The organism is Lentilactobacillus fungorum, from assembly GCF_016860605.1.
GTDB classification, from domain to species: Bacteria; Bacillota; Bacilli; order Lactobacillales; family Lactobacillaceae; genus Lentilactobacillus; species Lentilactobacillus fungorum.
On sequence record NZ_BNJR01000019.1, the window covers coordinates 1 to 108973 of the forward strand.

Annotated in this window: 101 protein-coding genes, 19 tRNA genes and 1 other annotated feature; of the genes, 105 read left to right on the plus strand and 15 right to left on the minus strand. The window is 42.9% G+C overall.

Translation table 11 applies throughout. The annotated features are described in order from the left end of the window. Nucleotides 1–7: 7 nt before the first annotated feature. The 19 genes from YK48G_RS11940 to YK48G_RS12030 all read left to right on the plus strand — a co-directional run bounded on the left by YK48G_RS11940 (nucleotide 8) and on the right by YK48G_RS12030 (nucleotide 1684). Nucleotides 8–80, plus strand: a tRNA-Val gene (locus YK48G_RS11940). Nucleotides 81–84: 4 nt separating this feature from the next. Next, nucleotides 85–157: transfer RNA gene (locus YK48G_RS11945), tRNA-Lys, on the plus strand. Nucleotides 158–192: 35 nt separating this feature from the next. Further along, nucleotides 193–265, plus strand: a tRNA-Thr gene (locus YK48G_RS11950). Between the two features lie 4 nt (nucleotides 266–269). After that, nucleotides 270–341: transfer RNA gene (locus tag YK48G_RS11955), tRNA-Gly, on the plus strand. 6 nt (nucleotides 342–347) lie between these two features. Next, nucleotides 348–433: transfer RNA gene (locus YK48G_RS11960), tRNA-Leu, on the plus strand. 8 nt (nucleotides 434–441) lie between these two features. Beyond that, nucleotides 442–515 (plus strand) — tRNA-Arg (locus YK48G_RS11965). Nucleotides 516–521: 6 nt separating this feature from the next. Continuing rightward, nucleotides 522–595: transfer RNA gene (locus tag YK48G_RS11970), tRNA-Pro, on the plus strand. Between the two features lie 40 nt (nucleotides 596–635). Further along, a tRNA-Met gene (locus tag YK48G_RS11975) sits at nucleotides 636–709 on the plus strand. A gap of 10 nt (nucleotides 710–719) precedes the next feature. After that, nucleotides 720–793: transfer RNA gene (locus tag YK48G_RS11980), tRNA-Ile, on the plus strand. A 40-nt stretch (nucleotides 794–833) separates the two neighbouring features. Continuing rightward, nucleotides 834–921: transfer RNA gene (locus YK48G_RS11985), tRNA-Ser, on the plus strand. A 6-nt stretch (nucleotides 922–927) separates the two neighbouring features. Then, a tRNA-Met gene (locus tag YK48G_RS11990) sits at nucleotides 928–1001 on the plus strand. A gap of 4 nt (nucleotides 1002–1005) precedes the next feature. Then, nucleotides 1006–1080: transfer RNA gene (locus tag YK48G_RS11995), tRNA-Asp, on the plus strand. A gap of 5 nt (nucleotides 1081–1085) precedes the next feature. After that, nucleotides 1086–1158, plus strand: a tRNA-Phe gene (locus YK48G_RS12000). A gap of 18 nt (nucleotides 1159–1176) precedes the next feature. Further along, nucleotides 1177–1247, plus strand: a tRNA-Gly gene (locus tag YK48G_RS12005). Between the two features lie 11 nt (nucleotides 1248–1258). Beyond that, nucleotides 1259–1332 (plus strand) — tRNA-Ile (locus YK48G_RS12010). A 3-nt stretch (nucleotides 1333–1335) separates the two neighbouring features. Beyond that, a tRNA-Ser gene (locus YK48G_RS12015) sits at nucleotides 1336–1423 on the plus strand. Nucleotides 1424–1431: 8 nt separating this feature from the next. Beyond that, nucleotides 1432–1503 (plus strand) — tRNA-Glu (locus YK48G_RS12020). 28 nt (nucleotides 1504–1531) lie between these two features. Next, nucleotides 1532–1605: transfer RNA gene (locus YK48G_RS12025), tRNA-Met, on the plus strand. 4 nt (nucleotides 1606–1609) lie between these two features. Then, nucleotides 1610–1684, plus strand: a tRNA-Asp gene (locus tag YK48G_RS12030). Between the two features lie 120 nt (nucleotides 1685–1804). On the opposite strand, the gene YK48G_RS12035 is transcribed toward YK48G_RS12030, so the two are convergent. Next, nucleotides 1805–2308: a monooxygenase gene (locus YK48G_RS12035; protein WP_203630954.1), complete on the minus strand. Its 504-nt coding sequence runs from the start codon at nucleotides 2306–2308 to the stop codon at nucleotides 1805–1807. 108 nt (nucleotides 2309–2416) lie between these two features. Here YK48G_RS12035 and YK48G_RS12040 point away from each other — a divergent pair, with 108 nt between their 5' ends. From YK48G_RS12040 to YK48G_RS12050, 3 genes are all read left to right on the plus strand, one after another. After that, nucleotides 2417–3154: an MBL fold metallo-hydrolase gene (locus YK48G_RS12040; protein ID WP_203630955.1), complete on the plus strand. Its 738-nt coding sequence runs from the start codon at nucleotides 2417–2419 to the stop codon at nucleotides 3152–3154. A 109-nt stretch (nucleotides 3155–3263) separates the two neighbouring features. Beyond that, a complete protein-coding gene (gene spx, locus YK48G_RS12045; RefSeq protein WP_203630956.1) occupies nucleotides 3264–3662 on the plus strand; it encodes a transcriptional regulator Spx in 399 nt (132 codons plus the stop codon). A gap of 116 nt (nucleotides 3663–3778) precedes the next feature. Beyond that, nucleotides 3779–4453: an adaptor protein MecA gene (locus tag YK48G_RS12050; RefSeq protein WP_203630957.1), complete on the plus strand. Its 675-nt coding sequence runs from the start codon at nucleotides 3779–3781 to the stop codon at nucleotides 4451–4453. Nucleotides 4454–4623: 170 nt separating this feature from the next. Here YK48G_RS12050 and YK48G_RS12055 read toward each other — a convergent pair whose 3' ends face one another. Genes YK48G_RS12055 through YK48G_RS12065 form a run of 3 tightly spaced genes read right to left on the minus strand, consistent with a single transcriptional unit; the run spans nucleotide 4624 to nucleotide 8315 of the window. Then, nucleotides 4624–5616: a glycosyltransferase family 2 protein gene (locus YK48G_RS12055; RefSeq protein ID WP_203630958.1), complete on the minus strand. Its 993-nt coding sequence runs from the start codon at nucleotides 5614–5616 to the stop codon at nucleotides 4624–4626. A 25-nt stretch (nucleotides 5617–5641) separates the two neighbouring features. Beyond that, complete coding sequence (locus tag YK48G_RS12060) at nucleotides 5642–7918, minus strand: glycosyltransferase family 39 protein (RefSeq protein ID WP_203630959.1); 2277 nt, start codon at nucleotides 7916–7918, stop codon at nucleotides 5642–5644. Further along, a complete protein-coding gene (locus tag YK48G_RS12065; RefSeq protein ID WP_373300228.1) occupies nucleotides 7905–8315 on the minus strand; it encodes a GtrA family protein in 411 nt (136 codons plus the stop codon). Before YK48G_RS12065 ends, YK48G_RS12060 begins: the two co-directional genes overlap by 14 nt. A 566-nt stretch (nucleotides 8316–8881) precedes the next feature. Here YK48G_RS12065 and YK48G_RS12070 point away from each other — a divergent pair. Continuing rightward, a complete protein-coding gene (locus YK48G_RS12070; RefSeq protein WP_203630961.1) occupies nucleotides 8882–9574 on the plus strand; it encodes a response regulator transcription factor in 693 nt (230 codons plus the stop codon). Then, complete coding sequence (locus YK48G_RS12075; protein ID WP_203630962.1) at nucleotides 9571–10911, plus strand: sensor histidine kinase; 1341 nt, start codon at nucleotides 9571–9573, stop codon at nucleotides 10909–10911. The genes YK48G_RS12070 and YK48G_RS12075 overlap by 4 nt, the downstream gene beginning before the upstream one ends. Nucleotides 10912–11033: 122 nt before the next feature. Here YK48G_RS12075 and YK48G_RS12080 read toward each other — a convergent pair whose 3' ends face one another. After that, entirely contained in the window at nucleotides 11034–12560 is a 1527-nt protein-coding gene (locus YK48G_RS12080; protein WP_203631049.1) for a gamma-glutamylcysteine synthetase, read from the minus strand. A gap of 161 nt (nucleotides 12561–12721) precedes the next feature. Here YK48G_RS12080 and YK48G_RS12085 point away from each other — a divergent pair, with 161 nt between their 5' ends. Both YK48G_RS12085 and pepF read left to right on the plus strand, forming a co-directional pair. Next, the gene (locus YK48G_RS12085; protein WP_203630963.1) at nucleotides 12722–13861 is read left to right on the plus strand and encodes a competence protein CoiA; all 1140 of its coding nucleotides are present in this window, start codon (nucleotides 12722–12724) and stop codon (nucleotides 13859–13861) included. A 37-nt stretch (nucleotides 13862–13898) separates the two neighbouring features. Further along, nucleotides 13899–15713, plus strand: a complete 1815-nt coding sequence (gene pepF, locus YK48G_RS12090) for an oligoendopeptidase F (RefSeq protein ID WP_203630964.1) — start codon at nucleotides 13899–13901, stop codon at nucleotides 15711–15713. A gap of 220 nt (nucleotides 15714–15933) precedes the next feature. Here the strand turns inward: pepF and YK48G_RS12095 are convergent, their stop codons facing one another. Next, nucleotides 15934–16557 (minus strand): DsbA family protein, encoded by a 624-nt coding sequence (locus YK48G_RS12095; RefSeq protein WP_232365373.1) that lies wholly within the window; start codon nucleotides 16555–16557, stop codon nucleotides 15934–15936. A gap of 209 nt (nucleotides 16558–16766) precedes the next feature. Here YK48G_RS12095 and yjbM point away from each other — a divergent pair, with 209 nt between their 5' ends. The 6 genes from yjbM to YK48G_RS12125 all read left to right on the plus strand — a co-directional run bounded on the left by yjbM (nucleotide 16767) and on the right by YK48G_RS12125 (nucleotide 23145). Further along, nucleotides 16767–17420 (plus strand): GTP diphosphokinase, encoded by a 654-nt coding sequence (gene yjbM, locus YK48G_RS12100; protein WP_203630966.1) that lies wholly within the window; start codon nucleotides 16767–16769, stop codon nucleotides 17418–17420. Continuing rightward, a complete protein-coding gene (locus YK48G_RS12105) occupies nucleotides 17398–18210 on the plus strand; it encodes an NAD kinase (RefSeq protein WP_203630967.1) in 813 nt (270 codons plus the stop codon). The genes yjbM and YK48G_RS12105 overlap by 23 nt, the downstream gene beginning before the upstream one ends. Then, on the plus strand, nucleotides 18203–19096 hold the full coding sequence (locus YK48G_RS12110) for an RluA family pseudouridine synthase (RefSeq protein WP_203630968.1): 894 nt from the start codon (nucleotides 18203–18205) through the stop codon (nucleotides 19094–19096). The genes YK48G_RS12105 and YK48G_RS12110 overlap by 8 nt, the downstream gene beginning before the upstream one ends. Before the next feature lie 85 nt (nucleotides 19097–19181). Further along, nucleotides 19182–20033 (plus strand): methyltransferase domain-containing protein, encoded by an 852-nt coding sequence (locus tag YK48G_RS12115; RefSeq protein ID WP_203630969.1) that lies wholly within the window; start codon nucleotides 19182–19184, stop codon nucleotides 20031–20033. 14 nt (nucleotides 20034–20047) lie between these two features. After that, a complete protein-coding gene (locus YK48G_RS12120; protein WP_203630970.1) occupies nucleotides 20048–20560 on the plus strand; it encodes a tRNA (cytidine(34)-2'-O)-methyltransferase in 513 nt (170 codons plus the stop codon). Nucleotides 20561–20832: 272 nt separating this feature from the next. Beyond that, nucleotides 20833–23145 (plus strand): DNA translocase FtsK, encoded by a 2313-nt coding sequence (locus YK48G_RS12125; protein ID WP_203630971.1) that lies wholly within the window; start codon nucleotides 20833–20835, stop codon nucleotides 23143–23145. Nucleotides 23146–23279: 134 nt separating this feature from the next. Here YK48G_RS12125 and YK48G_RS12130 read toward each other — a convergent pair whose 3' ends face one another. Then, complete coding sequence (locus tag YK48G_RS12130) at nucleotides 23280–23423, minus strand: DUF4044 domain-containing protein (RefSeq protein WP_232365376.1); 144 nt, start codon at nucleotides 23421–23423, stop codon at nucleotides 23280–23282. A gap of 63 nt (nucleotides 23424–23486) precedes the next feature. On the opposite strand from YK48G_RS12130, the gene YK48G_RS12135 reads away from it, so the two are divergent. The 36 genes from YK48G_RS12135 to mnmA all read left to right on the plus strand — a co-directional run bounded on the left by YK48G_RS12135 (nucleotide 23487) and on the right by mnmA (nucleotide 57092). Further along, nucleotides 23487–23870 (plus strand): DUF3397 domain-containing protein, encoded by a 384-nt coding sequence (locus YK48G_RS12135; RefSeq protein ID WP_203630973.1) that lies wholly within the window; start codon nucleotides 23487–23489, stop codon nucleotides 23868–23870. 244 nt (nucleotides 23871–24114) lie between these two features. Next, nucleotides 24115–24540, plus strand: coding sequence for a division/cell wall cluster transcriptional repressor MraZ (gene mraZ / locus YK48G_RS12140; RefSeq protein ID WP_203630974.1), 426 nt, complete (start codon nucleotides 24115–24117; stop codon nucleotides 24538–24540). A 29-nt stretch (nucleotides 24541–24569) separates the two neighbouring features. Continuing rightward, the gene (gene rsmH, locus YK48G_RS12145) at nucleotides 24570–25517 is read left to right on the plus strand and encodes a 16S rRNA (cytosine(1402)-N(4))-methyltransferase RsmH (protein WP_203630975.1); all 948 of its coding nucleotides are present in this window, start codon (nucleotides 24570–24572) and stop codon (nucleotides 25515–25517) included. A 23-nt stretch (nucleotides 25518–25540) separates the two neighbouring features. Next, nucleotides 25541–25927, plus strand: coding sequence for a cell division protein FtsL (gene ftsL / locus YK48G_RS12150; RefSeq protein ID WP_203630976.1), 387 nt, complete (start codon nucleotides 25541–25543; stop codon nucleotides 25925–25927). Next, the gene (locus tag YK48G_RS12155) at nucleotides 25924–28083 is read left to right on the plus strand and encodes a penicillin-binding transpeptidase domain-containing protein (RefSeq protein WP_203630977.1); all 2160 of its coding nucleotides are present in this window, start codon (nucleotides 25924–25926) and stop codon (nucleotides 28081–28083) included. Before ftsL ends, YK48G_RS12155 begins: the two co-directional genes overlap by 4 nt. Before the next feature lie 23 nt (nucleotides 28084–28106). Beyond that, nucleotides 28107–29066: a phospho-N-acetylmuramoyl-pentapeptide-transferase gene (gene mraY / locus YK48G_RS12160; RefSeq protein WP_203630978.1), complete on the plus strand. Its 960-nt coding sequence runs from the start codon at nucleotides 28107–28109 to the stop codon at nucleotides 29064–29066. A 168-nt stretch (nucleotides 29067–29234) separates the two neighbouring features. Continuing rightward, nucleotides 29235–30617 carry a UDP-N-acetylmuramoyl-L-alanine--D-glutamate ligase gene (gene murD / locus YK48G_RS12165; RefSeq protein ID WP_203630979.1) on the plus strand — a complete coding sequence of 461 codons (1383 nt, stop codon included), beginning with the start codon at nucleotides 29235–29237 and terminating at the stop codon, nucleotides 30615–30617. Then, nucleotides 30614–31705, plus strand: coding sequence for an undecaprenyldiphospho-muramoylpentapeptide beta-N-acetylglucosaminyltransferase (gene murG / locus YK48G_RS12170; protein ID WP_203630980.1), 1092 nt, complete (start codon nucleotides 30614–30616; stop codon nucleotides 31703–31705). The genes murD and murG overlap by 4 nt, the downstream gene beginning before the upstream one ends. Before the next feature lie 17 nt (nucleotides 31706–31722). Continuing rightward, on the plus strand, nucleotides 31723–32511 hold the full coding sequence (locus YK48G_RS12175; RefSeq protein WP_203630981.1) for a cell division protein FtsQ/DivIB: 789 nt from the start codon (nucleotides 31723–31725) through the stop codon (nucleotides 32509–32511). Between the two features lie 88 nt (nucleotides 32512–32599). Further along, a complete protein-coding gene (gene ftsA, locus YK48G_RS12180; RefSeq protein WP_203630982.1) occupies nucleotides 32600–33901 on the plus strand; it encodes a cell division protein FtsA in 1302 nt (433 codons plus the stop codon). Between the two features lie 29 nt (nucleotides 33902–33930). Then, complete coding sequence (ftsZ, locus tag YK48G_RS12185) at nucleotides 33931–35217, plus strand: cell division protein FtsZ (protein WP_203630983.1); 1287 nt, start codon at nucleotides 33931–33933, stop codon at nucleotides 35215–35217. A gap of 52 nt (nucleotides 35218–35269) precedes the next feature. After that, complete coding sequence (locus YK48G_RS12190) at nucleotides 35270–35626, plus strand: cell division protein SepF (protein WP_203630984.1); 357 nt, start codon at nucleotides 35270–35272, stop codon at nucleotides 35624–35626. A 39-nt stretch (nucleotides 35627–35665) separates the two neighbouring features. Then, entirely contained in the window at nucleotides 35666–35941 is a 276-nt protein-coding gene (locus YK48G_RS12195) for a YggT family protein (protein ID WP_203631050.1), read from the plus strand. Nucleotides 35942–35974: 33 nt separating this feature from the next. After that, a complete protein-coding gene (locus YK48G_RS12200) occupies nucleotides 35975–36751 on the plus strand; it encodes a YlmH family RNA-binding protein (protein WP_232365375.1) in 777 nt (258 codons plus the stop codon). Nucleotides 36752–36767: 16 nt separating this feature from the next. Continuing rightward, nucleotides 36768–37442 (plus strand): DivIVA domain-containing protein, encoded by a 675-nt coding sequence (locus YK48G_RS12205; RefSeq protein WP_203630986.1) that lies wholly within the window; start codon nucleotides 36768–36770, stop codon nucleotides 37440–37442. 573 nt (nucleotides 37443–38015) lie between these two features. Further along, nucleotides 38016–40823 (plus strand): isoleucine--tRNA ligase, encoded by a 2808-nt coding sequence (gene ileS / locus YK48G_RS12210; RefSeq protein ID WP_203630987.1) that lies wholly within the window; start codon nucleotides 38016–38018, stop codon nucleotides 40821–40823. A 175-nt stretch (nucleotides 40824–40998) separates the two neighbouring features. Further along, nucleotides 40999–41205 (plus strand): cold-shock protein, encoded by a 207-nt coding sequence (locus tag YK48G_RS12215; protein WP_203630988.1) that lies wholly within the window; start codon nucleotides 40999–41001, stop codon nucleotides 41203–41205. 66 nt (nucleotides 41206–41271) lie between these two features. Continuing rightward, nucleotides 41272–41814 (plus strand): NUDIX domain-containing protein, encoded by a 543-nt coding sequence (locus YK48G_RS12220; RefSeq protein ID WP_203630989.1) that lies wholly within the window; start codon nucleotides 41272–41274, stop codon nucleotides 41812–41814. A gap of 12 nt (nucleotides 41815–41826) precedes the next feature. Continuing rightward, on the plus strand, nucleotides 41827–42132 hold the full coding sequence (locus YK48G_RS12225) for a hypothetical protein (RefSeq protein WP_203630990.1): 306 nt from the start codon (nucleotides 41827–41829) through the stop codon (nucleotides 42130–42132). 12 nt (nucleotides 42133–42144) lie between these two features. Beyond that, nucleotides 42145–42846, plus strand: coding sequence for a 5'-methylthioadenosine/adenosylhomocysteine nucleosidase (locus YK48G_RS12230; protein WP_203630991.1), 702 nt, complete (start codon nucleotides 42145–42147; stop codon nucleotides 42844–42846). A 5-nt stretch (nucleotides 42847–42851) separates the two neighbouring features. Beyond that, complete coding sequence (locus tag YK48G_RS12235) at nucleotides 42852–44018, plus strand: cysteine desulfurase family protein (protein ID WP_203630992.1); 1167 nt, start codon at nucleotides 42852–42854, stop codon at nucleotides 44016–44018. Continuing rightward, complete coding sequence (locus YK48G_RS12240) at nucleotides 44018–44362, plus strand: DUF1831 domain-containing protein (RefSeq protein WP_203630993.1); 345 nt, start codon at nucleotides 44018–44020, stop codon at nucleotides 44360–44362. The genes YK48G_RS12235 and YK48G_RS12240 overlap by 1 nt, the downstream gene beginning before the upstream one ends. Before the next feature lie 267 nt (nucleotides 44363–44629). Further along, a complete protein-coding gene (locus tag YK48G_RS12245) occupies nucleotides 44630–45202 on the plus strand; it encodes a CvpA family protein (RefSeq protein ID WP_203630994.1) in 573 nt (190 codons plus the stop codon). Further along, nucleotides 45189–45872: a matrixin family metalloprotease gene (locus YK48G_RS12250; RefSeq protein WP_203630995.1), complete on the plus strand. Its 684-nt coding sequence runs from the start codon at nucleotides 45189–45191 to the stop codon at nucleotides 45870–45872. The genes YK48G_RS12245 and YK48G_RS12250 overlap by 14 nt, the downstream gene beginning before the upstream one ends. Before the next feature lie 282 nt (nucleotides 45873–46154). Beyond that, on the plus strand, nucleotides 46155–47183 hold the full coding sequence (locus tag YK48G_RS12255; protein WP_203630996.1) for a branched-chain amino acid aminotransferase: 1029 nt from the start codon (nucleotides 46155–46157) through the stop codon (nucleotides 47181–47183). Between the two features lie 267 nt (nucleotides 47184–47450). Further along, a complete protein-coding gene (gene hisJ, locus YK48G_RS12260; protein ID WP_203631051.1) occupies nucleotides 47451–48287 on the plus strand; it encodes a histidinol-phosphatase HisJ in 837 nt (278 codons plus the stop codon). Nucleotides 48288–48345: 58 nt separating this feature from the next. Continuing rightward, nucleotides 48346–48596, plus strand: a binding site (T-box leader). A 297-nt stretch (nucleotides 48597–48893) separates the two neighbouring features. Then, nucleotides 48894–50033: an ATP phosphoribosyltransferase regulatory subunit gene (locus tag YK48G_RS12265; protein ID WP_203630997.1), complete on the plus strand. Its 1140-nt coding sequence runs from the start codon at nucleotides 48894–48896 to the stop codon at nucleotides 50031–50033. Between the two features lie 5 nt (nucleotides 50034–50038). Further along, nucleotides 50039–50701 carry an ATP phosphoribosyltransferase gene (gene hisG / locus YK48G_RS12270; RefSeq protein ID WP_203630998.1) on the plus strand — a complete coding sequence of 221 codons (663 nt, stop codon included), beginning with the start codon at nucleotides 50039–50041 and terminating at the stop codon, nucleotides 50699–50701. Nucleotides 50702–50956: 255 nt separating this feature from the next. Next, complete coding sequence (gene hisB / locus YK48G_RS12275) at nucleotides 50957–51541, plus strand: imidazoleglycerol-phosphate dehydratase HisB (protein ID WP_203630999.1); 585 nt, start codon at nucleotides 50957–50959, stop codon at nucleotides 51539–51541. Next, the gene (gene hisH / locus YK48G_RS12280) at nucleotides 51542–52168 is read left to right on the plus strand and encodes an imidazole glycerol phosphate synthase subunit HisH (protein WP_203631000.1); all 627 of its coding nucleotides are present in this window, start codon (nucleotides 51542–51544) and stop codon (nucleotides 52166–52168) included. Beyond that, nucleotides 52146–52874, plus strand: a complete 729-nt coding sequence (gene hisA, locus YK48G_RS12285) for a 1-(5-phosphoribosyl)-5-[(5-phosphoribosylamino)methylideneamino]imidazole-4-carboxamide isomerase (RefSeq protein WP_203631001.1) — start codon at nucleotides 52146–52148, stop codon at nucleotides 52872–52874. The genes hisH and hisA overlap by 23 nt, the downstream gene beginning before the upstream one ends. Further along, a complete protein-coding gene (hisF, locus tag YK48G_RS12290; RefSeq protein ID WP_203631002.1) occupies nucleotides 52864–53622 on the plus strand; it encodes an imidazole glycerol phosphate synthase subunit HisF in 759 nt (252 codons plus the stop codon). The genes hisA and hisF overlap by 11 nt, the downstream gene beginning before the upstream one ends. Beyond that, entirely contained in the window at nucleotides 53595–53942 is a 348-nt protein-coding gene (gene hisI / locus YK48G_RS12295) for a phosphoribosyl-AMP cyclohydrolase (protein ID WP_284692042.1), read from the plus strand. Before hisF ends, hisI begins: the two co-directional genes overlap by 28 nt. Nucleotides 53943–54365: 423 nt before the next feature. Next, the gene (hisE, locus tag YK48G_RS12300; protein WP_203631003.1) at nucleotides 54366–54686 is read left to right on the plus strand and encodes a phosphoribosyl-ATP diphosphatase; all 321 of its coding nucleotides are present in this window, start codon (nucleotides 54366–54368) and stop codon (nucleotides 54684–54686) included. 84 nt (nucleotides 54687–54770) lie between these two features. Beyond that, nucleotides 54771–55850, plus strand: coding sequence for a histidinol-phosphate transaminase (gene hisC, locus YK48G_RS12305; RefSeq protein WP_203631004.1), 1080 nt, complete (start codon nucleotides 54771–54773; stop codon nucleotides 55848–55850). 117 nt (nucleotides 55851–55967) lie between these two features. Beyond that, nucleotides 55968–57092, plus strand: a complete 1125-nt coding sequence (gene mnmA, locus YK48G_RS12310; protein WP_203631005.1) for a tRNA 2-thiouridine(34) synthase MnmA — start codon at nucleotides 55968–55970, stop codon at nucleotides 57090–57092. Nucleotides 57093–57266: 174 nt separating this feature from the next. Here mnmA and YK48G_RS12315 read toward each other — a convergent pair whose 3' ends face one another. Next, a complete protein-coding gene (locus YK48G_RS12315; RefSeq protein WP_203631006.1) occupies nucleotides 57267–57662 on the minus strand; it encodes an iron-sulfur cluster biosynthesis family protein in 396 nt (131 codons plus the stop codon). Nucleotides 57663–57860: 198 nt separating this feature from the next. Between YK48G_RS12315 and YK48G_RS12320 the strand changes: the two genes are divergently transcribed. From YK48G_RS12320 to YK48G_RS12355, 8 genes are all read left to right on the plus strand, one after another. Next, a complete protein-coding gene (locus tag YK48G_RS12320) occupies nucleotides 57861–58517 on the plus strand; it encodes a histidine phosphatase family protein (protein WP_203631007.1) in 657 nt (218 codons plus the stop codon). 9 nt (nucleotides 58518–58526) lie between these two features. Then, on the plus strand, nucleotides 58527–59300 hold the full coding sequence (locus YK48G_RS12325; RefSeq protein ID WP_203631008.1) for a tetratricopeptide repeat protein: 774 nt from the start codon (nucleotides 58527–58529) through the stop codon (nucleotides 59298–59300). A gap of 18 nt (nucleotides 59301–59318) precedes the next feature. After that, nucleotides 59319–61760 carry an SF1B family DNA helicase RecD2 gene (gene recD2, locus YK48G_RS12330; protein WP_203631009.1) on the plus strand — a complete coding sequence of 814 codons (2442 nt, stop codon included), beginning with the start codon at nucleotides 59319–59321 and terminating at the stop codon, nucleotides 61758–61760. A gap of 75 nt (nucleotides 61761–61835) precedes the next feature. Beyond that, nucleotides 61836–62795, plus strand: a complete 960-nt coding sequence (locus YK48G_RS12335; RefSeq protein WP_203631010.1) for a ribose-phosphate diphosphokinase — start codon at nucleotides 61836–61838, stop codon at nucleotides 62793–62795. A gap of 27 nt (nucleotides 62796–62822) precedes the next feature. Further along, nucleotides 62823–63812, plus strand: coding sequence for an aldo/keto reductase (locus YK48G_RS12340; protein WP_203631011.1), 990 nt, complete (start codon nucleotides 62823–62825; stop codon nucleotides 63810–63812). A 150-nt stretch (nucleotides 63813–63962) separates the two neighbouring features. Next, nucleotides 63963–64967: a ribose utilization transcriptional repressor RbsR gene (gene rbsR / locus YK48G_RS12345; protein WP_203631012.1), complete on the plus strand. Its 1005-nt coding sequence runs from the start codon at nucleotides 63963–63965 to the stop codon at nucleotides 64965–64967. 105 nt (nucleotides 64968–65072) lie between these two features. Continuing rightward, on the plus strand, nucleotides 65073–65990 hold the full coding sequence (gene rbsK, locus YK48G_RS12350; protein WP_203631013.1) for a ribokinase: 918 nt from the start codon (nucleotides 65073–65075) through the stop codon (nucleotides 65988–65990). 193 nt (nucleotides 65991–66183) lie between these two features. Further along, a complete protein-coding gene (locus tag YK48G_RS12355) occupies nucleotides 66184–66402 on the plus strand; it encodes a hypothetical protein (protein ID WP_203631014.1) in 219 nt (72 codons plus the stop codon). Between the two features lie 95 nt (nucleotides 66403–66497). Here the strand turns inward: YK48G_RS12355 and YK48G_RS12360 are convergent, their stop codons facing one another. The 4 genes from YK48G_RS12360 to YK48G_RS12375 form a co-directional block, all read right to left on the minus strand. After that, nucleotides 66498–67457, minus strand: coding sequence for an ADP-ribosylglycohydrolase family protein (locus YK48G_RS12360; protein WP_203631015.1), 960 nt, complete (start codon nucleotides 67455–67457; stop codon nucleotides 66498–66500). A gap of 55 nt (nucleotides 67458–67512) precedes the next feature. Next, nucleotides 67513–68457, minus strand: coding sequence for a diacylglycerol/lipid kinase family protein (locus tag YK48G_RS12365; protein ID WP_203631016.1), 945 nt, complete (start codon nucleotides 68455–68457; stop codon nucleotides 67513–67515). Nucleotides 68458–68579: 122 nt separating this feature from the next. Further along, the gene (gene rnjA, locus YK48G_RS12370) at nucleotides 68580–70268 is read right to left on the minus strand and encodes a ribonuclease J1 (protein WP_203631017.1); all 1689 of its coding nucleotides are present in this window, start codon (nucleotides 70266–70268) and stop codon (nucleotides 68580–68582) included. Further along, nucleotides 70265–70486 (minus strand): DNA-directed RNA polymerase subunit epsilon, encoded by a 222-nt coding sequence (locus YK48G_RS12375; protein ID WP_203631018.1) that lies wholly within the window; start codon nucleotides 70484–70486, stop codon nucleotides 70265–70267. The genes rnjA and YK48G_RS12375 overlap by 4 nt, the downstream gene beginning before the upstream one ends. Nucleotides 70487–70674: 188 nt before the next feature. Between YK48G_RS12375 and YK48G_RS12380 the strand changes: the two genes are divergently transcribed. Continuing rightward, nucleotides 70675–71166 carry a hypothetical protein gene (locus YK48G_RS12380; RefSeq protein WP_203631019.1) on the plus strand — a complete coding sequence of 164 codons (492 nt, stop codon included), beginning with the start codon at nucleotides 70675–70677 and terminating at the stop codon, nucleotides 71164–71166. A 2-nt stretch (nucleotides 71167–71168) separates the two neighbouring features. On the opposite strand, the gene YK48G_RS12385 is transcribed toward YK48G_RS12380, so the two are convergent. Next, nucleotides 71169–72068: a helix-turn-helix domain-containing protein gene (locus YK48G_RS12385; RefSeq protein ID WP_203631020.1), complete on the minus strand. Its 900-nt coding sequence runs from the start codon at nucleotides 72066–72068 to the stop codon at nucleotides 71169–71171. 266 nt (nucleotides 72069–72334) lie between these two features. Here YK48G_RS12385 and YK48G_RS12390 point away from each other — a divergent pair, with 266 nt between their 5' ends. Beyond that, entirely contained in the window at nucleotides 72335–73612 is a 1278-nt protein-coding gene (locus YK48G_RS12390; RefSeq protein WP_203631021.1) for an MFS transporter, read from the plus strand. Nucleotides 73613–73832: 220 nt separating this feature from the next. On the opposite strand, the gene def is transcribed toward YK48G_RS12390, so the two are convergent. Next, nucleotides 73833–74399 (minus strand): peptide deformylase, encoded by a 567-nt coding sequence (gene def, locus YK48G_RS12395; protein WP_203631022.1) that lies wholly within the window; start codon nucleotides 74397–74399, stop codon nucleotides 73833–73835. A 290-nt stretch (nucleotides 74400–74689) separates the two neighbouring features. Here def and pdhA point away from each other — a divergent pair, with 290 nt between their 5' ends. The 16 genes from pdhA to holA all read left to right on the plus strand — a co-directional run bounded on the left by pdhA (nucleotide 74690) and on the right by holA (nucleotide 91491). Further along, entirely contained in the window at nucleotides 74690–75811 is a 1122-nt protein-coding gene (gene pdhA, locus YK48G_RS12400; RefSeq protein WP_203631023.1) for a pyruvate dehydrogenase (acetyl-transferring) E1 component subunit alpha, read from the plus strand. A gap of 2 nt (nucleotides 75812–75813) precedes the next feature. Next, on the plus strand, nucleotides 75814–76791 hold the full coding sequence (locus YK48G_RS12405) for an alpha-ketoacid dehydrogenase subunit beta (RefSeq protein ID WP_203631024.1): 978 nt from the start codon (nucleotides 75814–75816) through the stop codon (nucleotides 76789–76791). A 36-nt stretch (nucleotides 76792–76827) separates the two neighbouring features. Then, the gene (locus tag YK48G_RS12410) at nucleotides 76828–78159 is read left to right on the plus strand and encodes a 2-oxo acid dehydrogenase subunit E2 (RefSeq protein ID WP_203631025.1); all 1332 of its coding nucleotides are present in this window, start codon (nucleotides 76828–76830) and stop codon (nucleotides 78157–78159) included. 7 nt (nucleotides 78160–78166) lie between these two features. Then, nucleotides 78167–79591: a dihydrolipoyl dehydrogenase gene (gene lpdA / locus YK48G_RS12415; RefSeq protein ID WP_203631026.1), complete on the plus strand. Its 1425-nt coding sequence runs from the start codon at nucleotides 78167–78169 to the stop codon at nucleotides 79589–79591. 263 nt (nucleotides 79592–79854) lie between these two features. Next, nucleotides 79855–80154 (plus strand): UPF0223 family protein, encoded by a 300-nt coding sequence (locus YK48G_RS12420; RefSeq protein WP_203631027.1) that lies wholly within the window; start codon nucleotides 79855–79857, stop codon nucleotides 80152–80154. Continuing rightward, the gene (locus YK48G_RS12425) at nucleotides 80144–80923 is read left to right on the plus strand and encodes an inositol monophosphatase family protein (protein WP_203631028.1); all 780 of its coding nucleotides are present in this window, start codon (nucleotides 80144–80146) and stop codon (nucleotides 80921–80923) included. Before YK48G_RS12420 ends, YK48G_RS12425 begins: the two co-directional genes overlap by 11 nt. Before the next feature lie 91 nt (nucleotides 80924–81014). Beyond that, nucleotides 81015–82862: a translational GTPase TypA gene (typA, locus tag YK48G_RS12430; protein WP_203631029.1), complete on the plus strand. Its 1848-nt coding sequence runs from the start codon at nucleotides 81015–81017 to the stop codon at nucleotides 82860–82862. Nucleotides 82863–83326: 464 nt separating this feature from the next. Beyond that, entirely contained in the window at nucleotides 83327–84484 is a 1158-nt protein-coding gene (locus YK48G_RS12435; protein ID WP_203631053.1) for an FtsW/RodA/SpoVE family cell cycle protein, read from the plus strand. 18 nt (nucleotides 84485–84502) lie between these two features. Beyond that, nucleotides 84503–84784: a YlbG family protein gene (locus YK48G_RS12440; protein WP_203631030.1), complete on the plus strand. Its 282-nt coding sequence runs from the start codon at nucleotides 84503–84505 to the stop codon at nucleotides 84782–84784. An 18-nt stretch (nucleotides 84785–84802) separates the two neighbouring features. Then, entirely contained in the window at nucleotides 84803–85360 is a 558-nt protein-coding gene (gene rsmD / locus YK48G_RS12445) for a 16S rRNA (guanine(966)-N(2))-methyltransferase RsmD (RefSeq protein ID WP_203631031.1), read from the plus strand. A gap of 4 nt (nucleotides 85361–85364) precedes the next feature. Then, the gene (coaD, locus tag YK48G_RS12450) at nucleotides 85365–85841 is read left to right on the plus strand and encodes a pantetheine-phosphate adenylyltransferase (RefSeq protein ID WP_203631032.1); all 477 of its coding nucleotides are present in this window, start codon (nucleotides 85365–85367) and stop codon (nucleotides 85839–85841) included. 18 nt (nucleotides 85842–85859) lie between these two features. Next, a complete protein-coding gene (locus YK48G_RS12455) occupies nucleotides 85860–86894 on the plus strand; it encodes a SepM family pheromone-processing serine protease (protein WP_232365378.1) in 1035 nt (344 codons plus the stop codon). Between the two features lie 57 nt (nucleotides 86895–86951). Further along, nucleotides 86952–87677: a helix-hairpin-helix domain-containing protein gene (locus YK48G_RS12460; protein WP_203631033.1), complete on the plus strand. Its 726-nt coding sequence runs from the start codon at nucleotides 86952–86954 to the stop codon at nucleotides 87675–87677. Nucleotides 87678–87725: 48 nt separating this feature from the next. Beyond that, on the plus strand, nucleotides 87726–88202 hold the full coding sequence (locus YK48G_RS12465; RefSeq protein WP_203631034.1) for a ComE operon protein 2: 477 nt from the start codon (nucleotides 87726–87728) through the stop codon (nucleotides 88200–88202). A gap of 134 nt (nucleotides 88203–88336) precedes the next feature. After that, the gene (locus tag YK48G_RS12470) at nucleotides 88337–90454 is read left to right on the plus strand and encodes a DNA internalization-related competence protein ComEC/Rec2 (RefSeq protein WP_308440185.1); all 2118 of its coding nucleotides are present in this window, start codon (nucleotides 88337–88339) and stop codon (nucleotides 90452–90454) included. Then, complete coding sequence (gene holA, locus YK48G_RS12475; protein WP_203631036.1) at nucleotides 90454–91491, plus strand: DNA polymerase III subunit delta; 1038 nt, start codon at nucleotides 90454–90456, stop codon at nucleotides 91489–91491. Before YK48G_RS12470 ends, holA begins: the two co-directional genes overlap by 1 nt. 172 nt (nucleotides 91492–91663) lie before the next feature. Here the strand turns inward: holA and rpsT are convergent, their stop codons facing one another. After that, nucleotides 91664–91918, minus strand: a complete 255-nt coding sequence (gene rpsT / locus YK48G_RS12480) for a 30S ribosomal protein S20 (protein WP_203631037.1) — start codon at nucleotides 91916–91918, stop codon at nucleotides 91664–91666. Nucleotides 91919–92160: 242 nt separating this feature from the next. Between rpsT and rpsO the strand changes: the two genes are divergently transcribed. The 11 genes from rpsO to YK48G_RS12535 form a co-directional block, all read left to right on the plus strand. Beyond that, a complete protein-coding gene (rpsO, locus tag YK48G_RS12485) occupies nucleotides 92161–92430 on the plus strand; it encodes a 30S ribosomal protein S15 (RefSeq protein ID WP_203631038.1) in 270 nt (89 codons plus the stop codon). A 210-nt stretch (nucleotides 92431–92640) separates the two neighbouring features. Beyond that, nucleotides 92641–94371 (plus strand): ribonuclease J, encoded by a 1731-nt coding sequence (locus YK48G_RS12490; protein WP_203631039.1) that lies wholly within the window; start codon nucleotides 92641–92643, stop codon nucleotides 94369–94371. Nucleotides 94372–94608: 237 nt separating this feature from the next. Then, a complete protein-coding gene (locus YK48G_RS12495) occupies nucleotides 94609–95520 on the plus strand; it encodes a hypothetical protein (protein ID WP_203631040.1) in 912 nt (303 codons plus the stop codon). A gap of 182 nt (nucleotides 95521–95702) precedes the next feature. Further along, complete coding sequence (gene tuf, locus YK48G_RS12500; protein WP_203631041.1) at nucleotides 95703–96890, plus strand: elongation factor Tu; 1188 nt, start codon at nucleotides 95703–95705, stop codon at nucleotides 96888–96890. A 166-nt stretch (nucleotides 96891–97056) separates the two neighbouring features. Then, a complete protein-coding gene (tig, locus tag YK48G_RS12505) occupies nucleotides 97057–98394 on the plus strand; it encodes a trigger factor (RefSeq protein WP_203631042.1) in 1338 nt (445 codons plus the stop codon). A 149-nt stretch (nucleotides 98395–98543) separates the two neighbouring features. Beyond that, nucleotides 98544–99791: an ATP-dependent Clp protease ATP-binding subunit ClpX gene (gene clpX / locus YK48G_RS12510; RefSeq protein WP_203631043.1), complete on the plus strand. Its 1248-nt coding sequence runs from the start codon at nucleotides 98544–98546 to the stop codon at nucleotides 99789–99791. 90 nt (nucleotides 99792–99881) lie between these two features. After that, nucleotides 99882–100472 carry a ribosome biogenesis GTP-binding protein YihA/YsxC gene (yihA, locus tag YK48G_RS12515; RefSeq protein ID WP_203631044.1) on the plus strand — a complete coding sequence of 197 codons (591 nt, stop codon included), beginning with the start codon at nucleotides 99882–99884 and terminating at the stop codon, nucleotides 100470–100472. Beyond that, entirely contained in the window at nucleotides 100462–100773 is a 312-nt protein-coding gene (locus YK48G_RS12520; RefSeq protein ID WP_203631045.1) for a nucleoside triphosphate pyrophosphohydrolase family protein, read from the plus strand. The genes yihA and YK48G_RS12520 overlap by 11 nt, the downstream gene beginning before the upstream one ends. Before the next feature lie 440 nt (nucleotides 100774–101213). Further along, a complete protein-coding gene (locus tag YK48G_RS12525) occupies nucleotides 101214–102509 on the plus strand; it encodes an argininosuccinate synthase (protein ID WP_203631046.1) in 1296 nt (431 codons plus the stop codon). Beyond that, nucleotides 102510–103892, plus strand: coding sequence for an argininosuccinate lyase (gene argH, locus YK48G_RS12530; protein ID WP_203631047.1), 1383 nt, complete (start codon nucleotides 102510–102512; stop codon nucleotides 103890–103892). A 309-nt stretch (nucleotides 103893–104201) separates the two neighbouring features. Then, a partial coding sequence (locus YK48G_RS12535; protein ID WP_203631048.1) for a KxYKxGKxW signal peptide domain-containing protein occupies nucleotides 104202–108973 on the plus strand: 4772 nt, incomplete at its 3' end.

Below are 108973 nucleotides of genomic sequence, written 5' to 3' on the forward strand. Positions count from 1 at the left end.
TTATATTGGAGGATTAGCTCAGCTGGGAGAGCATCTGCCTTACAAGCAGGAGGTCACAGGTTCGATCCCTGTATCCTCCATATTGAGCCGTTAGCTCAGTTGGTAGAGCATCTGACTTTTAATCAGAGGGTCGGCAGTTCGAGACTGCCACGGCTCATTACAATTGAATATTATTGCGCATAATATTTATATGCCGACTTAGCTCAGCTGGCAGAGCACCTGTCTTGTAAACAGGGGGTCGGAAGTTCGAATCTTCTAGTCGGCATTTTGCGGAAGTAGTTCAGTGGTAGAACATCACCTTGCCATGGTGGGGGTCGCGGGTTCGAATCCCGTCTTCCGCTTGTTATGCCGGGGTGGCGGAATTGGCAGACGCACAGGACTTAAAATCCTGCGGTCAGTGATGACCGTACCGGTTCGATCCCGGTCCTCGGCATAGTTTATGCACCCATAGCGCAACTGGATAGAGTGTCTGACTACGAATCAGAAGGTTGTAGGTTCGACTCCTACTGGGTGCAGTATTTCGGGAAGTAGCTCAGCTTGGTAGAGCACCTGGTTTGGGACCAGGGGGTCGCAGGTTCGAATCCTGTCTTCCCGATTGATAGAAAGTCACTATCATTAGATATTAATTTAATCATCGCGGTGTAGCTCAGCTGGCTAGAGCGTCCGGTTCATACCCGGGAGGTCGAGGGTTCGATCCCCCCTGCCGCGATATAGGTCTTGGACCTTTAGCTCAGTTGGTTAGAGCAAACGGCTCATAACCGTTCGGTCGTAGGTTCGAGTCCTACAAGGTCCATCGACTCAACAATATTAGAGTTAGTTTGTCAGCTTATTATGGAGGATTACCCAAGTGGCTGAAGGGGGCGGTCTTGAAAACCGCTAGGTGGGTCAAACCACGCGAGAGTTCGAATCTCTCATCCTCCTTATTATCGCGGGATGGAGCAGTCTGGTAGCTCGTCGGGCTCATAACCCGAAGGTCGTTGGTTCAAACCCAGCTCCCGCAATTTTGGTTCGTTGGTCTAGTTGGTTTAGGACGCCTGCCTGTCACGCAGGAGGTCACGAGTTCGAGTCTCGTACGAACCGCTTTTGGCTCGGTAGCTCAGTCGGTAGAGCAATGCATTGAAGCTGCATGTGTCGGCAGTTCGATTCTGTCCCGCGCCACTTTTTTAATATTACGATGCGGGTGTAGTTTAGTGGTAAAACCACAGCCTTCCAAGCTGTTGTCGCGAGTCCGATTCTCGTCACCCGCTTTGCATCAAATGGGCCTATAGCTCAGCTGGTTAGAGCGCACGCCTGATAAGCGTGAGGTCGATGGTTCGAGTCCATTTAGGCCCATATGGAGAAGTACTCAAGTGGCTGAAGAGGCGCCCCTGCTAAGGGTGTAGGTCGCGTAAGCGGCGCGAGAGTTCGAATCTCTCCTTCTCCGTTATAAATGACCCGTTGGTCAAGTGGTTAAGACACCGCCCTTTCACGGCGGTAACATGGGTTCAAATCCCGTACGGGTCATTCATGAAAATGAATAATTTATTATTATCGCGGGATGGAGCAGTCTGGTAGCTCGTCGGGCTCATAACCCGAAGGTCGTTGGTTCAAATCCAGCTCCCGCAATTTTGGTTCGTTGGTCTAGTTGGTTTAGGACGCCTGCCTGTCACGCAGGAGATCACGAGTTCGAGTCTCGTACGAACCGGTGTACAAGTTACCTTATTGTAACTTGTTTTTTGCGATTGCTAACTAAAAAGTTACACATAACAATAAAGCTCTTAGTTAAGTCTGATGTAATGCGTTGACTTAGCTAGGGGCTTTATTATTAATTAGCTTCAGTTTTTTTTGCTGGGGTGTAATAAGCTTCATGTGAATAGAAGCTTGGCGAATCACGATATTCTTTTGGAATAAATTCATGGGAGCCATTCTTCCAAATTTCAAAGTCTGAATAAGAATCCCATGTTCCTAAAATAACACGCTGATTAATATCCTTGTGGTAGTTTAATGAATAAATTGAATGCATGCCATCGGGAAGGCCATTGCTGCGCAGCTTATTAATTCTGGCGTCAAAGACTTTTTGTTGGTCAAAATTTAGATCCATTGCTGAAAAGCTGATGAAGCCCTCCCACTTGTCGTCCCCAGCATGACTTAACACATCATACAGGACTGGCGAATGAAAAACAGGTTCTTTACCAGAATAGTCAAGCATCATTAACTTGTCGTTTTGATTCAGCGCTTGATAAACCAGTAAATCCCGATCAGGATGGTTTGCTCTGATTGCCGATAAAATTTTATCATTACCAAACGTAATTGCAATTTGTTCGTTCATAGACCCACCTCCTATATCTAAGAATATTATACTTTCTTTCACTAACTTAGCCAAACATTTACAATTTAGCCATGCTCATTTATACTGAGAAAAAAGGAGGCAATCTTTGTGAATTTAACTGTACTAGGCTTTTTAGGCGGTTATCCGGCAGATGGAAAGGCAACGAGCAGTTATTTACTGCAATCTGATGGATTTAACCTATTAATCGATTGTGGAAGCGGTGCTTTATTGAGTCTAGAAGAAGTATTAGATCCATTAAAATTGGATGCGGCTATTCTAACGCATTATCATCATGACCACACAGCTGATGTGGGGGTGCTTCAGTATTACTGGCAATTACATACCAAACGTTATGATCAAGCAGTTTTACCAATTTATGGGCATCAGCTTGATGAGGCCCACTTTTCGGAACTAGATTGGCCGCAATCAACCAGAGGAATCGCTTATGATCCAAATGAAACGTTGGCCTTGGGGCCGTTTGAGATTCACTTTTTTAAGACGCATCATCCAGTGCCGGCATTTGCACTCAGAATTACTGAAGTAAAATCTGGCAAAGTACTTGTCTTTACGGCGGACACGGCGTACTTCAAAGCATTCACAAAGTTTGCTGAAAACGCTGATTTACTTTTGGCAGATACAAATTTCTTCGCCGATAAGACTGGGCAAAAATGGCATTTAACTTCTACTGAAGCTGGACAATTAGCCAAGGATGCCCAAGTTAAAAAATTATTACTAACTCACTTGCCAGCAACCGGCGATCTAACGCAATTAGAAGCTGAAGCACGTACCGCTGCTGGCATGATTCCAACGAGTGTTGCCAGTAAGCATTTAACAGTGACAATCTAAATTTGACCAAAAATAGGTCTTTGTATGGTTATTCTGTGAATCTTATGACTTTTATAACATCTTTCTTTATAATCAAGATACAGAAATGATTATTAGGAGGACGAAAATTATGACAGTTAATTTATTAACAACGCCAAGTTGCACATCTTGCCGGAAAGCGAAACAGTGGTTAGTTGATCACAAGGTACCATTTATCGAACGCAATATTTTTGCCAACCCCCTTTCGACTGATGAAATTAAGCAGATTTTAATGTTATCTGAGCGCGGAACAGACGGGCTGATTTCTACAAGATCTTACGTTTATGAACAATATAAAGAAAAAATCAATTCCTTGACCATTGGCGAACTGATTAAATTACTGGCTGCCCATCCAGAAATGATTCGCCGGCCAATTTTAATGGACGAAAAGCGTTTGGAAATTGGATTTAATGACGACGAAATTCGCTGTTTCTTACCGCGAGAACTCCGGAAAAACGATTTAGAACGGCTAGTTCGTGATGCGCTATAATGAAAATGTTTGAATTACTTGTTAATAACCATTTTTAGCCGTATCATTTACTTGGACAATATTCATGGTACAATGTTAATATTAATAGCCCTAGGATATTGAAAGGGGTGGCTAAAATGGAAATGGAACGGATCAACGAGAATACAATTCGCGTCTTAATTGGTAATGATGATCTTGACAAGCGTGGGATTACTGTTCTTGATTTGCTGGGAAATCATAAGCAAATTGAGAGCTTCTTCTACAGTATTCTTGAGGAAGTTGATAAGGATCATCAATTTCAGAATAATGATGCCGTCACTTTCCAAGTTCTTCCGAATCAAAATGGACTTGAGCTGTTTATCAGTAAAGATGTCGACATTTCCAGCAATGAAATGATGCTGGATTCCAAACATGGTGAGCCCGATAAACGTGATCGGGTCTCTAAGTATATTGATGAACATCCTGACAGCAACAAACCGCAACCCGCTGGTGATAGCAAGACTAATGATGAATTTGGTCATCAAAAGCGAACGGTGATTCTTGAATTTGACCAATTAAATGATTTTATTGAGTTAGCAAAGGCTTTACGACTTGAAAATGGGACGTCGGATTTATACCTGTATCAAGATAAGTATTACTTGATTCTACAACTCTTTAGCAATGACCCAGTTGATATGATTGTCAGTGATGAGGTTGCCATTGCCAATGAGTATGGTAAGAAGACGACGGTAACTGAAGATGTTCTTAATGAGTATGGTCAACAAGTCATGGAGAATAGCGCGCTGGAACTCAGCCGTTACTATTTTAAATAAGCAGTGTTGATTAAAGTGGTTAAGGTAAATGGCAGTTTCCTTGACCACTTTTTTAGTTACCTAAACCTAAATTGGTTGAAAACTCAAAAATCCCACCAGACCAGTAACATGAGATTGGCTTGGTGGGATTTTAATGCATGTCAGTTGCTTGTTATTTAAATAGATTAAAGTTAAAAGCTGTTGAGTTGATGATTTAACGTGGTCCGATAGTACGTTTTAGGTAAAACTTTGCTCGATGCGGCTTGAAATCCACTGGTTTTCGCCACAATGTATAAAGGCCGCTTTCGGGATGCCTCGAAAATTCTAAATAAGTAAGCACCAATCATTCCAAGGAATAATAAAATGATGCCTGTCATTAAGAAAAGCGCGAAGATCATGAGTTGATTTGAACCAAGATGCGTAAACAATGAAAAGATGAGGTACCCAAAGCTAAAGACGATAGCAAGACCACCAGTCCAGTTTGCCAGTTGCAAAGGAAAGGCTGAAAATGACGTGATCCCATCCATTGCAAGCCGCATCATCTTTTTAAGTGGGTATTTTGAATACCCGGCAATCCGTTCTTGGCGTTCATAGTCAACGGCCGTTTGCTTAAAGCCAACCCAACTGACCATGCCACGAACAAATGGATCTGGTTCATCCATTTTATTCAATTCGCGGACCACCTGCCGATCCATCAGGCGAAAGTCACCGGTATCTACGGGGATTTGGATACTCGTTATTTTTTTAAGACTCCGGTAAAAGATAGCGGCGGTTACTTTTTTAAACCAGCTTTCGCCATCACGTGACACCCGCTTGCCGTAAACCACATCAAAACCTTCATGCCATTTAGCAATCATGTCAACGATAACAGCTGGTGGATCCTGCAAATCGGCATCCATGACTACGACTGCTTCGCCGCTTGCGTACCGGATGCCGGCAGTAATTGCTAACTGGTGACCAAAATTTCTTGAAAATTGGACTAATTTGATATTTTGATGATATTCCTGTGACTGGGTGATGAGTTCAGCACTGTTATCACTGGAACCGTCATCAACGAAAATGAGTTCGAAACGTTGCGGTTGATTATTCGTGAAATTTTCTAAAGTATCAATCGTATTTTCAATGCCAGCTGCTTCATTAAAAACAGGCAAGACAATTGAAATGAGTTCGGGTTGTTTAGCCATTTAATGACCTCCTTGAAATACGAATTTATTGGTAGATGGTTGAAAGATCGTATAAGACACCAGTGGCACCCATACCACCCATACCACCTGGAAGCTGAGAATTATTTTTGCGTGAAGCTGATGGTTTGGCTACTTGCTTGGTCCCCTTAGCAGTTGGTTTTTTAGCCCCTTTGGCATTTTTGCCCTTTGCCGGCATCTTTTGATTTGGCGCTTTATTGCCAAAAGCGGGCATCTTTTGGCCAGTTGGTTGGCGACTGCCAGCAGCTTTTTTAGCGCTAGCAGTTGATCCGGTTGCTGATTGAGAGCTTGAATTTTGGTATAGGCTCGTTTTGACTTTAGTTGCGTGTTTTTTAATCCAATTAACAATCGCAGAATTACCGGATCGTCCAGAGGAATAATAATATTTCACTTGACCAGATTTAACGAGTTGCTTAAATTCTTTGAGCGTGATTGCTGGGTCTGTACCGTTAAATCCACCCATTGCCATGACAGCCTTACCAGTTTTAATGATATAAGGGGCTGCAGTAGTCGAATCACTGGTTGCAAACAGGTACTTAGCATTGCCTTGGTGTTTTTCCAAATAGTTGAGCAATTTGGTGTTTACTTGACTGTTGCCACCCATACCACCACCCATTGCCGAGCCGCCCTTAGAATTAAGTAAGGAGGGCCCAGCGGTTGGAATCATTGCTGATTTAGCGGCAATCGTTGGCGTTAATGACCACCAAGTTGGCGCTACTAAAATTGTGATGAGGCCACCAACTAAAAGGCCTTTAGCTGCAGGATTACGTGGTAGAAACAGCATAACACCAGCGATTAAGGTTGCCACGGCCAAAATGAGCCACATTAACCATGGATAGTAGCTGGAAACGTACCAAGCTTGCAAGCCAGCCGTGGTTAAAATGGCAAGCGGCAGTAGATAAAAACGCCAGTTGCGACGCGTATTTTGGGTAAACAACTTGAACAATGCGGTTACACCAATACCGAACAATGCCGCAATCGGTGGCGCCAACATAATCATGTAGTAGGGATGAAAGAAGCTAGCAACGCTGAAGAAGCCGTAGACTGGAACGAGCCAGCCAGTCCACAAAACAAGCTGCTTTTGTTGATGGCTAAGTTGATACCAACGTTTCTTTCGATCACGATAAAAGACTAAGCCACCAATCAAGCCAATAATTGCGAAGGGTAGTAGCCAGCTAATCTGGGGACCAAGGGAGGATTGAAAAATCCTAAGTGGGCCAGCGGTACCGATGTCAAAAGCACCACCACCACCGTTACCCATTTTAGTTGGGCCGCCCTTTTGGCCGTTGCCACCAGGGAACCCATTAGTGCGTTTGCCGCCAGGAGTGCCTGTAGGTGGAGTTGCACCTTTTTTACCAGTTGTTGGCAGCTTGTTTTGGCCAGGCCTTTGTTGGCCTTTTTTAGTTTGGCTTTTGCTATTCATACCACCGCCAAAGGTACCGCCAACGCCCGTTGTTTGGCCTAAAAGTCGTTCAGTTCCGTTATAGCCAAAGGCCAATTCGATTAAGGAATTGTGTTCAGAACCGCCAATGTAAGGGCGTTTACTAGCTGAAGTCATATCTGTCGACAGCGGCAGCGCCAATGTGAAAATCAATAGGGAAACCGTTGCAAACGTTAATTTTTTTACCTTTTGTTGCCATTTTTCATTTGCTGCCAGCCAATAAAAAAGGTACATTGCGGGTAGAATCATAAAGGCTTGTAGCATTTTGACGTTGAAGGCCACGCCGATGAGGGCAAAGCTGCCAAGTAGGGTAATTAATTTTTGGCTGGCAATGGCTTTTTCCAGTAGCAATAATGCGAGCAGTAAGAAAAAGACTAGCGTGGCATCCATGTTGTTTGTTCGCGAATTTGCTACGACAATTGGGGTTAGCGTCATCGCTAGTGCAGATAAGCGGCCGGCTGTTTTGCCAAAATAGGGTTTAACCAGTCGGTACATGAGATAAACTGAGCCAACGCCGAATAATACAGAAGGCAATACGACGCTCCAACCGTGGACGCCAAATATTTTAGCGCTAATTGCCATAAACCAGAGGGCAACTGGCGGTTTATCAACTGTAATGTAGCCGGCCGGGTCGAAGCTGCCGTACCAAAAGTTTTTAAAACTTTCGGTCATACTTTTGATAGCCGCGGTATAAAAGGCGTTGGCTGAGCCTGCTTTCCAAATTTGCCAGCCATAAAGAAACAGGGCAGCGATTAGAATCAGTGTTAGCAGCCAATCGATTTGAAATCGACGGGGGACAGCGCGTTTTTGGGTATTGATGGTGAAATGATTATTGGTTGCCATAATGGCGAACCTCCTTTAATGGTTTTTGATGGGGGAATACCCAAAATTTTGACAAGAAAAAATTGGTGGGTACTGTAATCAGCAAACTTCCTAATGGAATCAGCTGGGCATTCATTGAGAACCAGTTATCAGCAACGTGGGCAAATCCTACGCTGAGTAACCAGGTAAAAAGATACGTACTATAATACTTAACAACCACAGATTTTAAGTTTGCGTGGGTTGCAAATACCCATCGATTATTTAACGCTAACCCAAGTAACGATGTAATCCCGTAACCGACCCCCATCGCAATGGTTGGGTTAGTCGGGGTTAATAGAATTAGGTAAATGAGATACGTTAGAATTGTGTTGAGAAGACCAATTGTACTAAATTTGATAAATTGCTGAACGCTTTTGATACGCAAACCTCCTTTACTAGTTAATGTTGTGATTTTAGCGAAATAATCATAAACTAAGCTTAAAAATTGAAATTACTTAAAATTTGACTCCTCAAGTTGACGTAGTTTCAAAAAACCGGTACTTTTATCAGTGAGCGGAGCAAAGCGGTTAGGGATCGGAGTGTAAGGCTCCTCTGGAGGAAATTCCCGGTTCTGGAATTTTTTCCAGAGGTGCTTACACGCAGATCCCGGCTTTGCACAGCTGTCCTAAAATAGTGAGCGAAGCAAAGCGGTTAGAAACTGGAGCATAAGGCATCTTGGCCGGAAATCCCGGGCTTGGATTTTCGGCCGAGATGTTTTATGCGGAAGTTTCTGCTTTGCGCAGCTGTCCTAAGAATAGTGAGCGAAGCAAAGCGGTTAGAAACTGGAGCGTAAGTCTCCTCTAACGGAAATCCCCGGTTCTGGAATTTTTGTTAGAGGTGCTTATGCGTAAGTTTCTGCTTTGCAATAGCTGTCCTAAAATAGAAAACTGCTCAAACAGGCGAAGGCTTGGTACAGCTGTCTTAAGAATACAAGGAGGTGCAGTAATGAAAGAACTTCATATTTTAATCGTGGAAGATGACGAAGAACTTGCCAAAAGCCTCCAATTATTTCTTGGTGAAATTGCTCAAACAACAGTTTCCCATGACGGCTTTGAAGGCCAGATGTTGGGCGAAGAAGGCATTTATGACTTAGTGGTCTTGGACTTAATGCTGCCACAAATTAATGGGTACGATATCTTAAAGTATTGGCGAAATGAGGACCACTTAAGTATGCCAGTGCTGATTTTAACTGCTAAAGATACCCTTGATGATAAAGTACATGGGTTTCAATTAGGCGCGGATGATTATCTAACAAAGCCATTTCATCGAGAAGAGTTGTTGATGCGAGTTAAGGCGCTACTCAAGCGCAGTGGTCATCTCGGCAATGACAACCAACTTTCTGTCGGCCCCTTCCAAGTTAACTTGAGTAACAGAATTGTCAGTGTTGATGGTAAGCAGCTTGAATTAAATGGTAAAGAATTTGACCTGTTAGTCTATTTCATTCAGAATCCAGATACAATTATTACCAAAGATCAGATTTTTGACCGTTTATGGGGATTTGAATCTGAAACAGCCATTTCAGTGGTGGAAGTTTATATGAGCAATTTGCGAAAAAAACTAAAAAAAACCTCATCGCTTCAGCCGATTAAAACATTACGAAATGTCGGCTATATGTTTGAAACGGAGGCATTAGAGTGAAAAAAGGCGATCCCCAACAAAAGCAGCAGTTATCGCTTTTTGTGAAAGAGTTAATTGGCTTTGCCTTGCTGTTCATGGTGTTAGGGCTAGTTGTCAATTTTTTCTTTCACCAATCTATTTACAAGAATATTGACCGCGGGTTAATCACTCAAAAGCAAGTGGTCTTGAATAATAAAAAGCAACCGAGTTTTCGAACGGATAATGGTGGTACGACCCCACCAAGTACAACCACGCCTAATAATGGTGACACGCCATTTCGAACAAACATCCTTGTTTTTAACAAACGGGGGCAGATTATCAACGCCCAGATGCTTGGAAATCGGATTTATAATTTATTTATTAATACAAGGCTAGATAAGTCCCAGGTTAATAAAGTTCGTGAAGTTACTTTGATGTCAACAGACAATACGCTCCATTATTTTCGATCGTTGTTGATCAAGGTACCTAAGTCCAATACCAATCCGATGTATGCCGGTAATTACGTCTTAATCCTAGAAAATATTGATACGGATTTGCTGGCGATCAACAGTTTCCGACGTTCACTATTGATCACGCTGACGCTCTTTTGGATATTAGCAATCGGAATTGCTTATTACTTATCCCGATCCAGCATGAAACCAATTTTGGAATCATGGAAGCGTCAACGTCAATTTAGCGCGAATGCTGCTCACGAGCTGCGAACCCCGCTAACGGTCATTCAAAACCAAATGGAATATATGCTCACTAAACCAAAAGCTCAAGTGGTCGATCAAGTAGATGCTATTTCAACTTCTTTAGACGAGGTTAGGCATTTACAGACGCTAACAAATCGGTTATTAATGTTAGCCCGATCAGACGCGGGGCGAATTGAAATTAATGTTCAAAGTGTCGATTTAAAGTCTTGGTTTGACCAAGTGCTTCGGCCATATGTCGATATCGCAGCCAGCCAGCACAAATCATTGGACAAGTACTTGAGAGCCACGGGGCAGGGATGGTTTGACGCTGATTTAATTCGCCAATTATTAATCATCCTATTGGATAACGCGATCAAATATACTCCTGAAGGCGGCACGGTTACGGTTACCACCAGTCGAGTAAGAGATAAATTAACCATCGAAGTTCGCGATACTGGTCAAGGAATTGCCGATGAAGATAAAGCGCGGGTATTTGAACGCTTCTATCGTTCCGACAAATCCAGAAATTCTAAAACGGGTGGTAATGGACTAGGCTTAGCAATTGCCAAGTGGATTGTTACCCAACATCATGGCACAATTACCGTTAAAGATAACCATCCAAAGGGCGCGGTGTTTGTGGCAACAATTAGCATGCGCAGCCAAGTGGGACCTGCCGTGAATTAGGTAATGACCCAATTAAAAGATTTAAATACTAAAAAAACTGGTTAGGATTAACATCTCAGTAATGGATGCTATTATCTAGCCAGTTTTTTGATCTGTTCAAAAAAATTAATTAAACGACATTATCAAGGTTCAACCGCCACGTCCTTAATTTCTGGAAATAGGTCGTATAGGTATTCAACCGGATCTTTTTTCTCAATTTTTTTGGGGTAAACAACCTGCGTTAAGTTATGATACGTCAGCATCAATAAAACTTCACCATCTTCATCGTGAACGACGAAGTAACGGATACCTAAGCGAATGGCTTGAAAGATCAATTGTTGGGCAGCGGCTGACAGGTGGGGCATTGCCGGCAATAACAATGGTTGATTAAGTCGATTCTTCTTCCATTGTTTAGCGACTGAGAGGCCAAATGCCATCAAGCTATTATCTTGAATGTGTGGTAACAGCATTGCTGAAGCGGTTAACTCTGGGTGAGTCATCACTTCACTGAAGTCATCGAGTGCTTGGAGCTGTTCTGAATGAGCGTGAAGGGATTTCGCCATTTTAAGTAACTGATCAAACAATTCAACACCTGCCTGCTGCTTAAAGGTCGGCTGGTCTGGCGATTCGAGGGCGACTCGGTTATTATCGTCAAATGATTGGGCTAGTCGTTGCTTGATGGTTGTTTGGTCGACGGGTGTCACTAACAGGTATATCAAGAAAAATTTAAGAAAATATAACGCGTGGCGGCTAATGCCATTTGGCGTGAAGGGGGTATTATCGAAAACGCGAAACTCAAGGTAGCCGATTCCCTTTTTACGGTAATCTTCAAGCTGTGCTTGACCACGCAAACGAACTGGGCCGTAAAACTCTGCGGTCGAATACAAATGACCCTCATCAATGGCCTTAGTAATCGTATCAATGTAATTGTTAAGACTCGAGTACAATGTCACATTAACTTGGTCTTCTGGATTGTTGACATAGCCATAAATACTGTTCCGAAGGCTTCGAACTGGATGATCAACTAATTCATTAACGACGTCATTTAAGTAGCCAGCTTCAGCGATGGGACTGGCGCCAAATAGATAAGTTAACAACCAACGGTGCAAGACGACATTTTGCGTTAGTTGAAAATACAGGGCGTTTTTAAAGGCCACTAGCGAGTTAAACTGATCTCGATAGTGAAGGTATAATCGATTAATTACCGGATCAGGAATACTGAAGTTAACGTGGATGCCCGTCACGATTTTTCTGGAAACCCCATATTTTTCTGTTAGGTAATCCCGATACTTTTGATAAGCAGGACGGCCAAAATGATCCTTGATAAATTGCAGATCATCGTGATTGAGGGCAGGCGGCATGCTCAATGGCCAAATAGACTCTTGGTCGTTAATTGAGCGATACAAAACGGTTTGCAGGGTGTCAACTTGATTAAGGAGGCCACCAATGTTGGGGTTTGGATCAGAAATGAGTTCTGACATTGATTCGGAAAAATCGGATTGCAAATAAGGATGATATTTTCTGGAACCTAAATTTTTGGGGTAGGGGGCTTGGCTAAGTCTGCCGGTGTTGTCAATGCGGTGTTCTTCGATTTCGACGCCAACTAAACTGTGGTAAAGTTGTTCGAAAACGCCCTCTTCTTGAATATGTGCTAACAAATTTTTAAGCATCATCATGAGTCTCCCAATCAGATTAATTTAGTCATAATTATAAACATATTTCATCTAAATGATAGTATTCCGTTTGAATTCAGCAAAAACTTCGATATTTCGTAACCTTTTTCAATGATGACCAGTTGGTTTTCGTAATTAATAGTCAAGAAGGTGATGAAATGTTGATAGCGATGATAAATGAAAATTTGATTTCTGCAAATTCCGTTGTTCATGAAAACACAACGAAAATGGTTTTTGTCTGCCCATGCTGCCGATCAACGGTGATTCTAAAGCGCGGCAAGTATCGCATTGCTCATTTTAGCCATCAAGCCAACGCGACCTGTGTGGGGTTTAGTGAAAATGAAAGCGAAGCCCACTTGAAGGGTAAATTAACATTTAAGCGGCAGGTCAGAGAAATGGGCTATCGAGTTGAGATTGAAGTTGTGATGCCGTCAATTGAACAACGCGCCGACGTTTTCCTGCCAGATGAGCAATTTGTAATCGAGTATCAGTGCAGCCCAATTAGTTTCGATGAAATTAATCGACGAACCAGAAATTATCGCCACCTTGGTAATCAAGTGATTTGGATTTTAGGCGGCCGCCACCGCAGCCGCGCCCTCACTAGTGAAGCTGTTGCCAAGTTCGCCAGGTTTCAGGCCCATCTAGGATTTTATATTGTTTTTTATGAAGCAAGCGCCAAACAGTTTTGGCTGTACGATCACATCCAAGAAATCGCCGGTAAACTGAATTGGCAAAGCCAAACATTTAATTCACTGGCTGAAATTTTAGCCTTTATCAAAACTTCTGGTCAGCTCAGTGACGGGCAATCACTTAACTCAGTTGGCCGGTCAGCATTGCTCCAACAGTTAAGGCGGATTCAGCAAAGTAATATTTTAAAAAGCCCGACTTATCGGGAAATGGTAACGGCTTGCTATCGCTTTGGTCGACTATTTGTTGGCTGTCCGATGATATGCCATGGTAAACAAGCCGGCGGATTGCCAATTTTTAAGCAAACAATTTTATGCTGGAAAGTTTGGCTGGTCCTAGAGATCTTTGAAACTGGATTGATGCAACTCAGTAACCGTCACTTGAATGATTTGTTTGTCCAATCCGTAAATCGATTTGGTCGGCAAATGGTGCAGGTTAATAATTACGTGCGATTTTATCAAATTGAATTTCTCAATTTCATTAACGGACTGCGATCGCAAGGCTATCTTCGTCACACTGTTAATGGCGTTCAAATTATTCGGCGGCCAGAGTGGTTTGGCAGTTATGATCAAAAACGGCAGTTTATTATGACCGCTGCCCGCTTAATGTGATAACCTTGGATTAATTAAAGACTTGAAGGAGGACATTATGGCAAAAGCACAGGAATTACCCCTTAGAAAAGACGTCCCGGTTAAGTTAACTTGGGATCTAACCACAATTTATCGTACTGACGCTGATTTTGAAAAGGACTTTTCAGCGGTTAAGGATCAGTTACCAAAGATTGCCAAACTTGCAGGAAGCCTTTCAGATGGTGCTGAAGCATTACTTTCGGCAACTGATGCCTATTTACAATTAAGCCGGCGGTTAGAAAAAGTCTATGTATACGCTCAATTGAAGAATGACCAAGACACTAGTGAAACGAATTATCAGGCAATGTTTTTCCGTGTTGAATCATTGGCAGCCCAATTTGGTGCAGCTGTTTCATGGTTTGATCCAGAGTTACTGAAGCTTTCTGAATCTCAAATGACACGATATTATCAAGCTGAGCCTAAACTGAAAGCTTACAAACGGCTATTTGATCAAACATTTGCAAAACGAAACCACATTTTGAGTAATGATGTTGAGAAAGTCTTAGCTGGTGCCAGCGATATTTTTTCTGCTGGTGAAAAAACGTTTGGTATCCTCGATAACACTGATTTACCGTTTCCAACGGTTGTCGATGATAATGGTAATCAAGTTCAGTTGTCCCAAGGCGTGTACGGTGTCTTGCTGGAGTCGACCAACCAAGCTGTCCGCAAGCAAGCCTTTGAACAACTGTATAAAGTTTACGGCCAGTTTCAGCACACTTTGGCGACGACTTTAACGACAAATGTAAAGAACCATAATTTTAAAGCCAAGTTGCGTAACTACCATAGTGCGCTAGAAGCGGCTTTGGCAGAAAACGAAGTACCAACCAACGTTTATCAAAACTTAATTCAAGTTGTGAACCGCCACTTGGATCTTCTTCACCGCTATGTAGCATTACGCAAACGAGTTTTGGGCCTTGATCAGCTGCATATGTATGATTTATACACCTCATTGGTGGGCAAAAAGTCACCTAAATATTCCTTTGAAACAGCGAAGCAAATTGCGTTGGCGGCCCTGCAAGTGATGGGACCGGATTATGTGAGTCATGTTGAGGAAGAATTTGATAATCGCTGGATCGATGTGGTGGAAAATCGCTATAAGAGAAGTGGCGGGTATTCGTCTGGAACTTATGATACCAACCCTTTCATCCTATTGAACTGGAAAGACAATTTGGATAACCTGTATACATTGATTCATGAAACTGGTCATAGCATGCATAGTTACTATGCTGCTCATCATCAGCCTTATCAATATGGCGATTATTCGATTTTTGTTGCTGAAATTGCGTCAACAACTAACGAAAATATTTTAACGGATTACTTATTAAATAAATATCACGATAATCCGGAAATGAAAAAAATCATCTTAAATTATTATCTCGATGGTTTTAAGGGAACGGTTTTTCGTCAAACCCAGTTTGCGGAATTTGAGCAGTATATCCATGAACAAGATGCCAAGGGTCAACCGCTCACGGCTGCTTCAATGGATAAGTATTATCAGGAGTTAAATGCTAAGTATTATGGAACGGCGGTTATTTCGGACGATAAAATTGGGCTAGAATGGTCAAGAATTCCCCATTTTTACTATAACTTTTACGTTTATCAGTATGCGACAGGATTTGCTGCGGCAACGACATTAGCTGATGGCATCGTCAGCAAGCCCAATGATCACGTCGACAAGTATTTAGCTTTCTTAAAAGCTGGCAGTTCAGATACGCCAACTAATGTGATGAAGAAGGCCGGTGTTGATATGACCCAGCCGGCTTATCTTGAACATGCTTTTGAAATTTTTGAGCAACGACTAAATGAATTTGATCAGTTGATAACTAGCAACTAATGGCCAACGGTGAATGCTAGCCACTGTGCTCATATTTTAATCAATCAAAAATCCCCTAAGCCAAGATGTATGCTGACTTAGGGGATTATTGATATGTAATTGCGACAAAAGCGTTTTGCCGCATCTAATAACGGTTAAAACCAGTAATTAAAAATAGCTAAAAAGTAACGACGACTTTTAAAAAATTCTATAATTAAGTATAACCGTGGCTACAGGGACATTACATTCTACCGAGATTAACAAATTGAACAATTGTTGAGTTGGTTTCTGTTGGTTTGGCTAATTCTTCAAAATGTTTTGCCGAATCGAGACTACGTGAACAAAAACGATATAAAGAATTAAAATCATAATCTTTGATCAATAAGCCATTGCTATCAACGGCAGAATTGAATAACACCGTGCTGGCAGGAACTTTAACTGACATCTCATTAGCAACCCGTTGATCTGACCTGAAACATTTTTTGGCCAGTTCAGAGCGGCGATCTTCGCGAAACATATCACAATCAAGGCCATTTTTTTCCGCTAATTCAAACACCAATTCATCTCGGTAATCTTCGTTGTGATCGAGAATCTCGTGTTGTAAGTCCATTAAGAACTCTCGGCCATAACGTTTTCCCTGAAATGAAGCGGCTTTGGTATCCAAAATCATCTTGAAAGGAAGATCGTGGTCAAAGGCAGAAGTGGAATTAGTTGAATTAAGGTCATTTAAGATCTTAATATTTAGCATGGTCAAGAAACGAACGGAAACCTTTGATTTTAGCTTTTGCGAAATCTTATTAATCATTTTCTCGGCGTTATAGCAATGTCGATTTAGCGGATCAATAAATAAATATATCTCTAACACAGTATTGCCCTCCATATTTAATCGACAATCTTAAGTAATATACTAATTATTTACTTAATTAAGAATACCAAATTTTTCAGTAAAAACAACATATTTGCTCATAAAGAATGTTACGATCTTTGGAAAGATCCGTTGATATGGTAAAATGAAGTTCGGTTGAATTTATGGAAAACTGTTCATTTGAGCAGAATAGATTGGAAGTGTTGGGCTTGGTTGAAAATTGGGATAACTTTTTAATACCTTACAAACAAGCTGTAGACGAACTTAAAGTTAAATTGCGGGGAATTCGCGCGCAATTTTTAAAAATTGACGGCAGAAGTCCGATCGAATTTGTAACTGGCCGGGTAAAACCGGTTGATAGCATCAAAGAAAAAATGGTTAGACGGCATATTTCTGAAAACCGGCTCGAAGAAGATATGGAAGATATTGCTGGCTTGCGGATTATGTGCCAATTTGTTGAGGATATTTATCAGGTTGTTGATTTGTTGCGAAAACGAACTGATATTAATATTCTAGAAGAAAGGGATTATGTTCACAATAAAAAGCCCAGTGGTTACCGTTCGTATCACATCATTTTCGAGTATCCAGTTCAGATGCTGTCTGGAGAAAAAGTAATTTTAGCAGAAATCCAGGTGCGGACATTAGCCATGAACTTTTGGGCAACTGTTGAACACTCACTTAACTATAAATATCAAGGAGAATTTCCTGACGATCTTAAGGTTCGCCTAAAGCGTTCTGCTGAAGCGGCCTTTAAATTAGACGAAGAAATGTCTGAAATTAGAGACGAGCTGCAAGAAACCAACAATCAGTCGTCAGGTGATCATTTGGGGAAGCCATCAGATGAAAATAGCGATTTACAGTAATCTCGGGGAGTCATCAAATAATGTTGCCACTGCCCTCAAAAAAGAAATTGATAAGTCATCAATGCTGAGTATCGACGGGCTGAACCCGGAAATGGTCATTTCGGTTGGCGGCGATGGAACACTATTATCGGCGTTTCACCACTACCAAGATATTAGCGACCGAATTCGATTGGTTGGCATTCACACGGGCCATTTGGGCTTTTATACAGATTGGCGGGATTATGAAGTCAGCGAGTTAGTGGACAGCTTGGAACATGACAATGGTCAAAGCGTTACGTATCCGCTCTTGGATATTCGAGTCAATTATGCCAGTGGGGGCTTTGCCGATAAGGGCTTGGCGTTAAATGAGTCGACCTTAAAGCAAATCAACGGCACGATGGTGGCGGATTTATATATCAAAAACCAATTGTTTGAAAGCTTTCGTGGCGATGGCCTTTGTGTTTCGACACCAAGTGGTTCAACGGCTTACAATAAGTCAGTTGGTGGGGCGATTATCAATCCGTTACTAAATGCCATTCAAGTGGCCGAAATTTCGTCGATTAATAACCGCGTCTTTAGAACGTTAGGCTCGCCGCTCATTATTGCTCCTGATGAATGGGTTAAGGTAGTTTTGAAGTCGGCTGGCCGCACGATTTTAACCTGTGATCAGCAGGTCGTTTCAACAGACCCAATCGCTTCAATTGAGTACCGAATTTCCAAGCATCGAGTTGCGTTCGCTCAATATCGGCATACCCAGTTTTGGCGACGAGTTAGCAATTCATTTATTGGCAGGCCCAAAATCGATGACTAAATTTACGTGGGAGTACCGAGGAAACCAACCGATTAAAGTTCGAACGTTCATTATGAGTTACGGGGTTACCAGAACGCTCCTCAAAAAAATTAAATACCATGGCGGCCAGACCCTGGTTAATGGTGAACCGGTCTTGGTTAACCAGTTGATTCACCAAAATGATTTTGTGACGGTTGTTTTGCCGCCGGAACCGGAAAATGATCACGTGAATGCTTCTAAACACCCTCTTAAAATTGTGCATGAAGATTCAAACTTTTTAGTGGTTAATAAGCCTGCCGGGGTTGCGTCAGTCCCCGCGCATGGTTACTTCCAAGATACGCTGGTGAACCGGGTGAAGGGTTATTATCAACGCCGCGGCTATACCAATCAAAGGATTCATATTGTGACCCGATTGGATAAGGATACCAGTGGTCTGGTGATCTTTGCCAAGCACCACTTTGCTCATTCGGTTTTGGATAAGCAACTAAAGGATCGAACCATTCAAAAGTCGTATTTAGCAATTGCTGATGGGAATTTGGCGGTGCGCCACTTTGAGATTTATTTACCAATTGGCCGCGACGAAACTTCATTTGTCAAACGCCAAGTGATTGATTCTGGAAAAATGTCAGTGACGGAAGGTTGGGTTGTCAAGCAAATGCCGCGGCAGACGGTTGTTAAATTGGCGCTTCATACGGGCAGGACGCATCAAATTCGAGTGCATTTAAAGACAATCGGCCATCCCCTAATTGGTGATTGGCTTTATAACCCTGATAATCATTTGATGACCAGGCAGGCACTCCATTGTTATCGATTGCAGTTTTTTGACCCGTTTCACAACCGCCCGATTATCTGTCAGGCGCCAATGCCTGGCGATATGAGAACTTTTATTGATTTAAATCAATTTTAAGCGGATTTCATTGAGCTTCCACCTTGTGGCTGGGGGCTCTTCGTTTGCGTTATGATATAGTTGACTGATTTAGAAAGGATTTGCTTTGAAAAAAATTGCACTAGGCAAACAATTTATTTCCCAAAACCGTTATCTCTTTTCCTGCCCAATTTGTGGAGAGCCGTTTGATCAGGTTATTGATTTTAGCTTGCGTTGTCCCAATGGCCACAATTTTGATCTTTCCAAAAAAGGCACGCTTTATTTTTTGAACCATCAAGCTAATAATGAATACGGCGAACAAATGCTACAAGCAAGGCAACAAATTTTACAAGCAGGCCTATTTGATCCGATCATTGACGCAATTAATGCGCACTTAACTGAGGAACCTGAAACGATTTTAGACGTTGGTTGCGGAGAAGGGACGCCATTAGCCAAACTGCTAACGGCTAGAAAGCAAACTGACGTTGCCGTTGGGTTTGATATTTCAAAAGCTGGTATTAATCTCGCAACTCGCTATGGAGCAGCAGCTTTCTTTTGTGTTGCGGACCTCGCTAACTTACCGTTTAATAATCATGTATTTAGTGCAGTTATTGATTTATTTTCGCCATCTGCTTATGCTGAATTTAACCGAGTTATCAAACCCGGCGGCAAGCTGATCAAGATAATTCCCAACAGCGATTATCTTGATGAACTAAGAACGCTTTTGTTCGGTTCGGACCAGGCGAATAGTGTCTATTCCAACCAAAAGGTGTTCGATCTGTTTAAGCATCATTACCCTGGGGCAACGGCTGAAAGACTGCGATATTCCTTTACAATTCCAGATGGTTTACAGCAGGCATTAATGATAATGACGCCACTTCACTGGGGACGAAATCAGAATCAAGCTGCTGAGAAGTTGATTAAGGACTTAACGGCCGTTACGGTTGATGTCACAATCCTAGTTAACCAGTTTAATTAATCTTGGAGGAAAAAATGACTAATCATATTGTTTTATTTGAACCACTGATGCCTGCCAATACGGGCAACATTGCCCGGACGTGTGCTGGAACCGATACCGTTTTAGATTTAATTGAGCCGCTTGGCTTCAGTATTGATGATAAACACTTAAAGCGGGCAGGGTTAGACTATTGGAACAAAGTTCAGATCAATTATCACGAGAACCTGCCGGCATTTTTAAAGACTGTCAAAAATCCGCAAAACTTGTTTTTAGTCTCGAAGTTCGCCAATCAGGATTATACTGATCCGGACTATTCAGATGCGAGTCAGGACTATTACTTATTATTTGGCAAAGAAACAACCGGGCTGCCAGAGCCGTTTATGCGCCAAAATCCCGAAAAGGCTATTCGCATTCCCCAAGACGATGCCAACATTCGGGCGTTGAATCTGTCCAATACCTGTGCGATCGTGATTTATGAAGTCCTTCGTCAGCAAGGCTTTAATCATTTGGAACGAACCCATAAGTATGAACATGATAAGTTAAAATAGGTGGGGAGGACAGCTGCGCAAAGCAGAAAGCTGCGTGTAAGCACCTCTGGAAAAAATTCCAAGCCCGGGAATTTCCTCCAGAGGAGCCTTACACTCCGCTTTCTAACCGCTTTGCTCCGCTCACTGTTTTTTAGGACAGCTGCGCAAAGCAGAAACTTCCGCATAAAACATCTTGGCCAAAAATCCAAAGCCCGGGATTTCCGGCCAAGATGCCTTATGCTCCAGTTTCTAAGCGCTTTGCTTCGCTCACTTGATGAAAGGAGGGGGCCTTTATGGCAACCAAACGAGTTCGAAAAAAGACGTCACGCAAGCCGCGAAAGATTCAGGTTAAACGCCAAGGCTTTTTAGCCAAGTACGCGCTAAATTTGACCGGCGCGATTATCGCTGGATTAGCACTGTTGGGGCTTTTTCGGGCTGGGATTATTGGCGTGTTAATCATTAACTTGGTTCGAATCTTGGTTGGCAGCCTTTATCCTTTGGCACTTGTTGGGATGATCAGTGTCGGAATCATTTTGGCCGGTTTTTCAAAATTACCTAAAATTAAGATGAAATATTGGCTTGGTGGGTTACTCTTGCTTGTTGGTTTGTTGGTATGGCTAACGTTAATTGAGTATATTCAAACTGCTCAACCAGTTGCCTTTAGTTCCGTTAACTGGGGCAAATTAGTTGATGATATGGCATCTGCTAACACCACGGCTAACATCGGCGGCGGCATGCTGGCCACCTGGATTTTTGCTGGCCTTAACTTCTTGCTCGGCAAAATTGGGGTTGGGATGCTGGCGACGTTGGCAATCATTGCTGGCATTTTTGTCCTGTTTGGCGTTTCGTTCGGCAAACTTTTTGTCGGGTTACATAAGGGGTTAATCATTTGTAAAAAATCGCTGGTAACGTTGGCTACTAAATTCAAACAAGCACGAAATAAAAGGCAATCGACACCGCGTCCAACAAGCCATGAGTCTGAATCCACCAGTTTGACAACCGACACCCCTGAAATGCAGTCGGCTCAGACACCTAAGTTCTCAACTTCTACCATTACAATTTCAGGCATGCCAATTGCCAAAGACGCCGCTGATCAAGCTGAGGCCAACGCCGCGCAGTCTAAAGAACCGACTAAAGCAGAAGCTGATGATAAAAGCGATGTTGATTTGGTAGACGTTCAAGAAGACGATTCGTATCAGTTACCAACTAAGGATTTGTTAACCAAGATTCCTCAAGGCGATCAATCCAGCGAACTGAAGTCCATTGATCATAACGCCCAGGTCTTACAAAAAACCTTGGATAGTTTTGGTGTTAAGGCAGAGATTAAACACGTCAGTTTAGGGCCGTCAGTTACCAAATACGAATTGCATCCAGACATTGGGGTTAAAGTCAGCCGAATTGTTAACTTAGCTGATGACATTGCGTTAGCCCTTGCTGCAAAAGATATTCGAATTGAGGCGCCCATTCCGGGAAAGTCATTGATCGGCATTGAAGTGCCCAATAAAAAAATTGCGACGGTTTCGTTTCGAGACGTGGTTGAACATCAGCCTGACAACCATGGTCATTTACTGCAAGTGCCATTGGGAAAAGATGTCAACGGCAATGTCATTACGGCTGATTTAACCAAAATGCCTCACTTGCTCATTGCTGGGTCAACCGGTAGTGGTAAATCGGTCGCAATTAATGGCATCATTACCAGTATTTTACTAAATGCCAAGCCAAGTCAGGTCAAATTGATGCTGATTGACCCCAAAAAAGTTGAATTAGGCGTTTACAACGGGATTCCTCATTTGTTGAGCCCTGTTGTCTCGGAACCTAAAAAAGCTGCCCGGGCGCTTCAAAAAGTGGTCTCAGAAATGGAAAATCGCTATGAATTGTTTGCTAAGTTTGGCCAGCGAAAGATTAGTACCTATAACGAGTTTGTTGCCAAAAATAATCGGGAAAACGAGACCAAGATTCAACCGATGCCATACATTGTTGTCATTGTTGACGAATTAGCTGACTTGATGATGACGGTTTCTAACGACGTGGAAGCGGCAATTATCCGGCTGGCTCAGATGGGGCGGGCTGCCGGGATTCACATGATTTTAGCCACTCAACGGCCATCTGTTGATGTTATTACCGGCTTAATAAAGGCTAACGTTCCTTCGCGGATTGCTTTTGCGGTGTCTAGTGGGATTGATTCACGAACGATTATTGATACAAACGGTGCGGAAAAGTTACTTGGCAGAGGGGATATGCTCTTCTTGCCGATTGATGCCAATACGCCAATCCGCGTGCAGGGGGCGTTTATTCCAGACCAGGATGTGGCTAAGGTCGTCTCCTTTATTACCGATCAGCAGTCAGCCGATTATGATGAGTCAATGATGGTTAGCGATGAAGAAATTAAACAAGAGGATCAAGCTGAATCAGAAGATGACTTGTTTGACGATGCGCTCGCATTTGTCGTTGACCAGCAAAAGGCCAGCACATCGTTACTGCAGCGTCACTTTAGAATTGGCTATAACCGAGCCGCCCGTTTAATTGATGATCTTGAGCAGCGCGGCTACATCGGCCCCCAAGATGGCTCACGGCCGCGACAGGTTTATAAAGAAAAAAGTTCTTGATAAGGATGTTTTCAAAGAGTAGAGTGATGAGTTTTTCACTAAAATTTGTGAGTAAAAAAAGATTGGGTCAAAAATTACTTTTGCCCAATCTCTTAATTTGAATATATTGTTATCCTGATTATTAAGTCAGTTGATTAGATAAATGTCATGACGGCTGAAATAACTAACGAGCCAATCGTGGCAATAATCATAATCCAAACAAAAACTAATGTGATTTTTTGAAAACGAGTTCTCTTTTTCCGCGCCAATATTTGCACCACTTTCTCAATGTATTCCATAAACAGTTTAACTATCATTATGAGTCAATGCAACACGTTTTGTCAAAATAGGAGGGCAGATTCATGCATCTTTATCCGTGGTTGACCGCTACCGGGACATTTATTTTTCAATTTTTTATTTTATTAATGGTGGCATTGCTCACCCGGGCGCTCAAAAAATGGTTAGCTGCCAGGTCGCGCGTTAAGCTTAGCCCATTGGATTTTTGGCCGCCATTACTACTGGTCTTTATCCATCAGCTGAGTCAAAATGGATTTGCCGAGTCCTATATTCCAGAGGTTGTGATTGTCTGGTTGGGAATTTGCTTAATTGTTTTATTATGGCGGATTTTTAGCGATGAAACGCTGACTTATAAGAAGTTCTTTGTTTTTTTCTGGCGATTTAGTGATTTATTCTTATTCGTCTGTTGGTTTGTGGTTGCAATTGACGTGATTATTCAGAAATTTTAATAATTTTTAGCGCTACTTTTAGGACCAATGAAGGTGATTAACGACCTTTGCTGGTCTTTTTTGTCGGAACTTAGGGTGAAAAGTGTCACTTGAAATTACCGCTGATATGGCAAGATCTTGCTATAGCCAAGAAGTTTTAAAATGGATTATATGACAATCATTTTACAAAAATGGAGGGTCTGTGGTTGATAGTGGGGAATTGTGGTAGAATGTGAATGCAAGTTGAAATAAAGGGGATGAGTGGATGTTCATGGGCGAATATCAACATAATATCGACGCCAAAGGACGACTCATTATCCCCGCTAAGTTTCGCCAAGATCTTGGCAACAAATTCGTTGTCACTCGTGGAATGGATGGATGCTTATTTGGTTATCCCATGACCGAGTGGCAGAAGATTCAAGGTAAAATTGATGACCTGCCAGTAAACAAAAAGGACGCCCGCTACTTTACCCGTTTCTTCTTTTCAGCAGCTACTGAGTGCGAATTTGATAAACAAGGGCGAATTAATATTCCAAATGTGTTAAGGCAATACGCTAAGATTGAGAAAAAATGCGTCATTGTCGGCGTTTCCAATCGCTTTGAGGTTTGGAGTGATACCCGCTGGAGTGATTTCAGTGAGGACGCAGAGAAAAACTTTAACGAGATTGCTGAAAATATGATGGACTTTTAATGATTCATGAATCAAAAGGGGGTGGCCAAATGCCACAATTTGAGCATGTAACCGTTTTATTAAACGAGGCCGTTGATGGCCTTCAAGTTGATCCGGCTGGTACATACGTGGATGCAACGCTAGGTGGTGGGGGCCATTCCAGCAAAATATTAGCGAGACTCAAAACGGGTCACTTGTATGCGTTTGACCAAGACGAAGAAGCAATTGCTTATAATCAAAAACACCTTAAGGCCGAGTTTGATAATCATCGGCTGACCTTAATTCACGATAATTTTAGAAATTTAACCAAAGCCCTCCAAGAAAACGGCGTGGCCGAAATTAATGGGATCGTCTATGACTTGGGCGTTTCTTCCCCTCAATTTGATGATGCTAGCAGGGGGTTTAGTTACCGGTTTAACGCCCGTCTGGACATGCGAATGGATCAAGATAACCCAGTGGACGCTTGGAAAGTGGTCAATGAATGGCCATATGAAAAACTCGTGAGAATTTTTTACCGCTATGGCGAAGAGCGATTTTCCAAGCAAATTGCCAGACTAATTGAAGAACGTCGAAAAAGCCATTCGATTGATACAACGGATGACTTGGTCGCGGTTATCAAAGATGCAATTCCAGCAGCGGCCAGACGTCATGGCGGCCATCCTGCAAAAAAAGTTTTCCAAGCGATTCGAATCGCGGTTAACGACGAATTATCTGCGCTGGAAGACTCACTAGAACAGGCAATTGATTTATTGGGAGTTGGCGGTCGTATTTGTGTGATTACGTTTCAATCACTGGAAGATCGACTCGTTAAAACAATGTTTAGAGAAAAAACGTCGTTACCAGAGTTGCCACCTAACTTACCAATTATTCCGGAAGGCATCAAACCAAAGTACAAGCTAATCACTCGTAAACCTATTATTCCTTCAGAAAACGAATTGGAAGGAAATCATCGCTCCCATAGTGCGAAGTTAAGGATTATCGAACGAATTAAAAAATAATTTAAAAGGAAGAATACATAACTATGGCACAAAATAATTTAGCTCGTAAAATTGTTGAACAACCCGAAACCTATGTCTCGGCGCCTGAACAAACACCGGAAGAAGTTGTCTCTAGAAACGTTCGGGCGGCTGAACGCTTAAAACTTTCGGCGTTTGAAAAATTGCTGATTGTCAGTGGCAGTGTCATTTTAACTGTGTTAATGTTATTAGTTGTATCGTCAAAAATTGCCTTGTCAAACGCGCAACATCAGTTACAGCACGTTGATAGCCAGATTGTCAATGTTCAAAATGACAATACTAATTTAAAGCAACAAATCGGCGAGCTTCAAAGCAGCAGTCGATTAGAAAAAGTTGCCAAGCAGGGGAATATGTCACTTAAAAATGCCAATATAAGGAATGTTACCAAATGAAAGGCTCATCTGACCATTCCACAACTAAAAAGAAAATTTTAAAAAATCAGAAGATTGTGGGCGTTTGCCTCTTTTTTCTTTTTATCGGGATGTTTGTGTTGCTGTCATCACGATTATTAGTGATCGCGGTGGGAAAAAACGTCAAAAATGTGAATTTAAATGATCAGGCCCAAAAGCTGTATACGCAGACCCAAACCCTCAAAGCAAGGCGCGGGACTATTTATGATGCTGATGGCAACCCAATCGCAGAAGATACAAGTACATATTCGCTTTATGCCGTGTTGGATAAAAGCCAGCGTGGTCTTAATAACAAGCCGCTATACGTTGTTAATAAACAAAAAACAGCCAAAGTGCTTGCTAAATATTTGCCGATTTCTGAAAAAAAGGCGCTCAGCATTTTATCACCCAAAAACCAACAGCCCTTCCAAGTAGAATTTGGCAGTGCGGGAACCAATATTTCGCTGATTACCAAGAAGAAAATTGAAGCGCAACATCTCCCTGGAATTAATTTTGTTCAACAGCAAGCCCGCTTATATCCAAATGGTGTTTTTTCATCTAATTTAATTGGGGTCGCTGTTTCACAAAATAATAAGAAAACTGGGACCACTAATCTTGTAGGGCAGATGGGGATTGAAAAAGCCTTTAATAATGTTCTGGCTGGTAAAAACGGCTATAAGGACGCTCAATATGACGTTTACGGGTATAAATTACCTGGACGAAAGCAAAAACAAAAACCAGTTAAGAATGGCAACAATGTTTATACAACCATTGATTCCAGGCTGCAGACGTTATTGGAAAGTGAAATGAATTCGGTTGTTTCTCAGGTCCATCCGGCAGGCATGAACGCCGTTTTGATGGACGCCAAAACCGGTAAAATTGTGGCAGCTTCACAGCGGCCCACTTTTAACGCGGCGACGCTTAGCGGCATCAATAAAGCTTGGACGAATACATTGAGTGCCGACACCTATGAACCGGGATCGACGATGAAGATCTTTACGCTATCAGCGGCGATTGATTCTGGCCATTTTAACGGTAATGATACCTATGAATCAGGTCGCTATTCAATCGATGGCAAAATTGTTCCTGATTGGAATCCGGCTGGCTGGGGATATATCACCTACAATAAGGGGTTTGCTTTATCCAGTAACGTGGCAATGGCTCACTTGGAGCAGCAAATGGGGCCGAGCACTTGGAAAAAGTATATTAAACGGTTTGGGTTCTTGAAGAGTACGAATTCCGGTTTGCCGGGAGAATTAGCCGGCCGAGCCCAGTTTAAGTATCCAATTGAGCAGGCTGACACGTCCTTTGGTCAAGGGATTGAAGTCACGACTCTGCAAATGATGCAGGCATTAACGGCGGTTTCGAATAATGGTACAATGATGAAGCCGTACTTTATCTCTAAAATTACTGATTCAAGTAACCGTAAGATAATCAAACAGTACGGCAAACAGGTTGTTGGCCACCCGATTAGTGCAAAGACTGCTAAAAAGGTACGTCAACACATGCAAGATGTCGTTTATAAGAGCTATGGAATCGGCCAGGATTATAAAATTAAAGGTTATCGTGTTGCTGCCAAGACGGGGACTGCCCAAGTCAGCAATGGTTATGGCGGCTACGCTTCTGGTGACGACAGTTATTTATACTCTGTAGCGGGGATGGTTCCAGCTAATAACCCACGTTATGTGATGTTTATTACAATGAAGCAGCCTCAACTGACTGGGACCAAAACGGCCACGCAGCTGTTGGCAGAGATTTTTAAACCAGTGATCACCAGAGCCTTGCAAAACGCCAATACCAAGCAGACAACCGTTAAGAAAACGTTGCCGTCAGTCTTGTATCAAACGGCGGTTACGGCCAAGAAGACACTTAACGAAAAGGGCTTTAACGTCGTCTCAATTGGCAATGGTGGCACGGTTGTTAAGCAATCTCTTGCAGCAGGTCAAAAGGTAAGTGAGCAAAAGCGCGTCTTTATTTTGACAAATAAGGATTGGAAGATGCCAAGAATTATCGGTTGGAGCAAGTCAGATGTTGAAGCATTTTGTAAGCTGACAGGGATTCGACTAGAATCAACTGGCAGTGGCTATGCAGAGAGTCAAAGTATCAATTTCTCAAAGACAATTACTGGAAAAGAAACACTAAAAGTTAATTTTGAATAGGTTAAGGATGGGTTAGTAGAATAATGATGAATTGGGCGGTACCGTTACTAAGTGGCTTTGTGATTACGGCAGGGTTTATGCCGAGCTTAATTAACTATTTTAGAAGAAAGCACGAAGGGCAAATGATTCGAGAAGAAGGCCCAACGTGGCATGAAAAAAAATCCGGGACACCGACAATGGGCGGTATTTTGTTCATTGCGGCAACGGTGGTTACCGATTTGATATGGGCTTCGATTCAACACATTTTGAACCCGACGCTGTTAATTTTATTGTTTGTCCTCATTACATATGGCTTAATTGGAATGTGGGACGACTCAATTAAGCTGTTTAGGCGTCAAAACGAGGGGCTTAAAGCCTGGCAGAAACTTTTGGGACAAATTGTTGCCGCCGTTATTTTTTCTGGTGTTTATATCCATGAAGGCTTTCCAATGGCGTTTAAGGTACCATTTGCTCATGATCTAACTGTTTCGTACTGGTATATTCTATTTATCATTTTTTGGCTGGTAGGGTTCTCTAACGCGGTCAATTTAACGGATGGACTGGATGGACTGGTTTCTGGTTTGGGCATTATTTCATTTGGTGCGTACGGTATCATTGCTTTGGCACAACACCAACAAGAAGTTGCCATGTTTTGTTTGACAATTGTTGGTGGGCTACTGGGATTTTTCATTTTCAACCACAAACCGGCCAAGATATTTATGGGTGATATGGGGTCACTGGCCCTTGGCGGTGCTTTAGCCTGTGTCTCAATTTTAGTTCATCACGAGTTTTCACTATTGATTATTGGTATAATCTATGTTGGCGAGACTGCCAGCGTTATGATTCAAGTGGCGTCATTTAAGTTGACCGGCAAACGCGTCTTTAAGATGACCCCCATTCATCATCATTTTGAAATGCTCGGCTGGAGTGAGTGGAAGATAGACATTGTGTTCTGGTTAATCGGGTTAATTGCCGCTGTTGCCAGTGTCGTCACGATTGTGTAAAGGTTGGAACCAAACGGCTGTTTTGGATCCAGCCTCTTTGACTATAAAAGACTGAGCGAAGCAAAGCGTTTAGAAAGCACCGAGTTGGCTAGGCCTTTCAGAATTGTCGGTTAAGCCTAGCTTTAGGTGTTTAGCAGAGTTGTTAAAAAATAAACGAGGGAATTGATTATGAAAGCGATAGACGATTATAAAAATAAAAAAGTATTGGTTTTAGGTGCTGGCAAAAGCGGGACTCATGCGGCCGAAACGCTGCAAGAACTCGGGGCCAACGTCACTTTAAGTGATGAAAAACCGGCTAGTGAATTACCGGAAGTCCAAGAACTCAACGATCGAGGAATTGAGACGCTCACTGGTAAGCAGCCAGCGGATATTTTAGACCGCGGCTTTGACTTAATGGTTAAAAATCCGGGGATCCCTTATGATAACCCGGTTGTGAATTCAGCAGTTAACCATCACCTACCGATTATTACTGAAGTTGAATTGGCTGCCCAAATTACTGACGCTGAAATTGTGGGTGTTACTGGCAGTAATGGTAAAACAACAACGGTAACGATGATCACTAAAATTTTGAACGAAGAACGACCAAAGGGAAAAGCATATGCCGCTGGTAACATTGGCATCTCAGCGACAGAAACGGCTAAAAAAGCAACAAAAGACGATACAATTGTGATGGAGCTTTCAAGCTTTATGTTACTGGGGATTAAGAGCCTTCACCCTCATGTTGCGGTTTTAACTAATATTTTTTCCAATCACTTGGACTACCATAAGACTCGGGAAAACTACGTCAATGCTAAGATGCGGATCACAATGAACCAGACGCCAGCCGATTATTTTGTCGTTAACTTTGACTCAGATGAATGGCGACAATTAAGTCATCGTAGTCAAGCTCAGGTTGTGCCATTTGCGCGAACTTCCGAGATTGACCATGGTGCCTATGAAAAAAACGGTAAGCTGTATTATAATGACGAATTTATCATGAACGCTAATGACATTAAGGTACCAGGAAAGCAAAACGTCGAAAACGCGCTGGCAGCCATTGCGACTGCCAAAGTTCTTGGTAAGTCAAACTTGGCAATCACAAATGTCTTAGAAACCTTCACGGGGGTTCGCCATCGTTGCCAATACGTGCTTGAGGCAAACGGCCGAAAGTTCTATAACGATTCCAAGGCAACTGATATCGAAGCAACTCAAATGGCCCTTGAAGGATTTGATCAACCAGTTGTCTTAATTGCTGGTGGCCTAGATCGGGGATATACGTTCGATAAAATGATTCCTCAATTCAAACAGCACGTGAAAGCGGCGGTTCTGTTCGGACAAACAGCGGATTTGTTGGCTGACTCCCTGCAAAAAGCCGGCATTGAACACATTCAAAAAGTTGCCAGTTTAGATGAAGCCGTACCAGCGGCGTACGCTGACAGTGCTGACGGCGATATTATTCTGTTATCGCCAGCCAATGCCAGTTGGGATCAGTTCAAAAATTTTGAAGTTCGCGGCGATGAATTTATTAAAGACGTTGAAAAATTGACCCATAAACAGGAGGAAAACGGATGAGACTAATCATTTCTGGTGGGGGGACCGGTGGGCATATTTACCCGGCCCTGGCAATCATCGAAGACCTGTTGAAGCAAGAACCGGATTCGAAGGTCCTTTATGTGGGGTCAAGAAGAGGATTGGAAAGTGCGATTGTCCCTAAGCAGGGGATTGATTTCATGGAATTAGAAATTCAAGGCTTCAAGCGGTCTTTGTCCTTTGAGAACTTTAAAACAATTGCGCTATTTTTGAAAAGTGTTCACAAGTCAAAACAAATTATTAAAGATTTTAAGCCAGACGTTGTGATTGGAACGGGTGGTTATGTGTCGGGAGCAGTTGTTTATGCTGCGGCCAAAGCCCATATTCCAACGATCATCCATGAACAAAATAGTGCCGTTGGGCTAACAAATAAGTTCTTAAGCCATTATGTTGACAAAATCGCCATTGGTTTTCATGAAGCGGCTAAGCAGTTTCCAAAGCAAAAAGTGGTGTTCGCGGGTAATCCGCGAGCCCAGCAAGTCGCTAATATGAAAAGTACGTTTAAGTGGTCGACAGTTGGGTTAAAAGACGATAAGCCAACGGTCTTAATCTTTGGTGGCAGTCAAGGCGCCCCGGCAATTAACAATGCCGTCATTGAGGCGATCAGTGAATTCAATAAACGGGCGTACCAAGTCGTCTTCATCACTGGTCAAAAGCGATACGATTCCGTGATACAGCAACTCGATAAGGTACGAATTAGTGATAATGTTAAAATTTTGCCTTACATAGATAATATGCCGCAGGTTCTGCCAAAGGTGGCTTTAATTGTCGGCCGGGCGGGGGCGACAAGTATTGCAGAAATCACGGCATTGGGAATTGCAGCAGTGCTGATTCCAAGCCCGTATGTGACGGCGGATCATCAAACTAAAAATACAATGAGCTTGGTTAATCGCGGAGCGGCGCTCATGATTAAACAGCCTGACCTAAATGGTCAAAGTTTACTTAAATCTGTTGATCAACTCATGCATGATTCGGCAGAACGTGAGAAAATGGCAACTAACTCTAAGAAAATGGGTGTGGTTGATTCAGCTGATAAAATTTTGGACTTAGCGAGATCGTTGATTCGTTAATGAGCTGCTGGGGGTAGATGATCGTGGGATCGAAAAATGAAATTCCAGAGTCAAAAAAAGGCCTGTTTCGTCGTTATCAAATTAGAAATTTGAAAAAGATGTCACCCTTAATTATTGTGGTACTTTTGATTATTCTGTTCATGGCCTTTTTAATCTCACCATACAGTAAAGTTCAATCGGTTAAGGTTTCTGGTAACGAAATTATTAGTGTGAAGCAAATTAAACAGTATTCGTCAGTAAAGATTGGCACGTCACTTTTCTCAGTTTGGGGGAAAGAAAATAAATTGGCCCGCGCCTTAAAGAATCGGAGCCAACGAATGCAAACTGTTCACCTTAAGCTAGTTCATTTTAATCAGGTTAAAATTAGGGTTGAAGAGTATCCCACAATCGGGTATCTTTATGTTCACAAAGGATATGAACCTATTTTGCAAAGCGGTGTGATTATCAAAACCAAGGTGCTTAATCCTAGAGCCGGTTTTCCGGTTTTAAAAAAGTTTCATGAACCTAAGAAATTGCGGCGAACCATTAAACAGTATCGTCGGATTGATCCGCCAGTTCGTGCAGTGATTAATACGATTAGTTTTTCACCGACAAAGAGCAATCCGGATCGAGTCTTTCTGCAAATGACGGATGGCAATAAAGTGTACGCCTCAATTAGCAGTTTTGGTGATAAGATGGATTATTATCCAAGTATCAGTGCGAAGCTTAAAGTTAAGAGTATGATTAATATGGAAGTGGGCGCTTATTCGTATCCAATTACAAAAAATAAGTCAGCTGCGAATACGCATACAGCGCAGGCTTATTAGTATCAATTAATCTTTTTCCATAGTTATGATTGTGTTAAACTTGTGTTATGTTCAGAAAATATTCTAGATGTGGAGGTTCCTTACATATATGGATAATTCGGGTTTATATGTGGGACTTGATATAGGAACTACCTCAATAAAAGTGATTGTTGCAGAAAAAGTCAAAGGGCAATTGAACGTTATTGGTGTGGGAAATCAGCCTTCAAATGGATTGAGCCGTGGTGTGATCGTTGATATTGATCAGGCTGGCGAAGCGATTAGAAGGGCTGTTAATCAAGCTCAAGAAAAAGCAAGTATTGAAATTAAAGACGTAATTGTCAGTGTTCCGGCAAACATGCTGAAGATTGAGCCATGTAATGGGTTAATTACCCTAGATGACCAATCTAGAGAAATTACCGAAGAAGATGTTCGAAACGTTGCTGCATCGGCTCTAGGAACAAGTCTGCCAACGGAACGCGAGATCATTGATATTCAACCAGAAGAATTTATTGTCGATGGGTTTGATGGCATTAAAGATCCAAGGGGAATGGTTGGTGTCCGATTAGAAATGCGCGGTAAGCTTATCTCCGGTTCAAAAGGGATTATGCATAATTTACAAAAGGCCGTTGAAAAGGCTGGTTTAAATATTATGTCAACCGTTTTGACGCCATTAGCTGAAAGTCACGAAATGTTAAACGATGGCGAACAGGATTTTGGCACGATTATCGTCGACTTAGGCGGGGGTCAAACAACCGCGTCAGTTATTCACGATCACCAGTTGAAGTATGCGACGACCGACCCAGAAGGTGGGGCATATATCACAAAAGATATTTCGATCGTGTTGAACACATCCATGAATAGCGCCGAAAAGATTAAGCGCGATTATGGGTATGCTGATTCACTGCAAGCATCAGCAGATAATGAATTTCCCGTTGATGTTGTAGGTCAATCAGAGCCAACGTACATTGATGAACGCTACCTTGCAGAGATTATCGAGGCCCGGCTTAGTCAAATCTTTGATCGGGTCAAGGATCGATTAAATCAAATTCAAGCGCTGGAGTTGCCGGGAGGAATTGTCCTTACCGGGGGTGTCGCCGCCCTTCCAGGAATTGCCGAATTAGCCGCTGACCAGTTCAACACCAACGTCAGAGTCTATATTCCTGATCAAATGGGATTACGACATCCATCATTTACGGCTGCATTGTCCTTGGTCTCTTATTTTGCCGATTTACCGGACGTTGATATGATTGTTAGATCAGCTGTTGGTGCCACTTTAACCAAGGTTCCAAAGCTAGCCAATTCGCAAGAACCGCAGATTCCCGCAACAGAAAAGCCAAGTAAACCAAAACGACAACAAAAGAAGAAGCGTGGCGAAGGAATCAGGAATTTCTTTAGCGATTTCTTTGATTAATCAGGCACTTTACGGAGGTAAAAATAATTATGGAGTACTCACTAGATTCCACCGATAATCACGGTGCAAATATTAAAGTTATTGGTGTCGGCGGCGGCGGAAGCAACGCTGTTAACACAATGATTAATGCAGACGTTAAGGGCGTTGAATTCATTGTCGCCAATACAGATGTTCAAGCCTTGGCAACTTCCAAAGCTGAGACCAGGATTCAACTAGGACCGAAACTAACTCGCGGACTCGGCGCAGGCTCAAATCCAGACGTTGGTGCTAAAGCTGCTGAAGAAAGCGAAGAGGCCATTACCGAAGCCCTAGAAGGAGCCGACATGGTCTTTGTTACCGCTGGAATGGGTGGTGGAACCGGTAATGGTGCCGCTCCCATTGTTGCTAAAATTGCCAAGGACCAAGGTGCTTTGACGGTTGGGGTTGTTACCAAACCTTTTAGTTTTGAAGGCCCAAGACGGGTTAAATACGCTGATCAAGGGGTTGCTCAACTTAAGGAAAACGTTGATACGTTGATTGTTATTTCGAATAACCAACTGCTTGAAATGGTTGATAAAAAGACACCAATGATGGATGCGTTTAAAGAAGCTGACAACGTTTTACGTCAAGGGGTTCAAGGGATTTCTGATTTAATTACCAGTCCCGGGTACGTCAACCTTGACTTTGCCGACGTTAAGACTACAATGCAGAATCAGGGATCTGCTTTAATGGGAGTTGGAACCGCTAACGGTGAAAACCGGACAGCTGAAGCAACAAAGAAAGCCATTTCTTCACCATTGTTGGAAGTCTCAATTGATGGGGCCGAACAAGTTCTGCTTAATATTACCGGAGGCCCTGATTTATCATTGTTCGAAGCTCAAGATGCTTCAGATATTGTGTCACAAGCGGCTACTAGTGATGTTAACATTATTTTTGGGACGTCAATCGATGAGTCACTTGGTGATGAAGTTCGGGTAACCGTTATTGCAACTGGTATCGACAAGAAGCGTGCGGATGAGGGCAGACTAGCTTCGCGGCGAACACGAACTGCTCGACCTCAGGGAAGTGCTCGGCCGCACTTGGATGAGCGTAATAATTCCGGCGCCGCCCGTAGTAACTCTAAAGCTGCACAACAAAGCGACCCGCTTGGTAATTGGGATATTCGAAAGCAGCCGGCAGCTACCCGACCTTCAATCAATGAAGATAACGAGTTTGACGACGTTGAAAAGAAGGATTTTGATCCTTTCCAACCAGATGTTTCTGATGATGCTAACAATAAGAATGATGATTCACAAGACGATATTCCACCGTTCTTTAAACACCGTCGTCGTAGCTAACAAAGTGATGTGATCGGTATTTATCTGAGAGGTGGATGCGAAAGGAAACGACATGCCACAAAAATTTAACCTTGCTAATTTTTTCGGGATGGAGTCGGATCAACCCAGGACGACCAATGCTGATAATGAAAAGCCAACCGATAATGTGGTGCTGATGAATAAACAACCGATTGACCCCAGTAAAATCATTGTATTTGAACCGATTAATTATACCGACGTGGATACAATCGCCCAAAAATTGCTGGAGGATAGTGCCGTGATCGTCAAATTAAATAAGCTTGATGTTAATTCATCAGCGAGGATGGTTGATTTCTTAAATGGGGTTTTATTCGCCATTCACGGTTCAATCAACCGATTGGACAAGGATATCTTCCTGTGCTCCCCCAAAAAATTCCAGGTCACTAAGTAAACAACTCATGTAAAAATAAGGAGCGATCGATTGCAAAATATGATTTATTATACCGCTCAAATCATTAACCAGTTAATTAGTGTTTATATGCTGGCAATTGTGATTTATGCACTGATGAGCTGGTTCCCTAATGCTTACGGGACGGCCCTTGGCAGATTTTTGGCCCGGATCGTCGAACCTTTTGAGCGCTTATTTAATTTCGCAACCATTGGGATGATTAGCTTAGCGCCGCTGGTTGCTTTGGCTGTTTTGACGTTTGTTCAGTATGGGGTTACTTACGTGGCCAACTTACTGATCAGTTTCGTCGCTTATTAATAAAAGAGGGGTATTACCGTGGTGGATTCTAACGTGTCACAACATTATCGACCAGATGAATTACCGTTTCTTGAGTCGATAGATAGTTTGAGCGGAAGAGTTGAAAATGAATATCGGCCAATCCTGACTAATTTTTTAAATCCGAGACAACTGTATATTCTTGAGACGATTGTTAACCGATATGATGGCATTACTTTTAAAACGTATGGGGGCTTTGCCGAAGCTGAAATGAAGCGGGCAATTGCGTTTCCGGAATACTTCACGCCGCAAAGTGATGATTTTAATATTACGGCTTTCCAAATTGATTATCCCAGTAAATTTGCAACGTTATCGCACGGCCAGATTTTAGGCTCGTTAATGGGAGCCGGGATTGATCGAGACGTGATCGGTGATATTATTACGGACGGCCTTAATTGGCAGTTTATGTGTGAATCTGAAATGGCTGATTATGTTCGCTCACAGGTTGACAAAATTGGCAAAATTAAGATTAAATTAAAACAAGTTAAGCCAGAAGCGATCATCCACCCAGTTGATGAGAGTGAGGAAGTGACGACAACCGTTGCTTCCAGGCGAGTCGATGCCCTTGTAAGTGAAGGGTTCCATATTTCTCGCCATCACGCTAAGGAATTAATCGATGGTGGTGCAGTTCGCATTAACTGGGTAACTTCTGATCGACCAGATTTAGAGCTTTCGATTCAAGATATTGTTTCTGTTCGTGGATTTGGCCGGATTGTCATCAAGGATATTTTAGGCGTTACCAAAAAAGATAAGATTCGGATTGTGATCGATGTGTATAATCGAAATAAATAGGAGGGATTGATTCACCATGGTTTTAAGTCCACAAGACATTCATAATAAGGAATTCTCTACCAAATTGCGGGGATATAATATTGATGAGGTCAACGATTTTTTAGACCAAATCATTAAGGATTATCAAATTGTATTACAAGAAAATAAAGACTTGTCTGGCCAACTTGCCGAATCAAAGGATAAGTTGTCGTATTTTAATGACCTCAAGGATTCTTTAAACCAATCAATCTTGGTTGCCCAAGAAGCGGCTGACAAAGTTAAGACGAATTCCAAGAAAGAAGCGGAAATTACGAATCGCGAGGCGCAAAAAAAAGCCGACGATATCTTAAACGCTGCTGATGAAAAGGCCAATAATATTTTGGAGGAAGCTTCCAGACGGGCTAAGAAGTTGGCTATTGAAACGGATGATTTGAGAAAGAACACCCGGGTCTTTAGGCAGAGATTGCAAGTCATGTTGGAAAGCCAACTTGAAGTTATCAAGGGATCTGACTGGGATCATTTGGTCGAAGAAACCCCAACGACGACGTATGAAGATATTGAAAAGGTTGTGGGTGACCTTGACAACACCTCAAATTCAGGGGTAGAATCAAGAACCAAACAGGATAATCATACAGACGTAGTAGAAGATGCAGTGAATGTTGATGATCCAAATGAAACGGTTGTTTATTATCCAGATGATGCAAATAAATAATTTAATCGATTAGAGACCAGAAAGTTATTAACCGATACATCAGCGAGCTAAAGATGGTGAAAGTTTAGCAGTCACCGGTTAATTAATCGATCACCTCTAGTACATAAATCGATTGTTGTTGAGAGAATTGACAAATTCTAAAATTGGGTGGTACCACGAAAGTCTTCGTCCCTTGTGACGGGGGCTTTTTTTGTACAGAGTGCAAAACCAAGCGCTTAGGAACCGTAGCATAAGTTTCCTCTATCAGAAATCCCCGGGTTTGGGATTTGTGATAGAGGTGCTTATGTGGAGGTTCCTGCTTGGTGGCGCACGTTTCAGCCGGGTAGCCTGCAAATTTCTAAGAGAATCCCCTGTTTCCAAAATTAGGATTTCATCATCGAATCAAAAGCGTCTTTGAGAATAAGTAAGCCGTCATTGCCTTGGAACCCATTTTCACACAGCATTGGTGAAGGGTGAATCCCCGAGCGTTAGGTCAGTCTCTCGTGCCGCCAATTTATTTTTCATCACAGTCACTTTACACAACTTAAATCAGAACCATTATCCTGAAACAATACCAAGAAGGGAAGTTACGTAATGCGGGTAAAAGATACGTTAAACTTAGGCAAAACAAAGTTCAAGATGCGCGGAAATCTTCCTGTCAAAGAAGTCGATCGACAAAAAGCATGGGATGAAAACCATGTGTACCAGCAAAGGCAAAAATTAAATCAAGGCAAACCAACCTTTGTTCTCCATGATGGACCACCATATGCGAATGGTGATATTCATATGGGCCATGCGATGAACAAAATCTCTAAGGACATTATTGTCCGCTATAAATCCATGAGCGGGTTTCGCGCCCCCTATGTTCCCGGCTGGGATACCCACGGCTTGCCAATTGAGCAAAAATTAACGCAGGCCGGCTATGATCGTAAAAAGATGTCAACGAACGCCTTTCGAAAATTGTGTCGAGAATATGCGTTAAAACAAGTGGAACGCCAAAAAGCAGAATTTAAGCGCCTCGGTGTGTCTGGTGATTGGGACAACCCTTATTTAACATTAAAACCAGAGTTTGAGGCTCAAGAAATCCGAGTGTTTGGGGCCTTCGCTAAACGTGGCTTGATTTATAAGGGCAAAAAGCCGGTTTATTGGTCATGGTCATCTGAATCTGCTCTAGCCGAAGCTGAAGTTGAGTACCACGACATTACCTCACCAACCGCATTTTATGGTGAAAAAGTGGTTGATGGTAAAGGTGTTTTGGATAACGAGACGACCTACATGGTAGTTTGGACGACGACTCCTTGGACGATCCCAGCCTCAGAAGGGATCACGGTTGATGCTGGGTTTGATTACTCAGTTGTCAAGCCTGAAGGCGAAACGCGGCAGTTCGTGATTGCCAGCGAATTAGTTAACAAGGTTGCCGACTTGGTAGGTTGGCAAAACGTTGAAACCATTAAAACGGTTAAAGGCCAAGACTTAGAAGGCGTTTTGGCGGAGCATCCATTTGACCACACCAAAAAGCTATTAACCATGTTAGGCGATTTTGTTGACTTGGAAGAAGGAACTGGCTTAGTTCATACGGCTCCTGGTTATGGGGAAGATGACTTTAATATTGGCCGTAAATATGGGCTGGATATCTTTGCCCCAGTTGATGACAAAGGGTATTTGACTGAAGAGGCTGGCAAAGACTTTGCGGGCGTTTTCTATGACGATGCCAACAAGATTGCCTTGGACAAATTAAAAGCCGCTAATTTATTGCTAAGATACATGCCACTCAAACATAGTTACCCGTTTGATTGGCGGACCAAAAAACCGATTATCTTCCGGGCAACCCCACAATGGTTTGCTTCAGTTGATAAGATTAAAGATGATATCTTAAAAGCGTTGGATGATGTCGAGTTCTTCCCAAGCTGGGGGAAAGTTCGCCTCGCCAATATGATTAAGAATCGTGGTGACTGGGTCATTTCCAGACAACGGGTTTGGGGTGTTCCACTACCAATCTTTTATGGTGAAGACGGTGAAGCAATTATTACCGAAGAAACCATCAACCACGTGGCGGATTTATTTGAAAAATACGGTTCGGATATTTGGTTTGAAAAAGCCGCCAAAGATTTATTGCCAGCTGGATTTACCAGTGAACATTCACCTAATGGCCAGTTCACTAAAGAAAATGACATTATGGATGTTTGGTTTGATTCTGGGTCGTCGCATCAAGGTGTGCTCGAAGAACGCGACGATTTGACTTATCCGGCTGATATGTATCTTGAAGGTTCCGATCAATACCGTGGCTGGTTTAACTCCAGCTTGATTACCAGTGTGGCCGTTTCGAACAAAGCCCCTTATAAACAAATTTTGTCCCAAGGATTTACGTTGGACGGCCAAGGCCACAAGATGAGTAAATCACTGGGGAATACAATTGCGCCAATTGACGTGATTAAAAAGATGGGAGCCGAGATTGTTCGTCTGTGGGTGACATCCGTTGATACATCGGCCGATGTCCGTGTCAGCACCGAAAACTTCGTCAAGGTTTCTGATACTTACAAGAAAATTCGAAATACAATGCGGTTCTTATTGGCCAACATTTCGGATTTTGATCCGGCTAAAGACGGCATGACTTTTGACCAGCTTGAAACGCAAGATCAATATATGCTGATCGTGTTAAACCGATTCTTGGCTGAAGCACGTGACTGCTATGACAAGTACGATTTCTTGGATTTAAACAAGAAATTGATTAGCTTTGTTTCGGCTGATCTATCTGCGTTTTACCTAGACGTGGCCAAAGATATTGTCTATATTGACAGAAAAGACGGTCATAAACGCCGTTCAATGCAAACTGTGATGTATCAAGTCGCTGCCACTTTAACCAAGCTCATGACGCCGGTATTGCCACATACTGCAGAAGAAATTTGGCCGTTCTTGTCAGAGCCTGAATCTTTTGCACAACTGGCTAATATTCCTGAAGTTCAGCATTTTGACAATGACGCGACGATTTTGGCAAACTGGACGAAATTTATGGGCTATCGAGACGATGTCCTAAAGGTTTTGGAAGAAGCTCGAGATGCCAAGCAAATTGGTAAGTCCTCGGAAGCAAAATTAACGATTTATGCAACCAGCGAAGTTGCTGATTTGTTTGAAAGCCTCCATACTGATTTGGCAACGGTTTTGCAAGTTTCCCAATTGGACGTCAAGGCCTTCACCGATGCACCGGATACTAGCACTAAGTTTGACAGCGATGGCCTAGCCTTGCTGGTTGAAAAAGCAGATGGTAAAGTTTGTGAACGCTGCCGCTTAATTCGTAAGGACGTGGGCGCTGATCCAGATTACCCAACGTTCTGTCAATCATGTGCTGAAATTGTCCGCAGTGAATTTCCAGAAACCGCCACTGAAGGGTTTGATGAAAAGTAAGGCAAGTTACTTTTAAGCGGAACTCTGTTAAAAGTGGTTTCATATTGTGGGCGAAAACAGTAAAATAAAGCTAGTGACAAGTTATCTTGTCCTGGCTTTATTTTTTTACCAGGAAGTGTGACGATTAAGATTCGTTACTAAAATAGTAAAATAGCTTAGCTAAAGGAGACTGACAGTGTTAAAAGGAAAAGTAAAAACATATAGTCCTAAAAATGGCTTTGGTTTTATCACCCAAGATGATGGTGACGACCTGTTTTTCTTTAAAAACGCTTTTCCAGAAGAACAGTACGGCACGATCCAAGTGGGCGCTCGGATCGAATACGTCGTCGTTGAAGGCCAAAAGGGGCCTCAAGCTGCTAAAGCTCGGGTCATCGATGACTAGGTGCCTCAATTGCATTCGGGGCCAAATCTTTGTAAAATAAAAACATTAAACAAATAAGGTGATTTTTTGAACTTTGTCGAACACGTCATTGGATCAGAGCAAATTTACGATGGCGCCATTATTAACGTTGAAAAGCAGACCGTCCGATTACCCGATGGTCAAGAAGCCACTAGAGAAATCGTTCATCATACCGGAGCCGTCGGGGTCTTAGCGTTGACTCATGACCACCAAATGATCTTAGAAAAGCAGTGGCGGGCACCGATTGGCAAAACGACGCTTGAAATTCCTGCGGGTAAAGTCGATAGCCGTGACGATAATTTTCATCATGCAGTGATTCGCGAACTAAACGAAGAGATTCGCTACGTTCCTCAAACCGTCAAACGGTTGTGTGGTTTTTACTCAAGTGTGGGATTCTCTGACGAATATATGCAGCTTTATTTGGCTGAAGATCTTAAGCCAGTTAAGGATGAATTGCCACGGGATAAAGGTGAATTTTTAGAGATTATCAAGAAATCATTGCCCGAAGCCGTTCAGATGGTGGCAAACGGCGAGATTGAAGATGCGAAAACAATCATGGCAATCCAACACTGGCAACTCATGCAAAAGTAGGTGACCACTTCATTGGCAATTGATCATAAAAAAGAGGCTGAACCACTCACTCGAGAACAGTATCGCCAGCTCAAACAGCAACAAGAAGCGGACTTTAAAGAGCGCGATAAACGGCGGGTACAAGTCGAACGAAAGTACGCTCGAGAACATCAGCAAGGCGATGGCACTCATCCGGCTGAGCATCCCCAAACGGGCGAATTAGTGGATGACTTTAAAACATTTCGATGGAGACGGACTAATCGACGGTTAAACTGGACAATTTCGGTTTTGTTGACTTTACTTTTAATCGTTTATTTAGTGTTGTTTTTCGTTAATTAAGGAGATTTTTGAATGGCTTACGGAATTATATGCGCAATGGACGAGGAATTGGCGGTCTTAAAGGATGCGTTGGATAATGCCACAACTGAACATTATGGACATGCGGACTTTTTGATTGGCCAGATTCATCATCAAAAACTGGTGATCGTTAAATCTGGGATTGGCAAAGTTCAAGCTGGAATTACCGCGGCAATTTTGATTAACCACTTTAAGGTGGACAGCCTGATTAATTCGGGTTCGGCTGGCGGGATTGGCGATGGTCTTTCAATCGGAGACATTGTCGTCTCCTCACAGACGGCTTATCATGATGTTGATGTGACGGCGGCTGGCTATCAAATGGGGCAATTGCCTAACTTTCCGGCCAGATTTCCGGCTGATCGCCAACTAGAAGATAAAATTTTACAAGCGGCCAAGGATAATGGCCTGGTTGCCCACCGTGGCCTAATTGTGTCGGGGGATCAGTTTGTCGCTGACAAGCAGGTGATTGCAACTATCAAGCAGCATTTTCCAGACGCGTTGTGTTCTGAAATGGAAGGCGCGGCAGTGGGTCAAGTTGCTTATGAAAGTAACGTCCCGTATGTCGTGATCCGGGCAATGTCTGACGTTGGTGACGAAAATGCCAACGTTAACTTTGACCAGTTTATTGTCAGTGCCGGTCAAAAATCCGGTCAGATGTTAATTGATTTCTTTAAGAACGAGTTACTAAAGGAGTGAATGCTTTGAGCGACGAGATTTATTTGGATAACGCGGCGACAACCCCAGTTTCTCAAGAGGTTTACGAAGAGTTAATGGACAAGTATAAAAACGTGTATGGGAATGCCTCAACCCTATATGGGCTGGGCCGTCAATCCCGGGCCGTGATGGAACATGCCCGCGACATTATTGCCAAAAGCATCAATGCCGATACCGACGATATTATCTTTACCAGCGGCGGAACGGAAAGTGACAATACCGCGATCATGCAAACGGCCCTTTCCCGCCAATCGCTTGGTAAACATATTATTACGACTGCTATTGAACATGAAGCAATCTTAAAGCCTTGTGCGGCGCTTGAAAAGATGGGCTTTAAAGTGACCTACTTGCCCGTTGATGAGAACGGCAACATCTCATTGGCTGATTTTAAGGCAGCCTTAGATGACCAAACAATCTTGGTTTCGATCATGACTGGCAACAATGAAGTGGGGTCTGTCATGCCGATCCATGAAATTGGTGAAATTTTAAAGAACCACCAGGCTTGGTTCCATACGGATGCTGTTCAGGCGTATGGCCTTCTCAATATTGACGTGCAGCGTGATCATATCGATATGTTGTCCACTTCGGCTCATAAAATTAACGGTCCTAAGATGATTGGGTTTTTGTATAAGCGCAATGGCATTAATTTCCCAAGCTTTGTTAAAGGCGGCGACCAAGAAGAAAAGCGTCGGGCTGGGACTGAAAACGTGCCGGCAATTGCTGGTTTTGGAAAAGCGGTTGAAACGATTACTGAAGCAGAAAAAGCGCACCGGCAAGCTAAGTATCTTCAGTTCAAAAAATATATCGCTGATAAATTAACTGAAAACGGCGTTGATTTTGAAGTCAATGGGCAAATAAGCAAAGATAACTTGAACCATGTCTTCAATATTTGGCTGAAGGGGATTTCTACTTACGTGATGCAAACCAATCTTGATTTGGCCGGCATTGCCGTTTCTGGCGGCTCGGCCTGCACGGCTGGCAGTATTGAGCCTTCACACGTTTTGGTGGCAATGTATGGTAAGGATAGTCCCCGAATCAGTGAATCAATTCGAATTAGTTTTGGCCGTTATAATACCTATGAGGACCTTGATCAGCTCGTGGCGGCAATCGTTAAAACTGTTAACCGCGTAAAGCGTAAGGGGGTGAAAGCATAATGGCATTTTCTAAGACAGCTCAAGCAAATGGTGATTCACAAACTTATGAAATTAGTGACGGGATCAAACGGTACACCTTAAAGGATTTAGGGTTTATGGAAACCAAAGCCGGCAATTTCTCGTTGGATCGGTCATTAGACCCGAATTCACCCTATAACGCGGGGTATAAGTTTAAAATGATGGTTTCAAAGGATTTGGACGGCTTTCGAATGTCCATCACGACTGGTAATGGCCTTAAGAAAATCAATATTTTTAAGGATCCAGCAACCGCCGACAGCGTCGAACAATACAATTTTATTATCAATAATTTAATTGACCGAGAAGTGATTAAGCGGGCTAATTAGTTTTTGTGACAATGGGCATCGTCAATTGGGGGTGCCACTCAAAATAACTTGGGCTTGAACCAAGCTATCAAATCTGAGCTGAAAAGTGATTGCCATTTTTGGTGGCATCATTTTTTGGCTCACTTTTTTACAAAAGTTGCTTTTTCCTAAATGTCGATAAAAAAGCGTTAATTTTTAAGCCATAATTTTGTGAGAATGAGTTGTTATGGTAAAATTGATCAACCGTTTTAGGTTAGCTGTCGGTTTGTTCTAAGGTAAGGGGTCCAAATGATTTTAGATATAATTGTTATCTTGATATTAATCAGTGGTTTAGTGAGCGGGTTTCGGCTGGGATTTATCCATCAGTCGATCCGAGCCGGCGCGCTGATTTTAGCGTTGATTGTTGCCTTGTACTATTTTCAGCCGCTTGCAAATTTGGTGATTACTGGTTTGAAACAATTACGATGGCAACCTGATATTCAATGGACTTATGTATTTGATTTGATCGCCTTTATTTTCTTGTTTTCAGTTACTAACGCGGTTTATTTAGGACTGGGACGCTATTTAAACGTGGCTGCCAAATTGCCAATTTTCCACGTTGGTGATGAGTTGCTTGGCGCGTTAATGGGGGTTGTCACGCACTACTTGATTGTTTTCTTTGTATTAAGCGCTTTGATTGTTTTGCCAGTTTCTTGGTTTCAAACTCAGTATCATGAGTCACAAATTTCTCAAATGATTGTGAAAAAGACACCGCTGATTTCAGATTGGCAGTCACAACAAGGGTGGATGAACAACGCCGCCAGCCACTCGAATCCGCTCAATTATCGTGTGAATGGAGGACAATCTCATGAAATGGTTTAATCGGTTGATTGCCACGGCGGTCATTTTACTGACGGTTAATATTTTTGTTCAGCCCAATGCGTTAACCACGATCGGCAGGCAGGTTAACAATGCCGTTGATATCCCAGCCATGCTGATTGGCCGACTGAAAAAAGCGGCAACCATTACACAATCACCTGCAACGACACAAGCCCGTAACGAGACGCCGATTGAAAGCATTGTGAATAAACGGAAATTATCGAATCATTATCGCTATCGGTTTGCAAAGAATGTTCCTGCTAAAGCCAAGCAGGTCTTTTTAACCGCGGTGGCTAAATATAATCATACGGGAATTGTTAAACTAAGCCCAGCTTCCCAAAAAACTAGCGCGCAAACTAATGAAATTACTTTCTACGTTTATCGGAAACGAATTTCGGCTCAAAGTAGCGCGATTGAGTTAGGGCTGGGCGGCCCCAAGATTTATCCACTACTTGGATATCATGCGGATGATCTTAATCGGGGCAAGGCGGGATTGAACATTGAATATCCGCAGTCCAGTATCCAGTTATCAGTTGCGATGCATGAAATTGGCCATGCCCTTGGCCTTGATCACAGTCTCGATCGCAATTCAATCATGTTTCCGGTCGATCAAGGCAAAACAAAGCTATCGGCTGGCGATTTGGCAGCCTTGCGAGAAATTTATCAAAATTAATTCAGCGCACTACCTGTTTTCTTGAGGTTCAAGGGAACTGGCAGTGCGCCTTTATTTTGATATGAGTACCAAAATTAAAATTCGATATTGACAGCGGATTTCAAAAGCGATAAATTAGACATTAATTAAGAAACGATGATAAACAAGAAAATGATAATTAAATCAGTGGTTCAGCGACTAAGCAGTTCTGTTGGATTATTTCTTACATAAGCTCATCGGGAAACCATACTTAATTTCTTATTTATCATCCTCTTAACAATATTTTAAGGAGGATTCTCATAAATGGCAAAACAAGATATTAAAGACCTCGATTGGAACAACCTTGGCTTTGAGTATAGAGATTTACCTTATCGCTACACGGAAGATTACAAGGACGGTAAGTGGCAAGGCGGTGAATTAACCACTGACTCGACAATTACGTTATCTGAAGGGGCCGAAGAACTCCATTATGGTCAAGAAGTTTTCGAAGGAATGAAAGCATACCGCACAAAAGACGGTGGGATTAATTTGTTCCGGCCGGACATGAATGCCAAGCGGTTAAATAATTCGGCCAAACGGCTGGTAATGCCAAGTTATCCTGAAGATAAGTACGTGGACGCGGTTAAGCAAGTCGTCAAAGCTAACCAAGACTTCGTGCCACCTTATGGCTCAGGCGGTTCCCTCTATATTCGGCCATTCATGATTGGGACTGAACCGGTTGTAGGCGTTAAACCATCAAGTACGTATACCTTCCGGATTTATGCAACGCCAGTTGGTGCCTATATTAAGGGCTTACAACCAATGCCATACGTTGTGAGTGACTACGATCGGGCCGCTCATGCTGGGACTGGCCAGGCCAAAACGGCCGGTAACTATGCAGCCAGTTTGTTAGCTGGTACCCAAGCTCACGAAGCTGGTTACGCGGGTGAACTTTACCTAGATCCTCGAGAACATAAGTACATCGATGAATTTAGTGGCGCCAATTTCTATGGAATTGGTAAAGATGGTAAGTTCTATACACCAAAATCCGAATCGATTTTACCATCAATTACTAAGAAATCGATCTTAACAATTGCAAAAGATCTTGATTTGGATCCACAAGAAACCCATATCGACATTAATGATCTTGATCAATTTACGGAAGCCGGCGCAATGGGGACGGCTGCAGTTATTTCACCAGTTGGTTCTTTAACTTATAAAGGCAATAAACATGTCTTTTATAGTGAAACCAAGCCGGGTCCTGTTACTCAGAAGCTTTATGATACGTTATATGGTATTCAAGAAGGCGACGTAGAAGATAAGTATGGCTGGGTCGTTAAAGTTGATTTATAAGATTTAATCCATCAAAAAGAGTGTCCGGCGCGCTAGACCGCTAGGACACTCTTTTTTCTAAAGTTAGAAAGTGGTTAAACTGATGTGTAGCCTTCGTCAATGCTTTTTGCCCTTATTCGAAAAACTAAACTGTCGATAACCACTTTGGCTCCTTCACTCAAGGGCTGTTTGGCGGTTGTAATCTAATTCCGGATGGGTTAACCCAAAACGTAACTGAATGATCGTGGATAATCGCAGGCTTAAAACGAACTTGAGGTGAATATAATGATGAAACGAGAGGGGCACACCCATACCGAATTTTGTCCTCACGGTAGTGGTGAGGATGTGGAATTGATGATTCAAAGAGCCATTCAGCTGGGCTTTGATGAGTATAGTATTACCGAACACGCGCCGCTGCCGGCAGATTTTGCCGATCTTTATGAAGGCCAACCGACCGGCCTATCCGATGCTTCAATGGCGGCCAGCGATTTACCAGCGTATTTGAAAAAGGCCAAGCAAATGCGACAGAAATACGCTGATCAAATTAGAATTCATATTGGGTTTGAGGTCGATTTCTTGCCTGAATTTACGGACTGGACCCGAAGATTTTTGGATGAGTATGGTCCCCAAACGGATGATAATTTATTATCGGTTCATTTTTTGAAGGGCAGAGATAATTGTTATTGGTGCGTCGACGACACCTTAACGGATTTTGAAGACGGCTTACTGAGTCAAGTTAATAGTTCAGAAACACTATATCAATTTTATTTTAAGCAGGTGCTTGACTCGGTTCAAGCCGATTTGGGACAGTACGCGCCAAATCGAATTGGGCATATCACGCTGATTAAAAAGTTCCAAGATTACTTTCATCTTGACTCAGCGTTTTCAATTTCTGGCCAGCGGCTGATCAATGAAATTTTGCTTAATATTAAGGAACAGGGGCGCCAATTGGACCTCAACTCGTCAGGGCTTTACAAAGCTTATTGCAATGAGCAGTATCCGAGTCTGAGTATTATTAAAACGGCAAAATTATTAAAAATTCCGATGGTCTATGGCAGTGATGCCCACAGCATTGCCGAGGTTGGCAGAGGTTACCATTGCATGGCGGCGATGGCTGTTAATTGATTCAAAAAGTCCTTGACTTATCAAAAAAGGATGCTAATATTAACAATTAAATTAATAAAATAAAGTTTTGATTAGAAAAAGTAGCCAGTTTAGACGCCTAAGAGAGTTCCGTTGCTGTGAAGGAATGCGTCGGCTGGTGAACCCACATCTAAGAACTAACCGGTTGAACCCCAGTAGACCGATTCGCATGTTTAGCGTTATCAGGGTTACCGCAGCTGTTAATGATGACTAGCTGTTGGCAACGTAAGGCACACTTCCGTGAGGGAGCGGCAAATTGGGGTGGAACCACGATTAAAATTCGTCCTCGAAAACTGAAATCAGTTTTCGGGGACTTTTTTTGTTAAGTGAGCGGAGCAAAGCGGCTAGAAAGCGGAGCCTAAGGCGACTTGACCGAAAATCCCGGGCCTGGATTTTTGGGCAAGTCGCCTTAGGTGCAGCTTTCTGCTTTGAGGAGCTGTCCTAATAACAGTGAGCGGAGCCAGGCGGTTAGAAAGCGGAGTGTAAGGCTCCTCAATCAGAAATTCCCGGTTTTGGAATTTTTGATTGAGGTGCTTGCACGCAGCTTTCTGCTTTGCACAACTGTCCTAAAGAAAGGAATGCTAAGTTATGAAAAATAAAAATTTACCAAACGGCACCAGGGATGAACTTGGTGTTCAAGCCGAAGCCAAAGAAGTAGTTGAAAATCAGTTGTTTCAAAGCTTTCGCCGACGGGGATTTCGTAAACTCACTACCCCGGTGCTGGAATACCAAGACGTTTTTAAGCCACTTAATCAAAACCATTATCGCCCCTATCAATTACTGGATGATCAGGGTGAAACCCTGGTTCTTAGGCCTGACTTGACGTTGCCGGTTGCCCGGGTTATGAGCACGACTGGAATTGAATTACCCGTCAAGTGGTACTACGGCGGGGATGTGTTTCGGCTCAAAAAGCAGCTTTCGGGCAGTTACAACCAGCTCACTCAAGCGGGGGTTGAAATTGTTGGATACGGTGGTATGAAAGCTGACTGGGAATGTTTGACAGTTGCTTTGAGTGGGTGTCACGAGTTGAACATTCAATCGGTCGTTGTTGAATTGAGTCAAGCGACATTCGTTGATACGGTAATGGCGCAATTACCCTTGCCGTCACCGACCAAGGTCACGCTTAAGACCGCGCTTTACGCCAAAGATTTAAGCCGCTACAACCATTTGTGGGCACCGCTGAAAGGTAGCGAGTATGCGCCGTTTTTATCCGAGTGGCCTTGGTTGTTTGGCAACTTTGATGACATTTTAGCCCTGGTAAACACCCTGCCAAAAGCACCACGGATTACCAAGCTGGTTGATCAACTAACGGCAACTAGAAGCTTTATTGCCCAGCAGTTCCCGAGGGTTGACACGACGCTAGATCTCAGCGTCCCGTCACCGCAAGCCTACTATACCGGGATGACATTTCGTGGGTTTACCGCTAGTTCGGCGGATTACTTATTTAGTGGTGGCCGCTATGATGACTTGCTAACGAATTTTCAAAAAGTTCCCGTCGCGGCCGTTGGTGTTGCCTTCGATATTGATGCGTTGGTTCAGCGACAACCATTGAGAAAGCCTGATGCGCCTGTTCTGATTTATTTTGAAAACGATCAGTGGCCCCAAGCAGAACAACTATTAGCCGGCTTACCCAATGCCACCCTTTGTTTGGTGGATAATCAAGCGGCAGCCGAAGCGTTGGCGGCTAGTAGTGGTAGTCAGTTAATTGATTTAACGAAAAGCAGGTGAAAAGGATGGTACCGATCAAAATTGCCCTGACTAAAGGGCGAACTGAAGAACAAGTTTTGCCAATCCTAGAAGCAAGTGGGATTGATTGTCAAGGCTTGAGAAACAAGCGTCGACGGCTAATCTTTAAGGAAGATCCCCGTTATGAAATTATTTTGGTAAAAGGGCCAGATGTTTTAACTTACTTAAACAGTGGGGCAGTGCAAGTTGGGATTGTTGGTAGCGATATTTTAGCTGAACAGCGAAATTCACAGTATGCCATGCTTGATTTAAGCGTTGGCAAATGTCGATTCGTCTTAGCATCAACTGAAGCATTTGACCCACACCAACAGCGCCGTAAAATCATTGCCACTAAGTATCCAAACATTACTAAGGATTATTTTCAACGCATTGGTGAAGACGTTGAGATTGTCAAGATTGAAGGCTCAGTTGAATTAGCGCCACTAGTAGGTTTGGCTGATGCAATTGTTGATATCGTCGAAACGGGTAATACGTTAAGGGAGAATAATTTGCGGATTTATGCCAAATTGATGCAGGTCAATACGAAACTAGTGGTTAACCGACTGGCGCTCAAACAATTCCGACCCCAACTTAGAGTCTTGATGACCAATTTGCAACGAGCCGACGCCAAGTTTGCCGCGATGAATTTGATTGACAGTTATGCCAAATAATTCTTTGCGGATGTTTGAAAGCGTCAGCGGCTATCTCGAATTCAAAAGTTTGGATAAGAGTAAAGTGACGCACCGACAATAACGGCTTGTTAAGCACTGAAATAAGTATCAGTCATCGCGTAATCACTTGTGAGAAAATGGCGGATTCGAAATTTTTTAAGAAAATCGGTGCATTGACGGCCGTTAATGGTCTTACCGATTTGGACATTGTTACTTGTTTGGCGTTACTGATTTTTTGATTGGGGAGCGATTACGATGAGAAAAGCAACCATTACGAGAACTACTAAAGAAACTGATATTCAACTTAGTTTGAATTTGGACGATTATACGACGATTAAAATCGATACTGGCATTGGTTTTTTTAACCACATGCTAGATGCTTTTGCCCGCCATGGCCGCTTCGGGCTGATTATTAAGGCCAAGGGTGACTTGGAAGTCGACCCGCATCACACGATAGAAGATGTCGGCATTGCCTTGGGGCTTGCTTTAAAACAAGCCCTTGACGATAAAGCTGGAATTGAGCGGTTTGGTTCGGCGTTGATTCCCTTAGATGAAACGCTTAGCCGGGTGGTCATTGACCTTTCTGGCCGGGCTTACCTGGTTTTTAATGCCGAGTTTGCTAACGATCATCTGGGCGGCTATGACACCGAAGTGACTGAAGATTTTTTTCAGGCCTTTGCATTTAATGCTGATATGAACTTGCACGCCGAAGTTCTTTACGGGCGAAATAGCCACCATAAGCTTGAAACGTTATTTAAGGCGTTGGGACGAGCCCTGCGTGCAGCCGTGACGATTAATCCAGAAATCATTGGCATTCCATCGACCAAGGGGGTTATTTGAATGATTGCGATCATTGACTATGATACTGGCAATACGCGAAACGTAAAGAAAGCTTTGGATTACCTCGGCATAAAAAATGTGCTATCAGCCGACCCACAAGAGATTTTGGCCGCTGACGGTTTGATTTTACCAGGGGTGGGGGCCTTTCGAAAAGCCATGTTATCCCTACAACAGCGACAGCTTGTGCCGGTGATCAAAGCGGCTGCTAAGGCTGGGCGGCCAATCCTAGGAATTTGTTTGGGTATGCAGTTATTGTTTGACCAAAGTTTGGAATTTGGCCAAACCGCAGGACTGGGGATTATTGCCGGTCAAGTGGTGCCAATTCCAGCAACTATTGGCGTTAAGGTCCCTCACATGGGTTGGGACCTAAATCAAGCAACGACCGCCGATCCGTTAGCGGCCGTGTTTGATCAACAGTTTACGTATTTTGTTCATTCCTACTATGTTCAGGCCAAACCGAAAACAATTTTGGCAACGAGTGATTACGGCGTCAAAATTCCAAGTATTGTTAAACAGCAAAATGTGATTGGCATCCAATTTCATCCGGAAAAAAGTGGTGAAATTGGACTGGCTGGCTTAACACAATTTAAGGAGCTGACTGAAAATGCAGATTATTCCCGCAATTGATTTGAAGAATCAAAAAAGTGTCCGCCTTTATCAAGGTGATTTTAATCGAGCAACCCTAATCAGTGACTCACCGCTAACCCAAGCCAAATCGATTGAACAAGCTGGTTTGCGGCAACTTCACTTGGTTGACTTAGACGGCGCCAAAACGGGCCGGCCAATTAATCGGCCGGTCATTGAACAGATTTGTCAGCAGACCAATTTAGCTGTTGAAGTTGGTGGGGGGATTCGCTCATTGGCCCAAATTAATGCTTATTTAACTTCTGGCGTCGCTCGGGTCATCTTAGGATCAGCGGCGCTGAAAGAGCCAAAATTGATTCAGCAAGCTATCTCGCAATTTGGTGCTGATCAGATTGTGGTTGGCATTGATGGTAAGAATGGCCGGGTAGCAATTTCCGGTTGGCTGGAACAAAGTGACGTTGAGATGGCTGAACTCATTGAATCAATGGCGGCTTTTTCAGTCGTTAACTTTATTGTCACTGACATTTCTCGGGATGGGACGATGATGGGCCCCAATGTTGCCCAACTGAGTGAACTTCAGCGACGGTTCCCAGCCGTCAGCATCATTGCTTCTGGTGGCATTCGAAATCTTACCGATTTGAATCGGTTAGCCGATGCTGGGATCAGCGCGGCGATTGTTGGCAAGGCAATGGCCACTGGTGACCTTTCGGCAAAAACATTAGCGGAGGTGGCAGATCATGTTAGCTAAACGGTTGATCCCTTGTTTGGACGTGGATCACGGCCGGGTTAAGAAGGGCGTTCGGTTTGTTCATTTGAGAGATGTTGGCGATCCCGTTAAGATTGCGGCAGCCTATCAGCAACAAGGGGCCGATGAATTGGTTTTTTTGGACATCACGGCGACCCACGAAGGTCGTTCGGCAATTGTTGAAACGATCGAAGCAACTGCCAGTCAAGTATTTATGCCACTGACCGTTGGTGGCGGTATCCACGATGTTTCTGATATGCAACGTTTATTAAAGGCTGGGGCAGATAAGGTAGCCGTCAATTCCGCGGCCGTTTCTAATCCCGACTTGATAACCGCGGGGGCTGAAAAGTTTGGCCGCCAATGTATCGTTTTAGCAATTGATACCAAATTTAATCCAATCAGCCGCCAATATGAGGTTTACGTTAATGGCGGCAGAACGCCAACACCTCTAAACGCGATTGATTGGGCAAAGCAGGGGGTTAGCCGCGGGGCTGGTGAATTATTGGTAACCAGCATGGACAAGGACGGAACTAAAAGTGGCTTTGATCTTGATTTGTATCGCCAGTTGAGTGCTGCGGTCAACGTACCAATTGTAGCTTCTGGTGGAGCAGGGGCCGCTGAAGATTTTAGTGACGTTTTTACGAATGCCAACGTTGACGGCGCATTGGCAGCATCAGTCTTTCACTACGGTGAGTTGACGATTACTGAGGTAAAGCGTCAATTATTAAAAGATGGGGTGATCGTACGTTAAAACCAAATTTTGCGAGGTACCCGGATCAATTGATGCCGACAATTGTGGTAGATGATCAGAGTAATCAGGTCTTGATGTTGGCCTATATGAGTGAAGAAAGCTATCAATTGAGCCTTTCAACCGGACAAACCTGGTTTTGGTCTAGAAGCCGGCAAGAACTTTGGCACAAAGGCGCGACTAGCGGTAATACACAACAGATTATGGCAATCCAAATTGATTGCGATGAAGATACGTTATTAGTCCGAGTCATTCCGGCCGGGCCAGCGTGTCATACTGGGCACCAAAGTTGTTTTTATCGAACGCTGCAAACGTTTAGTTAAATAGGCGGTCTGATAGAGACTTAGCGTTGATTATTTTAGAATGGCTGCGCAAAGCAGAAAGCTGCACCTAAGTCAACTTGGCCAAAAATCCAAGCCCGGGATTTCCGGCCAAGTCAACTTAGGCTCCGCTTTCTAAATGCTTTGCTCCGCTCACTGATTTTAGGACAGCTGCGCAAAGCAGAAACTTCCGCATAAAACATCTTGGCCAAAAATCCAAGCCCGGGATTTCCGGCCAAGATGCCTTATGCTCCAGTTTCTAAGCGCTTTGCTCCGCTCACTTTAGTAGGACAGCTGCGCAAAGCAGAAAGCTGCACCTAAGGCCACTTGGCCAAAAATCCAAACCCGGGGTTTCCGGCCAAGTGGCCTTAGGCTCCGCTTTCTAAGCGCTTTGCTCCGCTCACTTTTATATAGGAGGTACCAATCATGCAGAACTTAGATGAACTTTATCAATTGATTTTAGATCGAAAACAAAATCCCCAGCCAGGGTCTTATACGAAATACTTATTTGACCGGGGGCTGGACAAAATTTTAAAAAAAGTCGGTGAAGAAGCCACTGAAGTCGTCGTCGCCGCGAAAAATGAATCGGATCCTGAATTTATTTTGGAAGTGGCCGATCTTGCTTATCACGTGGAAGTCTTAATGGCCGAGCGGGGAATCACGCCAGACCAGATTAAAAAAGAATTAGCTGGCCGGGAAGGCAAACAAAGCCAATACGCCGATCGGAAAGAAATCAAGAATTGGTAATCAAAGTTGGATTGCCTACGAGAGGATTTTTTGATACGGTACAATCAATAAGTGGTTATCTTAGCTTAAAATTGGAGGCTTTCCATGGTAAAAGAAACGGTTAAACATTTGAATCCCTACGTTCCAGAAGTGACCCTTACTGAATTGAAACAGCGGTATGGGCTTGATCGACTGGTTCGGCTGTCGGCGAATGAAAATGCTTTTGGAACTTCTGCTGATGTGGTTAAAGCATTAGACAGCTGGCATTACGCGGATGCCAATTTGTATCCTGATAGCAACGCCGAACAATTACGATCGTTAATTTCAACGCGGTTTAACCTGAATCCAGATAACTTGATTTTTGGCAATGGGTTGGATGAGCTAATCGAATTATTGAGCCGCGTCATTTTATCCCCCGGTGATGAAGTTTTGGAACCAGCGACCACTTTTTCTGAGTATCAGCTGCACGCCCAAATTGAGGGCGCCAAACTTCGGCCAATTGATTTGGATGATTCCGGCCGGATTAATTTAGCCGCGTTCATGCGGGAGGTTAATGATAAGACGAAATTAGTCTGGATTTGCAACCCCAATAATCCAACCGGAACCTTTATCGCGCCTGAAGCGATTGAAAAATTTATGGCAGATCTTCCGACAACGGTTACGGTAGTCGTTGACGAGGCTTATATTGAGTTTACCGGTGAAAAGAAGGCCTCAGTGATTCAATTGACGAAACGTTATCCGAATCTGGTGGTTTTACGAACCTTTTCCAAGGTATACGGATTAGCCAACTTTCGAATTGGCTACGCGGCTTGTACCGGACCGCTAATTGCGTATTTACAAGCAGCTAGATTACCATATAATCTCAGTACTTTTGCTGAAATTGCGGCTAAAGCAGCTTTCTCAGATACTGATTTTATTGATCAGGTGGTTGATACGGTGATCAGTGAACGCAAAAAGTGGGAACACTTCTTAATGAAGTCGGGATTACTATTTTATGACTCAGCGGCTAATTTTATTTTCTTTCAAGTCAAAGGCGGCGATGCCGATGGGTTGTATGAGTACTTATTAAAAAATGGTTATTTAGTCCGCAATGGGCTACGTGCTGGTTGGTTGCGGATCACGATTGGCAAGCCTGAAGATAATCAGGCAGTCCAAGATTTAATTGCCGCGTTTTTAACTAAATAAGTTGGCTTTATTAATTGGTGGCAATCATTTCGAGAATGCGTTAATATAAGATTTACTGGAAATTACGACCTTCAACTCGTGGATTCTCCAGAATCTAATTGAAATGATGGTGGTTTTATGCAAGACAACAGTCAAACTCGGGTTGTTGTTGGAATGAGTGGGGGCGTCGATTCTTCTGTCGTCGCTTATCTGCTCAAACAACAAGGCTACGACGTGATTGGCGTTTTCATGAAGAATTGGGATGATACTGATGAAAACGGCGTATGTACAGCGACTGAAGATTATAAAGATGTTGCTAAAGTCGCTAACAAGATCGGCATCCCATATTATTCTGTTAACTTTGAAAAGGAGTATTGGGACCGTGTGTTCACATATTTCTTGGACGAGTACAAAAAAGGCAGAACGCCCGATCCTGATGTGATCTGTAACAAAGAGATTAAGTTCAAGGCGTTTTTAGATTACGCTTTGGAATTGGGTGCTGACTACATTGCGACTGGTCACTATGCTCAGTTAACCCGTGACGCAGATGGTCATAATCATCTGTTGCGGGCAACCGATGGCAATAAGGATCAAACTTATTTCTTGAGCCAACTTTCAGCAGAGCAGCTTGACCGGGTGATGTTTCCAATTGGCAATATGGTCAAACCAGATGTCCGAAAGATTGCCAGAGAAGCTGGGTTAGCAACGGCTGATAAGAAGGATTCGGTTGGCATTTGCTTTATTGGTGAGAAAAACTTCAAGAACTTCTTGGGTCACTATTTGCCAGCCACCCCAGGTCAAATGATGACAGTTGATGGCGAAATTAAAGGTCAACACGATGGCTTAATGTATTATACAATTGGTCAGCGGCGAGGACTTGGCATTGGCGGCGATGGCGTTGACAACCAGCCGTGGTTCGTTGTCGGCAAGGACCTTAAGAAAAACATCCTGTATGTTGGCAAGGGGTATCATAACCCGTTGTTGTATGCTGATTACTTAGAGGCTTCAGACATCCATTGGGTTAATAACTTAGATCGAGGTAAAGACTTTCATTGCACAGCGAAGTTCCGTTATCGTCAAAAGGATACCGGCGTAACGGTCCACATTAGTGATGACGGTCAATCAGTTCGGGTTGATTTTGACGATCCGGTTAGAGCCATCACGCCAGGTCAGGCAGTCGTGTTTTATGATGGCCAGGAGTGCCTGGGTTCTGCGATTATTGACGCAGCTTATAAGCAGGCTGAAGAGTTACAGTATGTATAATATTAGTGTGCGGGGCTAGGCGTTTTCTACTTAGTAACGCATCGCTTGATTATTCAAAATAGAGACGTTACGAAGTTCCAATAAATTATTATTCGCTCAAAAAGGCACTGGTTGATTTTGACCAATGCCTTTTTAACTATATATAGAGAGATTCAAAAATTAGTTAACTGCTGATTAACAACCATAATCCATTGGCGTCATTCCGGCTTCGAATGCTTTAGTGACCTTTGTTCCCTGGGTAATCTGAACAGCACTGTCTAAGAGTTCCGCATCATCACTGAGCCTGATACTGTGATGTTGGAAATCCATTTTCAAACCAGCTCCTAAAAAGTTGAGATCATATGCCGAAGTAAATAGTGGTATCTCAGCATTATTTTTCAAAGGAATTGGATACCGTTCATCTGGCTGATCTAACACGACTAGCGTAAAGTTGCCGCCAATTGTACAAGCCCCGCCGTGCAGTGAATAGTTACCGCCGCCGTCATCGGCGATCAATAGGAATGTTTTGCCGGCAAACTGTGTTGTTGATAAGTACTGCTTCATAGGGACTGTTATTTTAATGGTTGGCATGGCACTCACCTCTTACTTTTATTGTAACGAATTTGATGAGTTGTGTACAATGCATATTCGTTTAAAAGCTCATTCATTGAAAAAATGGTTAGTTTTTCTGTTTAATAAATTTTCGTATTATTCGACTGGAACGTTTTGAAATCAGAACCTTTTCCTGTCATAATATAAACAGCAAATTGCTTTTTGGAGGAATAAATTTTGACTAAGTTGTACTTTGTCCGTCACGGAAAAACCGAATGGAACCTTGAAAGCCGCTACCAAGGGGCCGGCGGCGATTCACCCCTGCTCCCCCAAAGCTATGAAGAAATGAATTTACTTGGCAAACACTTGGCTAAGGTTGTCTTTAACCACATTTACGCCAGCCCAATTAAGCGAGCGCGCGTGACGGCGACAACGATTAACCGTAAATTAAAAAAACATCCCCAAATCTCATTGCTCTCCAGGCTAGAGGAATTTCACCTCGGCAAGATGGAGGGAATGAAATTTGCTGACGTTGAACGCCAATATCCAAAAGACTTCGATAACTTTCGGAATCATCCGGACTTGTATGATCCAACGTCAATCGGCGGGGAAAGCTATGCGGATGTCATCAAGCGAATGACTCCGGCAATTATTAACATCGTGCAAAATAATCCCAATGCAAACGTCTTAATTGTGAGCCACGGTGCAGCACTAAACGCAGAAATGAACGCTTTGCTTGGGGTCCCATTGGCGGATTTACGCAAGCGCGGCGGCTTAGCTAATACCAGCACGACGATTTTAGAGAGTCAAGATCTGGGCAAGTCGTTTCAATTGATTGATTGGAATGATACTAGTTATTTGAATAGAAAATTAGATGAAACTGATTTGGTTTAGGTGATAAAAATGGCAGAAAACGATTCAGAAAAAGTAAGAAAATTACAGGAAAAGAATCGAGAAAATCAGCGTAATTACACTAAGAAGCGGGAACAAGAAGAAAAAAAGGCTCGCACGCTGATTCATAACCTAGTTCAAAAAATCGATCATGAGCCCAAAAATTACCGTCATTATTATGAGCTGGCAACGCTCCTAGTTGAAGGTAAAGACTATGAACAAGCCGAAGAATTGCTCATGAAGGCGTTGGGCTTATTTAAAGATAGCTCAATTGACGTGATCGATACCCTCAAGTTTGGCTTAGGCAATGTTTATTACGCCGCCCAAGAATACGATAAGGCAATCAAGATTTTTCAAGAAATTGACGATGATAAGCTCCAAGGTGAAGCTTATGCGATGTTGGCTCAAAGCTACATGGCCAAAGGCGATAACAAGCGGGCGATGGTATTTGCGCTGTCGGCCCAAAGCAGCAAGCGAGACGATCCGTCAATCAATGAAATGATCGGCGATAATTTACTAGCTTTAGGAAACTTTGCCCAAGCGGGTGAGTTTTACGATCAAGTGTTAAAAGTCGAACCTCAAAACGGTAAGGCTAATTTTAACCGTGGCTTGGTCGCAATGGTCAACGGTGAAGCTTTTGATCAATTTTTCAAAGTTGCCAAACAAAGTGACCCTGATTATTTCGATCAAGGGCAAAAAAAGTTAAAGGACATTGAAAAGTTTGTTCAGTTGAATCACCAAAAAGATAAGCACTCAGCTCAGCAAAAAGGTGATGCCAAGAACTAATGGATAAGGAGGATCGGCGTGGCGCGATCAGTAGATTTATTTGAAACAGATGATAATCAAGATGAGCCCAAATATGTGGATGGTCGCCTCTCTGCTATCTTCTTTTCAAGTAGTGACAGTTTTTACAAGGTTGTCTTGATTGAAATCACGGCGACCAATATTAGTTGGCCCGAAGCTGAAATTGTCGTCACTGGCAATTTTGGCGATCTAGTTGAGGGAAATAGTTACCATTTCACTGGCAAACTAATTGATCATCCTCGTTATGGCAAGCAATTTCAAGCTAGTAATTATACGAGTTTAATTGCAACCACTAAGGATGGGGTGATCAAATACTTATCTGGTGATCAGTTTCCGGGAATCGGTCGTAAAACTGCTGAACGGGTCGTGGATGTGCTGGGCGAAGATGCCATTGAAAAAATTAATTCCGATGAACGCGTCCTCGATGACATTCCAATTACCCAAAAACAGAAGCGGGCGATTACTGAAAATTTATCGGTTGACGACAGTTTGGAAAAAGTGATTGTTGGCTTAAATAGCTACGGCTTTTCCAGCCAAATTGCGGCGGCCATTTACCAAAAGTATCATGAAGACGCCCTCAAAATTATTTCTGAAAATCCCTATCAATTGGTTGAAGACATTGATGGCATCAGTTTTCGTAAAGCCGACGCCATTGCTTTAAAGTTGGGGATCGTGCCGGATTCTAAGGAACGGGTGCGAGCTGGCTTGATGTTTGCGATTGATGAATTGTGCCTAAAAAATGGTGATACGTATACAACAACGGCACCACTGATTGCGACAGCTACCACTGTTTTGGAAGGTAATTCACAGCCGCGGATTTCTGGTAAAAGATTAGCTGAGTCCCTAGTTGAGCTAGCAAAGGAAAACAAAATTGTCGGCCAAGACGACCGAATTTATTTAACCCGGCTGTATAACGCGGAAGTTCAAATTGCTGAACACGTTAATCGAATTATCAAAAATAAGGACGATCATGACTTTGATGAAGCGACCATCAAAAAGCAGATTCGGCTTGTCGAAAAGCAATTTGGGATTACCTATGATGATTCTCAAGTTGCCGCCATTGTTCAGGCAATTCAATCACCCGTTTTTATCCTGACTGGCGGGCCGGGGACTGGGAAAACGACGATTATTAATGGCATTGTCCACACTTACGCACGTCTCCATGATTTTTCGCTCGACGTAAATGCTTATAAAGATGCCAATTTTCCGGTGGTTTTGGCTGCCCCGACTGGCCGAGCCGCCAAGCACATGTCGGAATCAACTGGACTTCCAGCCAGCACCATTCATCGACTATTAGGTTTAAACGGCAGAGAAAGCAACGATGCCGATGCAACTAAAGATATTGAAGGTAATTTGTTGATTATCGATGAAATGTCAATGGTGGATACGTATTTGTTTCGCTCGTTAGTTCGAGCGGCACCTAATCAAATGCAAGTGGTTTTGGTGGGCGACCAGGATCAGTTGCCGTCAGTTGGCCCCGGGCAGGTCTTCCATGATTTGTTAGTCTCCAAACAAATTCCAGCAATGCAATTAGATACCATTTATCGCCAGGAAAAGGGCTCTTCGATTATCCAATTGGCCCACGATATTCATAATGGCCAATTGTCCGCGAACTTTGCTGAAAACCAAGCTGATCGCTCATTTATTTCTTGTAGAGAAAATCAGGTACCTTCAGTGATTGAACAAGTGGTTAAGCGGGCAAAGCAAAAGCAGTTTGGGTTAATGGACGTTCAGGTTTTGGCGCCGATGTATCGTGGCAATGCTGGCATTGACCATTTAAACGATGTGATTCAATCTATCTGGCAGGATCAACCGGCAAAAAAGACGGTAACCATTCGAGAGCACACCTATCGAATTGGTGATAAGGTGTTGCAATTGGTGAATAATCCCGAGCAAAATGTGTTTAACGGCGATATTGGCGTCATTGTTTCGATGGAAGTTATCAAAGATCAGAAGGCCCCCACTAAGATTACAATTGATTTTGATGAAACTGAGGTAACTTACGAAAAAAACGAATGGTCTCAGTTCACGCTGGCTTATTGTACGTCGATTCATAAGGCGCAAGGGAGCGAATTTAAGATGGTGATCCTACCAATTGTTCGTCAATATTCACGGATGTTGCAGCGAAATTTGCTGTATACAGCAGTCACCCGGGCAAGCGACTTTTTGATCATGCTGGGTGAACAGGATGCTTTTGAACAATGTGTGAGAAGTATCTCAGTTAACCGGCGGACCAGTCTGGTTAAACGTTTGGTTGACGCTATTGGCAGACCAGAGGAACCAGTCCAACCACCTGCTGATAGTGGGCAAAGTAACACCCAAGATGATGACCATGAGCAAGCAGTTGATCGGCCGAAGCATTTAACAGAAGCCGTTATTAATCATCACGAAATTGATCCCATGATTGGCATGGGTGGGGTCTCGCCAAAAGATTTTATGTGATTCGTGAACAGTTTTACATCATTTAACATTCAGATTATGGTAAGATTTAGTTAAACAAGAATATTGGAGGACATCATGACCGAGTTGAAATCACATCCCAAATTAAAGCTGTTTTCTCTCAATTCTAACCGCCACTTGGCAGAAGAGATTAGCAAAAAAGTAGGTGTGCCATTAAGTCAGGCAACCGTTGAAAAGTTTAGTGACGATGAAATTAAGATTAGTGTGGATGAAAGTATCCGGGGTGACGAAGTTTATATCATCCAGTCAGTTTCTGACCCGGTTAATTCCAACTTGATGGAATTATTAATTATGGTTGATGCCGTTCGACGGGCGAGTGCTAAGTCAATTAACGTCGTCATTCCATACTACGGCTACTCCAGAGCCGACCGTAAAGCCCGCTCAAGAGAGCCGATTACAGCTAAGTTGGTGGCATCGTTTCTTGAAATGGACGGCGTTGATCGAGTGGTGACGCTTGATTTGCATGCCGACCAAATTCAAGGGTTCTTCAATATTCCGGTTGACCATTTAAGAGCTGATACGCTGTTGGCCAATTACTTTACCAAAGAACACCACGATTCTGAGTTGGTGGTTGTTTCCCCTGATCATACTGGTGTGTCGCGAGCTCGAAAATACGCAGAGTTATTGAAAGCGCCGATTTCCATTATTGACAATCGCTCCCCAGAAGACGCCACGACTGTTCCCGAATCAGTTATTGGTAATGTGCGTGGCAAACGGGCAATTATTGTCGATGACATGATTGATACCGCGTTTAAGTTAACCATTGCAGCCGAGACGCTAAAAAAAGCCGGGGCAACCGACGTTTATGCGATTGCGACGCACGCGGTCTTTTCAGGAGATGCTCAAAAGCGGCTGCAAGAATCCCAAATTGAAAAAGTCATTGTGACCGATTCAATCAATATCGCCAAACAGGACCAGTTTGAGAAGCTGGAGGTCGTATCGGTTGGGGATTTATTTGGTGAAGCAATTACATTGATTCATAACCAAAAGTCTGTTGGCAAATTATTTGGCAGATAAAATTCTATTGTGAAGGTGAGTTAATTTATGTATAAGGCAAATGACGATCGTTATGAGAGTGCAGTTGTACGCAGGGCCGGCAATTCAGGCCTTCAGCTGCCAGCATTATCATTTGGATTGTGGCACAGTTTTGGCGATGACGCCAATTACGGTGATAGTGAGAAGGTTATTTTAAAGGCCTTTGATTCTGGAATCTTTTGTTTTGATAACGCTTATAACTATGGTCCAAGTGCCGGGGCTGCCGAGCGGATGTTTGGCGAAGTTTACCGGGCTAACTTAAAACCTTATCGAGATGAATTAGTGATTACGACGAAGGCAGGCTTTAATATGTGGCCAGGGCCTTATGGGAACTTTTCATCACGAAAGACGTTAATTAATGCCTTAGATGGCAGCTTGAAGCGGATGGGATTGGACTACGTTGATATTTATTACAGTCATCGATTTGATCCAAATACCAGTCTGGAAGAAACGGCTAACGCACTAGATAGCCTTGTACGAGCTGGCAAAGCTTTATATATTGGCATTTCGAACTACAATGCCGCGCAAACCCGAGAAATTACGCGATACTTTAATGAATTACACACGCCGTTTGTGGTCAATCAAGCATCGTATAATATGCTCAATCGAGGCATTGAAGACGATAGTTTGCTTGACACGCTTGCTAAGGAGAATAAGGCGTTGGTTGCCTATGGGCCACTGGCAGAAGGTCTCTTAACCGATAAATATTTAAATGGGATGCCTGATGATGTCAAGGTTCATTGGAGTAATGAATTCGTGATGAAGCACGGCAAAGATGAGTTAATTCAAAAGTTGAATCAATTGAATGATTTAGCTAAGAACCGCAATCAGAACTTAGCTCAAATGTCGCTGGCATGGTTATTGCACGACAAGACGGTTGCTAGCGTTGTAACGGGTGCTTCTAAAGTTAATCATTTGGAAGATAACTTAAAAGCTTTGAATCATTTGGACTTTACTGATGATGAGTTAGCTGAAATTGATAAAATTGTCAAAGAATAATCATGATGATTGACAACGAATAATGGGGTGCTGGGGCAAAACTTGGGTTTTGAAACCAGCGCCTTTTTTGCGTTGAAGGCAACTAACTGTTTAGGCTGGGCTCTGGTATAATTAGTTTAAATAAAGAACGAAGTCGAATGGAGAATTAAAATGACAAAAAAAGTAACGATTACCGACCTTGCCAAGAAAGCGGGCGTTTCGGTGACAACGGTTTCCCAAATTCTAAACGGTAAACAGGATCGCTTTAGTGACAAAACGGTCAAAAAAGTTCATCAGCTCCAACATGATATGGGCTACGTGCCCGATTTTAATGCCCAAAGCTTAATCCGAAAAAGCGGTCGCACAATTGGGGTGTTGTTACCTAATATTAATAATCCTTTTTTTGGCCGATTTGTCCGGGGAATTGAAGCCGAAGCGATGAAGCATGACTACGTTCCGCTTATTTTCGGTTCTAACAATAGCGAAACCTTGGAGAGTCACTACTTACTGGAATCAATTAGAAGGACCGCAGACGGCATGATAATCGCTTCTGCGGTGTCTGATCTTAACTATATCGATAAGATTCTCAGTCAAAACGAAGTCCCGTATTTGTTGGTTGACCAAGCACCGGTTGTGGAAGGCGATAAGATTAATGCTAATAATACCAAGGGGGGTAAATTATTAGCTGAATATCTCATGAAAAAAGGTCACCAAGACATCGTTGTCGTAGCAGATACCCACCCAACCATGAACATGGAGCACCGCCTAACTGGCTTCTTATCGGCTTTTAAAAGGGCAGGGAGACCTATCAAAGCCGATCACATTATCAAAACTGATTTGACAAAACTTGGTGGCTACCAAGTAACCAAGCAGGCCTTGGCGTTAAAACCAACTGCAATCTTTGCGATTAATGATGAAATTGCCATTGGTCTGTATCGAGGAATCTATGAAGCTGGGTTAAAGATTCCAGCTGACATTTCGGTTGTTGGCTACGACGATATTGATTTGGCCGAATATGTTGCGCCTAAATTGACAACGGTTCACCAAGCAGCGTTTGAAATGGGGCAGCATTCGGCCGCTATGATTATTGAACGAATTGAAAATCGGAATGAACCGATTCAGCAAGTTAATCTACCGGTTAAGCTCATTGAACGAGATAGTGTCAAGCAGCTTTAGGCCCAAATTGAATAAAGCACTTGTTAAACCCTTTCAGCTTTGGTAGAATCTTAGGTGAAAGGTTTTACTTAATATTAAATTGTAATCAAGTTAGAGGAGTACACTATGACGAATAAAGTGGTTGTTCTTGGTAGTTTAAATGTTGATACAACGTTACACATTGCGCAGATGCCCAAGCCGGGCGAAACCATTCGGGCAATGAGTAAGACAAATTCAGCCGGCGGCAAGGGAGCTAATCAAGCGGTGGCGGCTGCCCGCTCAGGGGCTGCAACGAGTTTTATTGGTCAAGTTGGCAAGGACGGCAATGGCCAATTTATGATCGATGCACTCAAGCGTGATCAGATTAACGTTGACCATATTAAGGTTGATGATCAAGACGGCACCGGTTCGGCAGTAATTTTACTGGATGAAAATGGGCAAAATAGCATTATGGTTTACGGTGGTGCTAATCAAGCAATGAAACCAACAATTGTTGCTGATAGTGAGGCCTTGATTGAAAGTAGCGATATTTTGATCTCGGAATTTGAAACCCCTCAAGAAGTCACTTTAGAAGCGTTTAAACTAGCTAAAAAGCACGGGGTGACCACCATTTTAAACCCAGCTCCGGCAGCTAAATTAATTGATGGCTTAGCCGAGGTGGTTGACTTAATTGTCCCTAACGAAACAGAAAGTGCTTCGCTGACCGAGATTGAGGTGAACGATCAGGCTTCAATGGATGCCAACGCCGAAAAATTTACTAAAATGGGAATCAAAAACCTCATTATTACAATTGGCGATCGGGGTGCTTATTATCATACGCCAGCAGGTAGCGGGTTTGTACCGGCATTTAAAGTTCATGCCAAGGATACAACCGCAGCTGGCGATACATTTATTGGGGCGTTAAGTTCAGAAATTAATAAAGATTTTTCTAATATTAAAGCTGCCCTGACATATGCACAAAAGGCGTCATCCATTACGGTTCAACGCTTGGGCGCATTACCATCTATTCCAACCGCTAAAGAAATTGCGAATCAGTATAAATAATAATTATTGAGTGAATTAGGTATTGCTTCGTTCCTGAATTGATTTTTAGTAAAGTGTTGCTTTACGTAAAATTATCTGTTAGTATATCCAATCGTTAGCAGGAAATGATTAAGTGTTTACTAACATTTCCTTGTGAGAAGTTTAAATCGATGGATCCTAAAATTTAATTTTATAGTCAAAGGGGTTTATAGCTATGAGTAATAAGTTAGAAATTCTTGAAGAATATCAAAAGGCCGCATCAAAGCTCAGCCAACTAAAGAACCAAGAAGCTGAGTTAATTCATTCAAAGACGCAGGATACTAATGACACGGTAGTTATTAAGCCACAATTTGGCAACGAAATGAACCATTTAAACCAAGAGTGTATGCAACTGAATATGATCTTAGAAGCAATGGATGCTTCAGAAGATTAAACGGTAGGTAGCATGAAAAAGCACCGGTCAAGACAGCTTAAAGTTGTTTTGACTGGTGCTTTTTGACTTGGTTTGTTAACGACATCGTGAAGTCACTAAAAGTAATCGGATAATAGGGCCGAAGAAACGGCCACCTTGATTTGATTTCGTCCTTTTAATTGATTAAGCCAATCCTGCGGGAAATTAACGGGGGCAAATAGGAGTGAAGCTAACATTGAGGTGATCGACCCAATTGTATCCGCGTCATTTCCTAAGTTTACCGCGCGTGTCACTGCGACATAATATTGCTCCGAGTTCATGAGGCACCAAAAAACGGAGTTAAGGGTGTCAACCACATATGGAGAACTCTTAATATGATTACTTGGCTGTCTTAAAAAGTGGGGATCTTCTAATTGATAAAAATGATCAACTTCGTCGGCAAAGGCTGCCTGCTGGCGGTAATAATCCAGTGACTCTTTGACGGCCCGAAGCATTGCATACTTATTAGGATTATAGACTAATCGGATAATGACGTTAGTGAGTATGCCTGAAGCAATCAAGCTGCGAGGGTGACGATGGGTGGTCGCTGTGTAATCATGGATGAGCTTGACTACCTGATCGTTAAAACGATAGCCCTTCGAACTCGTCAAAATATAGAATGCAAGTGGCATCATTCTCATTAAGGCGCCGTTGCCATTATCCATTTCGGAAGTGCCACCGCATAATTCGGGCTGGATGCCGGCGTCAAATCGACGGATTGCCTCACTAGTGGTTTTACCGACGCCAAACGTCATGCCAAAAGGGGTGTAGTCGCCAAAATGATACCACTGAGAATAGCGCATCATTAAATCATGGAGGTTATAGCCCTGCGTCAAACTAACTAACGAAGCAATGGTGAGGGAAGTATCGTCAGACCACGTTCCTGCAGGTACATCATTTTCTTTGTGCCCAACCATCGTATTAATTGGGTTCTCAAGTAAGTCTTGTCGTTTGTGGCACTGATAGGGAACACCTAAAGCGTCGCCTAGCGCAACGGCGGTGACACATTGAAATAATAAGTAGCTGGTTGAGTACATGGAATTACCTCGTTTATGATTTCTGAATGGGGGACACAGCTATATTAACATAAGACTAGCGAATCCAAAAAGGGTATTGATCAGTTTCGAATTTAAGCTGATAAGTTTGAGCGCCCAGTTCTTCACCGTCAATTTGACCATAACGGTCAGCCTCAGTAGAAACAAAAAGTTGCTGGCCAACGTAATGGTGAATAAAGCGTAGGCGCAAATGTTTCTTTAAAAATATCATACTGACAAATAAAAACAATTGAATCAGGTTGGGCTTTTCAACAATGACCACATCCAATTGATTCTCATAGGCTGACGCAGTGGGCACAATCTTAATACCACCGCCAAAATAGGGCAAGTTAGTGGTCGTAAGTAAGAAGGTATTGGCAAAGGTTCTTTCTTGCTGCCCAGGAATTTTAACGTGGGCTTTGAACCCCTGAAAACTTCTCAAAGCATTGACCACAGAAACCCAATAAGAGAATTTGCCGAAATAACGGCTGTTTTTCAATGGTGATTGATTTGCATCATGGACAACGGTTGCATCAAAGCCGATCCCAAAATTATTAGAAAAATAGCCGTTATCGTGAGTGCCTAAGTTGACATAGCGGCCGACGTTAACAGAAATTGCTTGGGTGCAATTTAAAATTTGATCGAGGGCAGCCCGCCAATGAAGGGGAATATTTAGCGCTCTGGCAAAGTCATTTCCAGAGCCAATTGGCAAAAACGCCAACGGGACTTGGTGATCACTTGGATTGGTTGAGTAATACTGTTTACAGCCAAGAAGGGCTTCGTGCAGGGTGCCATCGCCGCCGGCAGCAATGATAACGGCGGGTTGATTATCTGTTAACTGGCCAAGAAGCTGTTGCGCTAGCGAAGTGGCATGGCCATCATATTGAGTAACAAAAGTTTTGTATGAAACGCCGGCTGCAGCCAATTGTTGCTGAATCTTCGGCCATAGTAAGCGAGCTTTGCCACCGCCAGCGCATTTGTTTAAGATGATGAAATAGTTCATTGGCCGAGACTCACTCCCCACAGAAAATTAAAAGGATGTAATAGAAAAGCTTGGCTTCGAATATATGAGATATTCGACCCCAAGCTTAGTCAATACTTATGAAATCGGTTTGAAATAGATGTTTACTTTTGATTTCCATTCATGATAAGCATTGGCAGGATCATCGGATGACGTTCAGTTTTGTCATACAGAAATTCTTGGAGGTCATCGATGATTGCATTTCTAATAGAAGATTCAGTTGCTTTTTTGGCTCGCATGGCTTTTCGGATTGTCTTAAAGACTAGTCGTCGGCCTTCATCCAGCAGCTCACCAGATTCACGCATATAGACGAATCCCCGGGAGAGGATATCTGGGCCAGATTGGATTTCTTGGTTATTTAAATTAATCGTGGCGACCACCACGACAATGCCTTCCTCGGAAAGCAATTGGCGATCACGAAGCACAATGCTGCCAATATCACCAATCCCGCTGCCGTCAATATAAACATCCCCGGCTTGGAAATGACCAGCTAAGCGGGCATGGTCACTAGAAAGCGCTAAAACGTCGCCATTTTGCATGATGAAGCTATGATCAAGCGGAACCCCACATTGTTCAGCGAGTTCAGTATGAATTTTAAGCATTCGATATTCACCATGGATGGGCATAAAGAACTTAGGCTTCATTAATCGAAGCATGAGTTTTTGTTCTTCTTGTCCACCATGACCAGAAGTATGAATGTTATTAACCCGACCGTGGATCACGTTGGCGCCAGCTTCTTCAAGCTTATTAATCACGCTGTTAACACTGGTGGTATTACCAGGAATTGGGTTGCTTGAAAAGATGACGGTATCGCCTGGTTGAATTGAAATTTGTCGATGGGTGCCGTTCGCAATTCTCGAGAGCGCAGCCATTGGTTCACCTTGGGATCCAGTACATAAAATCAAGGTTTTGTTGGCTGGCAATGACTGTAAATCGTGCGCATCAACAAAGGCATCATCTGGTATGTCCAAATAGCCAAGTTCACGCCCGTTAACAATTGCCGCATCCATACTACGCCCAAAGACCGCAATTTTTCTTCCATGCGCCATCGCGTTATCACAGGCCGTTTTGATCCGTGAAATGTTAGAAGCAAAGGTTGCAAAAATAATTCGGTCTTTAATTTGATCGAAGATGTGGGCAATTGAGTTACCAACCCATTTTTCAGAGTGAGTCCAAATGGGCTTTTCGGCGTTCGTACTATCAGACATCAAGCATAAAACGCCCTCTGCGCCCAATTTAGCCATTTCTTGTAAATCAGGCGGCTGGTTGGTCACTGGAGTAAGATCGAATTTGTAATCTCCAGTTTCTACGATAACCCCAACTGGAGTGTGAACAGCAATTCCAACAGTGTCAGGAATTGAATGGGTTGTTCGGAAAAACGAGACCTTCATTTTTCTGAACCTGAGGACCGATTTATCACTAATTTCGTGTAACTCAACGGAGTTCAATAAGCCATGTTCTTCCAGCTTATTCTTGATTAACGCCATTGCTAATGGGCCAGCGTAAATAGGGACGTTTAAAACCTTCATCAAATAAGGGACGCCGCCAATATGGTCTTCGTGTCCGTGAGTGATGACCAAAGCTTTGATTTTGTCCTTATTGTCCACTAAATATTGATAATCTGGGATGACATAATCGACTCCCAAAAGATCGTCTTCCGGGAATTTGATGCCGGCATCAATCAAAATAATTTCATCTTGAAATTGAATGCCATAAGTGTTTTTGCCGATTTCGCCCAGACCGCCAACGCCATAGATAGCTGCTTCGTTATTTTTGACGTTTAATTTTTTCATTGATTATTGAACTCCGTTACTTTGTAATCTGGATTATTTTGTTCGTACTCTAGATGTTTACCTTGGAGCGGTTCAATAAACTCGATTTCATAATCTGTGTGATCTTCCACGAGTGCATGAGCTTCGACCTCGGTATCGGCCTCAACATAGAGGGTACGCGTTGTCTCCCGACGAGGATTTTGTTTCTTGTCGGGTTGGTATAGTACTTTAAAAATCATAAAAAAACTCCTTTAAAAATTTACTTTTTAGAAACAGTTAGGTTTCTTTCCGGACAAGTGGCTGTGAAAACACAGCTAATAACGATATATTACCATATTATAAAACATAAGTATATAAAGTTGAAAGCAATCGTCTTGGAGCAGTCATGTTAAAATGAAGTGAAGTATCAAGAATGGGGAGCTATTTAATGGAATTACTCATACAAATTTTGATCGGCTTGGTCGTTGCTTTTGCCGTTTATAACTTGATTCATTATTTATTTGTGACCCGGCCTAGTAGGCGGCGGACAATGCTGGCACAACAAGTTTGTAATGAAGCCGTTCGAGCGGCTGTTCATGCATTGATGACGGCCAAAACGCTAAAGCCCTTTGACGATAATGATTTGCGATCCGAACAAATCGCAGAGGTATGGGGACGGGGCGTGATGGCGTTCGAATATCATCTGCCAATTAATAACGTCAGTCAATCAATTCCAGATTTTAAGCAAGCGTTGGTCAAGGCGTTGGCAGAATATGGTGATGATCACCATATGCATGTCCATTCAGGGGAAGTCGATCGACCAGCGTTTGTGGTGACCGATATTTGGCAGTTAGATAACCGACTTCATTTTGACGTGGCTTACCTTGTTAACTTAACGACGGTCGAATACGTAGATGATCTTAATCGGTTAAGCAGGTGAGTTTATTTGGCTTGCTGTCGGCGATATTTTTTCGCCCATTTTTTGCGGATTTGAATGATGCCAATCACGTTATGATCGATTGCTGGGGTATAGAGTGCTTCAAATTGTTCGATTGCCCTTAAAATGCGCTGGCCGGCCTCTTCATTGCCAAAGTATAAATTAGCGATTCCGACGATAAGTTGTTGGCAGATTCTGCCGTTAGCGGTTAGCAAGTGGGCATCAATTGCTCCAACCTTTTTGGCGAGTTGCTTGGCCTGCTCGAAGTGGGTTAAGTTAAGTTGGATTTGAAAGACGGTTAAATACATATTCATTAGTTCATCTGATAGGTTGAAAGGATCATGACCATTTGGTAGGTACTTTAAGCAGTTAGTCTCAAATTTGGCAAAAATTTTGGGGATTAGCGCTACTTGCCCCGTACTGACAGCAATTACGAAAAGAACATCGGCCAGTTTGATTTCTCGAATGGTCCAAGTTTTAGCAGCGGCGAGTTGATCCCAAAGATTGTTGATCTCAGGAGTCATCGATACAGTTTTAGAATGATAGGCTTCAATCAAGATTTCACCGGTAGCCGCCACTGAACGCAAACCTAAGTCACGACTTGTTTTATAATCTGCGACAATCTTTCCCATTATCTGCAAATTATGGGCTTCATATGCATGAATGAGTTGATCTTGGAGTGCTTGGACTTTTGTTTGCTGATAATTGTTATGAATGAACCGAAATTCATCGAGGGAAATTGAAAGATTGTCTAGAATCTGAAATAACTTAGTGGCACTTACGTCATTTAATCCCCGCTCAAAACGGTTTGCAAACGAGCGGGACACGATAGTTGAATAAACTTCTTTTTGGGTAAATCCTTTGATTTGCCTAATTTTTTTGACCGTTTGACCGATAGCTGGCATGATTGCCCTCCTGACGTCTCATATATGCAACATATTGTAAGCTCATCGGAACGAAATAACTAGTAGTATTCATACTAAATTAAGTAGGTGGGTGGCTGAGGACGGCTGCGCCAGGCAGAAAGCTACACATAAGCACCTTGAACAAAAATTCCAAGCCCGGAAATTTCTGTTCAAGGAGCCTTATGTTCCGACGGCCGTGAAACGCCTAGCCTATCTGGCACTTCCTAAACGCTTTGCTCCGCTCACTTACTCTTGGAGGCCTCACAATGGATATTACAAATTACCAATCAGCTAATCAAATTATCAAAGACTTCTCAAGCAACCTAATCAGTGCATTTTCCGCTGACATGTTTTCGATGGCAATGGGGCTCATGTTACTCGACCAAACCGGGTTATCGTTGAGCTTCGGTCTGTCGCTGATTATGATGCCGCTTGTCAATTTAGTTGGGCTGATTCCGATTGGAAATTTGGTCGACAACTGGCCGCATAAGCCTTTATTGTTGGGCGGTATCTTGGTTCGCTTAGTAGCGCTTCTCATATATGCCGGGGTGATTAATCAGTTCGTGGGGATCCAAAAGATTGTGCCTACGCTGGCATTCTTGGCGGTAAATTATACGGTTCAAAGTGTGATGACTACTACCTACAACGCGTCAATTCACGAATTAGTCAATCCGGCCTACGTTCAAAGGTTGAGTTCGTTGACCCAGGCAGCGACGTCGTTTGCGACGATTTTTTCGCCAATTATCGCAACCTCCTTTTACTCGTTGTTAGGGTTTGATACCTTCATCTGGTTTTCGGTTGGGGCGAATGTGGTTGTCCTATTGATTCTATTATCAATGAAATTTCACGTCCAGCCACGATTTCAATCTAAGCATTCGAAAACCCAGTGGGCACTCTTTAAAGGCGGCCTTAAATATATTGACAGCAATCAATTTTTGAAATATGTGATGAGCGGTGGGGTTGTTTTAAACTTGATGGCGGCAGTTTTTAACGTTGGCATGCCCTTTATGGTGGTTCATCAGTTGCACGCTGGAAACGTGGTTTTAGGCGTTTTAAATTCAATGTATGCGTTAGGCGTCTTGATTGGTAATCTCATTATTAGCTGGCTGCCTAAATTTCAGCACTTGGCCAAAACACTGGCGTTCGCTTACATGGCTTTTAGTATGACCATTTTAGCGTTTGGCTTTGTTATGGTTCCAAACATTAGTTCATTAACGTTAAAGATCGCTGGTGGTGGCATTTTATTGCTGAGTGGCATGGCGCTGGCGTTTTTAAACACGCCGATGGGGATTTATATTCAACAGGCTGTACCAACTAGGTTGCTGGGGCGGGTTTCTGCGACCGTCATGACGATTAATATGGCGTCAGCACCGGTTGGAATCGTAATTTATAGCCTCATTTTTCAAGTTTATCCAAGCTGGCTGAATTTTCTTATCAGCGGAATTATTTTGCTGATCTTTACGATAATCTTGGGTAGATTGATGGTGGCCGAAGAAAATCGACGGCAGGTTCATTCAAATGCCATAGAAAATATCAAAAATTAAAAAAACGATGAAACTGGGACAGAAGGCGTTTTGATCCCAGAGCATAACAAAAACCTCCAACCACCCATAACTGGGAACGATTGGAGGCTTTTGTTGAGTGACAAAGATTGGCTATTTGTCATGGCTTTTTTCCAAATTCGAGTGGTGTCTAAGTTGTAATCACGGGTGGAAATCAAGCTTTGCCCCACTTTGTCATCTTTTGCGACCGGCGTTTTTTAACCTAATAAATGAAAATTTCATCGTCAGTTTTAGCAAACGGATTATCTTGATTAATATGATCGTAAAATAAGACGCCGTGCAAATGGTCAATCTCGTGTTGGCAAACAATTGCCGGGTAATTTTTGAGCCGAATCTGATGTTGCTTGCCGTCAACGTCTGTATATCGCAAAGTAATCCGAGCTGCTCTTGGCACATATCCGGGGATATCCTTGTCAACTGACAGGCAGCCTTCACCCTCTGTGAGGGCCCCCCGCTGGACGGAATTTGAAATAATGACCGGGTTGATAATGACGTCCTTGAAAAGAGGCTTATCGCTTTCATCTTCGTCTTCATTTGGTACAAGTACAGAGGCCATCATTTTAGAAACGCCGACTTGAGGGGCTGCTAAGCCAACCCCTGCTCGTAATTGGTATTTTTCACAGAGCTCTGGGTTTTGGCTGACTTCCAAATATTCCATGAGGTCGTGGGCCAATTGTTTATCTTCGTCGCTCAAAGGAAACTGAACTTTTTGAGCTTGCTTGCGGAGAACTGGATCCCCGTCTCGAACAATATCTTTCATTAAAAACACTTCAAAGACCTCCGAATAAGTTTTGAACTTTATACGCTAACAACCATTTTAGCGTAAATTTTGAAAAAAAACTATCTTCAAATTGTTTTGTGAATTTTCACAAGTCCCTACGCGCACAGCCGGTTTCGAATTGAGAACTTTTGGCGCGCTATAAACACGAAAGAAATCTTATTTCATAGCAATGAAAGGGCTTGCAAACGGTTGCGAAAAATGCTAAATTTGAAGTGTGGTTTAGAGAGATTCGATTGTGCATCACAAGTTGAGCTTTACAGGAAAGGAAAGTGTTATCTATGGCAGCAGAAGACAAGCACGTTGTTGATTTTGCCAAGATCAAATCAACGATGAGCGATCCTTATAAGAAACCAGTTCAAGTAATTGATGAAAATGGCAAGATCGTTAACCAAGAATTGTTTGATCGCTTTAGTGATGATGACTTAGTAACTTTGATGGAAAAGATGGTTTGGGAACGTGCCTTGCATGAACAAACCATGAACTTCTCTCGCCAAGGTCGGTTAGGCTTTTATGCCCCAACATATGGTGAAGAAGCATCTGAAATGGGCATTGCTTATGCAATGAAGAAACAGGATTACCTTTTCCCAGCTTACCGTGATTTACCACAATTAATTCAACATGGCGCAACTGTTAAGGAAGGCTATCTCTGGTCAAAGGGACATTATCAATGCTACGACTATGTACGTGATGGTGTTCGGGCTTGGATTCCACAGATCATTATTGGTGCCCAATATGTTCAAGCTGCAGGTGCTGCACTGGGGATTAAAAAGAATGGTGAAAAGGACACCGTTGCTTATACGTTTACTGGCGATGGCGGCACTTCACAGGGTGACTTTTATGAAGGCATCAACTTCGCCAGTTCATTCCAAGCACCGGCCATTTTCTTCGTTCAAAATAATGGTTGGGCGATTTCAGTTCCTCGGAAAACCCAAACGGCAGCCGAAACCTTGGCTCAAAAAGGGGTGGCTTCAGGAGTTCCTGGAACCCAAGTTGATGGGATGGATATTTTGGCAACCTATCTAGTTGCCAAAGATGCTCGAGACTTTGTTGCGGCTGGCAATGGGCCGGCATTAGTTGAAACGCTGACTTACCGATTTGGTGCTCACAGTTCTGCAGGGGACGATCCAAGCCGTTACCGGACAAAGGAACAAGAAAAGCCATGGTTCGATCGGGATCCATTGATTCGACTCCGAAAAGTTTTGACGGATAAGAAGCTTTGGGATCAAGACAAAGAAGATAAATTAGTGGCTCAATACAAAGATGAATTTAAGCAGGCAATGAAGGATGCCGAAGCCGCTCCTAAGCAAAAGATTAGTGATTTCTTGAAGCACACGTTTGAAGTACCAACTCCGGACGTAGCGGCTGACATCGAAAAATTCGAAGCAAAGGAGTCGAAATAATCATGGCTAAATTAACGTATATCAAAGCAATTACTGACGGACTTGATCAGGTATTGCAAAACGACGAAAAAACGCTGATTTTTGGTGAGGATGTCGGCAAAAACGGTGGCGTATTCAGAACAACCGAAGGCCTTCAGGACAAGTATGGCACCGATCGGGTATTTGATACGCCTTTAGCTGAATCCGGTATTTTAGGGATGTCAATTGGGCTGTCATTAACGGGGTGGCGGCCAATTCCAGAAATTCAATTTATGGGATTTACAATGGAAGCCGTTGACTCAATTGGCGGCCAGATGTCTCGAAACCGTTTCCGGATGTCCGGTGATGTTTCGATGCCGATTACAATTCGAACCCCATTTGGTGGTGGGACTCACACGGCCGAACTTCACGGCGACTCACTAGAAGGGTTGTTTATTGGTATTCCTGGACTGCGGGTTGTAACGCCTGCCAATCCATATGATGCCAAAGGAATGATTATTGCCGCCGTTGAAAACAACGATCCAGTTTTATTTATGGAGAACCTGAAGCTTTATCGTTCAATGAAGGCCGAAGTTCCCGAAGGTCACTATACCGTACCGCTAGATAAGGCCAACGTTGTTCGTGAGGGATCCGACATTACCGTAGTAGCTTACAGTGCAGAAGTGAATGAAGCACTCAAAGTAGCGGACAAGTTAGAAAAGGAAAATATTTCAGTTGAGGTTATTGATCTACGGTCATTGTCACCAATTGACGATGCAACCATTTTTGCTTCAATTGATAAGACCCACAAAGTCGTAATTGCCCAAGAGGCGCAAAAGATGACCGGAGCTGGCGCAAAAGTGGCTTCAGATATTGCTGAAAAGGATATTATGTCACTGGATGCACCAATTGGCCGAGTTTCTGCCCCAGACAGCATTTTCCCATTCGCAATGGCTGAAAATGATTGGTTACCGGATGCAGACGACATTGAAGAAAAAGTTCGCGAAATTTTAAACTACTAAAGTATTGATTGTTCGAAAGAAAGGAAGTTAGATCCCATGGCCTATAAGTTTAAACTACCAGAAATGGGAGAAGGAATTACGGAAGGCGAAATCGCGTCTTGGCTGGTTAAAGTCGGCGATCAAGTTAAGGAAGACGACCCGTTGGTTGAAATCCAAAACGATAAGTCTGTCCAAGAAATGCCATCCCCAGTTGCTGGTACTGTTAAAAGTATTGATAAACAAGAGGGCGAAACCGCAGAAGTTGGCGACGTCTTAGTCACAATCGATGACGGTTCACCTGATACTGCTGATGAAGCTGCACCGGCAACACCAGCTAAGAGCGAGGAAGCGGCAGCCGCTCCGGCTGAACCTGCCGCATCAGCCGCTCCTGCTCCAGCACCAGCTGCCGAAGCAACGGTCACAGCACCGCCAGCCGCTTCAAATCCAAATGCGATTGTGAAGGCAATGCCATCAGTTCGCCAATATGCTCGGGATAAAGGTGTCGATATTACAGCTGTTCCGGCAACTGGCAATCATGGTCAGGTGACTAAAGCTGATATTGATAACTTCAATCCAGCAGCTGCACCTGCTGAGCAAGCCGCTAGCCAGCCAGCTGCACCGGCACCAACAACTCAAGCTAAAGCCAGTGGCCAGGCAATCAAACCATGGAAGTCCGGTCAACCTGATCTTGAGACCAGAGAACCAATGTCCATGATGAGAAAGACAATTGCCAAGGCAATGCGGACTTCTAAGGATATTTCACCACACGTTACTTCCTTTGATGATGTTGAAGTAAGTGCGTTGATGGCTAACCGTAAGAAGTACAAGCAATTAGCTGCCGATCAAGACATTCATTTGACATTCCTGCCATACATTGTCAAAGCGTTAGTTGCTGTGATGAAGAAGTTCCCTGAATTTAATGCATCCATTGATGATAGTACGCAAGAAATCGTTTATAAGCATTATTACAATGTTGGTATTGCAACGAATACCGATCACGGTTTATACGTGCCAAATATCAAGAATGCTGATTCTAAGGGCATGTTTGAAATTGCCAAAGAAATCACTGAAAATACGCAAGCAGCCTACGATAACAAACTGAAGGCCGATACGATGCAAGGCGGCTCGATTACGATCAGTAACGTGGGTTCAATTGGCGGCGGCTGGTTTACGCCGGTTATCAACCAACCCGAAGTTGCAATTTTGGGAGTTGGTAAGATTGCCAAGGAACCATTCGTTGACGAAGATGGTGAAATTAAGGTTGGCAATATGATGAAGCTCTCGTTGAGTTATGATCACCGACTCATTGATGGAGCCCTTGCTCAAAATGCCTTGAATTACATGAACCAGTTGCTTCATGATCCAGCTATGCTGTTGATGGAAGGATGATCGAATAATGGCAGATGTTGAAAAGAAAGAAACAGTGATTATTGGTGCTGGCCCTGGCGGCTACGTGGCAGCAATTCGTGCCTCTGAGTTAGGCCAAAAAGTAACTTTAATCGAAAAATCCGATAAACTCGGTGGGGTTTGTTTGAACGTTGGCTGTGTCCCGTCAAAAGCCTTGATCGCAGCCGGCCATCGCTTCAGGGAAGCAAACGATGCTGTCACTTATGGGATTACAACCCAACCGGCAACAATTGATTTCAAAAAAACTCAGGAGTGGAAGCAGAAAAAAGTCGTTGATCGAATGACCAATGGTGTAAAAATGCTCCTGAATAAGCATAAAGTTGATATTATCCAAGGCGAAGCAGTCTTAGATAGCGATACTCAGTTAAGGGTAATGCCGGTTGGCCCACAACAATTTATGAGCACAAACACGGGGACCACGATTCAATTTGACAACCTGATTCTTGCGACCGGTTCGCATCCGATTGAGATTCCTGGTTTTAAGTTTGAAGGCCGGGTAGTTGATTCAACTGGTGGGTTGAACTTGCCAGAAATTCCAAAAGAGTTTGTAGTCATCGGCGGCGGTTATGTTGGTACTGAACTGGCGGGTGCGTACGCTAATTTGGGTGCCCATGTAACGATCATCGAAGGCTTGGACTCTATCTTAAATGGTTTTTCAAAGGATATGGTTTCAGTCGTCTTGAAACAGCTGAAGAAAAAAGGCGTTGATGTGCATACCAGTGCCAAGGCCATTTCTTCAAGCCAAGATGATAGCAGCGTGACGGTTACCTACGAAGAAGACGGTAAACAAACAACGATTAAAGCTGACTATTGTATGGTCACTGTTGGGCGGCGACCGAATACCGATGATCTTGGCCTTGAGTATACTAAGGTTAAATTAAATGATCACGGGATTGTTGAAACTGATGAACAGGGTAGAACGGATTCACCGCATATCTTCGCAGTCGGCGATATTGCTTCTGGCCCGGCGTTGGCGCACAAAGCCTTCTTCCAAGGAAAAGTTGCTGCCGGAGCAATTGCTGGCAAGCACACAGCCAATGATTACGTTGGGGTGCCGGCGGTTTGCTTCTCCGATCCGGAGTTGGCTGTTGTTGGTTTAACTCAAGCGCAAGCAAAGGATCAAGGCATTGAAGTCGCAACAGCAAAATTCCCATTTGCTGGTAATGCTCGGGCGGTTTCCTTGGATCAAGCAGACGGCTTTGTTCGCTTAATTTATACTAAAGATGATCAAACGATTCTCGGTGGCGAAGTCGTTGGCCCTGGCGCCAGTGATTTAGTTGCTGAATTGAGCTTGGCAGTCAATGGGCGGATGAATGTTGAAGACATTTCGTTGACAATTCATCCACACCCAACCTTGAGTGAGCCGGTTCAAGAGGCAGCCGATGTGGCGTTAGGCTTCCCAACCCATATCTAAATTAAAGGTTTAGTTACAAAATTTTAGATAACTAAAATAAGCGTTTGGAATTAAAAAGGGCTCGTATTACTGATGCCCGTTGGTAATTAATTTCCAAACGCTTTTTTGGTTGTCCATCAATTTGAGCAAAAATTAGCACTTTGAACACCCACTTTATGGCTCACTTTTGAAAAAGCAACGACTTTTTGCGTTCCAATATTTCACAAACTTTCATTTTAATCTATAATATGGACAAGGGCTAATTAATGATCGGAGTTGATTTTATGGCTGAAGGGTATGAATATCCGCTGATTGATGGGCTTAGCGTTGATGAGGTGATTGACGTTGTGGCTTTTTTTCAAAGCGTCGAAGCGGCCTATGAACAAGCTGGTGGCGTTGAAAAGACAACTTTTCTAGCAGCTTATACTAAATTCAGGCGGATTTTGCCAACTCAAATGGAACAAAAGCAACTTGAAAAGGAATTCTTGAAGCGATCTGGTTATGATGCTTATGCGGTCATTAAAGCAGTTCAAAATTCGAATGCGAAAAAAGTAAGGATGGATCAATCAAAAAATGGACGTTAATGAAATTAAGCGGATTGATAAAACCGTTAAAGGCTGGCTACGAGAATCACGGGATAATGTTTTACGAAAAATTGATACTCGATTGACGGTAAATACCAAATCTAGTCGAACCGATTTAGTGACGAACATCGACAAGCAAAATGAACAATTTATTGTGACTAAAATTCGTGAGTTTGATCCTGATGCTCGAATTCTTGGTGAAGAGGGCTCCGGTGATGAAGTAGATTCAGTCGCTGGCCATGTTTGGATTGTTGACCCAATTGATGGGACAATGAACTTTGTGAAGCAACGCAATCATTTTGCGATTATGATTGCGTTATATATAGATGGTGCAGGTGTTCTGGGCTATATCTTAGATGTGATGGGTAATCACTTATTATCCGGTGGCCCGGCTTTAGGGGTCTTTGATAATGGCCAGCCACTTGAAAAAGCTGCTGATACGCCTTTGCGTGAAGGATTGGTTGGGTTAAGTGGGCCAATGGTACTCCATGATGACTATCATATGGTTAATATTGCTAACCGTTCTTTAGGAATGCGAGTTTACGGCAGTGCAGGCATTGATATTATTTCCGTGTTACGAGGCGAACTGGTTGCTTATATTTCTTACCTTAAGCCGTGGGACTTTGGTGCTGGTAAGATCCTTTGCGAAACTGCTGGTTTAAAGGTAACAACAGTTGACGGCCAGCCCTTAGGTATGTTATCATCAACCACGGTTATGTTAGCAACACGAAAGGCACATCGAGACATTCTTACAATTGTAGGTCAATAGTCATACTGTGACGGTTGTCACAGTTTTTTTATGCCAATATATCAAGGTGTGTTCATTCGGTAATGATTTAAAATGAAGGGAAGCAAACGACTTGGATACAAAACTAAAAACACGAGACGACATTCGTAACATTGCAATTATCGCCCACGTTGACCACGGTAAAACGACTTTGGTTAACGAGATGCTAAAACAATCAGATACTTTGGACCAACACGTTCAAATTGAGGATCGAGCCCTTGACTCAAACGCGATTGAACGGGAACGGGGAATCACCATCCTGTCAAAAAATACCGCTGTTAAGTATGGGGATAAACAAATTAATATTTTGGATACCCCAGGGCATGCTGATTTCGGTGGCGAAGTTGAACGAATTATGCGAATGGTTGATGGGTGTTTATTAGTCGTGGATGCTTTTGAAGGAACAATGCCTCAAACGCGGTTTGTTCTTAAAAAGGCGTTGGAACAACATTTAACGCCAATCGTTGTCATTAATAAGGTTGACCGTGAAGGCGCCCGCCCAGAAGAAGTTGTCGACGAAGTGTTGGATTTGTTTATCGAACTTGGCGCCGATGAAGAACAACTGGACTTTCCAGTGGTTTATGCATCAGCTATGAACGGAACTTCAAGTTATGATTCAGACATTAGTACGCAAAAGCATACGATGAAGCCAATCTTTGATACGATCATCAAGGATATCCCGGCACCAATTGATAACTCTGACGAACCCCTTCAGTTCCAAGTTGCGATGCTTGATTATAACGACTTCGTAGGTCGAATTGGTATTGGCCGAATCTTCCGGGGAACGATCAAAGTCGGCGATAACGTTACAGTTATGAAACTTGATGGGACAAAGCAAAATTTCCGAGTTACCAAATTGATGGGCTTCTTTGGCCTTAAGAAAGAAGACATTCAAGAAGCCAAAGCAGGTGACTTGATCGCGGTTTCTGGCATGGAAGATATCAATGTTGGCGAAACGGTTGTATCGCCTAATGACTTGGAACCATTACCAATCTTGAGAATTGACGCACCAACTTTGCAAATGACTTTTGGGACCAACACGTCACCATTTGCTGGTCAAGATGGTAAGTTTGTGACGGCTCGTCAGCTGGAAGACCGATTAAGACGTGAACTGCATACTGACGTTTCTCTGCGAGTTGAAGATACCGATAACCCGGGTGCCTGGACAGTGTCTGGCCGTGGGGAATTACATTTGTCAATTTTGATTGAAACTTTGCGTCGTGAAGGGTATGAATTACAAGCTTCCCGTCCAGAAGTTATTTATCGTGAAGTTGATGGTCAAATGTGTGAACCATTTGAATCAGTTCAAATTGATACACCGGATGAATATACTGGTTCTATCATTGATACCCTTTCTCAACGAAAAGGCGAGATGCAAAACATGGAAACAACTGATAACGGTCAAACTCGGTTGACTTTCTTGGCACCATCTCGGGGATTGATTGGATACTCAACTGAATTCTTATCAATGACTCGTGGATATGGTATTTTGAACCATACTTTCGAAAAGTACCTTCCGGTTATTAAGGGCTGGAACCCTGGTCGAAAGAAGGGAACGCTGGTTTCCATGAATGCTGGTAAAGCAACCACTTATGCCATGATGGGAATTGAAAGCCGGGGGACGTTATTGATTGACCCAGGGACTGAAGTCTATGAAGGCATGATTGTTGGTGAAAATAATCGTGAAAATGATATTACGGTTAATATCACCAAAGGAAAGAATTTGACTAACGTCCGGGCTGCTGGTTCTGATGATATGGCTAGAATCAAAACGCCGACACACTTGAGTCTTGAAGAATCACTTGAATTCTTGAACGAAGATGAGCTATGTGAAGTAACGCCCCACCATATTCGTTTGCGAAAGAAGATTTTAAACTCTAACGCTCGAGAAAAAGAAGCTAAGAAGCGCAAGCACAGCTAATTAAATATCACAATCATTCTGTAACTTAGCACTAGTTTGCCCAGGCTTTCATTTGTGAGACTGGGGCAAACGCTGATAATTCCAGAATTATGCAAAATACCACCTATTTCGAAGGTCATTCCGATCTTTTAAAATGGGTGGTATTTTGCGTACATGGCAAAGATCAACCGTCTGCCATGTATACGCCAGGCATTTCATGGTCGTCGCAGTTTTTCTACTAATTATGGATGGAGAGCTAAGTTGCAATTACGGGGAAGAAATAAATCAAATCTTGTTCGGGTCTTTTTATATGGCAAACAAGTCCTGGTTAACTGGTTATTAATTAAGCGTTCAATCATCTTTAAAATTTGATGATCTTGATAAACTTCGTTATTTCAGGCGAAATAGATATGATATAATGAGGTTCGATGTGATAACAGTTGAACTTAAAAAGTGGAGTGAAGCCCTTGTCTCGGTTTAAAAACATGGATTATTTTATCTTTATCCCATACCTGATAATGTCGGTTATTGGGATTATTATGGTTTATTCGGCCAGTGCAAATATTGCGGTTCAAAATGGCGGCAGCCCACTGAGTTATTTTAAAAAACAACTTATTTTTGTTGTTTTAAGCGTCATCATCGTTTTACTAATGAGCCGATTTAAGATTCATAAATTACGGAATAAACGGTTTTTATCCTATTTGGAGATTGGCTTTTTTGTTGTTTTGGTGGGCTTGTTAGCTATCGGAACCACAATTAACGGTGCGGCGGGCTGGATTCGCCTCGGGCCGTTTAGCATCCAGCCCGCTGAATTTGTCAAATTTTTTATTATCATTCGCCTTGCCAATATTATTGACGCTAGACAAGACCTGATTACCCAATCAGCTTCTGAGTGGTGGCACCAACTTTGGCCAACAATCGTGCGGGTTGGTATCTTGATTGCCCTTATCTTTTTACAGCCGGATGCTGGTGGGGCGGCCATTAATTTTGCGATTGCCTTTGTCATTTTCATGGCCAGCGGTATTTCGTGGAAAAAGGCTTTGGCTTTCTTGGGTGGTGGCGTGGCGTTAGTCGTCGCCCTCATTCAGTTTGTTTTAGTGCCACTGTCGAAGACTGATCTTTTTGCCAATTCTTATCAACTGCAGCGAATTATTGCGTTTACTAATCCATTTGGGCATGCAACTGGGGCGGGCCAACAACTGGTTAATTCCTACTATGCGATTAGTAATGGTGGTTTGTTTGGGGTTGGCCTGGGTAATAGTGTCCAGAAGACGGGATATTTACCTGAACCGAATACTGATTTTATTATGGCCATTTTAACGGAAGAGCTTGGTGCAATTGGGGCGATTTGTGTGATGGCACTACTGACATTCATTATTGCCCGAATCGTTCTGATTGGCGTTCGAAGCACACACCCGTACCACAGCCTGATTTGCTATGGGGTTGCGACTTATATGACAATTCAAACTCTGTTTAATATGGGCGGGGTCCTCGGGGTCCTGCCGATTACTGGCGTGACTTTTCCGTTTATTAGTTATGGGGGATCAAGTATTTTAACTCTATCGTTTTGCTTAGGGTTGGTGTTAAATATTTCAGGACGACAACACCAAGAACGGCATGCATTGCAAACAACTACTGGTTAATTTTAGGGAGATGTAAATTTGGCATTTAAAATTGAACCAACAATGGGATTGATTGTTTATCTTTATTCAATTAAGCACGCCAAAAATTTAAAGCAGTTCGGTCGACTTTATTATGTATCGAAGCGAATGAGATATGCTTTACTTTATATTGACCAGGATCGTCAAACAGAGGTTATTAAAAAGTTAAATTCCGAAAATTACGTTAAACAAGTCGTTCCTTCACATTTAAATGAATTAGTTCATGAGGTTGAGGGAAAGAATACGCTTGATGAAGATGATTCATTTGATGAAGATTTTTAAGGTAGCGAGGTTAGTAGATTGCGAATTATTTCAGGAAAATATGGTGGGATCAAATTAGTGCCGGTTAAGAGCGATCGAACGCGGCCAACGACTGATAAAGTCAAAGAATCGCTGTTTAGCATGACAGGACCCTATTATGAAGGTGGCCGCTTTCTTGACTTGTTTGCCGGATCCGGGGCGGTCGGGATTGAAGCCGTTTCACGGGGCATGACGAGTGCGGTCTTAGTGGATAAACAGTTTCAAGCGATTCAAGCGATTAACGAAAACGTGGCTAAAATTCACGCTAAAGACCAGTTTGAAGTGATTAAGGGCAATGCTGATACCGTGTTAAAGCAGCTTGCAGAAGCTGGCCAAAAATTTGATATGGTTTTTTTAGATCCGCCATATCGAAAGCAGCGAATAATTGACACAATTGATCGCTTAATGGCACTGGATTTGTTAAATGAAGAGGCAATCATTATCTGTGAAACGGATAATCAGACGGTATTGCCCATCAGTCACGGCTCAGTTGCCGCAGTTAAACAAAAGAACTATGGCTTAACTAATTTAACGATTTATCGATATACGGAGGCGTGAGTTTATGACAACCGTTCTATATGCTGGGAGCTTTGATCCAATTACCTTGGGCCATGTGGATGTGATTCGCCGAGCTAGTCGTATTTTTGAAAAGGTGACCGTTGCGATTAGTATTAATACGCACAAAAAAGCGACCTTTACACCTGAAGAACGAGCGGCATTTGCTAAAGATGCACTTTCAGAGTTAACAAATGTTGAGGTTCTTATCTCCAACAAATTAACGGTGGAGCTGGCTGCAAGCTTGGGTATTACGGTTTTGCTAAGAGGTGTCCGTGGGAGTGCCGACCTGGATTCCGAGATGGCTATTGCTGGTTTAAATGAAAAACTGAATCACCGTATCCAAACGGTTTTTATTCCCACTGCCGCTGACTATCGGGATTTATCGTCAAGCATGATTAAAGAAATTGCCAAGTTCCATGGTGATATTACTAAATTTTTGCCCCGTCAAGCTGCCAACGCACTAAAAAACAAATTTTTGTAGAAAAGTGGTTAAAACGTGATAAAGTCGAAGACCAAACGGTATATCCTTGGCGTCCTTATTTTCTTGGTCATCCTTGCCGGAATGTTTTGGCCATTGCCAAATTACATAGAAGGACCGGGTGACGCAGCCAATTTAAGTCAGATTGTTTCTATTAAGAATCACCCGGATCGGCATCAAGGCGAATTCATGCTTATGTCGGTAAGTATCGCTAAAGCGCGGCCAATAACGTATTTGTATGCAAAATTAAGTCCATATTATTCAGTTGTGTCTGATGCGAGTGTCACGGCTGGCCAAAATATGAAGGAATACGATAAGGTTCAACATTTTTACATGGAAAGTTCAATTGGCCAGGCAATTTATACAGCTTATAAACATGCCCATCAGGCTGTTAAAATGGATTATCGGGGAATTTACGTCTTGTCCATTCAAAAAAAGTCTAAATTTCGCAACAAGCTGCAAGTTGGTGACGTTGTCGAATCAATCGATGGTCATCAGTTCACAAGCTCCACTGGGTTTGTAAACTATGTTAAGAAGCAAAAATTAGGTCAGCGGGTAACTGTCAAGTTTCGGCGTAATGGTCAACTCCATCAAGTTTCAGCACCATTAATGATGATTTCAAAGCATCGAGCGGGAATTGGCATCACCTTAACCGATGATGTTAAAGTACAAACAGATATCCCGATTAAGGTTAATCCGGGCGATGTTGGCGGCCCTTCAGGTGGGTTAATGTTCTCGTTGCAAATTTATTCGCAACTTACCGGCAAGGACTTACGTCATGGCCAAAAGGTTGCCGGGACTGGGACCGTTGATGGGCTGGGAAACGTTGGCGAAATTGGTGGTATTGATAAGAAAGTTATCACGGCCAAGAAGCATGGCGCCAAAATTTTTTTAGCACCTTATATTAAGCCGACTAAGCAGATCCTCAAATTAGAGCCGGGTCATCTGACCAATTATCAACTCGCCAAAAAGACCGCTAAGAAGTATGCGCCATCGATGAAGGTTATTCCGGTTAAAACGTTCTCCCAAGCGGTTAAGATATTAGAAAAGCAATAAGGGATTAGAGAGTCTAATCTCTTTTTTCGTATCTAAAAGTTAGAAGGGAGGCACAGTATGAATAGGATACGTGAGTTTATTGATGACTATCTTTATCAAATATTGATTGGCTTGGTGAGTGTGATTGTTATTTTTATGTTTGTAATTGGCGGATTAATCCTCAAAGGCGGTTCAAAAGCAACCGTAGATGACACAACTAGTATCAGTGAAACTGCCACCAGCCAGAGTTCGACCAGCCAGATGACTTCTCAAGAAAGCACCCGGCAGATGGCGACCAGTTCTTCAGGAACCCAGCAAATGTATGTGGATGTAAAAGGCGCAGTTAAGAATCCTGGGGTTTACCAGATTAATGCAAATATGCGGGTGGTGGACGCCATTCATCTGGCTGGCGGGTACAATCGATCGGCTGACCGAAAACAAATTAATTTGGCTCAGAAATTATCGGACCAACAGGTGATTTATGTGCCTATTCGTGGCGAAAAGCACGCCCCGAACACATCGACGATGACACCACAATCAGGCGCTGAAAGCACCGGCAGCGATACTGGCGAAGCAGGCAGCTCAACTACTGCCACTAGTGGTCAAAGCGGTGAACAGATTAATTTGAATACCGCGGATAAAGCTAAGTTGCAGGAGCTTTCTGGGATCGGGGATAAAAAGGCTGATCAAATCATTGCTTATCGACAGGCCCACGGGCAATTCAAAAAGATTGAGGAGCTAAAGGATGTTCCGGGATTTGGCGATAAAACCTTTGATAATTTAAAATCTTCAATCTGTGTGTAGCCCAGATGACCGTTTTGAGATATGATTTAATTCATGGAAGGTGAAATTATGGATAAGCGGATTAAATGGGATCAATATTTTATGATGCAAGCAGTCTTACTTGCATCAAGAAGCACTTGTGAGCGACTTTCCGTTGGCGCGGTCATCGTGCGCGATAAACGGATTATTGCTGGCGGCTACAACGGTTCGGTTGCCGGCGACGATCATTGTATTGACGTTGGCTGCTACTTGGTCGATGGGCATTGTTTGAGGACGATCCACGCTGAAATGAACGCAATCTTGCAATGTGCAAAGTTTGGCGAAAGCACGGATGGTGCCGAAATTTACGTAACAGATTTTCCCTGTCTCCAGTGTACGAAGATGTTGCTGCAAGCCGGAATTCGTAAGATTAATTACTTAAGGAATTATCATAACGATGATTACGCGCAAAAACTCATCAAATTAAAAGATATTGCATTAAATAAAATTGAATTGACTCATTTTGATATGGATCGAATTCCATTTGACGCCTATTTATCTGATTAATTATTCGAAATTGGGTTATTTTTCCGGCATTAACCATGTTACTGTTGAGTATGGCCCTACTTGGCGACCATCTGATTGGGTTTCTTTTATTGGGCATTTTAGTTGTCAGGATTGCTACTTTGAGGCGCCTTTCAGTGATCATCGTTAGTATCTTCGCCGGACTTGCTTTCATATTTTCTACCATGGTCATTAATTCGGAATTACAAAATCAGCCCACTGGGGAATTTACCAACCAGTCCTTCAAGGTTTATCCGGATATGCTAAAAGTAAATGGGGCGAGTTTTAGCTATTTAGGCCGCTTAGATAACAAGCAACCCAACGTCATTTTCTATGGCCGCTTTAAAACATTGGCACAAAAACAGCAAGTTAGCCGGGCTGACAAACCGCTTAGATTAACTGTTAGTGGTAAGATTGCGGATTTTAATCCTGCAACCAACGTGAATCAATTTGACGCGCGCCGCTATTATCACCATCAAAAGGTCGCCAAGGTGGTTGTTATTAAGGATATCCAGTCGTTTCAACCAGTCATGCGTTTGACGTTGGTTGATCGACTTCATTGGCTGCGCTCGCGATTCAACCATTACTGTGAAACGTTGCCCAAGACACTAAAAATCTACGCATTGGGTTTGCTTTCTGGCAGCCGAGAAGCCGATTTTTTTAGCGAGATGACCGGGGTTAAGCAATTAGGACTCCTCCACATTTTTAGTATTTCTGGGATGCATGTCTATTATTTTCTAGCGATTATTGATCAGTGCCTGGGCTTGTTCAGGCTACCCAAAGCTGGTAAAGCTACCGTGGAATTGATGAGCATTGGGGCTTATTTTGTGTTTTCTGGTGGCTCTCCTGGTTTATTTCGAGCCGTTGTGATGGCGGTCATCGCAATTTTGAATCGTTTATTTAATAGCGGCTTGTCACGACTAGACATTTGGAGCTTAAGTTTAATCATCAATTTATTAATGATGCCGGAAGCCATGTTTTTGATGGGGGTTCAATTGAGCTATGGGTTGTCATTTGGGCTGATTGTGGCGGCAGATTTTTCGTTTGTCAAACAAACGTTATTGTTGAACATGCTGACGTTGCCGATTTTGCTTTATCATATTTATGAGTGGCACGTCCTCAGTGTTGCGGTTAATTTGATCGTGTTGCCAATGTTTGGCAAATTCATCTTTCCGCTAGTAATCATTGGCACGTTAGTTGGTTTAGCAGTACCGGTTTTGGTGCTGCCAATTGACTGGCTGCTTAAAAGCTTTAACGACACCCTCAATTGGGCGAGCACGTTGCCTGGGTTGGTGACATTTGGCAAACCGGCATTGGTGATTGTGATCATGATGTTGATCCTCACGCTGGGGCTTGCCTTAAAACGGGGCCGGCCAAAGGTGTTGTTAGCCGGGCTCCTCACTTTGTACCTAGGTACATTTTTAGTCATCCACTTGCCCCTTAACGGTGAAGTCGTGATGTTTGACGTTGGCCAGGGTGACAGTTTCTTAATTCGAACACCGTTTAATCGAACCGTGACGTTAATCGATACGGGCGGTAAAGTCGATTTTAGTCGAACAGCTTGGGAGCATGGCACCAAAACGTATCAAGCGGACCGATTATCAATCAATTATCTAAAAAGTGTTGGCATATCAAAGATTGATTTTCTTTGTGTTAGCCATCAAGACGCCGATCACTGCGGCGATTTGCCGGCATTCATTCACAGCATGCGAATTGGCACCATTTTAATGCCACTTGGAATGGATCAAAATCCGAGCTTTATGAAACGAATTGAAGATCGTCATCAAAATACTAAATTGGTGCCGATTAACGATGAAAGCAAAGTAGTGGGGTTGCCACTTTCGATCTTGCATCCTCATGAGCCGGGTTTAGGCGAAAACCACGATTCGATGGTTTTGGCAACCCGGGTAGGTGGGATGAGCTGGCTGTTTACTGGCGATTTGGATCGGCTAGGAGAAATGGATACTTTGGCTCGGCATCCCGACTTGAAAATAGATGTTTTAAAAGCGGGGCACCATGGCAGCCGAACGTCATCTGACCCACAGTTTATATATCAAGTGAAGCCTAAAATTGCGCTGATTTCGGCTGGTCGAAATAATCGCTACCATCATCCCAACATTGAAACGATTCAAACACTTAATCAAGCAGGGATTAAAATTTACAATACTCAAACACAGGGGATGGTGCGGTATCGTTATCGACAACAATCAGGCCATTTTGAAACAGTATTACATCAACATGAAGGGATGTCGTAATGGATTTTTCACAATTTAAAAAACAATTTAATCCGGATCACCTAGCACCAATTTATTTGGTGTTAGGCGACCAAGCTTACCTTAGCCAACAAATTAAAGAATTATTCGTGAGCGTGATCCCTGATGCCGAACGGTCAATGAATATTGGCAATTATGATATGGAAGACGTTGCCATTTCAACAGCTGTAGAGGACGCGATCTCTGTCCCTTTTTTTGGCGAACGCAGATTGGTCATGGTCAATCGACCGTACTTTTTAACCGGGCAAAAGGTTAAAACTAAAGTAGATCAAAACGTAGACGACTTTTTGGATTATTTAAAACACCCGGAACAGTCAACGGTGATGGTCATTTTTGCCCCCTATGAAAAATTAGATGCCAGGAAAAAAGTGACCAAAGCCCTTAAAAAGGTTGCGACGACAATCGAAATTGGCCGATTACGGGAATCAGAAATTAAGCAGCTTGTGTCAGCTCGAATTAAAGATGAAGGCTTTCGGATTAACCGGGATGCCCTGGACCGGCTTGTTCAGCTGACAGGGGGCAAATTAACTGCAATGATGGGAGAGCTGCCAAAGCTATTCTTATATAATCATGACAGTAAATTAATCGGCATTGATTCAGTCGATGGCTTAGTCAGCCGATCAATAGAACAGAACGTTTTTGACTTAGTTAATACAGTTTTACAGAAGAATGCGAAACAATCGATGGACATTTATCATCAGTTGATTTTAGAGAATGATGAGCCGATTCGAATTAATGCGGTTTTAATTCAGCAATTTCGCTTACTCTTACAGGTCATGATTTTACAGCAACACGGTTATTCGCAAGGGAATTTGGCAGCTGTCCTCAAAGTTCATCCTTATCGAGTTAAGCTCGCATTGCAAACGGTCAAACAGTTTAATTACGAACAATTACGCGATGCCTATATTGGCTTGATCGATACGGAAAAGGAAATGAAATCAACCAGTCGATCACCAGAACTATTATTTGAGTTATTTATTTTGAAGTTTATGAAGAAAGACATTAAAGAAACTTCTTAAGATGGCCAACAAGATCAACTGGCCGGCGCTTTGATCAGTTCCTTCAGTCACCTGATTAAAGGGTACTTCATTAAATTCCGATATATAAAAAAGGATCAAGATAACGAATTGACGTTACCTTGATCCTTTACTATGTAGTCAAGTTGTTAGCTGAACTAACAACTAAAAAGTCTTATTTAGCTAATTTAGCGGTTAAGCGTGACTTATCACGAGAAGCTTTGTTAGCTTTGATTAAACCCTTTGATTTTGCGCGATCAATGGCACTAATGGCATTGATGTACAAATCCTTGGTGTTATCAGCACCAGCAAGTTGGGCCTTTTCGAACTTCTTAACAGCAGTTCTGTAAGCACTCAGTTGAGCGGCATTACGGCGTTGAGCCTTTTCGTTGGTTTTAACCCGTTCGATAGCAGATTTGATAATTGGCATTTTGTTCACCTCCGACGATGATTGTAAATATAAATGATTAAATTTCAACAAGCACCATTATACAAAATGGCCGGCATGATTGCAAGTAAAACTCAAGGGAAGTGGAGAAGTTGTCCTTGTATTACTCAAGAAAATCCGTTATACTGTTTTTTGTGTGTTACACGGACCTTCAACTTAGTTTGTCGGGTACCACTGCCGCTGACTCAGTTGTTGGATTATTTTAGAAAAGGTGGTTGTTAACTATGGCAGTTACACAAACAGAAAAGAACGAGATTATCAAGAAGTATGCTCGTCACGAAGGCGATACCGGCTCAGCAGAGGTTCAAATTGCTGTTTTAACCGCAGATATCAACGAAATTAACGAACATATGAGAACTCATCGCAAAGATTATCATTCACAACGTGGTCTGATGAAGAAGATTGGTCATCGTCGTAACTTGCTTGCATACTTACGTAATAAGGATGTAGCACGTTATCGCGAATTGATTCAAAGCTTGGGACTTCGTCGTTAATAATAAGAGGGATGGTGCAAAGCTTCGGTTTTGCAGCCATCCTTTTCTTTTGTTCTGGTGCTGGCGTCTAGCTATACCAACCATCGATGGAAATTTTGAACTTAAGCCTAACAATTCGGCGGAAAAATTCGGTTTTCTGAAAAAATATGGTAAACTAAAAGAAGCTGAATTCGAACGTAAAAAAGAACAAATTATTTTTTGAGGTGAAACATGAAAAGCGAAATCAAAATTATGCCGATTGGCGGTGTCCGCGAAAATGGTAAGGACATGTATGCCGTCGATATCAATGGTGGTATCTATATCCTGGACTGTGGACTGCGATATCCCGAAAATGAACTTCTTGGAATTGACGTTGTCATTCCTGATTTTAGTTATTTGGAAAAGAACAAAGATCGAATTGTTGGTGTTTTCTTAACCCATGGTCATGCGGATTCGATTGGCGCAATTTCATATTTCTTAAGCGAGTTTGACGTGCCGGTCTTTGGATCAGAGATGACGATTGAACTTGCGAAATTGAACGTTGCTGATTCTGAACAATTAAAAAGTTTCGATGATTTTCACGTAGTAAGTGATCATAGCGAGATTGATTTTGAAGATGTGAACGTCACTTTCTTTAAGACAACCCACTCAATTCCCGGATCACTGGGAATTGCCATTCATACATCTGAAGGGGTCATTGTTTATACTGGTGACTTTAAATTTGATCAAACCGCTGCACCGATGTATCAGACTAATTATTCTGCTCTTACCCAACTTGGAGATGAGGGCGTGCTGGCATTACTAAGCGATTCTGGCAATGCCGAAAACCCTAAGCCTAGTGCGTCTGAAAAGCAGATTGGCGAGTACATTTACGATACGTTTAATTATCAAGACAGCCGGATTATTGTTGCGAGCGTCGCTTCTAATATTTTACGAATGCAACAGGTTTTTAATGCTGCGGCGATGTGCGGCCGGCGGGTCTACTTAACTGGTCACGATTTGGAACGGATTGTTAAAACGGCGATGCGTTTGAAGACACTGACACTACCAGAGCCGGATTTGTTGATTAATTCGATTGATGAATTAAATAAGCTGGCACCAGATAAAGTTGTAATTATTCAAACCGGGAAAATGGGCGAGCCAATCAAAGCGCTCCAACGGATGGCTAATAAAGAACAAAGCGATATTAATATAGAACCCAGAGATTTGGTATTCATTACGACGACGCCCTCAACCGCAATGGAAACGACAGTTGCCAAAACTCGAGATATGGTTTATCGAGCAGACGGTGAAGTCAAAATGATTTCTGATGAAATGAACTCATCAGGGGATGCTAGTCAGTCTGATCTGCAATTACTCATGAATCTCTTACACCCTAAGTACTTGATTCCTGTTCAGGGTGAATATCGACTATTGGAAGCCCATGCTCAGTTAGCTAAACAAATTGGGTATACTGATAAGCAAATCTTCATTCCTAATAAGGGCGATGTCATCTCCTTGAATAAGGACGAAATGTGGATCAGTGGTGGTGAAGATCTAGCTGATACCATGATTGATGGAATTGGCATTGGCGACATTGGTAACATCGTTTTGCGAGATCGAAAGGTACTGTCAGAAGACGGTATTTTTGTGGCGGTTGTCACGATTGACCGTAAGAAGAAGAAAATCGTGTCACAACCCAAGTTGACTTCTCGCGGATTTGTTTATGTCAAAGCGAATAAGGATTTGATGAAGGAAGCTGCCGGGATTATCGAAAAAACGGTTACGAATAATCTCGAACATAAGGAATTTGACTGGAGCAACTTGAAGCAAGACGTTCGTGATGATTTGTCTGATTATCTTTACAAGCAAACCAAGCGACGCCCAGTTATTTTACCGGTTATTATGGAAGTTAACCAACATCATAAACGTTCCAAGAAAAAGCAAAAGCATAACGAAAAGAAATCAGAACTTACTAAATAGGAATCTTTATAGGAATCTTTAAAAGACGAGACTGGGGCCAAAGGCGTTTTGATCCCAGAATTTAACAACAGAGAAGGCCAGCCATTTCAAAAACGGGAATGAATGGCCTTCTCTGTTAAATACTAAGATTAGCCAGTTGAGGCACCGCTAACTTCAAGTATGGGTGGCGATCCAAGTTGCAATTAACGGGCGGAAATCAAGCTTTGGCCCAGCCTCAATTAACGGTGGGAGAGTACCATGTCACTAACTAAGAATGATCAAGTTATTTTATTGAGTGCCAAAGAAGATCTTTTTGACCAACGATTTCAGCAAGTTTTAAATAAAACTGATCACCTTTTGGAGCGATCCCCTAACGACCCGGAAGTCAATTTTGTTAAGGCACAAGCCCTTTTTAAATTAAACCATTTTCAAGAAGCCCAACAGCTCTTGATTGATTTTAAAGATGAAATGATGGTCACTAAGGGCTTGGTCGCCCCAATGATTGAGATGTCGATAAAAAATGGGGCTTTTATGTTTGCCAGGGAATTAGCAGCTGGCAGTCAAAATGGCTTTGTGTCGATTGAGGCAGGCGAAGTTGCGTACCGGCAGAAAAAGAACCGACTTCTTCAGCAAAATACTAGTCGATTTGCGCATGCCAGCGCTTTGAGTGCTTATGGGCAGGTTCAAGCAGTTGAAGCAGCAAGATGGTTACCGCTAAAGGAATATCTACTGGCGGCCAGCGGCATTTTGCGCGATCCGTTTGCTTGGCAGGTGACCAAAACGCAAATTTTGCTGGAATTGGTTACTGTCAAAGCCGATGTCACGATTACGTTGAATTGGTTGGATCGACAGGATTATCAAATTAAAATCGCAGAGTTAAAGCCAATTGATCAAGTTAAGCCTTTGTTATCGGTGCTGCAGATGGTTGAGGAAGCTTATTCGGCGACTGACCCGATTAAATTACAGCTAGTTGAGAAAGAATTAATTACCCAAAGTCATTATATCTACCCCTTCTTCCATAAAGTGATAACGGATCCGCAATATTGGAAGCACCTAATCATTGGGCAATTATTTGGCGATGATGTTGCTGCTAACAGTGATAGCCAGCGATCCATGCAGGATTGGGTAGCGGTAATTCATCAAGCAGAGAGTGAAATAAATTTGCAGTAAACCAATTATTTTTTGGAAAATCGGCAGAATCTGTTTACAAACAAATTAACAATCGATATAATACTTAAGGATTCTTCGAAAATTGACTGCTTTGTCTTTTCCAGAAGATGTAGTATAATAACATTTAGAAATGCATTGATGCGAATTGATGTAATTCTTGAAAACAACAGGAGGTTTCATTAATGGCAAAAGAACATTATGAAAGAACAAAACCCCATGTAAACATTGGTACTATTGGCCATATTGATCATGGGAAAACGACTTTGACTGCTGCAATCACCAAGGTATTAGCTGAAAAGGGTCTTGCTAAGGCTGAAGATTATGCTGATATCGATGCAGCGCCAGAAGAACGTGAACGTGGTATAACGATCAACACCGCCCACGTTGAATACGAAACTGAAAAGCGTCACTATGCTCATATTGATGCCCCAGGACATGCTGATTACATTAAGAACATGATCACTGGTGCCGCTCAAATGGATGGTGCTATCTTGGTTGTTGCCGCAACTGATGGCCCAATGCCACAAACTCGTGAACATATCTTGCTTGCCCACCAAGTTGGTGTTGACTATATCGTTGTCTTCTTAAACAAGACTGATTTAGTTGATGATGACGAATTGGTTGACTTGGTTGAGATGGAAGTTCGTGAATTGCTTTCTGAATACGATTACCCTGGTGATGATGTTCCTGTTGTCCGTGGCTCAGCTCTTAAAGCCCTTGAAGGCGACAAGGAACAAGAAGAAGTTATCCTTCACTTAATGGATGTCGTTGACGAGTACATTCCAACTCCAGAACGTGACGACAGCAAGCCATTCTTGATGCCAGTTGAAGATGTCTTCACTATCACTGGCCGTGGTACTGTTGCATCTGGTCGTATCGACCGTGGAACTGTTAAAGTCGGTGACGAAGTTGAAATCGTTGGTTTAGTAGACGATGTTTTGAAATCAACTGTTACTGGTTTGGAAATGTTCCGAAAGACCTTGGATGAAGGTCAAGCCGGCGATAACGTTGGTATCTTGCTTCGTGGTATCGATCGTGACCAAGTTGTTCGTGGTCAAGTTCTTGCTGCCCCAGGTTCAATTCAAACCCACAAAGAATTTGAAGGTCAAGTATATATCTTGACTAAAGAAGAAGGTGGCCGTCATACGCCATTCTTCTCAAACTATCGTCCACAATTCTACTTCCATACTACCGATGTTACCGGTGTTATCGAACTAGAAAAGGGCGTTGAAATGGTTATGCCTGGTGATAACGTTACATTCCAAGTTGAATTAACGAAGCCAGTTGCCATTGAAAAAGGTACTAAGTTTACTATCCGTGAAGGTGGTCATACTGTTGGTGCCGGTGTTGTTAGTGATGTTAAGGACTAGTTCCTTAACTTATTAACGACTTGAAGCTGTGAGGATAATTCCTCATGGCTTTTTTTATGCTTGCGTTGGTGAAATAAATTTTACATTTGAGTGTGAATACGTTAAAATAACAATGTTATGCAATTATGAATTGTAAAAATAATCTTTTCGTCTCGGAGGAAAAAGAATGTCTGCAAAATGGGAAAAGAAAGGCACCAATGATGGAGAATTAACATTCGAAATCGGTACTGATTCAATCAAAACTGGTCTAGATCGTGCATTTGAAAAAAACAAGAAGAGTATTCGGGTTCCTGGATTCCGTAAGGGCAAGGTTCCTCGTTCAATCTTTACAAAAATGTATGGTGAAGAAGCATTGTATGAAGATGCTTTAAATATTTTATTGCCTGACGAATATTCAAAGGCAGTGAGTGAAGCTAAAATCGAACCTGTTGATCAACCAAAGATTAACGTTGAGTCAATGGAAAAGGGTAAGCCTTGGGTGATTAAAGCAAACGTTACCGTTAAGCCAGAAGTTAAGCTGGGCGATTACAAGGGCTTAAGCGTTCCTAAGCAAAACACCCGTGTTTATCAAAAAGACGTTGACGCTGAACTCGAAAAGAAGCGTGAAAGCCAAGCCGAATTGGTTCTCAAAGAAGGCAAAGCTGCTGAAAAGGGTGACACAGTTGTCATCGATTTTGAAGGTAAAGTTGATGGCAAGCCGTTTGAAGGTGGCAAGGCTGAAAACCACTCATTGGAATTGGGCTCAAACTCATTTATCCCAGGATTTGAAGATCAATTAATTGGTCACAAGGCCGGCGATGATGTTGAAGTTAAGGTCACCTTCCCTAAGGATTATCAAGCAAAGGAATTAGCGGGCAAAGATGCTGTCTTTGACACTAAGATTCATGAAGTTAAAACCAAGGAATTACCTAAGTTAGATGATGACTTTGCTAAGGATGTTGACGAAGATGTTGATAGCCTTGAAGAATTAAAAGAAAAAATCAAGGACGATTTGAAGAGTCAAAAGAAGAGTGAAGCCCGCGATGCGATTGAGGATGCCGCTATCAGCGAAGCAACTGACAACGCTGAAGTTAAAGACATCCCAGAAGCCATGATCAATGAAGACATTCAACGTCAAATGGATCAGTACTTGGCTGGCATGCAGCAACAAGGCATTAACCAAGAAATGTACTTCCAGTTAACTGGTACCAAGCCAGAAGACTTGAAGAAGCAATTCTCAGATGGCGCTGAAAAACGGGTTAAAACAAACTTGGTTCTTGAAGCAATCGTTGATAAGGAAGACATCCAACCATCAGAAGACGATGTTAAGAATGAAGTTAAGGACTTAGCCAAACAGTACGGCATGAAAGAAGATGCTGTTCGAAAGGCCTTGACTGACGATATGTTGAAGCACGATATTGCGATTAAGCAAGCAATTGATTTAATCGTTGATTCTGCCAAGCAGGATGCCAAAGCAAAAGAAAAAGACGATTCAAAAGCTGAAGAAGAAAGTTCTGAAAAGTAGGTTTCGTCCATCAAAGATCCGTTAGTTAACGGGTCTTTTTTTCGGAAGGACAAGCATTCTGATTGCATTTTGACCGTTATATGATAGAGTATCCAGTAGTTGATTAATAATGTATTAAAGTCCATCTCGGATGGAGGAGTGAATAAATTTTGTTTGAAGACAACGAATCAAGCGGACCAATTACTTGTTCTTTTTGTGGTAAAACGCAAGATCAAGTAAAGAAAATTGTCGCGGGTCCCGGCGTCTACATTTGTAATGAATGTATCGATTTATGTAAAGAAATCATTGATGAGGAGCTTGCTCCCGAAAAATCTTCTGAAGATTTGCTGAAGGTTCTAACACCCCAACAAATTTTAGATAAATTAAATCAGTATGTCATCGGTCAAGATAACGCAAAGCGAACGCTTTCTGTAGCGGTTTACAACCATTACAAGCGAGTTAATGAAATGATTAGTGAACCAGACGATGATCTTGAACTTCAAAAGAGTAATATCTGTATCATTGGGCCAACTGGCTCTGGAAAAACTTATCTTGCTCAAACTCTGGCTAAAATCTTAAACGTTCCGTTTGCGATTGCCGATGCCACAACTTTAACCGAAGCTGGTTACGTTGGCGAAGATGTTGAAAACATTTTGTTAAAGTTGCTTCAAAACGCTGATTACGACGTTGATCGTGCTGAACACGGGATTATCTATATTGATGAAATTGATAAGATCGCCAAAAAGTCCGAAAACGTTTCAATCACGCGAGATGTTTCTGGTGAAGGGGTTCAACAAGCTTTGCTGAAGATTCTTGAAGGCACAATTGCCAACGTTCCGCCTCAGGGTGGCCGTAAGCATCCTCAACAGGAATTTATCCAGATTGATACCACGAACATTCTTTTCATCGTTGGTGGCGCCTTTGATGGCATCGAAGGCATTGTTAAGAGCCGCTTAGGTGATAAGACAATCGGCTTTGGTACTAATTCCGATAAAGCCCCAGACATTGATAACCGTAACATCATGCAAGCGGTTATCCCAGAAGATCTGTTGAAGTTTGGTTTGATTCCAGAATTTATCGGTCGACTGCCAATTTTGACGGCACTGGACAAGTTGGATGAAAAAGATCTGGTTCGAATTTTAACTGAGCCGAAAAATGCATTAGTTAAACAATACAGGAAACTAATTGAGCTGGATGGTGCTGAACTTGAATTTGCGCCAGGTGCTTTGACAAAAATGGCTGAACTGGCTATTTCCAGAAATACGGGTGCCCGGGGATTGCGTTCAATTATTGAAGACGTTATGCGTGATATCATGTTTGACCTGCCAAGTCGTAAAGACGTTTCTAAGGTGATTATTACACCGGAGACGGTGGTTGATCATAAAGAACCGGAACTAATTTTGAAAAAAGCATCGTAATTCGAGAAAGCCTGATGTAAGCTTTAATTAGTTTGCGATCGGGCTTTTTTTATGCAAAAAATTTGATGACGATGATGAAGGAGTGGTTTGATGGAGGTTCATAACGTCGACTTGACGATAAGTGCGGTTGCCGAGAAACAGTATCCCAATACCCAATTTCCAGAGATTGCCTTTGTTGGCAGATCCAATGTTGGTAAGTCTTCATTAACCAACGTATTGATCAATCGACGCAAGTTTGCTCGGACTTCGAGCCAACCTGGAAAGACCCAGACACTGAATTTTTACAACATTGATGACAAGCTTTATTTTGTCGATGTTCCGGGTTATGGCTATGCGAAGGTCTCAAAAGCCAGTCGCCAAAAATGGGGCCAGATGATTGAGACTTATTTGACTAAGCGTCCCCAGTTGCGTGGGGTGATTGCGTTAGTTGATGGTCGCCACGCGCCAACGGCTGACGACGTGTCGATGCACGAATGGTTAGCGTATTATGGCATTGAAACCCTAACGGTGGCAACGAAGATGGATAAAATTTCCAAAAGTAAGTGGAATAAACAGGAAGCATTGATCAAGAAGACATTGAACATTTCAGCCGATGAACTCGTCTTGTTTTCAGCGTTGACTAAAACAGGTAAAAATGACGTTTGGCAATGGATTGAAGGGAGAATGGGAAATGGATTTTGATGATTACCAAAAAGCAGCTAACCGAACTTTAATGGGCAAAGAACAAGTATTAACGAATTGTGCGCTTGGCTTGACCGGTGAGGCGGGTGAAGTTGCTGATCTAATTCGCAAGTATACATTTCAAAGCGAAAAGTTGGATCACGATCAACTCATTAAGGAAATGGGGGACGTTCTTTGGTATTTATCCCAGATCTCTGAATGGGCAGATATTCCCTTTGAAAAAGTTGCCGAGGATAATATTAACCGGTTAAAAAAACGTTATCCTACGCAGTTGGGTGGCGCTAACCAAATCAATATCTAACCTAATCGCCTAAGCTAGTAGCTACGGGTGGTATCGGGTATGGGGGCTTGAATCAATCCTAAGCGGGGTTATTTCGAGCCTCTTTTTTGAAATCCACGTTCCAACTGGGGAATGACCATCGAATGAGGTGATGAAATTACTACAAATTGCATATTCGAAATAATAATTCTTAAATTAATGAATAAAACACAAAAAAGGTTGCAATTTATGAATATGGGTGTTAACCTCATTACTATTAGAAATTTAGGAGAGCTGTGTTGAGCAATAATCTGCGTGTTGATTGTTTGGCGCCGTTCTATATTCAAAACAGCCATGCAAAGCAGAAGTTTGTATCGGAGCGTTTGGTAATCATCTCGGAGTTAAGAAAGTTTATTTGAATAGATTTTGACGCTGGCTTCTGATTGCTTGGCTTAGTTTACTAACAGATAAGGGGTATTAATATGGCAGAAAACAAAAAAGTAATTTTAGCTTATTCTGGTGGTTTGGATACGTCAGTTGCAATTGCCTGGTTAAAGGACAAAGGTTATGACGTGGTGGCTTGCTGCATTAACGTTGGTGAAGGCAAGGATCTCAACTTTATTAAGCAAAAGGCGCTTAACGTTGGCGCTGTTAAAGCTTACGTGATTGACGCTTTGGATGAGTTTGCGGATAACTATGCAGCCGTTGCTTTGAAAGCCAACGCGATGTACGAGGGTGCTTATCCACTGATTTCTGCATTATCACGTCCCCTGATTTCAAAAACATTGGTTGAAGTCGCTCACCAAGAACATGCTGAAGCTGTTGCTCACGGCTGCACGGGCAAAGGCAATGACCAAGTTCGATTTGAGGTTGCCATCCACGGGCTCGATCCACAATTGGAAGTTTTAAGTCCCGTTCGTGATTGGCATTGGTCTCGTGAGCAGGAAATTGAATATGCAAAGGATCATCACATCCCGATTCCAATTGATTTAGATTCGCCATACTCAATTGATGCCAACATTTGGGGTCGAGCTAACGAGGCTGGCATTCTGGAGGATCCATGGCAAAGCGCTCCGGAAGATGCCTTTGCGATTACCAATCCGATTGAAAATACACCGGACACGCCAACAGAAGTTCAAATTACGTTTGAAAAGGGCATCCCAGTCGAACTTGACGGCCATTCGATGCGCTTTGCAGAAATTATCCAAGAATTGAATAAAATTGCTGGTGAAAATGGGGTTGGTCGAATTGACCACATTGAAAACCGACTGGTTGGCATTAAGTCCCGTGAAGTTTACGAAGCGCCAGCAGCGACAGTTTTACTAAAAGCACACCAAGAGTTGGAAGATCTTACTTTTGAACGGGATCTCGCCCACTTCAAGCCGACGATTGAAAAACAACTGAGCGAGCTAGTTTATAATGCCCTTTGGTTTTCACCACTAATGGATGCGATTCAAGCCTTTATTGATAAATCCCAAGAAGTGGTCAACGGCGTTATTAAGCTGCAGCTATTCAAGGGTAACGTTATGGTTCTAGGCCGGAAGTCCAATTCATCACTTTATGACAAAGACTTGGCAACTTACACCGCCTCTGATTCCTTTGATCAAGAGGCGGCCAAGGGCTTCATCAAGCTTTGGGGATTGCCAACCCAAGTTTATCAACAGGTTCAGTTGAAGAATAAGCAGGCGCAATTTGTCAAAGCCGTTACGAAGTCACAATCAAAAAGTAAAGTGGTGGTTCATAATCACTATTCCACAAACACGGGAGCTAAAAAATAGATGAGTACAAAGAAACTATGGGGTGGCCGGTTTCAAGCCCAAGCTGCCAAATGGGTTGATGAATTTGGCGCGTCAATTTCGTTTGATCAGCTGATGGCCGAAGAAGATATCGAAGGCTCACTGGCACACGTTAAGATGTTAGGGCATACCAAGATTTTAAATGCGGCAGACGTTGACAAGATTGTTAACGGGCTGGTTGACTTACGTGAAGAACTGCATGCCGGGAAATTGCATTTTACGGTTGAAAACGAAGATATTCATATGAATATTGAAGCGTTGTTAACCGAAAAAATTGGGCCAACAGCTGGTAAGCTGCATACGGCTCGTTCTCGAAATGATCAGGTGGCAACTGACTTTCACCTGTATTTGAAGAAACGTTTGCCTAAAGTGATTGATGAAATCACCACCTTGCAGCAAACGTTGGTCGCAATGGCCGAACAAAACGTTGAAACCATCATGCCGGGATATACCCATCTCCAACACGCGCAGCCAATTTCGTATGGGCATTATCTGATGGCGTATTATCAAATGCTCAAACGAGATAAGGAACGGTTTGCTTTTAATATGAAACATACGGATATCATGCCATTGGGAGCCGCTGCTTTGGCGGGGACGACCTTTCCGATTGACCGGGCTGACACGGCGCGCGAATTAGGCTTTGGCCAAATCTATGCCAATTCGTTGGACGCAGTTTCTGACCGCGACTTTGCCTTGGAATTTCTAAGTAACAGCTCGATCTTAATGCTTCATCTCTCCCGATTTTGCGAAGAAATTAGCATGTGGGTCAGCCACGAGTTCAAGTATCTGGAACTGTCAGATGCCTATACAACAGGGAGTTCGATCATGCCCCAAAAAAAGAACCCGGATATGGCTGAACTAATCCGGGGTAAAACTGGGCGCGTATATGGACACCTGATGCAACTGTTTTCGACTATGAAGTCCTTACCACTTGCTTACAATAAGGACTTGCAAGAAGACAAAGAAGGCGTCTTTGACACAGTCAAGACCTTACTGCCGTCACTAAAAGTTTTCAATGGCATGTTAAAAACAGCCAAACCAAATGTGGCTCGAATGAAACAAGCGACTGAAAATGATTTTTCTAACGCGACCGAATTGGCAGATTATTTGGCAGCTAAGGGAGTGCCGTTCCGTCAAGCTCATGGAATTGTTGGCCAATTGGTATTAAAGGGGATCAAAAGCCATCAAAATCTTCAAGACATGTCGCTAGCCGACTTGCAGCAAGCTTCACCCAAAATTGAAGCCGATGTCTACCATGATTTAAAATCAGAAGTTGCCGTGGAACGCCGCCATTCATTTGGAGGAACAGGGTTTGATCAGGTAAAACAGCAAATTGAGCAAGCTAAGCAGGAATTAAGTGAGTAAAATACTCAGTTCATTAAAAAAACATTAGCTATTTTTGTTAATACATTTGTAATGTAGCAAAAACGGCTAATGTTTTTTTGCTGCATTATTATATATTAATGTATATATAAATAAGCGGTTTCATTACCTATCTGATAACTTACAACTAAAGTGACTGGATTTTTTTATCTTGCGAGTTATATATATTCACAACTTATGATGGGCATGTTATTATAATGTTATCGATCCGTTAATAAAGAACAGGTCAAAAGGGGATATTTTAGCAAGTTTTTAGTGTTTTTAGGTAAGTTAATGAGGGGGGCACATACATTGAGAGGGAAGAATTCTTCCAGAAATAATTTGTGGGAGCGGTCTGACAAAACAGATCTGCACTACAAGATGTACAAGGTTGGTAAGAAATGGGTTTTTGCCAGCCTTTTTATGCTGTCGTTAGGGTCGTTTATGCTATCAGACGTGTCGGTTCATGCTGATACGCAGGATCAACTAAAGACAGAGGAAACTAGCGCGAATGCAAAGACTGCGTTGAGTAAGGTTGTCACAAGTAATAATAGTTCACAGGCTGGGACTGAATCGACACCGTCAAGTGCGGCTCAAGCGGCCAGTCAAGCTGTTGAAGTTACCAACTCAGCTGAAACGTCTGAAACGTCGTCTGCGGCTAAAATGACCACATCGACTGAGGTAACCGGGACGAAGTCGACAACGTCAGAAAGCACTGCTTCTGCACAGTCGTCAGAAACTGCCGCCAGTTTGGTCACTGCATCTGGAGCCTCCGCAGCTCATGCTTCATCCGCTGCGAGTTCTGCTGCTCCTGCTCAAAATGGCGAGTCAGCAGAGTCTGACTCAGTTGAAAGGGCATCTAGTGCTGCCAGTTCAACTGAAACGAGTAATGAACAACAAGCATCTGACACAACGCCAGCTAGTGATCGTGCAGCTGCTGGTCTAAAGGATGCAGCGACTACTTCTTCAAAAACTGCGTCGGATGCTACTTCAGCAGCCGAAAAAGCTGATGGTTCAAGCGCAGCTGAATCAGACGGTGGAACTTCAAGTGCTGCAACTGAACCCCTTGAGGCCGTCCTTAAAGCAAATGGCGCAACTTTAAATGGTTCAACGATTGACGCTTCTAAGTTAACCAGTGCGCAGTTAGCAGCTGTCAAGGCTGCTGTACAAGCATCTGGTGAAGACATTAAGATTTCTGAGAGTGGTGACCAAGAAGCAGCGGATTCAGCAGCTGCTGTAAACCAGTTAGTTGAAGAAGGCAAAGTTGCTAACGGTAGCACGATTGACGCTTCGAGTGTAAGCGCTGATCAAGTGACCACATTAAAATCAGCAATCAGTAAGACTAGTCTTGCGATGACGTTAACTGCTGTGGATGCAACGTCGTCTGATGCTTCAGCAGGTGACAAGACGTCAGTTGCTTATTCTTGGGGTGTCAAGGATGCTTTGGCTGATCTGAAATCTATTTTTGGCGTGATTACCGGAAATAGCAGCCTTGATGCGGTTGCAAACTTAACGATTATTCCTAAAATTGCTGCTATTTTGGATGCTTATTTAAACACAAGTGGGGCCATGCTTGATAGCAACGGTGATTTGGCGTGGAAAGGAGCCGCCTCTAATAGTCAAAAAGAAGGCACAACGCTTTATCATCACTACATTGGTGATTATTGGGATACTCACACCGGCTTATCTGATAAAAATCAAACTTATCATACAGTTGACTATAATGCTGGATATGTGACGATTCTCAAAACATTTGCTGAAGAAGTAAATACGTACCTCACTAATGTCAAAAATAACATTAATGATCCGACGTATGCTGATAAGTTAATTGATGACACAAACACAGCGTCTTATTATGATCCAACTGATTTGGCAAGTACGACTAATATTTTCAACGATATTGGCAAAATGTTCGAAACTGGTGGCACCTTATTTAATAACCCTGTTAAGAGTAATTCTGGTATTTTTAACACATCTGTTAGTGCGTCAGATGCGCCAGATTCGGGTGACACAACGGCTTCCAATACTGATATCACTAAATATGCCAACACCACGATTGCGGTTATTAACATGTTCATTGGTGCCGCTATTACGAATATTCAAAACGGTATCATGAGGCAAGCGTTAAGTGACATTCGTTCTTTAGGCGGCAATCAAGGTAATAGTCAAGCTGATTCATCTACTACAACAAATGTTAACGGGTCAATCGCAATTCCTAATTCATTGACGGATGCGTTGAAGTTGAATGCTTCGCTGAGTCAGTTGATTAAAACTTTTGGGTTTGGTAGCACCGTTCAGTCGTCAGTCGTTAACGGCGTATATCTTGACATTGCGTATGGTATTCGTAATGCGATTTCGATTCATTTTCAAGCTGGCGTAAACAAAGCGGCTGACGTTGTTTTAAATGGAGCGGCTGCTCCGGATTATAGCAAAGTAAATGGCTATAAAACAGGAGTTGATCCATACACACTTGCCGATACGAAACAAGATGTTGGCGAAACAACCTTATTTGTTGAGGCAATGGGCTATGCCTGGATGACTAAGCTTGCTCAACCAATCGTGAGTGCGGCTGTTCAAGACGTCGCTAACAATAATGTTCAAACGGATGTCAATAAAATTATTGCAAACCTGCCCGCTGGAACCTTAACTGAACAAGAGAAATCGGAATTGACGGTCGATGGGTATTATGATACCCGTCTTGATGGTGCTGATGGTCAACACTATGTTGCAAAGGCTGATGGTGCCAAAACGACTATCTTAAATCTTTATAATGCTGAGGTAAATGCCCTCAAGCAGGCCCAAACAGACTACTTAGCGAATCCGGTTGCCCCAATTGATAGCTCCAAAGCCCCAGATTTTCTTAATGAAGGAACCTCGGGGATTATTTCGTATGATTCTAAAACCGGTAAATATAGTGAGCCGCAGTCAGCTACCCCTACTAAAGCCTCTGGCGATTACGCTCAGGCGCTTGCATATCTACAATCAACGAACGCGGGTGCTTATGCTCAAGCTGATGCGGACCAAGCATCACATAACCAACATGATGGTAACGTGACTAATATTGATACCACTACCAAAACGTTTACTGGGGATAAGACAAAGCTGACAAGCGCTCAACTGAGCGATAATAAGGCTGCTATTTCTAACTTTTTGTCTGGAAACCAGTCGAGTGTTGTAACTAAGGCGTACGTGAATGAGTATAATGCCGAAGCTAAATTAGCAAATGCGGCCTTTGCTGCTGGTCAAAAAGCAGCTGTTCAAGAGACGACTAGTGATCAATATAAGACAAATGGCACGCTTCCTGATGTTGGTAATGTTACTTACAAAGATGGTTCGATAACTTATTCTTCAACAAGTGATGGGACTGCTTCCTTATATGCTAGCCAAACGGCGGCTGATCAAAAGACTTATAACAGTTTGGCTAGCGGAACTGCTTTTGCTGATGGATACAAAGCGAACACCGTCAATGCGATTAGAGACGCAATTGATGCAGCAGCCAACGATGCAGCTTCAAATGCATCTGCCGCTCAATCTCAAGCCGCATCAGCTTCTTCAGCTGCCTCGGCTGATGCCCAAACTGCTGCTGATGTGGCGAAGTCGGCTTATTCTGATGCGGCTTCACAGGCAGCGGTTGCTTCCGATGCTGCGGCTAATGCGAAATCAGCGACTGCAGATGCATTGACGAGCGCGGCAAAGTCTGCAAATTCAGCGAGTGCCGCGGCTGTTTCTCAAGCTTCTACGTCTAACACTGAGAATAAGGCAGCGCAAACTGCTCTGAAAAATACGTCATCAGCTGCGACTCAAGCAATGGATGCAGCAAGTGATTCGCTCAGAGAATTGGCAAAGAGTGCAGCTGAAACGCTTGCTGGCTTTGCTACTGATGCTAAAAACACGAATAATTCAGCTCAATCTGATTATAATTTAGCTTCATCAGCTGCAGATGCTGCTGAATCTGCAGCTGCCCTTGATCCAACTAATTCTGAAATTAAAGATGATTATAATAGTGCAGTGGCTCAACGTGATCGAGCGTCTGCTGCTGCAAGTGATGCTTCAGCGGCCTATGCGGGCATGTCTGATGCTGCTAGTAAGGCTTCTAAAGCTGCCAGTGATGCTCAATCGGCTTCTGGTGATGCATTGAAGAGCGCATTTAGTGATGTTAATGATGCGTTGAATGCTGCTCAATCAGCTTCTAATAGTATGTCTAGTGCAATTTCTTCGGCAGCATCAGCTGCCACTAGTGCGATTTCCTATGCTAATGGTGCAACTACCAAAGCAGCGAATGATGCGGCTAAGGTAGCGAGTGCTGCAGCTAGTGCCGCCAATAGTCAAGCGGCTGTAGCCAGCGCTGCAGCCAGCGCTGCAAGTGCTGCAGGAAATAGTAGTGCGGCCAAAGCTGCCAGTGATGCAGCGAGTGCTGCTAAGGCAGCAGCAACTGTTGCCAAGAATGATGCGGATGCGGCGACGAAGGCAGCTGACGCGGCCAGTGCCGCAGCCAGTGATGCTAAGAGTGCTGTTGCCAGTGACGCGGCTACTAAAGCAGCGAATGATGCGGCTAAGGCAGCTAGTGATGCGGCTAGTGCCGCTAACAGTCAAGCGGCTGTAGCCAGCGCTGCAGCCAGCGCTGCAAGTGCTGCAGGAAATAGTAGTGCGGCCAAAGCTGCCAGTGATGCAGCGAGTGCTGCTAAGGCAGCAGCAACTGTTGCCAAGAATGATGCGGATGCGGCGACGAAGGCAGCTCAGGGTAGTGATGTGGCTGCTAAGAATGCCGCCGCCAAAGCGGCGAGTGATGCAGCTACTGCGGCGACGAAGGCAGCTGACGCGGCCAGTGCCGCAGCCAGTGATGCTAATAGTGCCGTTGCGAGTGATACGGCTAAAGCGGCCAGTGATGCTGCTGACGCTGCTAAGAGTGCCGCTGTTGATCAAGCAAATGCTTCCAATGCGGCTAAGGATGCCGCCAGTGCGGCCAGTGCTAATCCAAGTGATGCCAACGTTCAAAGTGATCATAATCTCGCTTCAAGTGCCGCCAGTGCCGCTTCCAGCGCAGCCAGTGCAGCGGCCAGTGACGCTAGTGCGGCTTCCAAAGC

Excerpts from the sequence above, each read along its gene's own strand:
- YK48G_RS12035 (WP_203630954.1), bottom strand. The coding sequence starts at position 2,308 with ATGAACGAACAAATTGCAATTACGTTTGGTAATGATAAAATTTTATCG.
- spx (WP_203630956.1), top strand. The coding sequence starts at position 3,264 with ATGACAGTTAATTTATTAACAACGCCAAGTTGCACATCTTGCCGGAAA.
- YK48G_RS12050 (WP_203630957.1), top strand. The coding sequence starts at position 3,779 with ATGGAAATGGAACGGATCAACGAGAATACAATTCGCGTCTTAATTGGT.
- YK48G_RS12055 (WP_203630958.1), bottom strand. The coding sequence starts at position 5,616 with ATGGCTAAACAACCCGAACTCATTTCAATTGTCTTGCCTGTTTTTAAT.
- YK48G_RS12060 (WP_203630959.1), bottom strand. The coding sequence starts at position 7,918 with ATGGCAACCAATAATCATTTCACCATCAATACCCAAAAACGCGCTGTC.
- YK48G_RS12070 (WP_203630961.1), top strand. The coding sequence starts at position 8,882 with ATGAAAGAACTTCATATTTTAATCGTGGAAGATGACGAAGAACTTGCC.
- YK48G_RS12080 (WP_203631049.1), bottom strand. The coding sequence starts at position 12,560 with ATGCTTAAAAATTTGTTAGCACATATTCAAGAAGAGGGCGTTTTCGAA.
- YK48G_RS12085 (WP_203630963.1), top strand. The coding sequence starts at position 12,722 with ATGTTGATAGCGATGATAAATGAAAATTTGATTTCTGCAAATTCCGTT.
- pepF (WP_203630964.1), top strand. The coding sequence starts at position 13,899 with ATGGCAAAAGCACAGGAATTACCCCTTAGAAAAGACGTCCCGGTTAAG.
- YK48G_RS12105 (WP_203630967.1), top strand. The coding sequence starts at position 17,398 with ATGAAAATAGCGATTTACAGTAATCTCGGGGAGTCATCAAATAATGTT.
- YK48G_RS12110 (WP_203630968.1), top strand. The coding sequence starts at position 18,203 with ATGACTAAATTTACGTGGGAGTACCGAGGAAACCAACCGATTAAAGTT.
- YK48G_RS12120 (WP_203630970.1), top strand. The coding sequence starts at position 20,048 with ATGACTAATCATATTGTTTTATTTGAACCACTGATGCCTGCCAATACG.
- YK48G_RS12125 (WP_203630971.1), top strand. The coding sequence starts at position 20,833 with ATGGCAACCAAACGAGTTCGAAAAAAGACGTCACGCAAGCCGCGAAAG.
- YK48G_RS12130 (WP_232365376.1), bottom strand. The coding sequence starts at position 23,423 with ATGGAATACATTGAGAAAGTGGTGCAAATATTGGCGCGGAAAAAGAGA.
- YK48G_RS12135 (WP_203630973.1), top strand. The coding sequence starts at position 23,487 with ATGCATCTTTATCCGTGGTTGACCGCTACCGGGACATTTATTTTTCAA.
- mraZ (WP_203630974.1), top strand. The coding sequence starts at position 24,115 with ATGTTCATGGGCGAATATCAACATAATATCGACGCCAAAGGACGACTC.
- rsmH (WP_203630975.1), top strand. The coding sequence starts at position 24,570 with ATGCCACAATTTGAGCATGTAACCGTTTTATTAAACGAGGCCGTTGAT.
- ftsL (WP_203630976.1), top strand. The coding sequence starts at position 25,541 with ATGGCACAAAATAATTTAGCTCGTAAAATTGTTGAACAACCCGAAACC.
- YK48G_RS12155 (WP_203630977.1), top strand. The coding sequence starts at position 25,924 with ATGAAAGGCTCATCTGACCATTCCACAACTAAAAAGAAAATTTTAAAA.
- mraY (WP_203630978.1), top strand. The coding sequence starts at position 28,107 with ATGATGAATTGGGCGGTACCGTTACTAAGTGGCTTTGTGATTACGGCA.
- murD (WP_203630979.1), top strand. The coding sequence starts at position 29,235 with ATGAAAGCGATAGACGATTATAAAAATAAAAAAGTATTGGTTTTAGGT.
- murG (WP_203630980.1), top strand. The coding sequence starts at position 30,614 with ATGAGACTAATCATTTCTGGTGGGGGGACCGGTGGGCATATTTACCCG.
- YK48G_RS12175 (WP_203630981.1), top strand. The coding sequence starts at position 31,723 with ATGATCGTGGGATCGAAAAATGAAATTCCAGAGTCAAAAAAAGGCCTG.
- ftsA (WP_203630982.1), top strand. The coding sequence starts at position 32,600 with ATGGATAATTCGGGTTTATATGTGGGACTTGATATAGGAACTACCTCA.
- ftsZ (WP_203630983.1), top strand. The coding sequence starts at position 33,931 with ATGGAGTACTCACTAGATTCCACCGATAATCACGGTGCAAATATTAAA.
- YK48G_RS12190 (WP_203630984.1), top strand. The coding sequence starts at position 35,270 with ATGCCACAAAAATTTAACCTTGCTAATTTTTTCGGGATGGAGTCGGAT.
- YK48G_RS12195 (WP_203631050.1), top strand. The coding sequence starts at position 35,666 with ATGATTTATTATACCGCTCAAATCATTAACCAGTTAATTAGTGTTTAT.
- YK48G_RS12205 (WP_203630986.1), top strand. The coding sequence starts at position 36,768 with ATGGTTTTAAGTCCACAAGACATTCATAATAAGGAATTCTCTACCAAA.
- ileS (WP_203630987.1), top strand. The coding sequence starts at position 38,016 with ATGCGGGTAAAAGATACGTTAAACTTAGGCAAAACAAAGTTCAAGATG.
- YK48G_RS12230 (WP_203630991.1), top strand. The coding sequence starts at position 42,145 with ATGGCTTACGGAATTATATGCGCAATGGACGAGGAATTGGCGGTCTTA.
- YK48G_RS12240 (WP_203630993.1), top strand. The coding sequence starts at position 44,018 with ATGGCATTTTCTAAGACAGCTCAAGCAAATGGTGATTCACAAACTTAT.
- YK48G_RS12245 (WP_203630994.1), top strand. The coding sequence starts at position 44,630 with ATGATTTTAGATATAATTGTTATCTTGATATTAATCAGTGGTTTAGTG.
- YK48G_RS12250 (WP_203630995.1), top strand. The coding sequence starts at position 45,189 with ATGAAATGGTTTAATCGGTTGATTGCCACGGCGGTCATTTTACTGACG.
- YK48G_RS12255 (WP_203630996.1), top strand. The coding sequence starts at position 46,155 with ATGGCAAAACAAGATATTAAAGACCTCGATTGGAACAACCTTGGCTTT.
- hisJ (WP_203631051.1), top strand. The coding sequence starts at position 47,451 with ATGAAACGAGAGGGGCACACCCATACCGAATTTTGTCCTCACGGTAGT.
- YK48G_RS12265 (WP_203630997.1), top strand. The coding sequence starts at position 48,894 with ATGAAAAATAAAAATTTACCAAACGGCACCAGGGATGAACTTGGTGTT.
- hisG (WP_203630998.1), top strand. The coding sequence starts at position 50,039 with ATGGTACCGATCAAAATTGCCCTGACTAAAGGGCGAACTGAAGAACAA.
- hisB (WP_203630999.1), top strand. The coding sequence starts at position 50,957 with ATGAGAAAAGCAACCATTACGAGAACTACTAAAGAAACTGATATTCAA.
- hisH (WP_203631000.1), top strand. The coding sequence starts at position 51,542 with ATGATTGCGATCATTGACTATGATACTGGCAATACGCGAAACGTAAAG.
- hisA (WP_203631001.1), top strand. The coding sequence starts at position 52,146 with ATGCAGATTATTCCCGCAATTGATTTGAAGAATCAAAAAAGTGTCCGC.
- hisF (WP_203631002.1), top strand. The coding sequence starts at position 52,864 with ATGTTAGCTAAACGGTTGATCCCTTGTTTGGACGTGGATCACGGCCGG.
- hisE (WP_203631003.1), top strand. The coding sequence starts at position 54,366 with ATGCAGAACTTAGATGAACTTTATCAATTGATTTTAGATCGAAAACAA.
- hisC (WP_203631004.1), top strand. The coding sequence starts at position 54,771 with ATGGTAAAAGAAACGGTTAAACATTTGAATCCCTACGTTCCAGAAGTG.
- mnmA (WP_203631005.1), top strand. The coding sequence starts at position 55,968 with ATGCAAGACAACAGTCAAACTCGGGTTGTTGTTGGAATGAGTGGGGGC.
- YK48G_RS12315 (WP_203631006.1), bottom strand. The coding sequence starts at position 57,662 with ATGCCAACCATTAAAATAACAGTCCCTATGAAGCAGTACTTATCAACA.
- YK48G_RS12325 (WP_203631008.1), top strand. The coding sequence starts at position 58,527 with ATGGCAGAAAACGATTCAGAAAAAGTAAGAAAATTACAGGAAAAGAAT.
- YK48G_RS12335 (WP_203631010.1), top strand. The coding sequence starts at position 61,836 with ATGACCGAGTTGAAATCACATCCCAAATTAAAGCTGTTTTCTCTCAAT.
- YK48G_RS12340 (WP_203631011.1), top strand. The coding sequence starts at position 62,823 with ATGTATAAGGCAAATGACGATCGTTATGAGAGTGCAGTTGTACGCAGG.
- rbsR (WP_203631012.1), top strand. The coding sequence starts at position 63,963 with ATGACAAAAAAAGTAACGATTACCGACCTTGCCAAGAAAGCGGGCGTT.
- rbsK (WP_203631013.1), top strand. The coding sequence starts at position 65,073 with ATGACGAATAAAGTGGTTGTTCTTGGTAGTTTAAATGTTGATACAACG.
- YK48G_RS12355 (WP_203631014.1), top strand. The coding sequence starts at position 66,184 with ATGAGTAATAAGTTAGAAATTCTTGAAGAATATCAAAAGGCCGCATCA.
- YK48G_RS12360 (WP_203631015.1), bottom strand. The coding sequence starts at position 67,457 with ATGTACTCAACCAGCTACTTATTATTTCAATGTGTCACCGCCGTTGCG.
- YK48G_RS12365 (WP_203631016.1), bottom strand. The coding sequence starts at position 68,457 with ATGAACTATTTCATCATCTTAAACAAATGCGCTGGCGGTGGCAAAGCT.
- rnjA (WP_203631017.1), bottom strand. The coding sequence starts at position 70,268 with ATGAAAAAATTAAACGTCAAAAATAACGAAGCAGCTATCTATGGCGTT.
- YK48G_RS12375 (WP_203631018.1), bottom strand. The coding sequence starts at position 70,486 with ATGATTTTTAAAGTACTATACCAACCCGACAAGAAACAAAATCCTCGT.
- YK48G_RS12380 (WP_203631019.1), top strand. The coding sequence starts at position 70,675 with ATGGAATTACTCATACAAATTTTGATCGGCTTGGTCGTTGCTTTTGCC.
- YK48G_RS12385 (WP_203631020.1), bottom strand. The coding sequence starts at position 72,068 with ATGCCAGCTATCGGTCAAACGGTCAAAAAAATTAGGCAAATCAAAGGA.
- YK48G_RS12390 (WP_203631021.1), top strand. The coding sequence starts at position 72,335 with ATGGATATTACAAATTACCAATCAGCTAATCAAATTATCAAAGACTTC.
- pdhA (WP_203631023.1), top strand. The coding sequence starts at position 74,690 with ATGGCAGCAGAAGACAAGCACGTTGTTGATTTTGCCAAGATCAAATCA.
- YK48G_RS12405 (WP_203631024.1), top strand. The coding sequence starts at position 75,814 with ATGGCTAAATTAACGTATATCAAAGCAATTACTGACGGACTTGATCAG.
- YK48G_RS12410 (WP_203631025.1), top strand. The coding sequence starts at position 76,828 with ATGGCCTATAAGTTTAAACTACCAGAAATGGGAGAAGGAATTACGGAA.
- lpdA (WP_203631026.1), top strand. The coding sequence starts at position 78,167 with ATGGCAGATGTTGAAAAGAAAGAAACAGTGATTATTGGTGCTGGCCCT.
- YK48G_RS12420 (WP_203631027.1), top strand. The coding sequence starts at position 79,855 with ATGGCTGAAGGGTATGAATATCCGCTGATTGATGGGCTTAGCGTTGAT.
- YK48G_RS12425 (WP_203631028.1), top strand. The coding sequence starts at position 80,144 with ATGGACGTTAATGAAATTAAGCGGATTGATAAAACCGTTAAAGGCTGG.
- YK48G_RS12435 (WP_203631053.1), top strand. The coding sequence starts at position 83,327 with ATGGATTATTTTATCTTTATCCCATACCTGATAATGTCGGTTATTGGG.
- coaD (WP_203631032.1), top strand. The coding sequence starts at position 85,365 with ATGACAACCGTTCTATATGCTGGGAGCTTTGATCCAATTACCTTGGGC.
- YK48G_RS12460 (WP_203631033.1), top strand. The coding sequence starts at position 86,952 with ATGAATAGGATACGTGAGTTTATTGATGACTATCTTTATCAAATATTG.
- YK48G_RS12465 (WP_203631034.1), top strand. The coding sequence starts at position 87,726 with ATGGATAAGCGGATTAAATGGGATCAATATTTTATGATGCAAGCAGTC.
- holA (WP_203631036.1), top strand. The coding sequence starts at position 90,454 with ATGGATTTTTCACAATTTAAAAAACAATTTAATCCGGATCACCTAGCA.
- rpsT (WP_203631037.1), bottom strand. The coding sequence starts at position 91,918 with ATGCCAATTATCAAATCTGCTATCGAACGGGTTAAAACCAACGAAAAG.
- rpsO (WP_203631038.1), top strand. The coding sequence starts at position 92,161 with ATGGCAGTTACACAAACAGAAAAGAACGAGATTATCAAGAAGTATGCT.
- YK48G_RS12490 (WP_203631039.1), top strand. The coding sequence starts at position 92,641 with ATGAAAAGCGAAATCAAAATTATGCCGATTGGCGGTGTCCGCGAAAAT.
- YK48G_RS12495 (WP_203631040.1), top strand. The coding sequence starts at position 94,609 with ATGTCACTAACTAAGAATGATCAAGTTATTTTATTGAGTGCCAAAGAA.
- tuf (WP_203631041.1), top strand. The coding sequence starts at position 95,703 with ATGGCAAAAGAACATTATGAAAGAACAAAACCCCATGTAAACATTGGT.
- tig (WP_203631042.1), top strand. The coding sequence starts at position 97,057 with ATGTCTGCAAAATGGGAAAAGAAAGGCACCAATGATGGAGAATTAACA.
- yihA (WP_203631044.1), top strand. The coding sequence starts at position 99,882 with ATGGAGGTTCATAACGTCGACTTGACGATAAGTGCGGTTGCCGAGAAA.
- YK48G_RS12520 (WP_203631045.1), top strand. The coding sequence starts at position 100,462 with ATGGATTTTGATGATTACCAAAAAGCAGCTAACCGAACTTTAATGGGC.
- YK48G_RS12525 (WP_203631046.1), top strand. The coding sequence starts at position 101,214 with ATGGCAGAAAACAAAAAAGTAATTTTAGCTTATTCTGGTGGTTTGGAT.
- argH (WP_203631047.1), top strand. The coding sequence starts at position 102,510 with ATGAGTACAAAGAAACTATGGGGTGGCCGGTTTCAAGCCCAAGCTGCC.